Genomic DNA, 110,614 nt, shown 5'->3' with positions numbered 1-110,614 from the left:
CGCCGCCACGCAAGCGCGGCTGTGCCGCATGCTGGCCCAGGCGGCCGGTTTCCAGGGCATGGCCGGCGGCCAGGCGATAGACCTGGCCAGCGTGGGCATGCCGCTGGACTCGCAGCAACTGCATGAAATGCACCGCCTGAAAACCGGCGCGCTGCTGGAGGCCAGCGTCATGATGGGCGCGGCTTGCGGCACTGTGGCGCCCGCGGCCTGGCAGGCCTTGCGCGACTACGGCGCGGCCGTTGGCCTGGCCTTCCAGGTGGTCGACGACATCCTCGACGTCACCGCCGACTCCGCCACGCTGGGCAAGACCGCCGGCAAGGATGCCGCCCAGGACAAGCCCACCTTTGTTTCGCTGATGGGGCTGGAGGCCTCCAAAGCCTATGCGCAGCAGTTGCTGGCCAGGGCCCTGGCCGGCCTGGACGCCAGCGGGCTGGCCCGCACCGAGGCCTTGCGCGCGCTGGCCGACATGCTGGTCAACCGCCACCATTAAGCAGGACAGACAACCAGGGAAGAGGAACCGGCCTCGCCATAACAACGACACCACGATGTATCCATTGCTCGAAACCATTCAAAGCCCCGCCGACCTGCGCAAACTGCCGCGCACCGGCCTGAAGCCCCTGGCCGATGAGCTGCGCGCCTTTGTGCTCGACAGCGTCTCCCAGACCGGCGGGCACCTGAGTTCCAATCTCGGCACCGTGGAACTCACGGTGGCCTTGCACTATGTTTTCAACACGCCCGAGGACCGGCTGGTGTGGGACGTGGGCCACCAGACCTATCCGCACAAAATCCTCACGGGCCGGCGCGAGCGCATGGGCAGCCTGCGCCAGTTCGGCGGTCTGTCGGGCTTTCCGCGCCGCGACGAAAGCGAGTACGACACCTTCGGCACCGCGCATTCGTCGACCTCGATCTCCGCCGCGCTGGGCATGGCGCTGGCCGCCCAGCAAAAAGGTGAAGACCGCCACGCGGTGGCCATCATCGGCGACGGCGCCATGAGCGCAGGCATGGCCTTTGAGGCCCTGAACAACGCGGGCGTGCACGACCACTGCAAGCTGCTGGTGGTGCTCAACGACAACGACATGAGCATCAGCCCGCCGGTGGGCGCGCTCAACCGCTACCTGGCCCAGCTCATGAGCGGGCGCTTTTACGCCTCGGCCAAGCATGTGGGCAAACAGGTGCTGCGCGTGGCGCCGCCGCTGCTCGAGCTGGCCAAGCGCCTGGAGTCGCATGCCAAGGGCATGGTGGTGCCGGCCACGCTGTTCGAAAACTTCGGCTTCAACTACATAGGCCCGATAGACGGCCACGATCTCGAGTCGCTGGTGCCCACGCTGGAAAACATCAAGCACCTGATGGACGGCAACGGCGGCCCGCAGTTCCTGCATGTGGTCACCAAAAAAGGCCAGGGCTACAAGCTGGCCGAAGCCGACCCTATCGCCTACCACGGCCCCGGCAAGTTCGACCCGGCCATGGGCCTGCAAAAATCCAGCGCGCCGGCCAAGCAGACCTTCACCCAGGTCTTCGGCCAGTGGCTGTGCGACATGGCCGAACACGACGCCCGCCTGGTCGGCATCACGCCGGCCATGCGCGAAGGTTCGGGCATGGTCGAGTTTCACAAGCGCTTTCCGGGGCGCTACCACGACGTCGGCATCGCCGAGCAGCATGCGGTGACCTTTGCCGCCGGCATGGCCTGCGAAGGCCTCAAGCCCGTGGTCGCGATCTATTCGACCTTTCTGCAGCGCGGCTACGACCAGCTGATCCACGACGTGGCCCTGCAGAACCTGCCCGTGGTGTTCGCGCTGGACCGCGCCGGCCTGGTCGGCGCCGACGGCGCCACGCATGCGGGCGCCTACGACATTCCCTACCTGCGCTGCATTCCCAACATGAGCGTGGCCTGCCCCGCCGATGAGCGCGAATGCCGCAAGCTGCTGTCCTCCGCCTTCGAGCAGGACCATCCAGTGGCCGTGCGCTATCCGCGCGGCGCCGGCGCCGGCGTGGAGCCCGAGGCGGGGCTGGAGTCGCTGCCCTTCGGCAAGGGTGAAATCCGCCGCGAAGGCGCGGGCATCGCCATCCTGGCCTTCGGCACCTTGCTGTACCCGGCCCTGCAGGCCGCCGAAAAGCTGGGCGCCACCGTCGTCAACATGCGCTGGGCCAAACCGCTGGACACCGAACTGCTGCTCAAGGTCGCGGCCTCTCATGAAGCCCTGGTCACGGTGGAAGAGGGCGCCATCATGGGCGGCGCCGGCAGCGCCGTCAGCGAAGCCCTGCAAGCCGCAGGCATCAACAAGCCGGTGCTGCAGCTGGGCCTCAAGGACGAATTCATCGAACACGGCGACCATGCCAAACTGCTGGCCATGCAGGGCCTCGATGCCGCAGGCATCGAAGCGTCCGTCACCGCACGTTTCAGCACGTTACTGACCAACAAGCCCGCCAAGCCGGCGCTCAAGTCCGTCGCTTGAGCGACTGAGTTCGCCACGGCCTGAGGCTGTTCAACCCAGCATGAGCCGTGGAACCGGCTTTGCCGGGCCACAGGCGGGCGGCCCCCTCGGGGGGCAGCGACCCACACGAAGTGGGGGAGCGTGGGGGCACACCTTCAGCTTGCTGTCAGCTCTTCAAGGGTTTACCCGCCCGGGTGGCACGCCCCTGATTTTTAGAATTCCCCAGGACCTGCGCAGGCAGTCTGGCCGGCGCATGCGCGGGCCCCAAGGAATTCTATTTTTCACACTTCGGAGTCAAGTTGATGGATCGTCGTTCACTCATCAAGCACGCGGGCGTTGCCGGCGTGCTGGCCGCGGGCGTCGCGCCCGCCGTTCATGCGCAGGCTGCCGTTCGCTGGCGCCTGGCCTCCAGCTTCCCCAAGTCGCTGGACACGATTTACGGCGGCGCGGAGACCTTCGCCAAACACGTCAAGGCGATCTCGGGCGGCAAGTTCGAAATCTCGGTCCATGCGGCCGGTGAACTGATGCCCGCCTTCGGCGTGGTCGACGGCGTGCAGCAGGGCTCCATTGAAGCGGCCCATACGGCACCCTACTACTTCTTCGGCAAGGACGAGACCTTCGCCATAGGCGGGGCGATCCCCTTCGGCCTGAACAGTCGCCAGATGAGTGCCTGGACCTTCGAGGGCAACGGCCTGAAACTGATGCGCGAGTTCTACGCCAAATACAACATCATCAGCTTTCCCTGCGGCAATACCGGCGCCCAGATGGGCGGCTGGTTCCGCAAGGAGATCAAGTCGCTGGCCGACATGAAGGGCCTCAAATTCCGTGTCGGCGGTTTTGCCGGCAAGGTCATAGAGCGCCTGGGCGGCGTGCCGCAAAACATTCCCGGCGGCGAGATCTACCAGGCGCTGGAAAAAGGCACCATAGACGCGGCCGAATGGATAGGCCCCTACGACGACCAGAAGCTGGGCTTCAACAAGGTGGCGCCCAACTACTACTACCCCGGCTGGTGGGAAGGCGGCCTGCAGCTGGACCTCTACATCAACCAGAAGGCCTACGACGCGCTCACGCCCGAGTACAAGGCCATCGTCGAAGTCGCCAGCGCGGCGGCCCACGTCGACATGCAGGCCAAATACGACGCCAAGAACCCCACGGCCCTCAAACAGCTGGTGGGCGCCGGCGCCAAGCTGCGTCCCTTCCCCGCGGACGTCATGAGCGCGGCTTTCAAGGAGTCCATGAAGCTCTACGAAGAGCTGTCGGCCAGGAACGAAAGCTGGCGCAAGGTCTACGCCGATTATTCGAAATTCCGAGGCGACCAGAACCTGTGGTTCCGTTTCACCGAAGCCACTTTCGACCGCTTCATGCAAAGCCAGAAACTGTAAGCAGGCCTCGCCGGGCTGTTTGCCCGGACGCCAAGCCCCGAGCACGCCTGCCGCGCAGGCCCGTGCTGGAAAAAGCCGCCCATGGGGCGGCTTTTTTTTGGAGAAATCTGTGCTGATCTACGGGTAAGAACGGGGTAACTTTCTGAAAAAGAGTGACAAAGTGTCCATGCTCCGCCGGCGCTTCCGGGACGCTGCAACTATTGCAGTACCCGGTCGTGTGGCGGACCCCCTACGGACAACTTCAATAACTTCAGGAGAGAGTTTTATGGATCGTCGCTCACTAATCAAAAATGCCGGCATCGCCGGTGTGCTGGCTGCCGGCGTGGCGCCTGCCGTTCATGCCCAGGCCACCGTTCGATGGCGCCTGGCATCGAGCTTTCCGAAATCGCTGGACACCATCTTCGGCGCGGCCGAGGTGTTCGCCAAAGCCGTCAAGAACATGTCCGGCGGCAAGTTCGAAATCTCGGTCCATGCGGCCGGCGAGCTGATGCCCGCTTTCGGCGTGGTCGACGGCGTGCAGCAGGGCTCCATCGAGGCGGCCCACACCGCGCCTTATTATTTCTTCGGCAAGGACGAATGCTTCGCCCTGGGCTGCGCCATTCCCTTCGGCCTGAACAGCCGGCAGATGAGCGCCTGGATGTACGAAGGCAACGGCCTGAAGCTGATGCGCGAGTTCTATGCCAAGTACAACATCGTCAATTTCCCCGGCGGCAACACCGGCGCCCAGATGGGCGGCTGGTACCGCAAGGAAATCAAGTCCGTCAAGGACATCAAGGGCCTGAAGATGCGCATCGGCGGCTTCGCCGGCAAGGTGCTGGAGCGCATAGGCGGCGTGCCGCAGAACATCCCCGGCGGCGAGATCTACCAGGCGCTGGAAAAAGGCACCATCGATGCCGCCGAATGGGTGGGCCCGTATGACGACCAGAAGCTGGGCTTCAACAAGGTCGCGCCGTTTTACTACTACCCCGGCTGGTGGGAAGGCGGCCCCGAGCTGGACTTCTTCATCAACAACAAGGCCTTCGAGGCGCTCTCGCCCGAATACAAGGCCATCGTGGAGGCCGCCGCGGCCCAGGCCCACGGCGAGATGCAGGCCAAATACGATGCCAAGAACCCGGCGGCCCTCAAGCAGCTGGTGGGCGCGGGCACCAAGTTGCGGCCTTTCCCCACCGACGTGATGAACGCCGCCTTCAAGGAAGCCATGGCCCTGTATGAGGAGCTCAGCGCCAAGAACGAGAACTGGAAAAAAATCTACGCAGACTATTCCAAGTTCCGCGCCGAGCAGAACCTGTGGTTCCGTTTCACCGAGGCCACCTTCGACCGCTTCATGCAAGCCCAGAAGCTCTGATTCCCGCGGGGCCTTCGCGCCCCGTCAGGAATTTGCAAGCCGCCTCCCAGAGGCGGCTTTTTTATTCTTGAAACAGGTGGGTACAAACGGTGTGATCTCGAAGTAAAAGCTGACAAAATCCCAGCTGGCCTTCGCTTGAGGACGCTGCCTTTACCGGCCGTACCGGCTCGAGAGGTCCGGCGGGCGCCATTCAGGCCCCGCACGTTTGACAAACTTTCAGGAGATAGCATTTTGGATCGTCGCTCCCTTATCAAAAACGCCGGCATTGCCGGCGTTCTCGCTGCTGGCATCGCCCCCGCGGTTCACGCGCAGGCCACCATACGCTGGCGCCTGGCTTCCAGCTTCCCCAAGCCGCTGGACACGATTTACGGCGGCGCCGAAGTGTTCGCCAAGAAGGTCAGCGAGATGACCGGCGGCAAGTTCCAGATCAGCGTGCATGCGGCCGGTGAACTGATGCCCGCTTTCGGCGTGGTCGACGGCGTGGGCCAGGGTTCCGTGGAAATGTGCCACACCGTGCCTTACTACTACTTCGGCAAGAACGAGGCCTTCGCCATAGGCGCGGCCATTCCCTTCGGCATGAACTCGCGCCAGATGTCGGCCTGGATGTACGAGGGCAACGGCCGCAAGCTCATGAACGAGTTTTACGCCAAGTACAACCTCGTGAGCTTTCCCGGTGGCAACACCGGCACCCAGATGGGCGGCTGGTTCCGCAAGGAAATCAAGACCGTGGCCGACCTGAAGGGCCTGAAGTTCCGCATCGGCGGCTTTGCCGGCAAGGTGGTGGAGCGCCTCGGCGTGGTGCCGCAAAACCTGCCCGGCGGCGAAATCTACCAGGCGCTCGAAAAGGGCACGCTGGACGCCGCCGAGTGGGTGGGCCCTTACGACGACCAGAAGCTGGGCTTTAACAAGGTTGCGCCGTTTTATTACTACCCCGGCTGGTGGGAAGGCGGTCCTGAAGTGGACTTCTTCATCAACAACAAGGCCCTCGAAGCCCTGCCCGCGGAGTACAAGGCGATTGTCGAAAGCGCCGCCTCGCACGCGCACATCGACATGCAGGCCAAATACGACGCCCGCAACCCGACCGCACTGAAGCAGCTGGTGGGCGCCAAGACCAAGATCCTGCCTTTCCCCAAGCCCGTGCTCGACGCTTCGTTCAAGGCCGCGATGGACCTCTACGGCGAACTGGCCGAGAAGAACCCCGACTGGAAGAAGATCTACAGCGACTACCGCGCTTTCCAGAAAGACCAGATCCTCTGGTTCCGTTTTGCCGAGTCGCGTTTTGACACGTACATGCAAGGCGTCACTTTGTAAGCCTTTGCGTTGCGCAAGAAAAAACCGCGACACGTCGCGGTTTTTTTTCGCCCCTGCTTCAACTCGTTCAGACTGGGACGGGGTCAAGAGCGGGGGCCGCGGGACTGGCTTTGCCAGACCGCAGGCGCCGCCCCCTGCAAGGGGGGAGGAGGCTACACGCAGTGAGCCTCAACGGGGGTGTGCCAACTATCTTTGGCTGCGGAATGTCTTGAGTTCGCTAACCAGGCGCTCAAATTCCGCCACCATTTCAGGCGACGACGCATAAAACACCGCGAACTTGCCCATCAGCGTGCGCACATAGAGGCGCGGCGCGATCAGCCATTCGAGCCCGCGCACGCGGATCAACTTGCCGTAGGCCAGCTCGCGCAGCTCCATGTGTTTGTCCCAGACCCAGCTCTGGTGCAGGCCCTGCTCATCGATGCGCGTGACGCTGCGCAGGATGTGCCAGCCCGTGTAGCTCACCAGCAGCAGGCCCGCGATAAACCAGCCGCCGGCGGCCGATGCGCCCGAGGCCCTGCCGGCCAGCCAGGCCTGCGCAAAGGCCGCGGCCAGTGCCGCCACGATGAGGGTGGACAGGATCTTGAAGGTCACGGAAAACGCCGGCCCCGAAATGCTCCCGCCCGTGGGCGTGAACTTGAAGGGCGGCGGGCCGAAATAGGGGCTGGGCGTGGGGCTAGGGTCCATGGCGGGTGATGATGTGCGGGCAGGGCGTGGGGGGCTGGTGGCCCAGGGTAGCAAAAAAAACGCCCCTCGCGAAAGGGGCGCTGGCAGCCTGTGGTGCGGGCGGCTTATTTGGTCTTGAACAGCTCGTCGACCTTTTTCTGTTCGTCTTCGGAGCTGGGCTCGGCCGGCGGCGCCAGCGGATCGCTGCCTGCCGCGCCGCTGGCCGCGCCCGCGGGCGGGGTGGCGCTGTCGTCGACCGGCACTTCGATCTTGACCTTGTCCAGGTCTATCACCTCGGGCTTGTCGAGGAAGACGGTCACCGTCTGCGGCACGAAGATCACGATCGCCACCAGGAGCAGTTGCATCGCCACCCAGGGAATCGCGCCCAGGTAGATGTCGTTGGACTTGATGGGTTTGGGGATGCGCCCTTCCTTGAACAGCGTGTCGGCGATGCCGCGCAGGTAGAACAGCGCGAAACCGAAAGGCGGGTGCATGAAGCTGGTCTGCATGTTCACGCACAGCAGCACGCCGAACCAGATCAGGTCAATGCCCAGCTTGTCGGCGACCGGGCCCAGCATGGGCAGGATGATGAAGGCGATCTCAAAGAAGTCGAGGAAGAAGGCCAGGAAGAAGATGAACAGGTTGACGGCGATCAGGAAGCCGATCTGGCCGCCGGGCAGGCCGCTGAGCATGTGCTCGACCCACTTGGCGCCGTCCACGCCCTGGAACACCATCGAGAAGACGCGCGCGCCTATCAGGATGAACACCACCATGGCCGTCAGGCGCATGGTGCCTATCATGGCTTCCCAGATCAGCGCGGGGGTCAGGCGTTTGTGCATGGCGGCCAGTACCAGCGCGCCCACCACGCCCATGGCGCCGGCTTCGGTCGGTGTGGCGATGGCCTTGTCAATACCGGGCAGTCCGCCCATGGAGCCCAGCACCGCGAAGATCAGGATGGCCGAGGGGATGATGCCGCGCAGGCATTTGGCCCACAGCGCCCAGCCGTTGAGCGTGCGTGCGGTTTTGGGAACGCCCGGCACGTGGTGCGGCTTGAACACGCCGAGCGCGAAGGTGTAGCCCGCGAAGATCAGCACCTGCAGGATGGAGGGGCCCCAGGCGCCCTTGTACATGTCGCCCACCGAGCGGCCCAGCTGGTCGGCCATGACGATCAGCACCAGCGAGGGCGGCACCAGCTGCGTGATGGTGCCTGAGGCCGCCAGAACGCCGGTGGCGTAGCGCATGTTGTAGCCGTAGCGGATCATCACGGGCAGCGAGATCAGCGCCATGGCGATCACCTGGCCGGCCACCGTGCCGGTGATGGCGCCCAGGATGAAGCCGACGATGATGACCGAGTAGCCCAGGCCGCCCTTGGCGGGACCGAAGAGCTGGCCCATGGAGTCCAGCATGTCCTCGGCCAGGCCGCATTTCTCAAGGATGGCGCCCATGAAGGTGAAGAAGGGAATCGCCAGCAGCAGCTCGTTCGACAGGATGCCGAACATATTGAGCGGCAGGTTGGACATGAAGCTGGCCGGGAACCAGCCCATCTCGATGGCCAGAAAGCCCGAACCCAGCCCGAGGGCGGCCAGCGAGAAGGCGACGGGGAAGCCGATCAGCATGATCAGCACGAGGCCCGCGAACATGATCGGGGCAAAGTTTTCCATTTGCATGGGGTAGTCCTGAAAGTATTTTTATGGGAGCGGGTGATGCAAACGGATCACTGGACCGGCTTCTCGTAGTGCGTGTCCATCTCGAACTTGCCCTGGAGGTAGCAGATGCGCTTGATGATTTCCGACAGGCCCTGCACGAACATCAGGCCGAAGCCCAGCGGCAGCAGCAGCATCGCGGGCCAGCGGATCAGGCCGCCCGCGTTGCCCGAGACTTCCCCGGAGCGGTACATGCTCATGAACAGCGGCCAGCTCAGGTAGGCCATCAGGCCCATCACCGGCAGCAGGAAGAAGATCAGGCCGAAGATGTCCACATAGACCGGCCCATTGCCTTTGAGCTTGCCGTAGATGATGTCGACCCGCACGTGCTCGTTGAGCTTGAGCACCACGGGCGCGCCCAGCATCACGGTGGCGGCGAACAGATACCACTGGATTTCCAGCCAGCCGTTGGAGCTGATGTCCAGGCCGTAGCGTACGAAGGCATTGCCGGCCGAGATCAGCGCGGCCAGCAGCACCGTCCAGGCGGCGATCTTGCCCAGCCGCGTGGTCAGCCAGTCATAGGCCAGTGCGAGTTTGAGGAGTGCGGACACGGGGGATGTCTCCGATCAGTTTTTTTGAATGAGAAAGTACCCACCGGGTACGCCGAGGCATGAATGGTACGACGGATGCCCGCCGCCGCACTGAATAAAGACTGACAAAAAATTTCCGGGTTTACCCTAGGGGTATTGCGCCTGTGGCAGGCCCCCTGCCTCTTTTTTCAGCGAACGGTCATTCCTGAACCGTTATTCCTTTCCCTGCGGCGACTTCCCCAATGACGGCCGCATCCCCAAACCCCTGCTCCCGGAAAATCCCCAGCACTTCGTCCGCGCTGTCCGCGCTACAGGACACCAGCAGGCCGCCCGAGGTCTGTGGGTCGCTCAGCAAGGCCTTGTCGACCTCGGTGAAGCCGGCCGGCAAGTTCACCTCGCTCCCATAGCTGGCCCAATTGCGGCCTGAGGCGCCCGTCACGCAGCCTTGTGCCGCGAGTTCGCGCGCGCCAGGGATCAAGGGGACGCGCTGCCAGTTGATGCGGGCCTGCAGGCCGGCGCCGCGCGCCAGTTCCAGGCCGTGGCCGGCCAGGCCGAAGCCGGTGATGTCGGTCAGCGCGTGCACGCCTTCCATGCGCGCCAGGGCGATGCCGGGCTTGTTGAGCTGCGTGGTGAGCGCGACCATGCGGGCGTAACCCTGGGCATCGAGTTTTTCCTTTTTCAGCGCCGCCGAGAGTATGCCCACGCCCAGCGGCTTGCCCAGCACCAGCACATCGCCGGCGCGCGCGCCGGAATTTTTCTTGACGCGCGAAGGGTGCACCAGGCCCATCACCACCAGGCCGTAGATGGGCTCCACCGAATCGATGGTGTGGCCGCCCGCGATCGGGATGCCGGCCTCGCGGCAGGCGTCCTGGCCGCCGCGCAGGATGGCGCCTATGGTTTCCAGCGGCAGCACGTTGACGGGCATGCCCACCAGCCCCAGCGCCATGATGGGCGTGCCGCCCATGGCGTAGACGTCGCTGATCGCGTTGGTCGCGGCGATGCGCCCGAAGTCGTAGGGATCGTCCACGATGGGCATGAAGAAGTCGGTGGTGGCGATCAGCGCCTGCTCGTCGTTGAGCTGGTACACGGCCGCATCGTCCGCGGTCTCTATGCCCACCAGCAGTTGCGGCGGAATGTTCAGGCCCGGCAGGTTGCCCGAATTTTTCAGGATCTCGCTGAGCACGCCGGGCGCGATCTTGCAGCCGCAACCGCCGCCGTGCGAGAGGCTGGTGAGCCGGGGTGCGGCGGACGAGGGCTTTTGGGGGGCGTTCATGGCAAGGCTTTCCGGGATGTCCAGCGGCGCCCATGCGGTGTGACGGGCGTCCGTGTGTTGCCGGGCCAGTTTAAAACAACAGCCCGGCGCGCTTTCTCCGCAAGCCGCCACGCGGCGAGGCTGGCCCAACCGGCTTACTGTTCCTTGTCGGCCTTGAGTTCGCCTTTGGCGGCATCGTAGACAAACAGCCGCTTGGCCAGCGCGGGCTGGTAGTTGAGCATGTCGATCAGAAAGCTCAGCGCGCCCAGGTTGTTGCCCAGCCTGTCGAAGATGCCGTCCGCGTGGGCTTTTTGTTCGTCGGCGCCGGGCTTGAGCATGCGCTCGACCAGTTCGCGCATGTGCGTCACCGCGAGCGCGGCCTGGTCCAGGTCCAGCACGGACAGCACGCCCTGCATCTGCGCCAGTTGCCCCGGCACCACGGCCAGCAGCTGGGTGTCTTTGGGCGTGCGGAAGAACAGGTCCAGCGATTTCTCCAGCGCGGCCAGGGAGGTTTGCAGCTCGCCGACCACGCTTCCCATGGTCTGCTTGTCGTTGACGCGCTGGTAGAGCTGCTCCATCCACGACTCCAGGGGTTGCGCGGGGCCGCCGTCGCGCGCGCTCTGCAGCCGCTCGGCCAGGCGCGCCGTGCGCGCCCACAGCTGGGGGTCGTTGGGATCGAAGTCGTCGAACACGGCCTCCAGGAAAAGCACGGCGGTGGCGAATTCCAGCGCCAGTTCGGGCCTGGGCGCCTGGCCGGATGCGACTGTGCTTTCAATCACGCGACTCATGGCGCGCGCCAGCACTTCGCTGGGCGGGTGCAGCTTGACCAGCGAATCCGTGACCAGGCTGAACTGGTCGGTCAGCATCTTGAATTTGCCGAGGTCGCCCGCGGTCGCCGCCGACCAGGTTTCCTTGGCCGAGGCGATGCGCTTGCGGGCCTGGGCGATCAGTGCCGGCGCGAAGCGGCCGAACTGGACCGACTCATAGTCCACCGGCTTGAAGCGTTTGAGGCCGTAGGCCGAGCGCACCGCCGACAGCACCGGCGAGTCGCTGGAGCGCTGGACTTTCGCCTGGGAACACAGGAAGAGCAGGTCTTCGGCGAGCCTGGCCGAGGCCTCCGTGCCCTTGGCCAGCCACACGTATTGCAGCAGCACGCGCAGGGTCGCCCGCTTCACATAGAGGTCGACGTTCAGCAGGCCCTGTGCCAGCGCCTCGAAAAAACCGGCGGCTATCTTCCAGAAGGTTCGGGATTCAATGCCGGTCTGCGTTTTTGCAAAGCCCAGGCAGGTGTCGCGAAGGCTGCGCGCGGCCTCTGCGTCGCCGGTGCGTATCAGGGTCAGCATCAGCCGGTCCAGCAGTTGCCGGGTTTCATCGCCGTATTCGCAGTCAGGGACAGTGATGTCCAGCACCGGCTCTATCCAGCGCCACTCGAAGACCCAGAGGTCCGCGGGGTGGACGCGGTCGGCGCCGACCAGGCCCTGGATGTCGCGGTACTGGGGGAAGAGTGAGACCGCCGAAGCCGGCTTGCCCGCCAGCACGTCTTCGAGGTAGTGGACGATGGAAAAGCCCGCCAGTTCGATCTTGCCTATGGCATCCTGGTTGCACTGCACCGGCGACTGTATGAATTTCTGCACCGCGGTTTCCATGGCCCGCAGCACCAGCGCCGGGGCGCTCATGCCCACCATCTCCAGCGCGCCCACGGCCTGGTGCAATTGCTGGCGCGCGATGCGCAACTGGCCCGCGTCCAGCGCGCCGATCTCGGAGTCGCGCCCGGCCTCGGTCTCGCGCATGAAACGTTTGAGCGCCTTGGTCGAGCCCTCCAGCGATTTACGCAATTCCTCCAGCACCCAGGCCAGGGGCCCGAGATCCAGCAGGGTCAGGTCGAGTTCGGCGGGCTGTGAATTGAGGTCGTGTAATTGCATGTGGGGTCGGGCCGGTAAGGGATCGCTTTTTTGAGGTCGCGGTGAGCCCGGAGGCAAACGCTGTGCCCCAGGGTAGCTCCTCCAATTGAAGGAGAACTGGCCGCAGTCTATCCGCGTCTTTGCCGAATCAAAAGTGGAAAATACGCATGCGCCGCGCGGGCCGACCGGCGGTCGCGCGGGCGCGATGGACAGCCGCCGGCCGAGGGAAAACACCTGATGCACGCTATTGACTTAAAGCCTGCCGGCTGGCCCTGTCTCTGCTATTCTGGCCTCAACGCGTGCACGGATGTGATGGCGCCTTGGTGGTGTCCATCGCGGCCGGGCATGCGAGGACGGCAGCCTTGGCTTCAGACGCTACACCAAATTCATTACCCTCCTCATTGCCTGCCGCGGCAGGCGGCCTGGCGGATTCGCCCGCGATGCGCGGCGCCGGCCGTGGCCCGCTGTCGCTGGCACTGATGGATGCGCGCAACAACACCCTGCATTTGTTCGCGCAATACCAGCAGGCGCTGGAGGCCGGGAATTTCGCCGTGCCTTGCCTGCCCAACGTCAACCCGCCGCTGTGGGAGCTCGGCCATGTGGGCTGGTTCCAGGAGTGGTGGATAGCCCGCAATACACAGCGCGCCCTGGGCACGCGCTGCGATCCCGCGCGCACCCGGCTCGCGTCCGTAGAACCGAACGCCGACCGCTGGTGGAATGCGCAGGCCGTGCCGCACAGCGCGCGCTGGACGCTGGACTTGCCGGGCATGGCGCACTGCCGCGCCTACCTGCTGGACACACTGGAAAGCACGCTGGACCTGCTGGAGAAAACCGGGCCCGCCGGCAGCGACGATGCGCTGTACTTCTACCGGCTCAGCCTGTTCTTCGAAGACATGCGCGGCGAGGCCCTGGTGCGCAGCGCGCAAACCCTGGGCCTGGCGCTGGACAAAACCTTGGCGGACGCTTTCACGCCGGTGCCCATGGCGCTGCGCGAGCCCCTGCTGGTTCCGGCCACGGTGTGGCAGATGGGCTGCGCACCGGGCACGGGGTTCGTCTTTGACAATGAACAGGCGGCGCATGCCGTCAGCGTGCCGGAATTTGAAATCGACGCGCAGCCCGTGAGCTGGGCCCAGTATGTGGAATTCGTCGGCGACGGCGGTTACGACCGCGAGGAGCTCTGGCAGCCGGACGGCTGGCGCTGGCTGCAGGGCCAGGCCGCGGGCGAAGGCCGGCGCGGCCCGCGTTATGTGGACCAGATCGGCATCTCCAGCGGCGCGGTGATACAGAACCGCTTCGGCGTGCCGCGCCGCATGCAAGGCAACCAGCCGGCCATGCACATGAGCTGGTGGGAGGCCGACGCCTGGTGCCGCTGGGCCGGGCGCAGGCTGCCTGCCGAAGTGGAGTGGGAACTGGCCGCCCACACGGCGGCGCGGCGCGGTTTTAAATGGGGCGATGTCTGGGAGTGGGTGGGCAGCAGCTTCAGGCCCTATCCGGGTTTTGTGCCCGGCCCCTGGCAGGCTTATTCGCAGCCGCGCTTCGGCACGCACAAGGTGCTGCGCGGCGCTTCCTTCGCGACGCGCGCGCGTATGAAAAATCCCAGGCACCGCGGCTTTGCCTTGCCGGGCCGCGACGACGTGTTCTGCGGCTTTCGTTCCTGCGCGCTCTGAAAAGAGTCAGGCCTTGGCTTTGCCGGGCTTTTCCTTGCGGTAAGTCCACCAGGGCAGGGTGGCGCGCAGCGACAGCACCTTGCCACTCTGGGCCAGCTTGCCGCTGTAGCCGGGCAGGTGCTCCAGGGTGGCCTGCCAGTCGCGGCTTTGCAGTTCCTTGAGCAGCGCCTGCACCTGCGGCGTGGGCAGTTCCGACTTCAGACAGACCAGGTGGTAGCGCTCCTGCGCCAGCGGCACAAAGCCCAGGCCTTTTTCACGCGCCGCCGCTTCAATGCCCAGGCCCGCGTCGGCCGCGTCGCTGGCGATAGCCTGGGCCACGGCGGTGTGCGAAGGCTCCTGGCTCTGGTAGCCCTGGATTGCGGACGAGGCCACGCCGGCCCTGGCCAGCAATTCATCGAGCAGCACGCGCGTGCCCGTGCCTTCAGCGCGATTGACATAGCGCAGGCCGGGCCGCGCCAGGTCGGCGGCGGATGTAATGCGCAGCGGGTTGTTTTTGGCCACCATCAGGCCCTGCGTGCGGTGGGCAAAGCCGATCAGCTTGTGCAGCCCGGGCTTGAGCAGGTTGCGGTAGCTGCGAGCGGTGAGGGACTGGCTGCCCGGCTGCTCCAGCGTGTGGAAACCCGCCATCATGCAGCGCCCCGCGTTCAGCGCCGCGATCGCGTCCACGCTGCCCATGAAACGGATATCCAGGTGCAGGCCGCGCGGGCCGGCCTGTTCGCGCAGCGCCGACAGCGCCGCGTCGTGGCTGGCGTACAGCGTGAGCACATGGGCCTCGTCGTCGAAGGCCGTGGAGAACGCGCGCTCGATGTCGCTGGTCAGGGCTTCGATCTGCGGCGCCAGCCGGGCCTGCGCCTGGCGCTCGGCCCACAGCAGCTTTTCGCCGAATTCGGTGAGCCGCGCGCGCTGGCCCTTGTCCCAGACGATGAGCTCGCGCCCCAGCGTCTGCTCCCAGTCCTTGAGCGCACCCCACACGTGGCGGTAGGACAGGTCCAGCGCCTTGGAAGCCTTCGAGATGGAACCCTGCTCGCGCACCGCGTGGAGCAGGTCCATCAGCGGGTTGCGTATCAGCGCGCTTTTGCCGCGCTGCGGCGTGAGCAGGTAGGAGAGTTCGACTTTGTGCATGGCGGGCAAGGGTGGCTTCGATTATGAGTGCATGGGCCGGCGGGGCAGGGTGAGCGGGCAGGCCCCGCAACCTATGCAAACCGCTTCATAGCGATGATTCCTGATGTGATTCAAGGACTTAGGCCCTAGGCTAGAGTCCTGCACAAAGCTTCAATGAACACCTTCTCCGACAGCGCCGCCACGGCCTTTTCCCTCATCACCTCGCTTGATCCCGTGCTGGCCGGCATCGTCGCCCGCTCGCTGGCCGTGAGTGCGTCCGCCTGTGTGATCGCCTGCAGCGGCGGCCTGCTGCTGGGCGCCTGGCTGGGCGTGTCGCGCTTTCGCGGCCGCGGCGCGGTGCTGGCCCTGCTCAACACCGCGCTGGCCCTGCCCTCGGTGGTGGTCGGGCTGGTGGTCTATTTGCTGCTCTCGCGCACCGGGCCGCTGGGTTTCCTGGGCTGGCTGTTTTCCTTCAAGGCCATGGTGCTGGCGCAGGCCGTACTGGTGCTGCCCGTGGTTACCGCGTTGGTGCGCCAGGCGATAGAGGACGCCGACCGCAGCCACGGCGAGCAGTTCCAGTCGCTGGGCGCGGGCCGCTTCGTGCGCGGCCTGATCCTGCTGTGGGACGAACGTTATGCCTTGCTCACGGTGCTGATCGCCGCCTTCGGCCGGGCCGTCTCGGAAGTCGGCGCGGTCATGGTGGTGGGCGGCAACATCGACGGCTTCACGCGCGTGATGACCACCGCGATCGCGCTGGAAACCAGCAAGGGTGATCTGCCGCTGGCCCTGGCCCTGGGCATGGTGCTGCTGGGTGTGGTGCTGCTGCTCAACATCCTGATCGCGGGCCTGCGGCGCTGGCGCGAACAGCTCGACGACCGCCTGCCCGACCCGGCCGCCGGCATGGCCGCCCAGGGAGGAGCGCCATGACCGAGCTCTTCCAACTGCAGGCCGTGGACGTGTACTACGGCCGCGTCCAGGCGCTCAGCGGCTGCACGCTGCGCATCCAGGCTGGCGAAAGGCTGGCGCTGGTGGGCTCCAACGGCAGCGGCAAAAGCACCTTGCTGCGAACCTTGAACGGCCTCGTCAAACCTGCGGCCGGCAGCCTGCAGCATGACACGCGGGCCTGCCAGGCCATGCTGTTCCAGCGGCCTTACATGCTGCGCGCCAGTGTGCTGCGAAACGTGGCGCTGGGCCTGTGGCTGGCCGGTGTTCCCTGGCGCGAAGCCAAGGCGCAGGCGCTGGTGGCGCTGGAACGCGTGGGCCTGGCGCATCTGGCCACGCGCAACGCCAAGGCCCTGTCGGGCGGCCAGCAGCAGCGCGTGGCGCTGGCGCGGGCCTGGGCGCTCAAGCCGCAGGTCCTGCTGCTCGACGAACCCACGGCCAGCCTTGACCCCTCTGCCAAGCGCGAGGTCGAGCGCCTGATGGCCGAGTTCGCCGACGCCGGCATGACGCTGATCTTCAGCAGCCACAACCTGGGCCAGGTCAAGCGACTGGCGCAGCGTGTGATTTACCTGGAGCTGGGCCGGCTGGTGGCCGACCTGCCCACGGAGGCCTTTTTTGGCGGGCCGGTTCCCGCCGCAGCGGAAGCATTTTTAAAAGGAGAACTTGCATGATCACCTTGAAGGCTCTCAGAGCACTCGTGATGGCCCCACTGGCCTTGTCGGCCACGCTGGCCATGGCGCAAACCGGCACCATCGTGATGGCGTCTACCACCTCGACCGAGCAGTCGGGCCTGTTTTCGCACCTGCTGCCTGAATTCAAGAAAGCCACGGGCATGGACGTCAAGGTGGTGGCCGTCGGCACGGGCCAGGCCATAGACATGGGCCGGCGCGGCGATGCTGACGTGCTGTTTGTGCACGACCAGGTCGCCGAAGAGAAGGTGGTTGCCGAAGGCTTTGCCGTGAAACGCTTCCCGGTCATGTACAACGACTTCGTGCTGATAGGCCCCGCGGCCGACCCGGCCAAAACCAAAGGCAAGGACATCGTCGAGGCGCTCAAAAAACTCAGCGCCGCGAACGCCAACTTCGTCTCGCGCGGCGACAAGAGCGGCACCCACGCCGCCGAACTGCGCTACTGGAAAAGCGCCGGCATAGACACGCCGGCCGACAAGCCGGCCTTTGCCAACTACAAGGCCTGCGGCTGCGGCATGGGCCCGGCGCTCAACATCGCGGCCAGCAGCGGCGGCTATGTGCTGGCCGACCGCGGCACCTGGCTGTCCTTCAAGAATCGCGGCGACCTGGCCGTGCTAGTCGAAGGCGACACGCGGCTGTTCAACCAGTATGGCGTGATGGTGGTCAACCCCGCCAAACACCCGCAGGTCAAGGCGGCCGAAGCGCAGAAGTTTGTCGACTGGGTGATCTCGCCCGCGGGCCAGGCGGTGATTACCAGCTACAAGATAGGCGGCGAACAACTATTCTTCCCCAACGCGAGCAAGTAAACCATGGCCGCCACACCCGTGCGCAGGGTATTGCACATGTTGCGGGCCGTGTTCCTGGCCGGTGTTTTTTCAGGGAGCTTGCCCATGGCGCATGCCCAGCCGTCCCCGGCTATGCCCACCAATGCCGAGCCGCTGCGCGTTTACGCCGCGGGCAGCCTGCGTGAAGCGCTTACCGAAGTTGCCCGCGTTTATGAGTCCCGCACGGGCCTTAAAACCCAGCTGACCTTTGGCGCATCCGGCCTGCTGCGCGAACGCATTGAAAAGGGTGAAGCGGCGCAAGTGTTTGCCTCGGCCGATACGCAGCATCCCCAGCGCCTGCATGCCATGGCGGCAAGCGCATGGGCGCCACCCACGCTGTTTGTGCGCAACCAGCTGTGCGCCTTGGCTGTGCCGCAGCTCAATGCCGAGCCCGCAAAGCTGCTGGACCTGATGATGGATCCGGCCGTCAAGCTGGGCACTTCCACGCCCAAGGCGGATCCCTCGGGCGACTACGCCTGGGAGGTGTTCCGCAAGGCCGAGGCGCTGAAACCCGGCGCCTATGCGGCACTGGACACCAAGGCACTCAAGCTCACCGGCTCACCCGAGGCACCCCAGCCGCCGGCCGGCCGCAGCACCTACGAATGGCTGATCACCGAAGGCCGCGCCGACCTCTTCCTGACCTATTGCACCAATGCGGTGGCGGTTCGCAAGGAAGTGCCGCGCATGAATGTGGTGCAGATGCCGCGGGAGCTGCAGGTGAGTGCCGCTTACGGGCTGACCGCGCGAAGCGCAGATGCGGCCGCTGCGCAATTTGCCTCCTACCTGCTGACACCCGAAGCGCAGGAGGTGTTCCGCCGATTTGGCTTCGGTGCTCCTTGACCCACCCCTGTCCAGGCTCACTTCGTGTAGCCTGTTCCCCCCTCAAGGGGGCGGCGCCTGGGGCCGGCGAAGCCGGACCCTCGGCCCCCACTGGTGAAATACCATCCCACTGGTTACGCCCTGAATTCTTCAAGCCAGCATGAGCCCCGGAACCGGCTTTGCCGGGCCGGAGGGCGGGCGGCCCCCTCGGGGGGCAGCGACCCACACGAAGTGGGGAGTGTGGGGGCTGCATATAATTACCCCGTGCCTCACCATCCCGCCCCCCGTCTGACACTCCCTGTGTGGGAACGCCTTGCCGCCTGGCTGGCTTTCCTGGCCGTGCTGTCGGCGCTGTGGGCGCCGGTGTCCATGCTGGCCCAGGACGTGCAAACCGGCAAGCTGGGCGGCATTTGCAGTGTTAACACGGTTTCTTCCAACGCCGGCGGTGATGCCGTCGACGGCGATGCGGGGGCCACCGGCCTGCGCTGCGACCTGTGCGCTTCACCAGGCCTGGTGTTGCCGCCTTTGCCAGTCGCCGCTTCCCCTTGTTTTACCGGCACCGCTGTTGCCGTGGCGGATGTCCCGGCAAACGCCGGCGCCGCCGTCCCCGGGCTGCCTTTTAGCCGCGGGCCTCCCTCCGCTTGATTTGAACCGCCTCGCCTGAGGCATTCCCGCGTGCGGGCCTGGCGGCCTGCGCGTCCGTTCATTTCAGAGTGTGAGTTTTCATGAAGCTTTCCCGCACACCGTGCGTGCTTGCCTGGCGCGGCACCACGGCGCTGGCTTTTCCCTTGGCAGCCATTCCCCTGGCGGCGTTCGCGCAGGCGCCGCAAGCCGACGCGCCGGCCAGATCCCTGGGCGTGGTCACGGTCACCAGCGGCCAGCCGACCTCGCTGCCCACGCAGATTCCGACGACGATTGAAGGCATCACGCGCGAGCAGATCGCGCAGACCATCAACGCCGCCGACAGCGAAGACGCGCTCAAGTACTTTCCCAGCCTGCTGGTGCGCAAGCGCTATATCGGCGACTACAACCACGCCATCCTGTCGAGCCGCGCCTCGGGCACGGGCAACAGCGCGCGTTCGGCGGTGTATGCGGACGGCATTTTGCTGTCCAACTACCTGGGCAACGGGATCGCCAACGGCACCAATTACGCGCCGCGCTGGGGCCTGGTGACGCCGGAGGAAATTGAGCGGGTCGACGTGCTCTACGGCCCCTTCTCCGCCGCTTACCCGGGCAACTCGGTGGGCGCGGTGGTGGATTACGTCACGCGCATGCCCACGCAGTTCGAGGCGCATGCCAAGCTCAGCGGCTTCACGCAAAACTTCAAGCTCTACGGCAGCGACAGCAGTTTCAGCGGTAGCCAGGCCAGCACCTCGCTGGGCAACCGCAACGGCGACTGGTCCTGGTTCATCAATGCCAACCGCACCGAAAGCGCGGGCCAGCCCCTCACCTTCGCCACGCGCACGCTGAGCGCCACGGCCCCCGCGGCCGGCGCCACCGTGGTGAGCGGCGCAGTGCCCGGCCTGAACACGCGCAATGTCCCCTGGCTGCTGCTGGGCGGCGCCACGCAGTACGAGACGCGGCAGGACCACCTCAAGTTCAAGCTCGCCTACGATTTTTCGTCCACGGTGCGCGCCAGTTACACGCTGGGCTACTGGAAGAACACGGCCGAAAACCGCTCGCAGAGCTATTTGCGTGATGCGGCGGGCACGCCGGTCTACAGCGGCAACGTCAGCATCAACGGGCGCGGCTACACGCTGGCGGCCAGCGATTTCGGGATGAGCAATGAAGCCTTGACGCATGTGATGCACGGCTTGTCGGTCAAGTCGAACACGCAGGGCAGCTGGGACTGGGAGGTCGCGGCCAGCCTGTACGACTACCAGAAGGACCAGGTTCGTGCGGCCACCACCGCGCAGCCGGGCGCCCTGAACGGCGGCGCCGGCACGCTGCAGGACCAGGACGGCACCGGCTGGAACACGCTGGCCTTCAAGGGCATCTGGCGGCCCGAAGGCATTCGGGGCACGCACATCGTGGATTTCGGCTTCCAGCAGGACAGCTACCAGCTGCGCATCCTCAAGTCCGCGGAGGCCAACTGGCTCACCAGCGGGCCGGGCGCCGTGGTCAGCGACGTGGGCGGCAAGACCCGCTTGCGCAGCCTGTATGCGCAAGACGCCTGGGCCTTTGCGCCCAGGTGGAAAACCGTGCTGGGCGCGCGCCTGGAAAACTGGACAGCCTCCGGCGGCTTCACCAGCTTCGGGGCCGGCAACCCGGCTAACACCAACTATGCCTCGCGCAGCGACAGCGCGGTATCGCCCAAGGGCGCGCTGTCCTACCAATGGTCGACGGATACGGTGCTCAAGGCGTCGGTGGGCCGCGCGGTCCGTTTTCCGACGGTCGGGGAGCTGTATGGCGCGACGGCGACGGTCAATTCCCAGTACATCAACGACGCCAACCTCAAACCCGAGAAATCCTGGACCACCGAGCTGACGGCCGAAAAAGACCTGGGCAATGCCTTGCTGCGCCTGACCTTTTTTACCGAGAACACCCGCGATGCGCTGTATTCGCAAACCACGTTTGACCCCGTCGCCAATGCCAACATCAGCCGGGTGCAGAACGTCGGGCGCATCAAGACCCAGGGCGTGGAGCTGGCCTTCAACGGCAACGACGTGCTCAAAAAAGGGCTGGACCTGAGCGGCAGCATCACCTACGCTGATTCCCACATCAAGGAGAACAGCGGTTTTGTCGCGGTGGCAGGCGACACGCTAGGCAAATACCAGCCTCGCGTGCCGGTGTGGCGTGCCACGGCCGTTGCCAGCTACCGCTTTACGCCGCAACTGTCGGGCAGCTTTGCCGCCCGCTACAGCGGCAGGCAGTATTCCAGCCTGGACAACGCCGATGTGAACGGCTTTGCCTACCAGGGCACCAGCAAGTACTTCACCACCGATGTGCGCCTGCGCTACCAGGTGAACAAACAGTGGAGCGCGGCGGTCGGCATCGACAACCTCAACAACTACCAATACTGGAATTTCCATCCCTATCCGCAGCGTACTTTTATGGCCGAACTGAACTTCAGCCTGTGATCCGCGCTTTCTTTTTTACCGAGCCACCCTATTACCAAGACCGAGGATGAACCATGAAACATATCGCCCTTAAAACCGTCGCCGCCAGCATGCTGCTTTTGGCCGCCTCCCTGCCCGCCGCCGCGCATGTCACGCTGGAATACCAGGTGGCCAATGCGGGCAGCTATTACAAGGGGAGCTTCAAGGTCGGCCACGGCTGCGGCAACTCGCCCGTCAAGCAGATCGTGGTCACGATTCCAGCGGGCGTACAAGGCGCCAAACCCATGCCCAAGGCCGGCTGGGCCTTGGAAGTCACGCGCGAGAAACTGGCCCAGCCGCGCCAGGACCACGGTAAAGCCATCACCGAAGACGTGTCCCGCATCAGCTGGACGGCTAAAACCCCGGCCGATTATTTGCAGAACGACTGGTATGACGAGTTCGTGCTGCAGGCCAAGCTGCCGGCCAAGGCCGGCATGCTGTACTGGCCCGTGATGCAGGTGTGTGAGGAAGGCAAGGTGGACTGGAGTGAAGTACCCAAGCCGGGCCAGGCACTCTCCGACCTGAAAAACCCCGCTGCCGCGCTGGAGCTGATGCCCGCAGGCGGCGGTGAGCACAACCATTGAATGCCCGGCTGTTTTCCGTCTTTAAATCCCATTCACCGTTCAAGGAGAACCTTCACATGAACATGACATCCGCAATACTCCCCAAAGCCGCACTGCTTTTTTCGCTGGCGCTGGGCAGCGCGGCCGCCCTGGCGCAGACCGCCGCCGTGAAAGTCGATGGCGCCTGGGCGCGCGCGACCGTGCAGGGCCAAAAGGGCACGGGTGCTTTTATGAGCCTCACGGCCAGTGAGGCGACCCGGCTGGTGGGCGTGTCTTCACCGGTGGCCGGCGTGGCCGAAGTGCATGAAATGAAGATGGAAGGCGACGTCATGAAAATGCGCGCGCTGCCGTCACTGGAACTGCCCGCCGGCAAAAAAGTGGAGCTCAAGCCCGGCGGTTACCACCTGATGCTGATGGACCTCAAGGCGCCGCTGGCCAAGGACAGCACGGTTCCCCTGACCCTGCTGTTCAAGGACGCCAAGGGCGTGGAAAGCAAGCTGGAGCTGAAACTGCCGGTGGGCACGGCGGCGCCCGGTGCGGCCGGCGCCGCAGCGGAGCATAAGCACTAAGACTAGGGCCCGCGCTTGCCCGGGCCCAGCCGCCGGTACACGGTGGCGCGGCTCACGCCCAGCGCCCTGGCGGCCTGCAGCACATTGCCGCGCGCGTCGCTGACGGCCTTGCGGATCAGCGCGGTCTCAAGTTCCTTGAGCGGCCGGCCCGCGTCGGCCGAAGGCGGCAGCTGCAGCGCGGCGGGCGGGGCATCGCGGCCGGCCGGCAGCGGCATCGCGTGCAGGCGCAGGCCCGACCACAGCGGAGCTTCCAGCACGCCGCCCTGCGCGTTGCCGCGGCGCTGCGCCGAGTCAAACAGCATTTCAAAAGGCATGGCGAACAGCTCGCTGCAGTGCGGCATGCCGCCGGCCGCGGCGCCCAGGCGCGAGAGCATTTGCCGGGCCGCCGGGTTGGCGCCGGTGACGCAGCCATCGGCGTCCACGCAGAGCAGGCCGTCGCTGTCGTCGCCCAGCACCCGGCCCGGCCAGTTGAGCCGGACCAGCAAGGCATGGGGCCGGCCCAGCGTGAGCGCGTTTTCAATGCTGCGCGCGCACTGGGTGACCAGGTGCTTGAGCTCGGGCCGCTCGGCCGCTTCTATGCCCGTCAGGTCCAGCATGCCGGCGCAGTGCCCGTCGGGGCCGAACAGCGGCGCGCCGGCGCAGCTGTAGACCGAGGTCGCGTCGAAAAAATGCTCGCCCCGGTGCAGCCAGACCGGCTGCAACTCGCCCAGCGCCGCGCCTATGGCGGTGGTGCCGACCCGGGCTTCCGACAGGTCGGTGCCTATGCGCGTGATCACATCGGCGCGGCTGTCGCCGCGGTCTATGCGGCCGTTGACGTCGACCACCACGCCGGCCTGGTTGGTCAGGATGGCGAAGTAGCGGGTGTCGGCGATCGCGCGGCCCAGCCGCTCAAGCGTGGGTTTGGCGGCCTGTACCAACTGCTGGTTGGCTTCCTGGTGGCGCCGCATTTCGGCGGCCGGCACGGTGTCGAAGGAGGGGGCTTGTTCGGGGCGCTGGCCGCTGGCCAAGCAGCGCCGCCAGGAGCGCTCTATCCAGCCTTCCAGGGCCGGCGCCGCGTCGACGGGCCGGGCTTCGCCGTACAGGACGGCCTGGCGCGCGCGGCCTATGCGCGCCAGCCTGTCCTGGCCGCCCGCGGCCTGGGCGGGATGAAAAGGGGTCATGGATGCCATGGCCCATTGTGGCGAATTTCGCCGGTTTGCGCAGAGGGGGTTTTTGCCTGGGCGCGCCGCCGCGGCAAGCGCCCCGGGGCGGCATCAGCGCGCGTTGGCGGCGATCAGCAGCATGGCGGACTTCAGCCCCGCCACCGTCATCAGCAGCGAACCCAGCACATGCACCGTGGCCGTGAGCGCCGCCAGGCCGTAGCGCGCGTCCATCAGGAAGATCACCACCTCGGCCGAAAACGAGGAAAAGGTGGTCAGCCCGCCCAGGAAGCCGGTCACCAGCGCCAGGCGCCAGACCGGGTCCAGCTGCGGCATGGCCTGGAACACCGCGATGCAGATGCCTATCAGGTAGCCGCCTATCAGGTTGGCCGCCAGCGTTCCCCAGGGGATGATGCCGCCGGGTGTAAGCCACAGGCTCAGGCCCCAGCGGGCCAGCGCGCCCAGCGAGGCGCCTATGGAAATGGCAAGGACAGTGAGCATGGCGTGTGTCGGAGGTAAAGGGGACGCTTTGGCGGGACAATGCAGCCATGACTTTAACCGCTGCATCTCCATCCGGCGAGACAGGCTTTCTGGGAGTCGTGATGCTCGACACCCGTTTCCCCAGGCCGCCCGGCGACGTGGGCCATCCCGATGCGTTTGGTGTGCCGGTGCGCCGGCATGTGGTGCGCGGCGCCTGGCCCGGCACGATCGTGCAGACGGCGGCCGGCTTGCGCGCCGCGGGCGTGGCACCGGCCTTTGTGCGGGCCGTGCAGGCGCTGGAAGCCGAGGGTGCGCGCGCCGTCACCACGAGCTGCGGCTTCCTGGTGCTGCTGCAGGACGAGCTGCAGGCCGCCGCGCGGGTGCCTGTGGTGACTTCCAGCCTGCTGCAATTGCCGGGGCTGCTGGCGCACCAGGCGAGGGTTGGCGTGCTGACCATCAGCGCGGCCGCGCTGGGACCCGAGCATTTGCTGGCGGCGGGCGTGCCGGCCGGACGGCTGGCCGACGTGGTGGTGCAGGGCGTGGACCCGGCGGGGGAATTCGCAACGGCCATACTGGGCAACCGCGACACCCTGGACATGGACAAGGCCAGCCGCGAGGTGGTGGATGCGGCGCTGGCGCTCAGGCGGCGCGAACCTTCGCTGCAAGCGGTGGTGCTGGAATGCACCAACCTGCCACCTTACCGGCAGGCTGTCGAAGCGGCCACAGGCCTGAAGACCTGGGCGCTGACCGATGATGAAAGATTGCTGCGCCCCTGGTGCTGAGCGCTACGCAGCGGCTCTGAGGCGGCCTACTTTTCTTTGCCCATCACCAGGTCGGGCAGGCTGGTCACGATCTGCGGGAACACCGTGATCAGCACAATGCACACCACCAGGCAGGCGAAGAAGGGGATCGCGGCGCGGGCAATCGTGTTGCTGTCCTTGCCGGTCATGTTCTGCAGCACAAAGAGGTTAAAGCCCACAGGCGGCGTGACCTCGGCGATCTCGACCAGCAGGATGATAAAAATGCCGAACCAGATCAGGTCGAAGCCGGCCTTCTGGATCATGGGCAGTACCACGGCGCTGGTCAGCACGATCATGGATATGCCGTCCAGCGCCGTGCCCAGGATCAGGTAGACGATGGTCAGCACAAAAATCAGCGCATAGGGCGAGAGGTGCATGTGGTCCACCCACTCGGCCAGCTCGCGCGGGATGCCGGTGAAGGCCATGGTCTTGGTCAGGAAGGACGCGCCGGCCAGGATGAACATGATCATGCAGCTGGTGCGCGTTGTGCCCATCAGCCCGTCCTTGAAGTTCTGCCAGGTCAGCGAGCGGCTCCACACCGCCAGGCCCAGTGAACCGGCCACGCCGTAGGCCGCGCACTCCGTCGCAGTGGCATAACCGGCGATCAGCACCCAGCAGATGAAGACGATCAGCACGCCGCAGGGAATCAGGTTGCGCGATTTGTGCAGCTTCTGCATGAAGGTCGTGGGCTGGTCGGGCGCGGGCTGCAGCTTGGGGTTGCGCAGGGCCCACCAGATGATGTAGCCCGAGAAAAGCGCCATCAGCAGGAAACCGGGTAAAAAACCGGCCAGGAAGATGCGGATGATGGAGGCGTCCGCAGCGACGGCATAGACCACCATGGTGATGGACGGCGGAATCAGGATGCCCAGCGTGCCGGCGGTGGCGAGAGAGCCCAGCGCGATTTTTTCGCTGTAGCCGCGTTTGACCAGCTCAGGCAAGGCCACCTGGGAGATGGTGGCGCAGGTCGCCGCTGACGAACCCGACACCGAACCGAAAATTCCGCAACCCAGGATGGTGGTGTGCATCAGCCGGCCCGGAATGCGGTTCAGCCAGGGGCTCAGGCCCTCGAACATCTCTTCGCTGAGCTTGGTGCGAAAAAGGATCTCGCCCATCCAGATAAAGAGGGGCAGGGCCGCGAGCTCCCAGCTCGCATTGCTTTCCCAGAAAGCGCTGAAGAGGTTTTTGCCCGGTTGTGTCGTCGCAAAAAAGGCCTGCCCGACCCAGCCGCAAATCGCCAGGGTCATCGCAATCCACACGCCGCCCGAGAGCAGCAGCATCATGAGCAGCAGCAAAATGCCGCCCACCATCAAGATATCCATGTTGTTGTCTTTGTAGTCTGGAAAATAAACGGGAGTGATTCGCGTGGGCTGAAGGTCAAACTTCGGACGAGAAATCGCCGCGTGCGTGGCGCTCCTCGACTTCGCGCACAAAGGTCGGAACACCGCCGCGCACCACGATGATGAACTCATCGACCACGGCGACCAGCAGCAGGATGGAGCCCAGCGCAAAACTCAGCTGCGGAATCCACATGGGCATGGGCAGCAGGCCTTGCGAGATGTCGTTGAACTCCCAGCTTTCGTAGGTGAACAGGCAGGCCGACCAGGCCAGGTAGGCCACCGCAACGCTGCCGATGAACAGCGAGGCCAGCTCCAGCACGCGGCGGGTGGGGGCATTGACTTTTTCCAGCAGCAGCGTCACCCGCACAAAGTCGCCGTGCTTGAAGGCATGGGCCATGGCAAAAAAGGCGGCGGCCGCGCAAAACCAGGCCACCACGTCGTTGACGGCGCCGGTGTTGACGCGGAACTCGCGCAGAATGCTCTGCCCGATCATCAGCACAGCGATCAGGGCAACAAAAACGGCGCCAAGGGCGCCGCCCGCCAGGTAGAGTTTGTCCAGGAATTTGCGCACGGCTGCCTTACTTCTTCGCGGCCTTGAGCTTGTTGAAGTTGGCGATGATGGCTTCGCCGTCAGGGCCGGCTTTTTTCACCCAGTCGGCCTGCATGATGGTGCCGACCTGTTTCATGTCGGACACCAGCTTGGCCGGCGGCGTGACGATCTTCATGCCTTTTTCGGTCAGCGCCTTTTTGTACCACTCGTTCTTTTCTTCGCTGAGCTTCCAGCCGCGGGCTTCGGCGTCGGCGGCGGCCTTGGTCAAGGCGGCTTGCGTGGCCGGGTCCAGCGCGTCAAAGGCCTTTTTGTTCACGATGATGGCGTTCTTGGGCAGCCAGGCCTGGGTGTCATACCAGTACTTGAGGCTTTCATAGGTCTTGGAGTCGTAGCCGGTGGAGCCCGAACTCATATAACTTTCCACCACGCCCGTGGCCAGGGCCTGCGAGAGTTCGGCCGCCTGGATGGTGACGGGCTGCGCGCCAATCAGCTCGGCGATCTTGGCGGTGGCGGGGCTGTAGGCGCGCCATTTGATGCCGCGCAGGTCGGCCACCGAGGCCAGTTCCTTCTTGCTGTAAATGCCTTGCGGCGGCCAGGCCACGGTGTAGAGAAGCTTCATGCCCTGCGTGCCCAGCAGCCTGTCGAGCACGGGTTTTTGCGCTTCGTAGAGTTTTTTGGAGTCGGCGTAGGAGGTCGCCAGGAAGGGAATGCCGTCGGCGCCGTAAATCGGGTTTTCGTTCTCGAAGTTGACCAGCAGCACTTCGCCGATCTGGGCCTGGCCGCCTTGCACCGCGCGCTTGATCTCGTTGGCCTTGAACAGCGAGGCATTGGCATGCACCGTGATCTTGAGCTTGCCGCCGCTGGCCTTGTCGACGTCGGCCGCGAATTGCGTCAGGTTCTCCGTGTGGAAGTTGCTGGCCGGGTAGGCTGCGGGAAGGTCCCACTTGGTCTGGGCAAAGGCATTGGCGCCCAACGCGAGGGCGGCGGCCGCCACGGTGATCTTGAAATTCATGAGAGGCTCCAGGACAAGGAATTGATAAGTAGTAATAGGATAGACGCAAATCCCGCGCCAGTTCATCGGGCATACCCCGAAATACTGCGTCCACCTGTTTAAGCGACCCTGGGGCCCCGCCATGAACCTGCGTTTTGTTGAAGCCTTTTATTGGGTGGCCTCGCTCAAAAGCGTCTCGCGCGCCGCCGACAAGCTCTACCTCACGCAGTCGGCCATGTCCAGCCGCATTGCCACCCTGGAAGAGGAGCTCGGCATCCTGCTGCTGGATAGGCGCGACAAGCAATTCAAGCTCACGGTGGCCGGCGCGCGCTTTTTTGTCTACGCGCAAAAGCTGCTGGAGCTGCAGCGCGAGGTCAAGCAGGAGATGGGCTCGGGCGCGCCCATGGCGGTTTCCATGCGCATAGGCGCGATCGAGTCGGTGCTGCATTCCTGGCTGATTCCCTGGCTCGAAAAACTGCGGGTGGACCATCCGGGGCTCGAGCTGGAACTCACGGTGGAAACCACGCCCATCCTGATGGACCAGGTGCAGCGCGGCACGCTGGACCTGGTGTTCGCGGCGCTGCCGGCCTCGGCCGACGGCGTGCGCAACCAGGCCTTTCCGCCCATGGACATGGCCTTTGTGGGCAATCCGGCACTGCATAAAAAAAGAAATTACCGGCTCGACGAGCTGGCCGAGATGGAATTGCTGACCTTCCAGAAGGGCTCGCAGCCGCATGTCACCTTGCTGGACCTCTTCAAGCAGAACCGGATGGAACCCAAAAAGGTGCACGCGATTTCATCGATCTCGGCCATGGTCCAGCTGGTGCAGGGCGGCTTCGGTGTGGCCTTGCTGCCGCGCGCGGCGGTGCAGCGGCTGACGGGCTTTGCCAGCCTTAAATTGCTGACCTGCGACAAGAAACTCAAGGCCTTGCCCATTCATGCCAGCTACCGCACGGACCCGACCTCTTCCATTGTGGAAACGGTGGTCCGGTCGGCAGTGGAGTTCGCCGGGGAAGGCGGGGGCGGCACCAAAACGGCCCGCAATCCGGCCGCCAAAGCGCTGAAAACCGCCAAAAAAGGTGCATCAGGGTAAATCCTAGTCATCGAAAAAATCGATGACGAAAGCAAAATATTTCTTGTTTGATTTCGTCATTTGCTAATCGCACACTTCGCCCCATGTCATCCAACTGTCATGTTTTTACGAGGAGTGCGAAATGAAGAAGTCATGGTGGGCCCGAGTGGCCGCGGTACTGGCCGGTGCCGGTTTCAGCCTGTGCGCGCATGCGCAGCAAGAGGTCCGGATAGGCGTGCTGTATCCGCTGACCGGTCCCGCCGCCTCGGTGGGCGCCGAACTGCGCAGCGCGCTGGAGCTCGCCGCCGACATCATCAACAACGGCGCACCGGGCGTCTCCGAGCTGCCGCTGTCCGCCGGCAAGGGCCTGCCCAACCTCAAGGGCGCGAAGATCAAGCTGGTCTTCGCCGACCACCAGGCCAACCCGCAAACCGGCGCGACCGAGGCCGAACGACTGATCACGCAGGAAAAAGTGGTGGCACTGGTCGGCGCTTACAACAGCGCCGTCACCGCCACGGCCAGCCAGATCGCCGAACGCGCCGGCATCCCTTTCCTGAACCCGGAATCCTCGTCGGCCTCGCTCACGCAGCGCAATTTCAAGTGGTTCTTCCGCACCACGCCGCACGACGACCTGTTTGTGCACAACGCCTTTGATTTCCTCAAGGAGCTCGAAGCCAAAAAAGGCATCAAGGCGGGTGTGGTGGCCAGCCTCAATGAGAACGGCCTGTGGGGCACGGAAACCACCAAGCTGCAGACCAAACTCGCGCCCGAGTTCAAGCAGAACCTGGTCAAGCAGGTGATGTACCCGGCCAAGACCACGCAGCTGACCTCCGAAGTGCAGACGCTCAAGGCGGCCAATCCCAACCTGGTGCTGCAGTCGTCCTATACGGCCGACGCCATCCTGTCGATCAAGACCTACAAGGAACTGGGTTTCTCGCCGGACATGATCCTGGCGAACAACGCGGGTTTTACCGACACCGACTTCATCAAGACCCTGGGCAAGGACGCCGACTACATCATCACGCGTGAAGTCTGGGCGCTGGACCTGGCCAACCGCAACCCGCTGATCAAGCAGGTCAACGACCTCTTCAACAGCCGCTACAAGATCAACTTCACCGGCAATTCTTCGCGCACCTTCACCGGCCTGATGGTGATGGCCGACGCCATCAACCGTGCGGGCTCCACCGAGCCCGAGGCCATTCGCAAGGCGTTGGCCGCGACCGATATGCCCGGCAACAAGCTCATCATGCCGTGGAAAGGCGTGAAATTCGACGCCACCGGCCAGAACACGCTGGGCCAGGGCATCCTGGTGCAGATCGTGGGCGGCAAGTACAACACGGTCTGGCCTTTCGACATGGCCTCGCGTGAGGTGACCTGGCCCATGCCCAAGTGGGACCAGCGCAAATAAGCCGCTGACATTGACTCACCTGCCTAAGAGACAACCATGACCACGGAAATATTGCTTCAGACGCTGGCCTCCGGCGTGCTGATTGGGCTGATTTACGCGCTGGTGGCTATCGGCCTGACCATGATTTTCGGCGTCATGGACATCGTGAATTTCGCGCACGGCGAGTTCCTCATGCTCGGCATGTACTCGGCCTTCTGGCTGTTCGCCCTGTATGCGCTGGACCCCATGATCACCTTGCCGCTGACGGTCCTCATGCTGTTCGGCTTCGGTGTGCTGCTGTACAAGCTGGTGATCGTGCGCATCATCAATGCGCCCATGCTGTCGCAGATCTTCACGACCTTCGGCATCATGATCCTGCTGCGCGGCGTGGCCCAGTTCCTCTGGAAGCCGGACTTCCGCTCCATCGAGAACTCCGCGGTCAGCGGCACCGTCAAGCTGCTGGGCATACAGCTGGGTAAGCCGCAACTGGTGGCCGGTGTGGGAGCCATTGTGGTGACCGGCCTGATTTATTTCTTCCTGAACAAGACCCGGCTGGGCGCAGCCCTGGAAGCCACCGCCTCCGACAAGGAAGCCGCGCGCCTCATGGGCATTGATTCGCACAAGATGTTCTCGCTGGCCTGGGGCATAGGCGCGGCCTGCGCCGGGGCGGCCGGGGTGCTGCTGTCGACCTTTTTCCCGATCTTTCCGGACGTAGGCGCGAGCTTCATTCTGCTGGCCTTTGTGGTGGTCAACCTGGGCGGCTTCGGCAGCGTCTCGGGCGCCTTCTGGGCCGGCATCCTGGTCGGGGTGATCGAGGTCATGGGCGGCCTGCTGCTCGGGCCGCAGTACAAGACCGCCATCGTGCTGGTGCTGTTCCTGGGCGTGTTGATGTTCCGGCCCCAGGGCCTGATGGGCAAGGCGTGAACACCATGAGCACCATGAAACAGATTATTTTTGCTGTCGCCGCCTTGGCGTTTGCCCTGGCCGTCCCCGCCTTCACGGACGCCTCGCACCTCAACATGGCCATCCTGATCCTCATGGCGGCCCAGGTCGGCGTGGCCTGGAACATCGTGGGCGGTTATGCCGGCCAGGTGTCGCTAGGCCACGCGGCTTTCTACGGCCTGGGCGCCTATGCCTCGACGCTGCTGCTGGTCAAGTTCGGCGTCAATCCCTGGATAGGCGTGCTGGCCGGCGGCCTGCTCGCGGCCTTGCTGAGCCTGGGCTTTGGCTGGTCGTGCTTCCGGCTCAAGGGCCACTACTTCGCCATGGCCACCATCGCGGTGGCCGAGCTGGTGCAGATCTTCTTCACCGAGTGGGACTACGGCGGCGCTGCGGTGGGCCTTTATGTGCCCATGGACCGCCAGGGCTGGCTGTGGCTGAACTTTGCCACCAAGCTGCCTTACTACTGGCTGGCGCTGGGCCTGCTGCTCATCACGCTGGGCGTGAACTGGTGGATAGAGCGCAGCTACCTGGGCTATTACTTCAGGGCCATCAAGGACGAGCCCGATGCGGCCCGCAGCATAGGCGTGAACATCGCGCGCTACAAGCAGGTCGCGCTGTCGGTCAGCGCCTTCCTGACCGCGGTAGGCGGCAGCCTGTATGCGCAAAAAGAGCTTTATATCGACCCGAACTCGGTGCTGTCGACGGCGCTGTCCATCAAGATGGCGCTGGTGTCCATCCTCGGCGGCGTGGGGACCTTGTTCGGGCCGGTCGTGGGCGCCGTGGTGCTGACCAGCATCGAGGAGCTGACCCGCATCGCCTTCGGCGGCACGGGCCGCGGCACCGACGTCATTATTTATGCGAGCCTCATCATCGTGATCGCGGTTTTTTACCCCACGGGCCTGCTCGGCTGGCTGCGCAGCTTCCGGGAGCGCCGGCTAGCACGCGGCCACGCATCGCGGCAAATGGCGCTGCCCGCCGCCGCCGTGCAGAACGCCGGCAAGGAGGCCGTATGAAGTTGCTGGAAGTCAAACAGGTCAGCAAACGCTTCGGCGGGCTGGTCGCCAACCAGGATGTTTCCTTCGGTGTGGACACCGGGCAGGTGGTGGGCCTGATAGGCCCCAACGGCGCCGGCAAGACCACCATGTTCAATTGCGTCGCGGGCTATTTCGCCCCCACCTCGGGCAGCATCCTGCTGGGCGGCCGCGACATCGCCGGCCTGCCGCCCGAAGCATGCGCCCGTGCCGGTGTGGCGCGGACTTTCCAGATCGCGCGCACTTTTACCAGCATGACGGCCTGCGAGAACGTGATGACGGCGGCCATGCTGCTGCAGCACAACGTCGCCAAGGCGCGCAAGACGGCCATGGACTGGCTGGTGTTTGCCGGGCTTGAACGCTTTGCCGACAGGCCCGCCGCCAGCATGACCATCAGCGAGCAGCGGCGCCTGGCCGTGGCGCGCGCGCTGGCCACGCAGCCGCGCATCCTGCTGATGGACGAAGTGATGGCGGGCCTCAACCCGTCGGAAGTCCGTGAAGCCGTCGACGTGGTCCTGAAGATACGGGACAAGGGCATCGCCTGCCTGATCGTCGAGCATGTGCTCGAAGGCATCATGCCCATCGCCGACAAGATCGTCGTGCTGGACCGCGGCGTGAAGATCGCCGAAGGCACGCCGCAGCAGGTGTCCAACGATGCCGCCGTGATCACCGCCTACCTGGGGGACTGAAGATGCTCGAAATCAAAAACCTCAAGGTTTGCTACGACGAGGTGCTGGCCGTCTCCGACGTCAGCCTGCAGGTCGAACCCGGAAAGATCGTGGCGCTGGTGGGCGGCAACGGCAACGGCAAGTCCACCACCTTGCGTGCCGTGGCCGGCCTCAATCCCGCCGCGGCCGGCAGCATCACGTTCAACGGCGAGCCGGTTCACCGCATGCCGGCGCACAAGCGTGTCCCGCTGGGCCTGTCGCTGGTGCCGGAAGGCCGGCGCCTGTTCCCCCGGCTCACGGTGCTTCGCAACCTGGAGCTTGGCGCCTTCACGCGCATGGACAGGCATGAGGTGGCCCGGGGCATTGAAGAAATGCTGCAGCTGTTTCCCATCCTCAAGGAACGCGCCACGCAGCTGGCCGGCACCATGAGCGGCGGTGAGCAGCAGATGCTGGCCATTGCCCGCGGGCTGATGGCCCGGCCCAAGCTGCTGATGCTGGACGAGCCCTCCTGGGGCATTGCCCCCAAGTTCGTGACCAAGGTGCTGGAGGTGATCCAGCAGGTCAATGCCACCGGTGTGTCGATCTTGCTGGTCGAGCAGAACCTGCAAAAAGCCCTGAACATCGCGCACTATGGTTATGTGATCCAGACCGGCCGCATCGTGATGCAGGGCAAGGGGCATGAGCTGCTCAATGACGACCGGATCAAAAAAGCCTACCTGGGCCTTTGAGCGCACACCCAAGCCATCATTTTTACCCATCCGTTTTCCCACCACCATGAACAAGATTTTTGATCGCCCCGCAGACCTTCGCATGGCCAGCCGCTGTGGCGAGTTTTCCCTGCCCACCGCGGGGCACGCCAACGGCCATATCCAGGCCAACCTGATGATCGTGCCGCAAGCGCAGGCCTTTGATTTCCTGCTGTTTTGCCAGCGCAACCCCAAGCCCTGCCCGCTGGTGGAGGTGCTCCAGCCGGGCGCCACCGAGCCTTTGTGCGCGCCGGGGGCAGACATCACGACCGACATTCCGGGCTACCGTGTTTACCGCGACGGCGAGTTTGTCGAGGAGCGCGGCGAGATCCGTTCGATCTGGAAGGACGACTATGTGGCCTTCCTGATCGGCTGCAGCTTTTCCTTCGAGGCTGCGGTCACGCAGGCCGGCATTCCCCTGAGGCATGTTGAGCAGGGCCGCAATGTCTCAATGTTCCGTACCAGTCTCCAGTGCCAGCCTGCCGGCGTGTTCAGCGGCGAAATGGTGGTTACCATGCGGCCCATCAAGAGCCGCGACGTTGCGAAAGTGGTGGAGATTTCTGGCCGGTTTGACGTGGCGCACGGTGCGCCCGTTCACATCGGCAATCCGGAGGCGATAGGCATTACCGACCTGTCGCGCCCGGACTACGGCGATGCGGTCGACATCAAGGACGATGAAGTCCCGGTCTTCTGGGGTTGCGGCGTCACGCCGCAATGGGTAGCCCAGAAAAGCCGTTTGTCGATGTGCATCACCCATGCGCCAGGCAAGATGTTTGTGACCGACCTGAAAGGGTGAGTTCCATGCACCCTGTGCCGGGCTGATCCTCAACTCCCAAGGAGTTCCTCATGAAAGCAATTCTGATAGCCGCGCTGGTCGCGGCGGGGGCAGCGCACGCCCAGACAAGCTGGAAGCTGGCCACCGGCTACCGGGTGGAGTCCTTCCACACGCAAAACATCCTGCAGTTCGGCCGCGATGTGGACACGGCCACGCGCGGGGGGCTGCTGATACAGGTGTATCCCAACAACACGCTGGCCAAGCTGGCCGACATCAGCACGGCCGTGCAGCAGGGAAAGGCTGAAGCCGGCGAGACCATCATGACCAGCATGGTCAAGGAAATGCCGCTGGCCGGCGCGGACTCCATTCCTTTTGTCGTCACCTCGTACAAGGACGCGCAACGCTTGTGGAAGCTGCAGCGGCCGGGCCTTGAAAAACATTTTTCCGAGCGCGGCCTGAAGCTTCTTTATGCCGTGCCCTGGCCGCCGCAAGGCCTGCATTCGAACAAGCCGGTGCGGGGGCCTACGGATTTTCGCGGCACCCAGATGCGCACCTACAACCAGACCACCCTGCGCATCGCCGAAATGCTGGGCGCGAAGCCGGTGGATGTGGCCATGGTCGATGTGGGCAAGGCATTGGCCGAAGGCCGCATGGACAACATGATCACGTCGGCGCTGACTGGCGTGGAGAACAAGGTGTGGGGCCCGATCAAGTACTACTACGAGATCAATGCCTGGTTCCCGAAAAACGCGGTGTTTGTGAGCAACAAGGCCTTTGATGCACTGAAACCCGAGGCGCGCGCCGCCGTGCTCAAGGCGGCCGCCGAGGCGGAAGTGCGCGGCTGGCAGGCCAGCCAGGCACTGGCCGCCAGCGCCACCGAGGAACTGCGTGCCAACGGCGTGAAGATAGAGCGGATTTCGCCCGAGCTGGACCAGGAGATCAAACGCATGGGCGAGAAGTTCTCGCGCGAGTGGATACGCTCGGTTGGCAATGAGGCGAACGACATTTTTGTGCCTTACTACATGCCGCAATGAGGCGGGCGAAAACAGGACGCCACATCGTATGAAAACACCTTCCGCAGCCGTCACAGCCTACCTTCACGCCAAGGACGGCAACCGCCCCCATCTGTTGGCGCAGGCATTCACGGACGATGCCCTGCTGGAGATGGTTGTTCATACCGCGGCGATTTCATTTCCGCCGGTATGCCAGGGGCGAGATGCCATCGCCGAGGTGCTGGTGCGCCGGTTCGGCCAGTCTTACGAGAATGTCTACACTTTTTGCCTGTCCTCGCCGCCTGAGGGCGATGCCGAGGTGTTTGTCTGCGATTGGCTGGTCGTCATGACCGAAAAAGACAGCCGTGCCGTGCGTGTCGGATGCGGCCGCTACGATTGGTGCTTTTCACCGCCTTCATACCTGGCGGAAAGCCTTTCGATCACCATAGAGACCATGCAGACATTGCCGGCTTCGCAGATGGACAAGGTCATGGATTGGGCGGCCGGCCTACCCTATCCCTGGTGCCCGGCGGCGGTTGCCCTGCCAGGTGCGCCGGACATTCAGCAGCTGGCGCCGGTACTTGGGTACATTGGCAGGGAGCGGATGGCCGGTTCCGGCCGGACGGCAGCGGCCCGCGGTTCCAGGCCGGGCCTGGCGGCAAACAGATCCTGAAGATCAGCAAAACACGTTAACTCTGAAATCAAAAACCATGCAAGACACCACATCCAAACCGGGCGGCGACCGTTGGCAATTCTGGATAGACCGCGGCGGCACCTTCACCGACATCGTGGCTAAAAAGCCCGACGGCTCGCTGGTCACGCACAAGCTGCTGTCGGAAAACCCGGAGCAGTACCGCGATGCGGCCGTGGCCGGCATACGCCACCTGCTGGGCCTGAAGGCCGGCGAACCGATTCGCGCCGACGTGGTCGACTGCGTGAAGATGGGCACGACAGTGGCCACCAATGCGCTGCTGGAGCGCAAGGGCGAGCCCACGCTGCTGGTCACCACGCGCGGCTTTCGCGACGCGCTGCGCATTGCCTACCAGAATCGCCCGCGCCTGTTCGACCGCCACATCGTGCTGCCCGAGTTGCTGTACAGCGCTGTGGTCGAGGCCCAGGAGCGCGTGGGCGCGCAGGGCGAGGTGCTGCAGGCGCTGGACGAGGCGCTGCTGAAAAAAGAACTGCTGGCCCACTACCAGAAGGGCTTGCGCAGCCTGGCCATCGTGTTCATGCACGGCTACCGCTTCACCGAGCACGAAAAAGCCGCCAAGCGCATCGCGGCCGAGGTGGGTTTCACGCAGATCAGCACCTCGCATGAAACCAGTCCCATGATGAAGTTCGTGAGCCGCGGCGACACCACCGTGGTCGATGCCTACCTCTCGCCCATATTGCGCCGCTATGTGGAGCAGGTCGCCAGCGAGATGCCAGGCGTACGCCTGTTTTTCATGCAGTCCTCGGGCGGCCTGACCGATGCCCATGTGTTCCAGGGCAAGGACGCCATCCTGAGCGGACCGGCCGGCGGTATTGTGGGCATGGCGCGCACGGCGGCGATTGCCGGCCATGCCAAGGTCATAGGCTTTGACATGGGTGGCACCTCGACCGACGTCTCGCATTACGCGGGGGAGTTCGAGCGCGAGTTCGAGACCCAGGTGGCTGGCGTGCGCATGCGCGCGCCCATGATGAGCATACACACGGTGGCGGCCGGCGGCGGCTCCATCCTCAAGTTCGACGGCGAGCGCTTTCGCGTGGGCCCGCAGAGCGCGGGGGCCAACCCCGGCCCGGCCAGCTACCGGCGCGGCGGGCGCCTGGCGGTGACGGATGCCAATGTGATGGTCGGCAAGGTCCAGCCGCGCTACTTCCCCAAGGTGTTCGGCCCGAATGCCGACGAGCCGCTGAGCTATGAGGCGGTCCAGGCGCAATTCAACGAGCTGGCAGGCCAGACCGGCCGCAGCGCCGAGGTGGTGGCCGAAGGCTTTATCAACATCGCGGTGCAGCAGATGGCCAACGCCATCAAGAAGATCTCGGTGGCGCGCGGCTACGACGTGACGCGCTACACCCTGCAGTGCTTTGGCGGCGCGGGCGGCCAGCATGCCTGCCTGGTGGCCGATGCGCTGGGCATGACCAAGGTGTTTGTGCACCCGCTAGCCGGCGTGCTGAGCGCTTACGGCATGGGCCTGGCCGACCAGAACGTGATCCGCGAGCAGGCGGTGGAGCTCAAGCTTTCCGAGGCCGCGCTGCCTGAGATCGCCGGCAAGCTTGAGGAACTCGCCGCCCAGGCCGAAGCCGAGCTGCAGCGCCAGCAGGTCAGCATGGGGGGCATCACCACGCACAGGCGTGTGCATGTGCGTTATGAGGGCAGCGATTCCGCGCTGGTTGTTCCTTTCGGCACGCTGGACCAGGTCGAGGCAGGTTTTGAGGCCGCCTACCGCCAGCGTTTCGCCTTTTTGATGCAGGGCAAGGGCCTGGTGGTGGAGGCGGTGTCGGTGGAAGCCGTGGTGGCTGGGGACGCGCCGGCCGAGCCGCGCCACGCCACGCACGAACCGCGCGAAGTGCCGCGCCGCGAAACCGTGCGCATGTATTCGGGCGGCCAGTGGCACGACGCGGCCCTGGTGGTGCGCGAGGATTTGCGGCCGGGCGACATCATTTCGGGCCCGGCCATCATTGCCGAGAAGAACGCGACCACGGTGGTCGAACCCGGCTGGGAAGCGGCGCTCACGGCGCTGGACCACCTGGTGCTGGACCGCCGTGCCGAGCGCGCCGTGACCTTCGCGGCCGGCACCACGGTGGATCCGGTGCTGCTGGAGGTGTTCAACAACCTCTTCATGAACATCGCCGAGCAGATGGGCCTGCAGCTGCAGAACACCGCCTACTCGGTCAATATCAAGGAGCGCCTGGACTTCAGCTGCGCGCTGTTCGACACCGAAGGCAATTTGATCGCCAACGCGCCGCACATGCCGGTGCACCTGGGCTCCATGGGCGAAAGCATCAAGACGGTGATTCGTGAGAACGCCGGCAGCATGCAGCCGGGCGACGTCTATGTGCTGAACGACCCCTACCACGGCGGCACACATTTGCCCGACATCACGGTGATCACGCCGGTCTATCTGGGCAGTGCCGCGCAGCCGACGTTTTACGTGGGTTCGCGCGGCCACCATGCCGACATAGGTGGGACCACGCCCGGCTCCATGCCGCCGTTCTCGACGCTGATCGAGGAGGAGGGCGTGCAGATCAACAACGTCAAGCTGGTGGAGCGCGGCGTGCTGCGCGAGGCCGAGATGATCGCGCTGCTCAAAAGCGGCAAATACCCGAGCCGCAACCCGCAGCAAAACATGGCCGACCTCAAGGCGCAGATTGCCGCCAATGAAAAAGGCGTGCAGGAGCTGCGCAAGATGGTCGACAGCTTCAGCCTGGAGGTGGTGCTGGCCTATATGCGCCATGTGCAGGACAACGCCGAGGAGTCGGTGCGCCGCGTGATCACGCGCCTGAAGGACGGTGAATTCACGCTGCCGCTGGACAACGGCGCGCAGATCAAGGTGGCGATCCGCGTCGACGCCAAGGGCCGCAGTGCCGAGATTGACTTCACCGGTACCTCGCCGCAGCAGACCAATAATTTCAACGCGCCGACGGCGGTGTGCATGGCGGCGGTGCTGTATGTGTTCCGCACCCTGGTGGACGACGACATCCCGCTGAACGCGGGCTGCCTCAAGCCGCTCAAGGTCATCATCCCGGCGGGCTCCATGCTCAACCCGAACCCGCCGGCCTCGGTGGTGGCGGGCAATGTGGAAACCTCCACCTGCATTACCAATGCGCTTTACGGCGCGCTGGGTGTGATGGCGGCCGGCCAGTGCACCATGAACAACTTTACTTTCGGCAACGCGCGCCACCAGTACTACGAAACCATTTCGGGCGGCTCGGGCGCGGGCGGCAAGCTCGACGAGGCGGGCAAGCTGGTGTCGGGTTTCGACGGCACCAGCGTGGTCCAGACGCATATGACCAACTCGCGGTTGACCGACCCCGAGGTGCTGGAGTTCCGCTTTCCGGTGCGGCTGGAGAGTTATGAGATCCGCGAGAACTCCGGCGGCGCGGGCCGCTGGCGGGGCGGCAACGGCGGCGTGCGCCGCGTGCGCTTCCTGGAGGCCATGACGGCCAGCATTCTGTCCAACGGCCGCAAGCACGGTGCGTTTGGCATGGCCGGCGGTGAGCCGGGCCAGGTCGGGCGCAACCTCGTGGTGCGCGCCCAGGGCCAGGTCGAGGCGCTGGACCACATAGGCCAGGCCGACATGCAGCCGGGTGATGTGTTTGAAATTCACACGCCGGGCGGTGGCGGATTCGGCAAGCTGTGACCACCCCCGTCCAGGTGGAATTGGCTCACCCCCGTTGAGGCTCACTTCGTGTGGCCTCCTCCCCCCCTTGCAGGGGGCGGCGCCTGCGGCCCGGCAAAGCCGGTTCCGCGGTCCCTGCTGATGGGGTGAATTACCCCCGCCGAAGCGCAAAATACCATGAGCCTGGTGATGACGCACCGGCAACCCCTTTTCTGGAGCGCTTTCCATGACCCGCGAGTTCTGCGACAACTATCGCTTCCTGTCCCGCTACAACCGCTGGATCAATGAGCGGCTCTATGAGGCCTGTGAGGCCTTGACGGACGAGGCGCGCAAGCAGGAGCGCGGCGCTTTTTTCGGGTCGATACACCGCACGCTGGGCCACCTGGTGCTGGCCGACCAGGTCTGGCTCAGGCGCTTTGCGCAATGCGGGGCGGACAACGGGATTGCCTTCGCATCGCTGGGCCCGGACGTGCTGGACATGCCCGAGGCCTATACCCTGGACATGGTGCTGTTTGAAGGCTGGGTGGAACTGAAGGCTAAACGCGCGCAACTGGACGCGGCCATCGAGCAATGGGCCGCCGACATGCCGGACCATTACCCGCAGCTCACCATGCGCTACAGCAATTCAAAAGGCGTTCAGCGCGAACATGCGGCCTGGATGGCGATCACGCACTTCTTCAACCACCAGACACACCACCGGGGCCAGGCCAGCACGCTGGTCACGCAGGCGGGCGGCACGGTGGGCGTGACGGACCTGATCGCCCTGGTGTGAACATGCCGTGGGCATAAAAAAACCCGCCATCGGCGGGTTTTTCGGCTGAAGGGGCTGGCCCTTATTTCTTGGCGGCGCTGGCAGCGCTGGCAGCGCTGGCGGCTGGCTTGGCGGTGTCGGCCTTGGCGTCTTTCTTTTCATCCTTGGCTGCAGGCTTGGCGTCCTTGGCCTTCTTGGCATCGGCCTTGGCGGCTTTTTCAGCGTCGGCCTTGGCTTTGGCTTCGTCAGCCTTCTTTTTCTTCTCGTCAGCCTTGGCCTTCTTGTCGGCTTCTTTTTTGGCCTTGGCTTCATCAGCCTTGGCTTTGGCCTCGGCCTTGGGGTCCTTCTTCTCTGCGGCTGCTGCGGGGGCCGGTGCGGCGGCTACCGGTGCGGCCGGTTTGGCTTCGGCTTTTTTCTCTTCGGCCTTGGCGGCGGGCTTGTCATCCTTCTTCGCGGCGGCTGCAGGTTTTTCGTCCTTCTTGGCGGCAGGGGCCGCGGCCACGCCCTTGAAGCTGGCGCCGCCCACCGTCAGGCCTTCGGCGGAAAACTTGGCGGCATTGCCTTCGCCCACGCCCTTGACGCGTTCAATGAAGTCGTTCCAGTCCTTGAAGCTGCCTTTCTTGCGCTCGTCGATGATCTTGCCCGAGATGCCGGGGCCTATGCCCTTGATGCCGTCGAGCTCGGCCGCGGTGGCCTTGTTGACGTCAACGGCGGCGAACGATACGGCCATGTACATGGCGGCGACGAAGGCCAGGATTTTTTTGAACATAAGGGATCTCCTCAAAGATTGGATTGAAGTGAAGGCACGTGATCCATCCTTGTGAAGAAGGATGTCTTCTTCATAACGGCCCGTCCAGGGCCGCGTTGACTACCGGCCCTGGCTTTGGGGCCAGGAAAACCCTAGTGAGAGGCCGGCGCGGACTCAGCCCGCGGTGGCGCTCAGGGCCTGCATGTAAGCGGCCACACCCGTCTGCACATCGGCGAAAACATGGTCGCAGCCGGCCGCGCGCAGCGCGCGTGGGTCGGCCTGGGTGTAGCTCTGGTATTTGCCGACCAGCGCGGGCGGAAAGGCGATGTATTCGATCAGGCCGCCGCGCACGGCTTCTTCCAGGCTCAGGGCCGCGGCGTTCTGGCCTTTGCGCAGGGTGTTCACGACGGCCAGGGCCACGTCGTTGAAAGGCTGTGCCCGGCCGGTGCCGAGGTTGAAGATGCCGGACTTGCCGGGGTTGTCGAAGAACCAGAGGTTCACGGCCACCACGTCGTCGATGAAGATGAAGTCGCGCATCTGGCCGCCAGCGCCGTAGCCGCCGTACTCGCCAAAGAGCTTGACCTTGCCCTCGGCCTGGAACTGGTTGAACTGGTGGAAGGCGACGCTGGCCATGCGGCCCTTGTGCTGCTCGCGCGGGCCGTAGACGTTGAAGTAGCGAAAGCCCGCGACCTGGGTGGCGGCGTTTTCAAAGCGGACGCCGAGCTCGCGCCGCATGCGCTGGTCGAACAGCAGCTTGGAGTAACCGTAGACATTGAGCGGACGCTCGAACTCGGGCGACTCGGTGAAGGTGTCGGAGCCGCCGTAGGTGGCGGCCGAAGAGGCGTAGAGCAGGCGCGTGCCCTGGTCCTGGCAGGCGTGGAACAGTTCACAGGACAGCGTGTAGTTGTTGTCCATCATGTACTTGCCGTCGGCCTCCATGGTGTCGCTGCAGGCCCCTTCGTGGAACACGGCCTCGACCCGGCCGTAGGCGCCCTCGGCGAACAGCTCATAGAAGTCGTCGGCGTCGACGTAATCGGCGATCTTCAGGTCGGCGAGGTTGCGGAATTTGTCGCCATGGGTCAGGTCGTCGACGGCGATGATGTCGTCTATGCCGCGGGCGTTGAGGCCCTTGATGATGTTGCTGCCAATGAAGCCGGCGGCGCCGGTGACTACGATTTTCATGATGGGTCCTTGAGGTGAGCGCAAGCTCACTGCGCGGCGAACAGCTCGCCGTAGTTGACGGTGGCGGTGCCGAACTTGCCGACCACGATGCCGCCCGCGCGGTTGGCAATCGGCACGGCGTCGCGCAAGCGCATGCCGGTGGCGGTCATGGCGGCCAGCGTGGCAATCACGGTGTCGCCGGCGCCGGTGACGTCGAACACCTCGCGCGCCACGGCCGGGACGTTGAGTTCGCCCTCGGCATCGAACAGCGTCATGCCTTCTTCGCTGCGCGTGAGCAGCAGGGCTTCCAGGTTAAGCGCCGTCCGCAGGTTGTGGGCCTTGGTGCGCAGGTCGGCTTCGCTGCTCCAGGCGCCTATGACGTGCTCGAGCTCGGCGCGGTTGGGGGTGATGACGCTAGCGTTTTTGTAGCGCGCGTAGTCCGAGCCCTTGGGGTCGACCAGCACCACTTTGCCGGCGGCACGGGCCTGGGCGATCATCAAGACAATGTGCGCGAGGCCGCCCTTGCCGTAATCGGAGAACAGCACCGCGTCGTGCTCGGTGTGCAGCTTTTCAAAGGTGGCGGACTGCGAGGCCAGTACCTCGTTTTCGGGGGTGTTCTCGAAGTCCAGGCGTATGAGTTGTTGCTGGCGGCCGATGACCCGCAGCTTGACGGTGGTCTTGAGCTGGGCGTCGCGGCCGAAATAGGGTGTGATGCCGGTTTTGGCGACCAGCGCCTCGAGGTGGTGGCTGGCTTCGTCGTCGCCCACCACGCTCAGCAGCGAAGCCTGCGCGCCCAGCGTGACGATGTTGTAGGCCACGTTGGCCGCGGCGCCTATGCGCTCTTCGGTGCGCGTGACGCGCACCACGGGCACCGGCGCCTCAGGCGAGATGCGGTCCACCGCGCCATACCAGTAGCGGTCCAGCATGGCGTCGCCCACCACGAGGACGCGGGCTTTGGAAATCTTTTCAGGCGTCAATTGCATGCTCATCTATCGTGTCTTTTTCTACAGCTCTTCAATACGGCGCGTCGGGTAGCTGTCCCAGGCCTGGCAGCCGGGGCAGTGCCAGAAGTGCTGGGTGGCCTCAAAGCCGCAGGCCGCGCAGCGGTAGCGCATCAAGGGTTTGGTGGCCTGGTCGAGAGCGCGCTGGACCAGCGTGTGGTGCTGCTCGTCCTGCAGCTTTTCACCGGCGATCCATTTGCCGGCGGCGACCAGCGAGGCCTGGCGCTCCAAGTGTTTCACATACCACTGCCGCGCCGAGGCCGGGTCTTTTTCGAGCTTGACGATGGCCTCGATCACGTCGATGGACGGCATGTTGGCGTAGCTGGCCTTGAGCAGCTCCAGCGCCATGGCCTCCTGGCCGCCGGCCTGCGCGATATTGGCCAGCAGGCCGGCGGCCAGCGGCAGGCCTTGCGGGGCGGTTTTTTCGAGCTTGAGCAGGGTTTGCAAGGCGTCCTGCGGGCGGCCCAGCTGGCTTTGCAGCTTCGCCAGGTCTATCAGGGGACGAGCCAGGGCCGGCGCCATGGCGATGGCTTCCTGCAGGGCGCCCAAGGCCCGGTTGGTGTCGCCGGCGGCTACGCAAGCACCGGCCTGCTCGCACAGGTAGTGCGCCTGGCGGGCGCTGAAGCTTCCGTGGCTGGAACTGCCGAGCCGGGCGGCGATTTCGGTGGCATTGGCCCAGTCGCGGGAGCGCTCGTAAATCGACAGCAGGGCCAGCCGCGCCTCTTCTTCAAAGGGCGTGCCTTCGAGTTTACGCAGGGCGGCCTCGGCGCGGTCCAGCAGGCCGGCCTTGAGAAAGTCGAGCGCCAGGGCATGCTGGGCGCGGTCGCGTTCGGGCTGCGTGAGGTCGCCGCGCGACATCAGGTGCTCGTGCACGCGCACGGCGCGCTCGTACTCGCCGCGGCGGCGAAACAGGTTGCCCAGCGCGAAGTGGAGCTCGGAGGTGTCCGGGTCGCTTTGCACCGCCTCGATGAAGGCGTCTATGGCCTGGTCCTGCTGCTCATTGAGCAGGAAGTTCAGGCCCTTGAAATAGGCCTTGGGCGCCTGGCGGTTTTCGATGCGCAACTGCCGCAAGTCCAGCCGTGAGGCCAGCCAGCCGAGCGTGAAGGCGATCGGAAACCCGAGCAGGACCCAGGTGAAGTCAAATTCCATGGTGCATCGTGGACGGGTCTTCGCTGACGGTGTGGGGACCCATGGTGGAGGCGTATTTGGCCGAGCGGCGTTTTTTCCACCAGCGCGGCATCATGACAAAAATGCCGAGCGCCAGCCCGCAGGCGAAGGTCGCCAGCACGACCAGCACCAGGGGCGCTTGCCACATGGTGCCAAAAAAGAAATACACCGCAACCGTTTGCTGGTTATTCAGTGCAAAAGCGAAGAGCGTAAAAAAAATGGCTGCTTTAAGCAGCCACATGAGGTATTTCACTTGGTAATCCCCCGGGTGGTCTGGCGATTGTAGCCAGCCCACCGAGGGACACCAGCAAGACCTTACTTGGGTTCCGTGACCGCCAGCAATTCCTGGGTGCGGGCATCGACGGCTTCGCGCAATGCTTTCCCGGGCTTGAAATGCGGCACCCGCTTTTCAGGGATGGCCACGCTTTCGCCGGAACGCGGGTTGCGCCCCATGCGGGGTGGGCGCCGGTTGATGGAGAAACTGCCGAAACCCCTGATTTCAATGCGATGGCCGCGCACCAGCGCGTCGCTCATGGCGTCAAGAATCGTCTTGACGGCATATTCGGCGTCGCGGTGCGTCAGCTGGCTGAATCGGGCCGCCAGTTCTTCGACGAGATCGCTTCGGGTCATGGATCAAGTAGCTGCACAGCGATGCGACCCGCCCCTGGGGGCGTACCGCACCGCCGCGCGGTTGCCTTACTTTTCGTTGTTGTCCAGCTTGGCGCGCAGCAGGGCGCCCAGGCTGGTCGTGCCGGCGTTTTCGCGGGAAGACTGCTGGCTCAGGTTGGCCATGGCTTCCTGCTGGTCGGCGTTGTCCTTGGCCTTGACCGACAGCTGGATGTTGCGGGTCTTGCGATCCACGTTCACCACGACTGCGGAGACTTCGTCGCCTTCTTTCAGCACGTTGCGGGCGTCTTCGACGCGGTCGCGGCTGATTTCGCTGGCGCGCAGGTAGCCGATGATGTCTTCGCCGAGATCGATTTCAGCGCCCTTGGCGTCAACGGTCTTGACCTTGCCGGTCACGATCGCGCCCTTGTCGTTGATCGACACGAAGGTGGTGAAAGGATCGGAATCGAGCTGCTTGATACCCAGGGAGATGCGCTCGCGGTCGACGTCGACAGCCAGCACGATGGCTTCCACTTCCTGGCCCTTTTTGTAGTTGCGAACAGCGGCTTCGCCGGGTTCGTTCCACGAGAGGTCGGACAGGTGCACCAGGCCGTCGATGCCGGCAGCCAGGCCCACGAACACGCCGAAGTCGGTGATCGACTTGATCGGGCCCTTGACGCGGTCGCCGCGCTTGGTTTCCTGCGCGAATTCCTGCCATGGGTTGGCCTTGCACTGCTTCATGCCCAGGCTGATGCGGCGCTTGTCTTCGTCGATCTCGAGGACCATGACTTCGACTTCGTCGCCCAGGGCCACGAGCTTGCTCGGGGCCACGTTCTTGTTGGTCCAGTCCATTTCGGACACGTGGACCAGGCCTTCGATGCCGGGTTCGAGTTCCACAAACGCGCCGTAGTCGGCGATGTTGGTGATCTTGCCGAACAGGCGCGTGCCTTGCGGGTAGCGGCGGTTCACGCCCATCCACGGGTCGTCGCCCATCTGCTTGAGGCCCAGCGAGACACGGTTCTTTTCGGTGTCGAACTTCAGGATCTTGGCAACGATCTCTTGACCGGCCGTCACCACTTCGCTTGGGTGACGCACGCGGCGCCATGCCATGTCGGTGATGTGCAGCAGGCCGTCGATACCGCCCAGGTCAACGAAGGCACCGTATTCGGTGATGTTCTTGACGACGCCCTTGACGGCAGTGCCTTCTTTCAGGGTTTCCATCAGCTTGGCGCGTTCTTCGCCCATGCTGGCTTCGACCACGGCGCGGCGGCTCAGCACCACGTTGTTGCGCTTGCGGTCCAGCTTGATGACCTTGAATTCCATGGTCTTGTTCTCGTAGGGAGACAAGTCCTTGATGGGGCGGGTGTCGATGAGCGAGCCGGGCAGGAAGGCGCGGATGCCGTTGACGAGGACGGTGAGGCCGCCCTTGACCTTGCCGCTGGTCTGGCCGGTGACGAATTCGCCGGATTCCAGGGCTTTTTCCAGGCTCATCCACGAAGCCAGGCGCTTGGCCTTGTCGCGGGACAGCAGGGTGTCGCCATAGCCGTTTTCGACGGAGTCGATGGCCACAGAGACGAAATCGCCGACCTGGACTTCGAGCTCGCCCTGGTCGTTCTTGAATTCTTCGAGGGGGACATAAGCCTCGGATTTGAGTCCGGCATTCACAACGACGTGGTTGTGGTCGATACGAACGACTTCGGCGGTGATGACTTCACCGGTACGCATTTCAGAGCGTTGCAGCGATTCGTTAAATAGGTCGGCAAAAGATTCAGACATGATTTTCCTAGTCCACACAACAGGGTTCCAATAGCGGGATTGCTATTGTTTTTATAGCTGCTTGCGGCGGTGTTTTTGCGGCCAGACGTCTGGTGAGGCCGCGGGTTACGTTGATGAACCTGCTGACCCAAGCGCAGGTTGCGCGTCGGGGGTCAGAAGGGCCGGGTGCCTTGCCACCATTCAAGCACCTGTTCCACCGACTTTTCAATCGACAGATAGGAGTTATCCAGGGGGCGGGCGTCATCAGCAGGCTTCAAAGGGGCTGCTTTTCGCGACGAATCGCGCGCATCACGTGCCTCTAAATCTTGCTGAATCTCGGCGATTGTAGCCGAATTTCCCTTTGAAATCAACTGCTTATGCCGGCGTTCGGCGCGGTGCAGGGCGCTGGCCGTGAGGAAAACCTTGAGCGGGGCATCCGGGAAGATGACGGTCCCCATGTCCCGGCCGTCGGCGACCAGTCCCGGCAGCTTGCGAAAGCTGTGCTGGAGCTCCAGCAGGGCGGCGCGAACCTCGGGGTGGGCCGACACGCGGGAGGCGGCCATGCCGGCGGCCTCGGTGCGTATGGCCTCGGACACGTCCTGCGACCCAAGCAAGATGCGGTCGCCCTGAAAGTGCACCGGCATGGTGCGCGCCACGCGGGCCACGCCGGGCCCGTCGTCCAGCGAAACGCCGGCCAGCGCCGCGGCATGGGCGCTCAGGCGGTAAAGCGCACCGGAATCCAGGTAGTGGTAGCCCAGCTGGTGGGCCGCCAGGGCCGCCAGTGTGCCCTTGCCGGAGGCCGTCGGGCCGTCGATGCAGATGACCGGAATGCGGGACGTATCGGCCTGGGCCACCTCAAACAGGGCTTCGAAGTAGTCGGGGAAGGTCTTGGCGACGCATTTGGGATCCAGGATGCGCACCGGCAGTTGAGCCGGGTTGAAGGCCGCCAGCGAAAAGCACATGGCCACGCGGTGGTCGTCGTAGGTATGGATCGCGCCCGTCGTCCAGCGGGTGGGCGGGGTGATCTTGAGGTAGTCCGCGCCTTCCTCGACCACGGCGCCGAATTTTTGCAGCTCGCAGGCCATGGCGGCGATGCGGTCGGTTTCCTTGACGCGCCAGCTCGCGATATTGCGCAGCGTGGTGGTGCCGTCGGCGTACAGGGCCATCACGGCCAGCGTCATGGCGGCGTCGGGAATGTGGTTGCAGTCCAGGTCTATGGCCTTGAGCGGCCAGGCGCCGCGCGAAATGCGCAGCGAGTTCGGTGCGCTGTCGACCCGCGCGCCCATCATTTCGGCGGCCTCGACGAAGCGGATGTCGCCCTGGATGGAGGCGGCGCCCACACCCTGGATTTCGATGCCGGAGTGCCCTGGGGATGCCGCCGCGATGGCGCCCAGCGCGATGAAATAGCTGGCCGACGAGGCGTCGCCCTCGACATGGATGGCGCCCGGCGACTGGTAGCGGCTGCCGGCCGGAATGGTGAAGCGTTCCCAGCCCTCGCGCCTGACGTCTATGCCGAAGCGCTGCAGCAGCTTGAGCGTGATTTCAATGTAGGGCCGGGAGATCAGCTCGCCGACCACTTCGATGCGGATATCCCGCTCGGCGACCAGCGGCAGGGCCATCAGCAGGGCGGTCAGGAACTGGCTGGAGACATCGCCGCGCACCCGTATGGGCTGCTCCAGCTTGAGCTGCCCGGGCCGCAGGCCCAGCGGCGGAAAACCTTCATTGCCGAGGTAGTCGATGGCGCAGCCCAGTTGCCGGAGCGCATCGACCAGGTCGCCTATGGGCCTTTCGTGCATGCGCGGCACGCCGGACAGTTCAAATTCCCCGCCCAGCAGGGCCAGCGCGGCCGTCAGCGGCCGCATGGCCGTGCCGGCGTTGCCCATGAAGAGCTTGGCCGGGGTCTGGACGGGCCGCCCGCCCAGCCCGCTGATGACGGCGGTGTTGCCGTCCTGCCTGACCGTGCAGCCGAGCTGCCTGAGTGCGGCCAGCATCACGGCGGTGTCGTCGGAAGCGAGCAGGTCGTGGACCGTGGTCTCGCCGTGGCTCAGGGCGGCCAGCAGCAGCACGCGGTTGGAAATGCTTTTGGAGCCGGGCAGGCGTACGGTGCCTCCCGCGCTGCGCAGGGGCGGAACGTCCAGGAACTCGGTGTCGAACATGGACTGCGGGTTATTTGTGCGATTTTTGTGAGGAGATGCGCCAGTTGGCCCGGGTCTCGCTGGCCCGCTCGATCAGCACTTCAAGGACGTCGCCGCTGCTGCTGGCAATCAGCTCCTCGAGCGACTTCAGGGTCTCCTGGAAAATCTTGGACTGGGCCAGCAGTTCTTCGCGATTCGCGATCAGGATGTCGCGCCACATTTTCGGGTCGCTGGCGGCGATGCGCGTGAAGTCCCGAAAGCCCGGGCCGGCCAGCGACATGTATTCCTTGCCATGGTCTTGCCCGGTGATACCGTTGATCAGGGCGAAAGCGATCAGGTGCGGCAGGTGGCTGACGGCGGCGTAGGCGGCGTCATGGGCCTGGGGCGACATCTTGAGGACATGGCAGCCCAGGGCCGTCCAGACGTCGTTGGCTTTTTGCAGTTGTACCGTGAAGGTGCGCTCTATGGGCGTCAGGATGACCTGCTTGCCGGCGTAGAGGTCCACGTCCGCATGCTCGACCCCGGAGACTTCCTTGCCGGTGATCGGGTGGCAGGGCACGAAAGAGCCCACGTTGTCGCGCAGCACGCGCCGGGCGGCGTCCACCACGTCGCGCTTGGTCGAGCCGACGTCCATGATCAGCGTGTTCGGGCCGACCAGGTGGCGTATGGCCTTGAAGGTGGCCTCCGTCGCGGAAACCGGCACGGCCAGCAAAACGATGTCGGCGCCCGAGACCGCCAGCAGCGCCGAGGGCGCCTCCACGTCGATCACCCCCATCTGGCGCGCCCGCTCCGTGGTGGAGGGGGATTTGCTGTAGCCGACGACGCGCTTGACCAGGCCGGCACGTTTGAGCGCCAGCGCGAATGAGCCACCCATCAGGCCGCATCCAATGAGACCTAATTGTTCAAACATGTTGTGGCACCAGGGAAGTTGTGAGTCGTTGCATTAATCGCCGATGGGATAGGTTCCAAGGACCTTGTAAAAGGCGCACAGCCGCTGTAAATCGGCCAGCGCGGCCTTGACGTGGTCTTCGGAGGGGTGACCTTGCAGGTCAATATAAAAATAGTATTCCCACTGGCCGGAGCGTGCCGGGCGCGATTCGAAGCGGGTCATGGAGACGCCGTGGGCCTTGAGCGGCATCAGGATGTCGTGGACGGCGCCCGGGCGGTTGGGCACGGACACCACCAGGCTGACGCAGTCCTTGCCGGAAGCGGGCGGGGAGGGCAGTGTCTGCGGAAGGCAGACCACGGCAAAACGCGTGCGGTTGAAGGCGTCGTCCTGGATGGCATGGGCCGCCGTGTAGAGGCCGAACTGGGTGGCCGCCCGGTCGCTGGCGATGCCGGCCCAGGCCGGGTTGGTGGTGGCCAGGCGCGCGCCTTCGGCATTGCTGGAGGCGGTGCGGCGGTCGGCGTGGGGCAGGTGCGTGGTCAGCCAGCCCTGGCATTGGGCCAGCGCCTGGGGGTGGGCGTAGACCGCCTCTATGCCTTCGAGCGACTCCGAAAGCCGCAGCAGGTTGTGGCGCACCATCAGGCTGATCTCGCCGACGATGTGCAGGGGGGAGTTGAGGAACAGGTCGAGCGAGCGCGAGACCACGCCTTCGGTGGAGTTTTCCACCGGCACGACGCCGTAGCTGGCGCTGCCGGCCGCCGTCGCGCGAAAGACTTCGTCGATGCTGACGCAGGGAACGTGTTCGATGCTGGCGCCGAAAAACTGCAGCGCCGCCTGCTCGCTGAAGGTGCCGGCGGGGCCCAGGTAGGCGACGCGCACCGGGGATTCCAGGGCCAGGCAGGCCGACATGATTTCGCGCCAGACGGCCGCCACGTGCTCGTTCTTGAGCGGTCCCTGGTTGGCCTGCTGGATCTGCTCTATCACCTGGGCCACCCGGTCGGGACGGAAAAACGGCGTGCCCTCGCGTTTTTTGAGCTCCCCGACCTGCTCGGCAACCTGGGCGCGGCGGTTCAGCAGGGAAAGCAGTTCCCTGTCCAGGGCGTCGATCTGGACGCGTAAATCAGCAAGGTTGGCAGTCATATCAGGGGCCGTCCGCCTTCGCCATCTGCACTGGTTGCCCCTTGGGGACAGTGAATGTGGCGGGCATGGGGTATTTCGTCCTAGGCGTGTTTTTGTTCGAATTCTCGCATGTACGCCACCAGCGCCTGCACACCGGCCAGCGGCATGGCGTTGTAAATGCTGGCGCGCATGCCGCCTACCGACTTGTGGCCCTTGAGCTGAAGCAGGCCCGCCGCCTTGGCGCCGGCCAGGAAAGCCTCGTTGCGCGATTCGTCGCGCAGGAAAAAAGGCACGTTCATGCGCGAGCGGCAGTCCTTGCCGACCTTGTTCAGGTAGAAATGCGAGCTGTCAATCGCATCGTAAAGCAGCTGCGCCTTGGCTAGGTTGCGCTTTTCCATGGCCGCGACACCGGCGGCCGCGCCTTCCCGCTGGCGCTTGAGCCACTGAAAGGTCAGGCCCGCGATGTAAATGGCGTAGGTGGGCGGCGTGTTGTACATCGACTGGTTGTCCGCCACCGTCTTGTAATCGAAAGCGCTGGGGCATATCGGCATGGCGTGGCCGAGCAGGTCCTCGCGGATGACCACCAGCGTCACGCCGGCGGGACCGAGGTTTTTCTGCGCCCCGCCGAAGGCCAGGCCGACGCGCGACCAGTCGACGGACCGGGAGGCCACATGGGACGAAAAATCAATCACCAGGGATGCGTCGCTTCCCAGCGCCTTGAGGTCGGGAAGGCTCTGGAATTCCACGCCGTTGATGGTTTCGTTGGTGCACAGGTGCACATAGGCCGCGTCCGGCCGCAGCTTCCAGCCCGAAGGCGCGGGCAGCTGCGTGTGCCCGTTGTCGGCGTTGCTCGCGGCGACCTGCACGTCGCAGTACTTGCGCGCTTCTTTTTGCGACTTGTCGCTCCAGCTGCCGGTCACCACAAAATCGGCGGAACGCCCCCGCGACAGGTTCAGCGGAACGATGGCGTTCTCGGCCAGCCCGCCGCCCTGCATGAACAGGATCTTGAAGTGGGCCGGAACGGCCATGAGTTCGCGAAAATCGGCCTCGGCGGCTTCATAGATGGAGATGAATTCCTTGCCGCGATGGCTCATCTCCATCACGCTCATGCCGCTGCCGTGCCAGTCCAGCATTTCACCCGCCGCCTGCTGCAAAACCTCCTCGGGCAGGTTCGCGGGGCCGGCGGAAAAATTGAAAGGACGGGTCATTTCTTCGCGGGCGGCTTGGCTGCTCCCGGGGCAGGGCTGGTGCCGACGATCTTCACCGCCGCCTCGTCGAACTGCTTGATGCGCGCCACCACGTCGGTGCGCGAAGCCTCGACGAGTTTTTGCACAAAGACGTTGCCGAGCTCAGGCGCGGCGGCCTGGTATTTTTTGATGGCGGGGGACTCGAAGAAGGCGGCGAGCTGCTGGAGTTCCTCGAGCGTGAAACGCTCCGCGTAGGCGGGAACCAGCGATTCGGCGCTGACCTTGCTGACCTGCTTGGCGATCAGTTGGCTGGTGTCATCGGCGTACTTCTTGAGTTCGGCGTTGAGGTCATCCGAGGCCTTTTGCCGCTTGGCCTTGGGTACGTTGGCTTCCAGCTGGGGGCCCCATTTATTGATCAGGTCCTGGGCCGTGCTGCCGGCCAGCTGGCCCACCAGGCGGTCCAGCTCGGGACCCTGCTGCAGGGCGACCACTTTTTTGGCCAGCTCGGTTTTGGGGTCGGTCTGGGCGTGGACGGCCGCGCTGCAGGCCAGGCTGGTGATCGCGAGGGCGGTGATCAGTTTTTTCATCAATTGCTTTCGGTGTTGGAGGCGTCTGCGCCGGTGTCGTTTTCGGTATCGAGGTCGTCCAGCGTGGCATCGTTTTCGACGATGCGTTGCAGGCCGCTCAATTGTGAGCCTTCATCGAGGCCGATCAGCGTAACACCCTGTGTAGCCCTGCCCATCTCGCGGATTTCACTGACGCGCGTGCGTACCAGCACGCCCTTGTCGGTGATGAGCATGATCTCGTCGTCGACGTGGACCAGCGTCGCCGCCACGACCTTGCCGTTGCGCTCGCTTTGCTGGATGGCGATCATGCCTTTGGTGCCGCGGCCGTGGCGCGTGTATTCGGTGATGGAGGTGCGCTTGCCGAAGCCGTTCTGGGTGGCCGTCAGCACGCTTTGCTGCTCGTCCTCGGCCACCAGCATGGCGATCACGCCCTGGCCGTCTTCCAGCGTCATGCCGCGCACGCCGCGCGCGTTGCGGCCCATGGGGCGCACGTCGTTTTCATCAAAGCGCACGGCCTTGCCGCCGTCGCTGAACAGCATCACGTCGTGTTTGCCGTCGGTCAGGGACGCGCCTATCAGGTAGTCGCCCGGGTCCAGGTCCACGGCGATGATGCCGGCCTTGCGCGGGTTGCTGAATTCGTCGAGGGCCGTCTTCTTCACGGTGCCCATGGAGGTGGCCATGAAGACGTACTGGTCGGCCGGGAAGCTGCGCTTGTCGCCCGTCAGCGGTAGGACCACCGTGATTTTTTCGCCTTCCTGCAGCGGGAACATGTTGACGATAGGCCGGCCGCGCGACCCGCGCGACCCCGCGGGAACCTCCCAGACCTTGAGCCAGTAGAGCCGGCCCCGGTTGGAGAAGCACAGGATGTAGTCGTGCGTATTGGCGATGAAGAGCTGGTCGACCCAGTCGTCGTCCTTGGTGGCGGTGGCTTGCTTGCCGCGGCCGCCGCGTTTTTGCGCCCGGTATTCCGACAGCGGCTGGCTCTTGATGTAGCCGGTGTGCGAAAGCGTCACCACCATGTCGGTCGGTGTGATCAGGTCTTCGGTACTGAGGTCGAAGGAGCTGTGCTCGATGTGGCTGCGCCGCGCGCCCAGCTTGGTCTGGCCGAACTCCAGCTTGATGGCGGAGAGTTCCTCGCCGATGATGATGGAGACGCGCTCGGGCTTGGCCAGGATGTCGAGCAAGTCGTCGATCTCGGCCATGACTTCCTTGTACTCGGCCACGATCTTGTCCTGCTCCAGGCCGGTCAGGCGCTGCAGGCGCATCTGCAGGATTTCCTGTGCCTGGGTTTCCGACAGGCGGTACAGGCCGTCGTTGCCCATGCCGAACATTTTTTCAAGGCCGTCGGGGCGGTAGTCGTCGGCGTTGACGATGCCGCCGTCGGCGCGCGTGCGGGTGAGCATTTCGCGCACCAGGCTGCTGTCCCAGGGGCGCAGCATCAGCTCGGCCTTGGCCACCGGCGGCGTGGGCGCGTTGCGGATGATGGCGATGAAGTCATCGATGTTGGCCAGTGCCACGGCCAGGCCTTCCAGCACATGGCCGCGTTCGCGCGCCTTGCGCAGCGTGTACACGGTGCGGCGTGTCACCACTTCGCGGCGGTGCGACAGGAAAACCTGGATCAGGTCCTTCAGGTTGCACAGCTTGGGTTGGCCGTTGACCAGCGCCACCATGTTGATGCCGAAGGTGTCCTGCAGCTGGGTCTGCTTGTACAGGTTGTTGAGCACCACTTCGGGCACTTCGCCGCGCTTGAGCTCGATGACCAGGCGCATGCCGGACTTGTCGCTCTCGTCCTGGATGTGGCTGATGCCTTCGATTTTTTTCTCGTGCACCAGTTCGGCCATGCGCTCCTGCAGCGTCTTCTTGTTGACCTGGTAGGGCAGCTCGTCGACGATGATGGACTGGCGCTGGCCCTTGTCGATGTCCTCGAAGTGGCATTTGGCGCGCATCACCACCTTGCCGCGGCCGGTGCGGTAGCCGTCCTTGACGCCGTTGATACCGTAAATAATGCCGCCCGTGGGAAAGTCGGGCGCCGGCACGATTTCCATCAATTCGTCGATGGAGGCCTCCGGGTTCTTCAGCATGTGCAGGCAGGCGTCGACCACTTCGTTGAGGTTGTGGGGCGGGATATTGGTCGCCATGCCCACAGCGATGCCGCCTGATCCGTTGACCAGCAGGTTGGGCAGCCGGGTCGGCAGGACCAGGGGTTCCTGTTCGCTGCCGTCGTAGTTGGGGCCGAAATCGACGGTTTCCTTGTCCAGGTCGGCCAGCAATTCATGGGCAATTTTCGACAGGCGGATTTCCGTATACCGCATGGCGGCCGCGTTGTCACCATCCACGGAGCCGAAATTTCCCTGGCCGTCGACCAGCAGGTGGCGCAGGGAGAAGTCCTGCGCCATGCGAACAATGGTGTCGTAGACCGACTGGTCGCCGTGCGGGTGGTATTTACCGATCACGTCGCCGACGATACGGGCCGACTTCTTGTAGGGGCGGTTCCAGTCGTTGTTCAGCTCGTGCATCGCGTACAGAACGCGCCTGTGCACCGGCTTGAGGCCGTCCCTGGCATCGGGGAGGGCCCGGCCGACGATCACGCTCATGGCGTAGTCGAGATAGCTGCGCCGCATTTCCTCTTCAAGACTGATGGGCAGGGTTTCTTTAGCGAACTGGGTCATGAGCGGCCTGGTTGGGATTTCGAGATTCTTGAGGAAAGCCAGCGATTTTAAGGCTTGAGTTTATAGCGGCCACTTGTGGCGGGGCAGCAACAAATGCTCAAGAATCTTAAGTCTGTGTCAGACGAAGCCGATAGCGTGCTTGAAGGTTGGGGCAGGTGTGGCACAATCGTTGTAACGCTTTGAGTGATGGTCACTCACGGCGTGTAAATTACTAATCGCAGCAAGTCTGCGGCTTTTCTCTAGAGGAGAACCATGAAGAAACTCAACAAAGTGGCAATGTTGTTTGCTTCCGCAGCGCTTGTTACCGCCGCTGGTGCACAAACTATCGACAACTGGATGAACGGCAATCGTGAGCTGGTCTGGAAAAACGGCACCAACGAACTGTGCTGGCGCGATGCCAACTGGACGCCTGCTACCGCAGCTCCCGGTTGCGACGGCGCAATTGCCCCTGCGATGGCTCCTGCTGCTCCGGCCGCTGGCCAAGCTCCTCGCGCAGCAACTCCTGCTGCTCCGGTGGTTACTCCTCCCGCCGCAACGAAGGTCACCTACGCCGCTGATGCTTTCTTTGACTTCAACAAGTCCGTGATCAAGCCAGAAGGCAAGGCCAAGCTGGACGACCTGGTCGGCAAGATCAAGGACATCAACCTGGAAGTCATCATCGCCGTGGGTCACACCGACTCCGTCGGTAGCGACGCTTACAACCAGAAGCTGTCGGTTCGCCGCTCGGAAGCCGTCAAGGCATATCTCGTGTCCAAGGGCATCGAGAAAAACCGTGTCTACACTGAAGGCAAGGGCGAGAAACAGCCAGTTGCTGACAACAAGACCGCCGAAGGCCGCGCCAAGAACCGCCGCGTCGAAATCGAAGTGGTTGGTACCCGCGCCAACAAGTAATCCTCCGGGATCGCTTCAAGAACCGCGCCTAGGCGCGGTTTTTTTATGCCTCAACGATAATGCCTCATGCCTACTAGCGATAACTTCGATCCCGCCGAATTGGCCAAATTCTCCGACCTGGCCCACCGCTGGTGGGACACCGAAAGCGAGTTCCGCCCCCTGCACCAGATCAACCCCTTGCGCCTGGGCTGGATTGACGGCCAGGTTCCGCTCAAAGGTTTGCGCGTGCTGGACGTGGGTTGCGGCGGCGGCATCCTGGCCGACTCCATGGCCCGTAAAGGTGCCGAGGTCCTGGGCATAGACCTGGCCACCAAGGCGCTCAAAGTCGCCCAGCTCCATGCACTGGAAGCCCAGACGGAAGGTGTGCAATACCGCGAAATCAGCGCCGAAGCGCTGGCGGCCGAGCAGCCCGGCAGCTTCGATGTCGTCACCTGCATGGAAATGCTGGAGCATGTGCCCGACCCCTCGTCCATCGTCAAAGCCTGCGCGGCGCTGGTCAAACCCGGCGGGTATGTGTTTTTCTCCACCATCAATCGCAACGCCAAGGCCTTTCTGTTCGCCATCGTGGGCGCGGAATATGTGCTGAACATGCTGCCCCGCGGCACCCATGAGTACGCCAAACTGGTCAAGCCCAGCGAATTGGCCGGCTATTGCCGGGCCTCAGGGCTCTCCCTGCAGCAGACCCGCGGCATGGAGTACAACCCGCTGACGCGCCATTACTGGCTCAGCGCTGACACCAGCGTCAATTACCTGTTCGCCACCCAAAAGAGCTGAAACTCCCGCGCTTCACCTCAATTCACCCCCGACATGTTCAAAGACATTGCTGCCGTGCTGTTCGACCTGGACGGCACCCTGATAGACAGCGCGCCCGATCTGGGCGCCGCGGCCGACAAAATGCGCACCGACCGGGGGCTGGCATCGCTTCCGCTGGCGCTGTACCGCCCCATGGCGGGCGCGGGTGCGCGCGGCATGATTGCCGTGGCCTTTGGTCTTACACCGGACGATGCCCGCTTTCCCGAGCTCAAGGAAGAGTTTTTTCGCAACTATGAGTCGCGCATGACGGAGCACACCACGGTGTTTGACGGTGTGGCCGAACTGATTGCCCGGATCGGCCAGGCCGGCTTCAAATGGGGCGTGGTGACCAACAAATCAGCCCGTTTTACCATCCCGCTGACCAAGGCCATGTCGCTCTTCGACACCGCCCAGACCATTGTGAGCGGCGACACCACACCGCATTCCAAACCGCACCCGGCACCCTTGCTCGAGGCGGCGCGGCAGCTCGACGTGGTGCCCGGCCGCTGTATTTATGTCGGTGACGACGAGCGCGACATCGTCGCGGGCCGGGCCGCGGGCATGCCCACGGTGGCCGCCGCCTACGGCTACCTCGGCAAAACCGCCGACACCGGGGGCTGGAATGCCGACGCGACCATCGCCGCGCCCTGTGCCCTCTTGAATTTGCTGCGAATGGCGTAAACTAGGCCTCCTGGGGCTGCATTGGTTTCGACGTGGGTTCGGACGCGGTGTGGTGCATGTCGAGCTGAGTGTGCTCGTAAAACAGATTCAAACAAACTAACTGCAAACGACGAACGTTTCGCACTCGCTGCTTAATTGCCAGTGAGCTTTACAACAGCAGGCCGATGGGCTGGGCAAGGGGTGTTTAGCGCAAGTTAAACGCTCCCGGCTGTAAAGATAATTTCATCGGCTGGCTCCGGGCTGGGTACCTTAACCCGGGGCGAGAAAATAGGGTGCTGGCGTCCTGTGTAGCGTGCGACTGCGCGACACAGGTGGCGAGACCCAAATCAGACCGCTAAACATGTAGATCTGCCCGAACAAGGCTTGCGGACGGGGGTTCAAATCCCCCCAGCTCCACCACTTCACGGAAGCCCGGCCTTTATCCGCCGGGCTTTTTCATGGGCGTTCGGCGGCTGGCCGGCCGTTTTGCGCCCGCGGCGACAATACCCCCATGGCAAGCATGCAACTTCAGGAAATCCTCTTCTCCCAGGGCTTTGGCACACGGCGCGTGTGCGCGGGGCTGGTCCAGCAGGGCTATGTGGCGGTGGCGGGCGCGCCTTGCGACGACCCGACCGCCGAATTCGAGCCCACCGAAGGCCTGCGCTTCACGGTGCAGGGCACGGACTGGGAATACCATGAAAAAGCCTATCTGATGCTGCATAAGCCCGCGGGCTATGAGTGTTCACAAAAACCCAGCGCCTATCCGAGCATCTATACGCTGCTGCCGGCGCCGATACGCCAGCGCGGCGGCGGTGCGGCGGCCGGTGTGCAGGCGGTCGGCCGGCTGGACCAGGACACGACCGGCCTGCTGCTGCTGTCGGACGACGGCAAGTTCATCCACCGCATGAGTTCGCCCAAGCACCATGTGCCCAAGGTCTACGAGGTGCGCGCCAAGCACCCGGTGGACGACAAGCAGGTGGCCAAACTGCTGGCCGGCGTGGTGCTGGACGACGACCCCAGGCCGGTGCGGGCCGCGGCCTGCGAAAAAACCGGCGAGCACCAGCTGAGCCTGACGCTGACCGAAGGCAAATACCACCAAGTCAAGCGCATGATCGCCGCCGTGGGCAACCGGGTGGAAGAGGTGGGTGGCCTGCACCGTTCGCGCATAGGCTCGCTGGATTTGCCGGCCGACCTCAAGGCCGGTGGATGGCGCTGGCTGACGGCGCAGGACCTGGCGCGCATCGCGGGCTGAGCGCCGACCAGGCCTAGCGCAATTCGGCCGGGCGGGTGTTGGACTGTATGAGGAAGGAGTCGTGCCAGTGGCCGGGCATGCTGCTGGTGTGTTCCTGGTCCATGAGCGTGCGTATCTGGCGCTGTTGTGCCAGCGTGTGTTTCAGGCTGAGTCGCGCGGTTTCAAGGGCTGCTTCCTCACGCTTGAGGTGCCGGTTTTTGGTGGCTTCTTCACCGAGGAATTCGTTGCGGAGTGCATCCTGGTCCGGCAGCATGGAAGGGTTGAGCACCACGTAACAAATGCCGCATTGGGCCAGCAAATTGCTTTTCAGGTTTCTGGCTTTGCGGGACAGGCCGAATGACTTGGGCACGTCGACGCAGCCGACCACATGGCCGTCGCTGGCGCAGACCGAAAACGTGCAGGTGGTGTTCTGGAGCATTTCATACCAGTAGAGGCTGTTTTCATTGGCATTGGGCCGGGTGAAGCGGGTCACCGGCATCTTGACCAGCACATGGTGGTCGTCAAAGGTGTTGATCATCCAGTGCCAGACCCGCAGTTCCTCGCTGTTCATCAGAACCCGGGCATGCAGGGGCCAGTGTTGAGGAATGCGGCGTTTCCCCCGGTTTACCCATCGTGACCACAGGCTGTACCATTCGGCGATGTGCTCCATGTGGGGCTGCTCCGCCGGTGACCATTCCGAGTTTCTGTACATGACAAACTCCTGGTTGTTACGGGTACTTACAATATGCGACTATTTGCCTACTTTGTCTTGAGATTTATCACGGCATTTCGCTTGATTAGTGACTAAGTGTGATTTTTTAGACGGAAACTCCGTCGCCGGTGCGTGTAAAGCTTGCAAACAAAGGGAGAGAAATCCATGGACAAACGCAAATTTATGGGTGTGGCGGCCTTGGGTGCTGCCGCGTTGCCAGGACTGGCGCAGGCCCAGCTGGCGCCCAAGGCGCAAAAAGGCCCGACGGTGCTGACCGTCAGCGGGCTGATAGGCGCTGGCAACCGCGGCGCCCTCGATCCGGCGCTGGACCAGATGATGGCCAAGCAGAAGATCAAGTTCGACAAGGCGCAGGCCTTTGATTTCGCCACCCTGGCTGCGCTGCCGGCCGTCACCATCAAGCCGACGCTGGAATACGACAACAAGCCGCACACGCTCAAAGGCCCGCTGCTGGCCGATGTGCTCAAGGCCAGCGGCGTGAAGCTCACCGACAAGACCACGGTGTTTGTGCGCGCGGTGGACGGTTACGCGGCCCAGGTGACGGCCGCCGAGCTCGGCAAATACCGCTTTATCGTCGCCACCCACATGGACGGCCAGCCTTTGTCGCTGGGCGGGCTAGGGCCGCTGTGGGCCGTGTATGACGCGGACCGTTTTCCCGAGATGGCGGCCAAGCCGGTGTCGGCGCGCTTCGCCTGGTGCCCCTGGGCGACCTATCACATCGAGATCAAAGAGGCCTGAGCTTCAGCTCACGGTCTTCAGGAAATCGGTAATCGCTTCCACGGTCTGGCCGGGCTGGTCGCGCTGGGGTGAATGCCCGCAGGCCGCCAGCCGCAGTTGCCGGGCATGGGGCGCCACCCGTGCGATTTCGTCGAGCTGGCGCATCGTGCCGTACTCGTCGTCCAGGCCCTGGATGAGCAACAGCGGCGTCGTGATGCGGCTGCATTCTTCGCGGATGTCGAAGCGGCGAAAGGCATCGGACAGCCAGATGTCGTTCCATTGCCAGAAGGCCGCGTCGACGTCGGCGTGGTAGCGCGCCAGGCGATCGCGCAATCCCCCTGACTCAAACGCCGTACGGGCTTCGGTGATGGCCTGCACGGCAATGTCTTCCACCAGCACATGCGGCGCCATGGCGATGCAGGCCGACACCGGATGGCGGCTGGCGTGGAGCAGGGCGATGGTGGCGCCGTCGGAATGGCCCAGCAGCACAGGCCGGCTGATGTCCAGGGCCTGCAGCAGGGCGGGCAGCACCTCCCAGGCTTCACCGTGCATGTAGTCGGGCTGCAAGCGGCCGCTACCGCGCACGCCGGGCACGGGCGCGGAATTACCGTAGCCGCGCCGTGAATAGACGATGCCGGCCCGGCCTGTCGCCGCGCAGACGGCCTGCGGCCAGTCCAGCCCGCGCTGCGTCCACAAGGCGACCGAACCCAGGCCTTCGTGCAGGAAAACAATCGGGGCCAAGTCGGGCTGCCCGGCGATGCGCCTGAGTTCCAGGCGCATGCCGTTGATCTCCAGCATCTCGGTCACGTTCATCGCCGCATCGTAAGGGATGCCGGCGATTCAGGGATTCCGGGCCTTTTGGGATGGGAACCCCGCCGGCGCCCGGTACACTAACCGGTTGCACCTAGAAAGACCGTTTTTGTGAATGTTCCCGCCCGTTTTGCAGCCGCCTGGCTGTGCGCCCTTGCCGCCCTGACGAGTTTCCCTGCCGCCGCCCAGACGGCGGCGCCGCCGGCGGCTTCCGGAATCACTACACCCGTCTTTGTGCTCAACTCGCTGGACGACACCGTCAGCGTGATCAACCCGGCCACCTGGACCGAGACCCGGCGCATCGCCACCGGCAAGCAGCCGCACCACCTTTACCTCACGCCCGACGAAAAATCGGTGATCGTGGCCAATGCGCTCTCGGATTCGCTGACCTTTATCGACCCGAAAACCGCCGAAGTGCAGCGCACGGTGCGCGGCATCCTGGATCCTTACCAGCTGCGTTTTTCGCCCGACATGAAATGGTTCGTCACGGCCGCCAACCGCCTGAACCACATCGACATTTACAAATGGGACGGCAAGGACATCACGCTGGCCAAGCGCGTGCCCACCGGCAAGACGCCCAGCCATTTGTGGATAGACAGCAAAAGCACCACGATCTACTCCACCATGCAGGACAGCGATGAGCTGATCGCCATCGACCTGGCGACGCAGGCCGTCAAGTGGCGCACCAAGACCGGCTCCATCCCGGCCGACGTCTACGGCACAGCCGACGACAAATTCATGCTGGTCGGTTTGACCGGCGGCGATGCCGTTGAGGTCTATGACGTGAGCGGCGCCCAGCCGCAGCGCACCAAGTCCATCAAGACCGGCGCCGGCGCCCATGCCTTTCGCGCCTTCGGCGACAAGCGCCATATCCTGGTCAGCAACCGTGTGGCCAACACCATCAGCCGTATAGACCTGCAAACCCTGGAAGTGGTCGACAACTATCCCGCGCCGGGAGGCCCCGATTGCATAGACGTGAGTCGCGACGGCAAGCAGATCCTGGTGACCTCGCGCTGGGCGCGCAAGCTTACCGTGATCGACGTGGCGACCCGCAAGGTGGTGCGCCAGGTCAATGTTGGAAAGAGCCCGCATGGCGTCTGGACGCTCGACCATTCGCCGAGGTAGGCCGGCCCTGGCGGCTGCGCTGCTTGCCGCCGCCCTGGCGGCGGTCGGTATGCACCCCGCCCAGGCGGCCGCGCCCTGCAAACCCGTCTACCTGACGCTGGACACCGGCCACATGGCCGTCGCGCCGATGATGGCCGAGGTGCTCAACAAGCATCAGGTCAAGGTCACGTTTTTTGCTGCCAACGAGCGCACGCAGACCGGCGACGGCAGCCTGGGCGCGCAGTGGGCTCCGTGGTGGAAGGCGCGGGCCGCCGAAGGCCATGAGTTCGCCTCCCACACCTGGGACCATGTGTACTGGCGCGGCGACCTGCCGGTGGCGGGTGGTGAGCCTCCCCGCTTCAAGATGCGACCCTCCGCGGGCCCGTCGGAAGGCAAGGACCTGACCTGGACGGCCGCGCAGTACTGCGAAGAAATCGGCAAGTCGGCCAAACGCTTGGAAGCCATCACCGGCAAAAAAACGCTGCCGCTTTTCAGGGCGCCGGGCGGCAAGACTTCGCCTGCGCTGCTGGCCGCCGCCAAGTCCTGTGGGTATGAGCATGTGGGCTGGTCGCCCGCGGGTTTCCTGGGCGACGAACTGGCCAGCGAAAAATATCCCAACGATTTTTTACTCAAGAAGGCGCTGCGCGACTTGCGCTCCGGCGACATCCTGCTGGCGCACCTGGGCATCTGGTCGCGCAAGGACCCCTGGGCGCCCAAGGTGCTGGAGCCCTTGATCACCGGCCTGCAGTCGCGCGGCTTTTGCTTCAAGACCCTGCGCGAGCATCCCCAGTACAAGGACTGGATTGAGGCGCAGTCCGGCCCGGCCCCGGCCAAGCCTGCAAAATAAACGGCATGGACGGGTTCAGCGATCTTTTTTCGGCGGCGCAGCAATGGCTGTTCGAGGCCGCCGTGCAGCCGGCCATGTTCGCGCTGGGCATGGGCAACCTGCTCGAAGACGGCTACGACGCCACCGCCTGGTTCATGGTGGGCGTGATCCAGGTGCTGATCCTGCTGGCCCTCGTCGGCCCGCTGCAGCGCTGGCGGCCGGTGGAGCCGGTCACCGACCGCGCCACCATACGCACCGACGTGCTGTACACACTGATCCACCGGCTGGGCCTGTTCCGTATCGCGCTGTTCTTCACGCTGGACCCGTGGTTCGACGAAGCCTTCGGCGCGCTGCGCACCGCCGGCTACGGTACCTTCCACCTCGACCAGCTCTGGCCCGGCGTCACCGACCATGCGGTGGTCAGCCTGCTGATTTACCTGGTGGTGTTCGACTTCGTGGCTTACTGGACGCACCGCGGCCAGCACCAGATCGAGTGGTGGTGGCGCCTGCATTCGCTGCACCATGCGCAGCGGCAAATGACCATGTGGAGCGACAACCGCAACCACCTGCTCGACGACATCCTCGTTGACTCCATCGTGGTAGTGGTGGCCCAACTCATAGGCGTGCCGCCCGGCCAGTTCATCGCCATCGTGGCCTTCACCCAGCTCAGCGAAAGCTTCCAGCATGCCAATGTGCGCATCTGGTTCGGCCGCATCGGCGAGCGCTTGTGGGTGAGCCCGCGCTTTCACCGGCTGCACCACAGCATAGGCATAGGGCACGAGACCGTGAAGGCCCAGCGCACCGTCCTGGGCGGGCATAACTTCGGCGTGCTGCTGCCGTGGTGGGATGTGCTGTTCGGCACCGCCAATTTTGAGCAGCGTTACGACCCCACAGGCGTTCGCGACCAGGTGGAGGCCAACCGCGACTACGGCAAAGGTTTCTGGTCGCAACAATGGATTGGCCTGAAGCGCCTCTTCGGTAAAGCCTGAGCCTGCCATCTGCCTGTCGCCGAGTCGGGGTATCCTCGGTTTATGAGCAAACTTCTTGATGCTTTTTGGCGTGCCGCGATGTACTGCCTGCACCCGCGGGTCATTGCCCTGTCGGTGCTGCCCCTGGTCATCATGGTCGCGATTTCGCTCGGGCTGGGCTATTTTTTCTGGAACGACGCGGTCGAGGCCATCCGCTCCCAGATCAGCAACTACGAGCTCGTCAACAGCCTGGTGCGCTGGCTCGAAACGCTGGGGCTGAGCAGCCTGCGCATGGTGCTGGCACCCGCGCTGCTGCTGTTCCTGGCCATTCCCGTGATCGTGATTGTTTCGCTGCTGTTTGTGGCCATACTCATGACGCCGGCCATGGTGTCGCTGGTGGCCGAGCGGCGCTTTCCCCAGCTCGAGCGCAAGCTGGGCGGCTCCATGCTGGCCAGCCTGTTCTGGTCGCTGGGCTCGACACTGCTCGCGGTCCTGGCGCTGGTCGTGTCGATTCCCCTGTGGCTGATCCCACCCTTGATCCTGGTGCTGCCGCCGCTGATCTGGGGCTGGTTGACCTACCGCGTGATGTCCTACGACGCCATGGTCGACCACGCGAGCAGCGAGGAGCGGCGGCAGATTTTCAAGGAACACCGCATGCCGCTGCTGGCCATAGGCGTGCTCAGCGGCTACCTGGGCGCCGCGCCCAGCCTGATCTGGGCCTCAGGCGCCATGTTCGTCGCCATGGCGCCGCTGCTGGTGCCGGTGGCCATCTGGATCTACACCCTGGTGTTCGCTTTTTCTTCGCTCTGGTTTGCCCACTACACCTTGGCCGCGCTGGAGCAGCTTCGCAAACGAAACAATGCGCTGGCTCCCGACCCGCTGGTCCAGGCCGAGGTCGCGACAACGGCGGCCGAATTGGCGCCCGAGGCCCTGCCCGGGCCGGCGCCCAGCTTCGGCTCTCTGGGCGGCAAGCCCGACTTACCCCTGCCTTGAACCCTCCACAACATGACCCCTCACTTCGGCCTCATCATCGTCGGCGATGAAATCCTCTCGGGCAAACGCGCCGACAAACACCTGCCCAAAACCATAGAACTGCTGGGCGCGCGAGGCCTGCAACTGGCCTATGCCGACTACGTGGGCGACGACCCGGCGCGTATCACCGCCACGCTGGCGCGCGCTTTCGCGGCGGCCCGCGAAAACGGCGACGTGGTGTTTTCCTGCGGCGGCATAGGCGCCACGCCCGACGACCACACCCGGCAGTGCGCGGCCAAGGCGCTGGGGGCCGAACTGGCCTTGCATCCCACGGCCAAAACCCTGATCCTCGAACGCATGGCCGACGTGGCCAAGGAGCAGGGCACGCCCTATGAGCCCGACCGCGACGACAACATCCACCGCCTGAACATGGGGGTGTTTCCGGTGGGTGCGGAGATCATTCCCAACCCCTACAACAAGATCCCCGGCTTTACCTGCCGCGCGGGGCAGGGCGCGGTCCACTTCGTGCCCGGGTTTCCGGTCATGGCCTGGCCGATGATCGAATGGGCGCTCGACACGCTGTATGCCGACCTGCACCAAAAGTCGCCTTACACCGAAAAATCGGTGATCATTTTTGGGTCCATGGAAGCCATGCTCACGCCGCTGATGCTCGCGATTGAGGCGGCGCACGCCGGCGTCAAGGTCTTCAGCCTGCCCAGCGTGGACCACCCCGAATACGGCCGCCATATCGAGCTGGGCGTCAAAGGCGCGCCCGAGGCGGTCAACCTGGCCTACCCGGCCATGCTGGCCGGGCTGCACAAATTCGACCTCAAATTCGGCCCTGAATTGGTGCGTTGATTTTTCGCACTAAATCAGTGCATTTATGGTGATGCACTCTAATTGTGCATGCGTTACCAGGCAGTGTTTTTTCTCTTTTCAGCCTCCGCGGGGCTGGAACCGAGGCCAGATGACGGCACAATCCGAGGCTTGGCAGGAAAGCGAACGGCCAATGGCTTTGGCACAAAAAGTGCATTCAAGAGCCCGAAGACAATTTTTCAACCACCCATCCAGCACAGGAGATTTTGATGGCAAAGACCGTCGCAGACGTCATGAAAATGGTCAAGGAAAACGAAGTCAAGTTCGTTGACTTCCGTTTCACCGACACCCGGGGCAAAGAGCAGCACGTGACCGTGCCCGTGTCCCATTTTGACGAAGACAAATTCACGTCGGGCCACGCTTTCGACGGATCGTCCATCGCCGGTTGGAAGGGCATCGAGGCTTCGGACATGCAACTCATGCCCGACCCGAACACGGCCAACATCGACCCCTTCTTCGAAGAAACCACGCTGTTCCTGCAGTGCGTCGTGGTCGAGCCCAGCGACGGCAAGGCCTATGACCGTGACCCGCGCTCCATCGCGCAGCGCGCCGAAGCCTACCTCAAGGCTTCCGGCCTGGGCGACACCGCCTACTTCGGTCCCGAACCCGAATTCTTCATCTTCGACGGCGTGCGCTGGAGCAACGAGCCCGGCAACGTCATGTTCGCCATCGACGAATACGAAGCCCCCTGGAACAGCGGCAAGCAGCTCGAAGGCGGCAACCGCGGCCACCGTCCCACCGTCAAGGGCGGCTACTTCCCCGTGCCCCCGGTCGACAGCACGCAGGACATGCGCGCCGAAATGGCCCTGATCCTTGAATCGCTGGGCATCCCGGTCGAAGTGTTCCACCACGAAGTGGCGGGCGCCGGCCAGAACGAAATCGGTACCAAGTTCAGCACGCTGGTCCAGCGCGCCGACTGGACCCAGGTCCTGAAGTACGTGGTCTGGAACGTGGCCAACGCCTACGGCAAGACCGCCACCTTCATGCCCAAGCCTTACGCTGGCGACAACGGCTCGGGCATGCACGTGCACCAGTCGATCTGGAAGGACGGCAAGAACCTGTTCGCCGGCGACGGCTACGCAGGCCTGTCCGACTTCGCGCTGCACTACATCGGCGGCATCATCAAGCACGCCCGTGCCCTGAACGCGATCACCAACCCCGGCACCAACAGCTACAAGCGCCTGGTGCCCGGCTTCGAAGCCCCGGTGAAGCTGGCTTACAGCTCGCGCAACCGCTCGGCCTCGATCCGCATTCCGTTCGTGGCGAACCCCAAGGGCCGCCGCATCGAGGCGCGCTTCCCTGATCCATCGGCCAACCCTTACCTGGCCTTCTCGGCCCTGATGATGGCCGGTCTGGACGGCGTGGAAAACAAGATCCATCCGGGCGAAGCCGCCACCAAGGACCTGTACCACCTGCCGCCGGAAGAGGACGCAAAAGTCCCGACCGTGTGCCACAGCCTGGACCAGGCGCTGGACTACCTGGACAAGGACCGCGGCTTCCTGACCAAGGGCGGCGTGTTCACCGACTCCATGCTCGACGCCTACATCGAGCTCAAGATGGGCGAAGTCACGCGTTTCCGCATGGCACCGCACCCGGTCGAGTACGACATGTACTACTCGCTGTAAGCAGCGTAGCCGCCCACTGTTTTTATTTACAGTCTGTGGCCAAAAAAGGACGGCATATGCCGTCCTTTTTTATTGCCCCCGGCACTTGTAGGTGTGCTGGCTTTGTATTTTCCCCCCTTTGCCGCATACTGATAGACCGTCCTTGCCCTACCGGCATTGGGAGTTCTCCATGAAAAACACCTTTTTGCTTTCTGCCTTGTCCCTGCTGCTGGCCAGCGCGGGAAATGTCGCATGGGCGCAGCAGGTTTACCGCTGTGCCGGCCTCGGGGGCTCCACGCCTGAATACATCAACAACGCCAAAGAGGCGCAGACGCGCAGCTGCAAGCTGGTCTCGGGCGGCAATGTCACGGTTGTGGCGAGCACGCCGGTGAGCACCACGCCCAAGCCCGCGGTCCGCGTGGCGGCCGCGGGTGGACCGCGCACCGACGGCAGTCCCGAGCAGCGTGCCCGCGACAGCGATTCACGCGCCATCCTGGAAGCCGAACTGAAAAAAGCCGAAGCCAAACTGGCCGAGCAGCAAAAAGAGTACAACAACGGTGAACCCGAGAAGCAGGGCATTGAGGGCCGCAACTACCAGCGCTACCTGGACCGTGTGGCCGAACTCAAGGAAAACATCGCCCGCAACCAGAGCGACATCGCCGGCCTCAAGCGCGAGATATCCCGGCTTCCTTCGGTCGCCGCTCCCGCCCTTAATTAAGCGCGCAAGGCCCGCTTCTGGGTGAAAATGGATGGCTTGAACAAGCCCTCCATCCGCACCCCATCCTCCTCAGCCCCGGTTTCGGGGCTTCCCCGTTTCCAGGCCTTCGACCTGCTGGCCACGCTGGTGGCTGTCGTGCGCACCGATGGCACCGTGGTGTTTGCCAACGCCGCGCTCGAAGACGCGCTGGGCACCTCCCGGCGAACCATCGAAGGCTCGCAGCTCCCCGACTGTTTCACCGAGCCGCTGATCCTGCAAAACGCGCTCGAAGGCGCCGGCAGCAATGAATTCGCCGCCCTGCGCTACGACGCCTGGCTCCGGCGTCTGAACCATGAGCCGCTGCCGGTCCACGTGGTGGTGGCGCAAACCGACACCCCGGGCGAAGCCATCGTGGAGCTGCTACCGCTGGAGCAGCAGGCCAAACAGGAGCGGGAAGAGCGCCTCATCGACCAGGCGCAGGCCAACAAGGAACTGATACGCAACCTCGCCCATGAAATCAAGAACCCGCTGGGCGGGATTCGCGGCGCGGCCCAGCTGCTGCAGATGGAAATCGGCAAGGACCTGACCGAATACACCCAGGTCATCATCCATGAGGCGGACCGGCTGCAGACCCTGGTCGACCGCCTGCTGGCGCCGCACCGCCGCCCGCACCTGGTGGGTGACGTGAATATCCACGAGGTGTGTGAGCGCGTGCGCTCGCTGATCCTGGCGGAGTTTCCCAAAGGCCTGAAGGTCACGCGGGATTACGACATCTCCATCCCCGACTTCCGCGGCGACCGCGAGCAGCTGATCCAGGCGGTGCTGAACATCGCCCACAACGCCGCGCAGGCGCTCGCCGAACTCATCGCGGCGGGCAAGGCGCAGATCACTTTCAGGACCAGAATCGCCAGGCAGGTAACTTTTGGCAAGCAGCGCTATCGCTTGGCACTGGAATTGCATGTTATCGACAATGGACCGGGTGTGCCGGACTCCATCAAAGACCGCATCTTCTATCCCCTGGTCTCGGGGCGCGAGGGCGGTTCGGGGCTGGGGCTGACATTGGCGCAAACCTTTGTGCAGCAACACCACGGTTTGATCGAGTGCGACAGTGTGCCGGGCCGTACGGATTTCAAGCTGCTCATACCGCTACCTTGAAAGCTGTCCACCGCATGATTGATACATAACGCGATCCGCGCGGAGGCTCCCCAGAAGGGCCACGCGCTGAAAGCATGACAAAAGGGACTGCATACATGAAACCGATCTGGATCGTTGATGATGACCAGTCCATCCGGTTTGTTCTGGAAAAGGCCCTGCTTCGCGAGGACCTTCCCACGCGCAGTTTCACCAGCCCCCGCGAAGTGCTTGCCGCGCTGGAGAACGCAACCGAAGAGGACGGCCCGCAAATCCTGGTGAGCGACATCCGCATGCCGGGCGGCTCCGGCCTGGACTTGCTGGAAAAGGTCAAGGAAAAGCTGCCCGGCCTGCCGGTCATCATCATGACGGCCTTCTCCGACCTGGACAGCGCGGTCTCTGCCTTCCAGGGTGGAGCTTTTGAATACCTGCCCAAGCCGTTTGACCTGCCCAAGGCGGTCGAGCTGATTCGCCGCGCGGTGGAAGAAAGCCAGCGCGAAGAGGTGGCCGAGGAGCGCATGGCTTCCGCGCCCGAAATGCTGGGCCAGGCGCCGGCCATGCAGGACGTGTTCCGCGCCATCGGGCGCCTGAGCCAGAGCATGGTGACGGTGATGATCACCGGCGAATCGGGCTCCGGCAAGGAGCTGGTGGCGCGCGCGCTGCACAAACACTCGCCGCGCGCCAGCGGGCCTTTTGTCGCGATCAATACCGCGGCGATCCCGAAGGATCTGCTCGAGAGCGAACTTTTCGGCCATGAACGCGGCGCCTTCACCGGCGCGCAGACCATGCGGCGCGGCCGCTTCGAGCAGGCCGAAGGCGGCACGCTGTTCCTTGACGAAATCGGCGACATGCCCTTTGACCTGCAGACGCGCCTGCTGCGTGTGCTCAGCGACGGCCATTTCTACCGCGTCGGCGGGCACAACGCCGTCAAGGCCAATGTGCGCGTGATCGCCGCCACCCACCAGGACCTGGAGCAGCGCGTCAAGGAAGGCGGCTTTCGCGAGGACTTGTTCCACCGCCTCAACGTGATCCGTTTGCGCCTGCCTGCGCTGCGCGAGCGGCGCGAAGACGTCTTCATGCTGACGCGCCATTTCCTGCAGCAAAGCGCCAAGCAACTGGGCGTCGAGCCCAAGCGGATTTCCGACACGGCCCTGCAGCTGCTGAGCAATTTCGGTTTTCCCGGCAACGTGCGCCAGCTCGAGAACATTTGCCACTGGCTGACCGTCATGGCACCGGCCCAGGTGATAGAGCCCAAGGACCTGCCTCCGGAAGTGCTGGGCATGATTCCCGAGCCTGGAAAACCTCTTGCCGCGGCTGAAAAATCGGACGCTGTCCGTACCGAATGGGCGGCAAGCAGCGACAAGGTTTTGCCGGGGCCCGCGCCCGAGGCGGCCCTGCCGGTCGTGGCCGGCGTGGGGCAGAACTGGGAAAGCGGCCTTGAAGCCGAAGCCCTGGCCCTGCTGGCCACCGGTCGCAGCGATGTGTGGGACGTGCTCACGCGCCGCTTTGAATCCAAGCTCATCCAGACCGCGCTGGCCAATACGCGCGGGCGCCGCATCGAGGCCGCCCAGAAGCTGGGCATAGGCCGGAACACCATCACGCGGAAGATTCAGGAGCTCCATCTGGAGTAGATGGCCCCCACGGTCGCTCACTGCGTGTAGCTCCCTGCCCCCCGAGGGGGCCGCTGCGCCTGCGGCCCGGCAAAGCCGGTTCCGCGGCCCCGGCTGGGTTTAAGAGTTCATTGGCGTAACCAGTGCTGGGGTCTTCACCAGTGGGGGCCGAGGGTCCGGCTTTGCCGGCCCCAGGCGCCGCCCCCTTGAGGGGGGAACGGACTACACGAAGTGAGTCCGGACGGGGGTGTTTAGCTGTTCAGTTCCACTGTCACAGGCGCATGGTCGCTGGGCTTTTCCCATTTGCGCGGCACGCGGTCTATGCTGCAGCCCTTCACTTGCGGCTTCAGTGCCTCGCTGACCAGGATATGGTCTATGCGCAGGCCCCGGTTCTTCTGGTAGCCCAACATGCGGTAGTCCCACCATGAATAGCTTTTGGGCGCTTGCTCGAACATGCGAAAGCTGTCGGTCAGGCCCAGCGCCAGCAGCTGGCGGAAATGTTCGCGCTCTTCCTTGGTGTGGTGGATGGTGTCCCTGAGTCCTTCCGGGTCGAAGGAGTCCTGGTCTTCCGGCGCGATGTTGAAGTCGCCCAGCAGCACCAATTGCGGGTGGGCCGCCATCTCGGCGCGCACATAGGCCTGCAGGCCGTCCAGCCAGCGCATCTTGTAGGCGAACTTTTCGCTGCCGGGCTCCTGGCCGTTGACGAAGTAACCGTTCATCACGCGCACAGGCCCCGCGGGGCCGTCCACCGTGGCGGCGATGACGCGCGAATGTTCGTCTTCAAAGCCGACAATGTTTTTCACCACCTCGCGCATCGGCGTGCGCGACAGGATGGCCACACCGTTGTAGGTCTTCTGGCCGAAGGCGGCGGCTTCATAACCCGCGGCCTTGAGCGCCTCCAGCGGGAACTTGTCGTCCGTCATCTTGAGTTCCTGCAGGCACAGCACGTCGACGGGATTGGCGGCCAGCCAGTCCAGCACATGCGCCAGCCGCGCGGTCAGCGAATTGACGTTCCAGGTTGAGATCTTCATGGTTTCATGCTCCAGCCCCGGAAAAGGGTATTGGCGGTGATCAGATGTGTAGTACGGCCAGCACACCCACCACCAGGCCCACGCCGGCCACGGCGAACATGCCGTATTCCAGCCATTTTTTGCGCGTCAGCAGCGCGATGGCCGCCAGGGCGATCGCCACCTGCAGCACCGTGGTGGCCTGCGCCCAGCGGTGGTGCTGGTGGATCTGCTCATCCGAGGATTTGTCCCAGACGGCGGATTCGGCTTCGAGCTTCTCGGCGATCACCTTGATCTCGTTTTTTTCTTTTTCGTAGCGGTCCACCTTGGCCTGGTAGCCGGCTTTTTTGTCTTCGGGCGCCAGGTCGCGGGCCAGCTCGGCCAGTGACTGCTTGGTGCTTTTGGCCTGGAAGTAATTCCACTGGTTGGAGGCCTCGGTCTTCTTGATGGCCGCGTTGTTTTTGTACAGGCCCGCATTGGCCTGCGTGGCGCCGCCCATGTAGGCAAAGATGGCACCCACGGTCGCGATGATGGCCGTGATCACCGCGATCTGCGCGATCATGCCGCCGCCGCTTTCATGACCGCCGTGGCCGCCCTGGGCCGCGTGCTCAAGCTCATGGTCGTGGGGCCCGTGCACGTGAAATCCGCCTCCTGACATATCAATTCCCTCTCATGTTGTTGTGGGTTGTGGATGGTTTATTTTTCGTAGGTGATGAAGCTGAACTTCATCCCCGTGGCCGACACATGGTCCTCACGCGCCGTTTGCCGCCATTCGGGGCCCAACGTCGGCGCGAAGGCGTCGCCTTCGATATTTTCCGCAATCTCCGTGACTTCGATGCGGTGTGCCAGCGGCATCGCCTGCGCGTAAATTTGCGCGCCGCCCAGGATCCACACCTCTTCGGAAGCCGCGCACAGCGCCAGCGCGTCGGGCAGGCTTGCCGCGGTCTCGGCGCCGGCTTCCTTCCAGCCGGCCTGGCGCGTGATGACGATGTTGGCGCGGCCCGGCAGGGGGCGGAATTTGGGTGGGAGCGAATCCCAGGTCTTGCGGCCCATGATGACCGGCCAGCCGGTGGTCAGGCGTTTGAGGCGCGCCATGTCTTCCGGCAGGCGCCAGGGGATGGTGTTGTCGCGGCCTATCACGCCGTTGGCGGCGCGGGCGAAGATCATGTGGATGCGTGTCATGCGCGGCTTTCGTGTTCTAGACCGCCACCGGCGCTTTGATCGCCTCGTGATGCTGGTAATCCAGGAACTCGAAATCCTCAAACTGGTAGTCGAAAATCGATTCAGGCGTGCGCTTGATCCGCAGCGTCGGGTAGGGGAAGGGCTGGCGGCTCAGTTGCAGCGCGACCTGCTCATGGTGGTTGCTGTAGATGTGGCAGTCGCCGCCGGTCCAGATGAAGTCGCCCACGCCCAGGTCGCACTGCTGCGCCACCATATGTGTCAACAAGGCGTAGCTCGCGATGTTGAAGGGCACGCCCAGGAAGATGTCGGCGCTGCGCTGGTAGAGCTGGCAGCTCAGCTTGCCGGGCTGGCCCTGCACCTCGGAGGGTGCCACATAGAACTGGAAAAACGCGTGGCAGGGCATCAGCGCCATCTTGGAGAGGTCGGCCACGTTCCAGGCGCTCACGATGATGCGCCGCGAATCGGGGTTGGTCTTGAGCGTCTTGATGACTTCGCTGATCTGGTCGATGTGGCCGCCGTCGGGCGTGGGCCAGCTGCGCCACTGCACGCCGTAAACCGGGCCCAGGTCGCCGTCCGGCCGCGCCCATTCGTCCCAGATGGTGACGCCGCGTTCCTTGAGCCAGTTGTTGTCGCTGGAGCCCTGCAAAAACCACAGCAGCTCATGGACGATGGATTTGAGGTGCACCTTCTTGGTGGTCACCAGCGGAAAGCCCTCGTTCAGGTCAAAGCGCATCTGGTGGCCGAACACGCTTTTGGTGCCGGTGCCGGTGCGGTCGGCCTTGAAGACGCCGTGGGTGTCCACATGGCGCATGAAATCTTCGTATTGGGAGCGTATGGGGCGGGTCATTGGAAACCAGTCGGCTTGAGTCGGGGGGGTATGCTGCGGCCGGCGCAAAGGCGGCCGGGAAAGGCCTTTAATTATGCCTTCAGCACCCGGCCCGGGTTCATCAGGTTCAGCGGATCCAGGCCTTGCTTGATGGCGCGCATCATGTCCAGCGCCACGGGCGATTTGTGCTTGGGCAGCGTGTCGACCTTGAGGCTGCCGACACCGTGCTCGGCCGAGATGGAGCCCCGGTAGCGGTCTACCGCCTCGTAGACCAGGGCATTCATGGGATGCTCTTTTTCGTTCAGGAAACGCGCCTGGTCTTCGTTCTCCGGCGCCTGCACGTTGTAATGCAGGTTGCCGTCGCCCAAGTGGCCGTAGACGACCATGCGCGCGCCCGGAAAGCGCTGCAGCAGCAGTGCATTGGTTTCAGCCACGAACTCGGGAATGCGCGACACATTGATCGAGATGTCGTGTTTGATGTTCAGGCCCTCCTCGGCCTGCGCCATCGGGATGCTTTCACGGATGTGCCACAGCGCGTGGGCCTGCGCCATGCTCTCGGCGACCACGGCATCGGCCACGCAGCCGGCCTCCATGGCGGCCTCGAGCAGGCGCTCGAAGCATTCACGCGCGTGGGCTTCCGATTCGTTGTCCGAGTTCTCCAGCACCACGCACCAGGCATGTTCCTGCCAGAAGGGCACGCGCTGCTGCGGGAAATGTTTGGCCACCAGGCCCAGCGCGAACTGGCCCATGACCTCAAAACCGGTCAGGCCCGAGCCCAGGTGTTCATGCGCCAGGCCCAGCAACTGCACGGCGGCCTCCAGCGAGGGCACGGCGGCAAAGGCGGTGAGCTGGGACTTGGGCATGGGGTAGAGCTTCATGGTCGCGCCGGTGATCACGCCCAGCGTGCCTTCGCTGCCTATGAACAGGTGGCGCAGGTCGTAGCCGGTGTTGTCCTTGCGCAGGCCCGTGAGGCCGTCCCAGATTTCACCTTGCGCGTTGACGACTTCCAGCCCCAGGCAGAGGTCACGCGTGTTGCCGTAGCGCACGACCTGGGTGCCGCCGGCGTTGGTGCCCAGATTGCCGCCTATGGTGCAGCTCCCCTCCGAGGCCAGGCTCAGGGGAAACAGGAAACCGGCTTTTTCGCAGGCTTCCTGCAGGTTTTGTAGCACGCAGCCGGCATCCACCGTGATGGTCAGGTTGCCGGCGTCCAGCGTGCGCACCTTGTTCATGCGCGTGAGGCTCAGCACGACCTGCGTGCCGCTGGCGTCCGGTGTGGACCCCACCACCATGCCGGTATTGCCGCCTTGCGGCACGATGCTCACGCGCGCCGCTACGCAGGCTTTCACCACGGCCGCGACTTCCTGGGTGGAGCCGGGACGCACCACGGCCAGGGCTTTGCCGGTTTCGCGCTTGCGCCAGTCCTGCACCCAGGGCGTCAGGTCGCCGTCGGTCAGGACGTTGGTGGCGCCGACGATCTGGCGCAGGGATTCGATCAGGGGGTTGTGCGTGCTCACGGTGTTCGGTTTCAGGTTAGGGGGTTGAGGGGGCCGGGGTATTTTTCAGGCGCACGCGCACATGCAGCGCGCAGGCCGCGAACAGCGCCAGGCACAGCACGACTTCAATGAGGGCCAGGTAGTTGCCCGGCGCGCGGTCGCTCCAGGCCCGCACCACGCCCTCGGTGAAATACAGCCACACCAGCAGGCTGAGCCAGCGGTAGGTGTACATGCGGTTTTTCAGGACACCGGCCAGCGGTATGCACAGCGGCAGCACCTTGAGCGCCAGCAGCGAGCCGCCCGGCCGTATGGGCGCCAGCCACATTTCCCAGGCCAGGCCCAGCACGATGAGGCCCAGCAGGCTGGCCAGCGCCAGGCGGCGGGTAAGGTCTATTTGCTCTGTTTTGTTCATGGAAATCCAAATGTCAATGGCATGATACCGGGGATGAAATTCCAGCAATACCTGCAGGACCTCCTGGCCGACCTGTCGCGCTTCCCGTGGCGCGGCACCGCGCTGACCCTGCGCGACCGTTTCCGCGAAGACCACATGGGCCTGACGGCCAGCAGCCTGACCTTCACCACCTCGATCGCGCTCGTGCCCTTTTTCACCGTGGCGCTGGCGATTTTCACGGCCTTCCCGATGTTTTCGAAGCTGCAGGGCGCGCTGCAGGCCTGGCTGGTGCAGAGCCTGATTCCCGACAACATCGCGCGCCAGGTGCTGGGCTACCTCACGCAGTTCAGCCGCCAGGCCAACAAGCTGGGCATTGCCGGCCTGGCCGTGCTGCTGGTCACGGCCATCGCGCTCATCCTCACCATAGACCGCACCCTGAACGGCATCTGGCGCGTCAAGAAGGCGCGATCGCTGGCCCAGCGGGTGCTGATCTATTGGGCCGCCATCACGCTGGGGCCGCTCCTGCTGGCGGCCAGCCTGGCGGTCACCTCCTATGTGCTGTCGGCCTCGGGCGGCCTGGTGGGCGCCTTGCCGGTCAGCCTGCGTTTCCTGCTCAGCGTCCTGCAGTTTTTCCTGGTGGCCGGCGGCATGGCGGCGATGTACCGCTATGTGCCCAACACCTTTGTGAAATGGTCGCATGCCTGGGCGGGGGGGCTGTTTGTCGCAGCCGGCATCGAGGTCGCCAAGCGCGCGCTCAGCCTTTACCTGGGCGCGGTGCCCACTTATTCGCTGGTCTATGGCGCCTTCGCGACCCTGCCTATCCTGCTGGTGTGGATTTATGTCTCCTGGGTCATCGTGCTGATGGGCGCGGTGATCGCCGCCTACCTGCCCAGCCTGCTGGCCGGCGTGGCGCGCCGCGGCAGCGCGCACGGCTGGTACTTCCAGCTTGCCGTCGAAGTGCTTCAGCAGCTGCACAAGGCGCTGTCGACGCCGCGAAAAGGCCTGAGCGCCTCGCAGCTGGCCGAGCGGCTCCAGGTGGATGGCCTGCAACTCGAGCCGGTGCTGGAAACCCTGGTGGCGCTGGATTGGGTGGGCCAGCTCAACGAATCGGAGGGCGAGGACGAGGCCCGCTTCCTGCTGCTGGCCGACCCCGATGCCACGCCCCTGGAGCCGCTGATGCAGGAGCTGCTGCTCGACAAGGCCGAGGCGGTGCAGGGCCTGTGGCGAAAAGCCCGCTGGCCCGAGTTGCGGCTGCGTGACGCGCTGTAAAGCACTTACCCCAAAAAACCGATAAACCGCCAGGGGAATTCTTGTTCGCGACAAGGCGCCGTAACAAAATCAAACCCCCTTGTTTTTCAATGCACAGAAAGATGCCAGCAAAAACCAACGCCCGGGAAAAGCTTGACGGCGCCATTGCCCAGGAGCGGCAGGCGCAGCGCGATGCCAAGCAGATTTATGACAAGCTGACCGCCAAGATGTGGGCCTACCAGACCGGCAGCGGCCCCGCGCCTACCAACGAAGACTTCGAGCAGTGGAGCCACGCCGTGGAGCAGCGCGTCAAGATCAAGCAGCTCGGCATACGTGTGGACGGCGAGCCCGGCGCCTGAGCCTTGCACGGAGGCCGGCGGCGCGTAATGTGGTGCAAAACAGGCTCAGGCCTGCGCGCCCTGGTTCGGGCAGAAGCTAATAAGCAGAGGTTTTAAAAGCGTCAACCTTTTGTCAAGGTTGTTAAGCCTTCGTCACCTCAGCCACGTTTCGTTGCTTTTGTTCGGCCGTGACTTCAAGCGGGCGGGTCGGATTCTTACAAGGCGCAGGTGCGGCACGGGCCAAGATTCCCCGCATCCCTCAACCCTAGCCGGAGAAAACCGTGACACCACCTGCTTATCCGATCGCCGATGCGTCCCTGAAAAACGAGCCCATCGACATCAACCAGGAAGCCTCCTTGAACTACTGGGTCGCCGCGCTGGCCTGCAGCGAACTGGAATTGCGCGTGGCCGTGGCCGAAGTCGGCCCCGCCGCCAAGGACGTGAGCAATGAGCTGGGGAGGACTTTATGAGCGCCATGCCCCCAACGCTTCCCCTACAGCCCGGGCCGCTCGCGGTCCGTGTCAAGGAACCCTCGGCCGGCCTGTTCTACTGGGTGGTCACCCAACTGTCCACCGACGAGCGCGGCGCCGATGTCCGTATCGAAGGCTCGGACCACCCCTATCCCACCCATGAAGCCGCGCTGCACGCCGGCGCGGCCTGCCTGAAGGCGCTCAAGGCCAGCATCTTCCAGCCCCAGGGCCCGCACTAGCCACCGCCTCGACCCACGCTGCCTTTAAGTGCCCTTGAGGCGCTTGAAGGCTTGCACCCACATATCGCGGTACATCATCCAGTCGCCCATAAAGCTGTAAAGCGGCCGCTTGAAGGACGCGGGCTTGTTCTTTTCAAAGCCGAAGTGACCTATCCAGGCGAAGCCGTAACCGCACAGCAGCCCGGCCAATAGCCACCACGGGTTGCGCGTGGTGACCAGGGCCGCCAAGCACAGCAGCGTGAGGCTTGAGCCCACAAAATGCAGGCGGCGGCAAACAGGGTTGCGGTGCTCGCCCAGGTAGAACGGATAAAAGCTCGCGAAGGAATCGAAGCTGCGCGGATCTATGGGGGTGGTGGGCGTGCCGCCTTGCACGGCGTCGCTGGGCGTGGCATTCATGGTGGTGTGTCTCCTGTGCCGGGCTACTATCGTGATAGCCCCGTGTCGCCCACCATTTTGCGGCGCTGGCCATAATAGTCAACCCGCCTCCCAAGCCCCGCATGCATCTCACCACAACGCCGGCCACGGCATCCTCCAGCCCGCCGGATGCTTCGGTGCAATGGGTGGTTTGCCTGTGCGCCGACTGGTGCGGCCTGTGCCGCGACTACGCCGAAGTTTTTGCGCAGATGGCGGCGCGTTATCCGGGCAGCCGCTTTGCCTGGCTGGACATTGAGGACGAGGCCGAGCTTGTCGGCGACATCGACGTGGAGACCTTTCCCACGCTGCTGGTCGCTGACGCGGGCGGCACACGTTTTCTGGGTCCGCTGATGCCGCAGGCGCAAACCCTCGCGCGCCTGCTCGATTCGCTGGCGCAGCCGGACCAGCCCACCCGGCCCCATTCGCCTGCAACCCAGGCCGTGTTGCGGGGCCTGGCGGCGGCACCCCAGCACTGGATCAAGGCCGGCTAGGCGACGGAGAATGGCGCCTTCAGAAAGCCCCTGAAGCGCGCACGGCCGCCGCGCGTGGGGCTGGCGCTTAACCGGTAATCCGGAAAACGCTGAAGAAAACGGCCGATCGCGATGCGGCCTTCGAGCCGCGCCAGGCTCAGCCCGGCGCACTGGTGGATGCCGAAGCCAAAAGCCAGGTGGCGGTTGTCCTGGCGTGCCAGGTCCAGCTCGTCGGGCCGTTCAAACTGCGCCGGGTCGCGATTCGCCGCGCCTATGCACAGCGTCAGCAGGCTGCCCGCCGGCAAGTCCACACCGCCGATGTTGGTGTCGGCCAGCGCGCGCCGGTTGCTGAACTGGTTGGACGACTCAAAACGCAGGAACTCATCGACGGCCGGCACCAGCAAGGCCTCAAGCCCTGGCGCATCATGCGCCAGGGCTTGCATGCGGGGCAGCAGGCCGGCCAGCGCCGCCGGCCGCTCCTGCAGCGCCACCAGCGCATTGCCTATCAGGTTGGTGGTGGTCTCGTGGCCGGCGTTGAGGATAAACACGCAGTTTTGCAGCAGCTCGGTTTCGCTGAGCTTGTCGGTACCCGTTTCCCCGCCTATCAACCGCGTCAGCACGTCGTGCTCGGGGTCGCCCGGGCGGCGGCGCCTGTCGGCCACCAGGTCCCGCAGGTAGGCCGTGAACTCGCGCACGCTGTGGTTGCCCAGAGCCTCCTGCTCCGGCGTGAGCTTGGGCTCCAGCGCGCCCAGTATCGCCAGCGACCAGCCGCGCAGCGGCGCGCGGTCCGCGTGCGGCACGCCCAGCAAGTTGCCGATGATCTCCACCGGGATGGCCGAGGCGAAGTCCTCCACCAGGTCGCCACCGCCCTTGGCCGCGATGCCGTCGAGCAGGCCGTCGACCAGCGTCACAAGGCCGGGCTCCATGTCGGCAATCGCGCGACGCGTCAGCGCGCCCATGATGAGCTTGCGCACGCGGGTGTGCAGCGGCGGGTCGTTGAACACCAGGCTGGTGGTGTGGTGCTCAAACAGCGCAGAGGCCGCGCCGTATTTGGGTTCGAACTCCACTTTTTTGTCGGAGCTGAAGGTTTGCGCGTCGCGGTAGACGGCCACCAGGTCGGCGTGGCGGGTCAGGAAGAAGGAGCCGTCGGGCATGCGGCGTAGGGGCTCGTGTTCTCTCAGCGCGGCGTATACCGGGTAGGGGTTGGCATAGAAGTCCGCGGGCAGGGCACGCAGGTCGAAGCCGGCCGCGATCTCCAGCGCGCGGTCGGCGGGCATGGCCGGGGTGATGGCAAAGGGCGAGGCGTTGCTCATGGTGCGGTCCGGTGAATCCCCATGAATCCTCGCAGAGCCTGCTTAAAGATTCCCGGCAAACAGTTTGCGCATCAGCATCTTGCGCAAACTCGTGGCGTCGTCCAGGCCCAGCCTCTGCAGGTAGGCGGGCGGCGCCTCGGCGTCCGTCCACAGGCATTTGGCCAGCATGGCCAGCAGCTCGGCCGGGTGCTGGCTGGCGTGCTGCATTTGCCTGAGCGCGCCGATGATGCGCAACTCGTCGGCCGTCAGGTCGGTGCCGAAAGGAAAGTCGGGTAGCAGCGCCGACCCGCTCCAGGGCTGCAGCCGGGTGCGCAGCACCTCGGGCAGGTTCTGGCGATGCTGCGCCGGCACCTCGTAGCCGGCGTCCAGCTTGCCGGCGGCCTTGGCCTGTGCGACAAGATCCTGCTGAAAGCGCGAGTCGGCAATCTCGATCAGCCGTTTGACGACTTCGCCGTCGGGCTGGGCGCGCAGGTCGGCCACGCCGTATTCGGTGATGACCACGTCGCGCAGGTGGCGCGGGATGGTTTCATACGCATAGTTCCACACCAGGGTGCTGCGCACGCCGTCCTTGTGCTCATAGGTGGCGCGCAGCATCAGGATGGAACGCGCATCGGGCAGCGCGTGCGCCATGGCCACAAAGTTGTATTGCCCGCCCACGCCCGAAACGACCTGGCCCGACTCCAGCCCATCGGACACCGCCGCGCCCAGCAGCGTGACCATCATGGTGGTGTTCATGAAGCGGCCCTGGGTGCGCTGCGCCTGTTTGAGGCGGCTCTGGCCCTGGAGCTGGTTGATGAAAGCTATGCGCGTCATGTCGATTTTGGCCAGCGCCTCGGGCGGCATGGCGCGCAGCCGCTCGTAAAAATCGGTGGGGCCCAGGAAGAAACCACCATGCAGGACCACGCCGCCCGCCAGGCGCGTGCCCAAGCCGCCAGCGTCTTGCAAGGCCATGCGCGCGGCGGGGTCGCCCGGCCGGTTGGCGATGCGCGTGCCGCCCACCTCGAGCGCACCGTCTGGCGCAAGGCGAACCTGGTTGTTGAGCACGCCAAAGCGCTGCAGGAAGGCCAGGTCGCCGGCACTCAGTGCGGAGCCGATTCGCCCGGCATCGACCAGGGCAGCCAGCAGGTCGGTGCTGACCGCCAGGCCCGGCGCCCGGCCTTGGTTGACCAGGCTCTGCAAGGCCACATCGTCAAACACCTCGCGACGCACAATGCCGGCTTCAACCAGCTTGAGCAGCCCGTTGACGAACATCTCCGAGCAGCCATACAGGCCTTGCTCAAAGCAGCCCAACTCGCGGCCTTGCAGGCTGTCCGGGCACAGGGCCGCCATGATGCGGCGGTAGCCGTCGTTGTTGCTGTCCCGCACGATCAGCGCCTGCGCGATGGCGTCGCCCAGCGCGCCTATGCCGATCTGCAGCGTGCCGCCGTCGGCCACCAGGCTGGCGGCATGCAGGCCGATCGCGTAGTCGGCCGTGCCGACCTTGTTGTTGGGCGGCGCAAACAGGGTGTGCGTGGCCTCCGCGTCTGTCACCACCACGTCAAAGAAGCCGGCCGGCGCCACCGCGTGGTTGGGCATAAAGGGCATCTGGCGATTGAGCACAGCCACCTTGAGCAGCGGCTTGCCTTGCGCGGCCTGGCGTTCGGCGAGTTCAAAAGTCACGTCGGGGTTGCTGCCCAGGGACAGCGCAAGTTCCCCATCCACGTTATGCGCGGCGACCGCCTGCGCGATCACGTTCACGCCCAGCACCCCCATGTCGCGGGCGACAAAGGTGTAGTTGGTGGCGATGTAGGCCTGCTGCGCGCGGCCGTTGCCGAGGTAGTCGCCGGTCTTGAAGAAGAACTCGGAGACTTCGATATGCGGCGGCAGCAGGCCCGTGCGCAGGTCTTTCACGTAATCGAGATCGGGGTAGTCCCTGAACACGCGCTCGACCAGCGGCGCGAGGAAGTTCTGCTCCAGCTCGCTTTTGCCTTCGGGTTTTTCCAGCGACAGCGCGGTGATGATTTTCAGGCGCCGGGGATTCGCCTCGCCGCCCATGGCCTTGATGCGGCGGTAGAGCAGGTTCACAAAGGGGTTGGGCTTGCCTATGCCCAGCGGCAGCCCGAGCACGATGTCACCCTCCACCGCGGTGAGCACATGCTCCACCGCCTGCGCGAGTGTGGGGACGAGGAGAGAGCTTGCCATCGGATGTGTCAGGCCGAAGGGGCCTGGAGGAAATCGCGGATCGCGAACAGCACCTCTTCGGGTGCCTCGGTCATCATCTGGTGGCCGGCTTGCAGCAGCACGGTTTTGCCATTTTTCGCCTTGGCCTGCAGCGGTGCCGCCATTTTGGGCAAGGTCATGGAATCGCCTTTGCCGAGGATGAACAGCACCGGGCACTGCACCTTGTCCATGGCGGCTTCACCGGCCGTGTAGTCGTCGCAGGCTTTGAAGCCGCGGTGAAACAGGTTGACCTGGGTGTTGCTGGCCAGCACCCGCCGCATCAGGGCTTTGGAGCCTCCGTACAGCCAGGTGCCCGGGCCCAGCGCCGAGGGCGGCGGCGCCAGCATGGAATGCGAGAAGGTGTTCACCATATCGATGGCCTTCATCGGCTGGTTCAGCGCGCTGTCCAGCAACGCGGGCGAAACCTTCATCGGGGCGGCGGTGCCCAGCAAGGCCAGGCGCGCCACCCGCTGAGGCGCGATGGATGCCGCATGCAGGGCCGTGAGGGAGCCAAAGCTGTGGCCTGCCAGCGTGGCGGTTTTCACGCCGGCCGCGTCGAGCAGCGCGATGATGAAGTCCGCCGCTTCCTCCACCGATTTCGGCGGCTCGCCTTCGCTTTTGCAGTGGCCGGGCAAGTCCGGTGCCAGCACGTTGAACCCATGGTGCGCGAAATAGCGCGTTTGCAGAATCCAGATGCTGTGGTCGTTGAGCACGCCGTGGATAAACACCACGGTGGGCTTGGCGGCCTCAAAAGGTTTGCCGCCGGTGTAGCAATAGGTTTTATGGCCCTTGACGTCGAGGTACATGTTCAGGCCTCCGCTTTCGCTGCCGCTTTTTCGGCGGCTTTGAGGGCGCGCTTGAGGTCGTCGATCAGGTCGTCCGGGTCTTCCAGGCCTATGGACAGGCGTATCGTGCCCTGCGTGATGCCGCCTGCGGCCAGCGCCTCGTCGGTCATGCGGAAGTGGGTGGTGCTGGCTGGGTGGATGACCAGGCTGCGGCAGTCGCCGACATTGGCCAGGTGGCTGAAGACCTTGAGCGCCTCGATAAAGGCCTTGCCCTGCACGCGATTGCCCTTGATGTCGAAGCTGAAGACCGAGCCGGCACCGCGCGGCAGCAGTTTTTTGGCCAGCGCATGGCTGGGATGGGATTCGAGCAGGGGATGGCCCACGCGCGAGACCAGCGGGTGGCTGGCCAGGAATTGCACGACTTTTTCGGTATTGCCCATGTGCCGCGCCATGCGCAGCGGCAGGGTTTCTATGCCCTGCAGGATCAGCCAGGCCGTGTGCGGGCTCATGCAGGCGCCGAAATCGCGCAGGCCTTCGCGCCGCGCGCGCAGCAAAAAGGCGCCCACCGTGCTTTCCTCGCTGAACACCATGTTGTGAAAGCCGTCATAGGCCTCGGTCAGCTCGGCGAATTTGCCGGATTTTTCCCAGTCGAAGCTGCCGCCGTCCACCACGATGCCGCCTACGACGGTGCCGTGGCCGCTCAGGAACTTGGTCGCCGAGTGGTAGACCAGGTCGGCGCCGTGGTCGAAAGGCTTGACCAGCCAGGGCGAGGTCAGGGTGGAATCCACCAGCAGCGGCACGCCCGCCTCATGGGCCAGCGCCGACACCGCCGGGATGTCCAGCACGTCCAGGCCCGGGTTGCCCACGGTTTCGCCGAAAAACAGCTTGGTGGTGGGTCGCACCGCCGCGCGCCAGCCGTCGATGTCGCCGGGCTTGACGAAGGTGGTGTCTATCCCGAAGCGGCGCAGGGTGTAGTGCAGCAGGTTCTGGCTGCCGCCGTAGAGCGCCGTCGAGGCCACGATGTGCGAGCCGGCGCCCATCAGCGTGGCGATGGACAGGTGCAGCGCGGCCTGGCCGCTGGCGGTGGCGATCGCGCCTATGCCGCCTTCCAGCGCCGACACGCGCTGCTCCAGCACCGCGTTGGTCGGGTTGCTGATGCGCGAATAGACGTGGCCCGCGCGCTCCAGGTTAAAGAGGCTGGCCGCGTGGTCGCTGGATTCGAAGACGAAGGAGGTGGTCAGGTGAATCGGCACGGCGCGCGCGCCGGTGCTCGGGTCGGGCGCGGCACCCGCGTGCAGCGCGAGGGTGTCGAAGCCGGGATCGGAATAACCGGGCATGGTTTGTCTCCAGTCAGAAAAAAAGTGGCGGTGCGCGGGGAAATTGTTGCAACCCGCCGTTTGATTGTGGGCTATATTTAAACTGAATTCCCCTTCCCGCCGCGCTGCGGTGGGACAATGAGGGCATGTTGGCTGCACAACCGAGGAGATCGCCATGAAGGTTCTAGACATACTGCGCGTTAAGGGCAACACGCTTTACACCGTCCAGCCTGACGAACCCCTGGCCAAGGCGGCGCAGGTCATGGCCGACAAAGACATAGGCTCGCTGGTCGTCATGGAACACGGCGACCTGGTCGGCATGCTGACCTTCCGCGAGGTCATCGTCTACATCGTCAAGAACGGCGGCGAGATCGGCAGCACGCTGGTGCGCACCGCCATGGACGACCACCCGCTTACCTGCACCTCCGAAACCGAGCTCGACGAAGTCCGACGCATGATGCTGGAGCGCCACGCGCGCTACATGCCCGTGATGAACCAGAAAGTCCTGATGGGCGTGATCAGCCTCTACGACGTGGCCAAGGCCGTGGTCGACAGCCAGAACTTCGAAAACAAGATGCTCAAGGCCTATATCCGCGACTGGCCGGCCGAGGACGCCGCCGACCACAATTAAAAAGCCGGCGCCCGGCAGCGCGCCGGCCGCCTATTTTTGAAACAACAACAACGGCCCGGTGCGCAAGGCACGCAGGGCGCAAGCGAGGGCAGGGGTGAGCGACAAGCGTGACGCCGGCGGGCTGCTGTTTTATGCCTCGCTGTTTTTCTCCCGGCTGGCCGACCAGATCCTGCTGTTTCTTGTGCCCCTGGTGGTGTTCGAAGCCACCGGTAGCGTCGCCTGGTCCGGCATTGCTTTCACTCTCGAGACCCTTCCGCGCTTCCTGGCCTTTCCGGTCTGCGGCGCGCTGTGCGACCGCGTCTCTCCGCTCAAGCTGCTGCGCATCAGCCAGCTGTATCGCGCGCTGGTGTGTTTTGCCGGCGTCATCGCCTTCCAGTGGGTCGGCGGCGTTGGCTGGCTGATCGCGCTGTCGGCCGTCTGCGGCGTGCTGACCACCCAGGGCCTGATGGCCCGCGAGGTCATGCTGCCGCAAATCTTCCGCCAGCACCGTTTTGAAAAAGTGCTGGCCCATGCGCAACTCGCCGACCAGCTTGGCATGGTGTTGGGCCCCTTGCTGGCCTCGCTGCTGCTGCGCTGGATGCCCTGGCCCGCGGTGGTCGGGGCGACGGCGGTGTTTTTCCTCATTGCCGACGGCGCCGTGACCTGGTGGCAGCGCCGAAGCGCCGTCACCCTGGCCGCACCTGAGCGGGCCCCCGGCCACTGGACCGCGCCCATACGCACTGCCTTGTCGCAGGTGTTGCACCTGCCGGGCTTGAAGCAGGTAATTGCCCTGGCGGCGGGTGTCAACCTGGTGATAGGCGTCACCCTGGCCACCTCGGCCGCCATGGTAACCGGCCTGCTGCAGCGCTCGGCCGGCGACTATGCCGTGCTGCAAACGGCGGGCGCCGTGGCCACCGTGATCATCCTGCTGGTGATTGCCCGCACCGTGCTGCCTCTGCGCACCCTGGGCCTGGTGTCCTACACCGTGATGCTGGCCGGCGGGCTGCTCACCGGGCTGGCCGGCAACTTCTGGGTCTACACCGCCGGGTTTTTGCTGGTGATCGGTTTTGACAAGATGTTCAACGTCTACATCCGCAGCCTGCGCCAAAAGCTCATCCCGCCCAAGGACCTGGGCAAGACCACCGGCGTGATCGTGATGTTCAACAACCTGTCGCAACCGCTGGCCGGCATGCTGGTGGGGGTGTTTGCCGGGGTGATGGAGGGGCGGGGGGTGATTTTGGGTTTGGTGTTGGTGATGGGGGTGATTGGAGGATTGGTGGCGTGGGGTAGGCGGGGGCGGTGAGCCGACCTTAACCCAGACTCGAATGAATCATCTCCCTGACCCGCGGATAAATCTGCTGGTTCCATTTGCGCCCGCTGAACACGCCATAGTGCCCCACCCCCGTCTGCACATGGTGTGTCTTCATGTAAGGCCGTATGCCGGTGCAAAGGTCTTGCGCCGCCACCGTCTGCCCGACTGAGCAGATGTCGTCGCGCTCGCCCTCTACTGTCATCAGCGCGGTGCGCCGGATCGCCGCGGGTTTGACGAGGCGGCCGCGGTAGCTGAGCTTGCCCAGCGGCAGCTCGTAGGTCTGGAACACTTTCTCGACGGTCTCCAGGTAGAACTCGGCGGGCAGGTCGTTGACGGCCAGGTACTCGTCGTAGAACACGCGGATGACGTTGGCCTTTTCCAGGTCGCCGTCCAGCAGGTGCTGGTACATGTCCTGGAAGGATTTTTTGTGCCGGTCCAGGTTCATGCTCAGGAAGGCGCTGAGCTGCACAAAGCCCGGGTAGACGCGCCGCATATAGCCCGCGTGCGGCAGCGGCACGTGGCTGATCAGATTTTTCTCGAACCACTCAATCGGCTTGCTGGTGGCGAGTGTGTTGACGCCGGTCGGGTTCACGCGGCAGTCCACCGGCCCGGCCATCAGGGTCAGGCTGCGCGGCTGGGCCGGGTCATCGTCTTCGGCCATGATGGCCGCGGCCGCCAGCGCCGCCACGCAGGGCTGGCACACCGCCACCACGTGGGTGCCGGGGCCTATGGCCCGGGTGAAACGGATCATGTGGTCTATGTAGTCGTCCAGCGCGAAGGGCCCATGGCGCAGGGCGACGTCGCGCGCGTTGTGCCAGTCGGTGATGTAGACGTCATGGTCCTGCAGCAGCGTGCGCACGGTCTCGCGCAGCAGCGTCGCGAAGTGGCCCGACAGCGGGGCCACCAGCAGCACCGGCGGCTGGTAAGGCAGATCGGCCGGCAGCTCTTTTTTAAAGCGCAGCAAAGTGCCGAAAGGCATGCTGAGGACTGCCTCCTCGGTCACGGCAAGTTCGCGCTCACCCACCTTCACCGAGCTGATGCCGTAAGCCGGCCGTGAATGCGTCAGGCGCAGCCGCGAAAACACCTCCATGGACGCCGACAGCTTACGCAGCAGGCTGCCTTCGGTTTTGCCCAGCCAGAGGGTCGCGCTGCCGCCCTGCGCCAGCAAGCGAAGCGGGGACAGCAGGTCGGACTGGAGCTGGTAGGCCTGGTAAAGCATGGTTTTCCTGGCTGGGTTCGGGCTTGTGGCCCAGGTAGCCGGCATGCAGGCAAGTTACGGGCCAGTAGCCGCCGCCCCGCGCGCTGGCACAGGGCTTGCGGAGTGTTGCCGGCCCCGGGCAGTGGGGGCCAACTTTGCGGTTCAAGGAGCAATCTCATGGCCAAGGCCGTCCTGACGATCAGCAGCAAAAACTACGGCGCCTGGGCGCTGCGCGGCTGGCTGCTGGCGAAGTTTGCCGGGCTGGAGTTCACCGAAAAAGTGATCCCGCCCGACGACCCGGCCATGAAGGCCGAAATGCTGCTGCTCTCGTCCAGCATGCTGGTGCCTTCGCTGCAGCACAACGGCGTCAAGGTCTGGGACACGCTGGCGATTGCCGAATACCTCAATGAAATCAAGCCCAAGGCGCAGCTGCTACCGGCGGACGTCAAGCTGCGGGCGCACTGCCGCGCGGTCTGCGGCGAAATGCATTCGGGCTTTGCCTCGCTGCGCGCCGCGCTGCCCATGAACATCAAGGCCCACTTCCCCGGCTTCAAGGTCTGGTCCCGCGCGCAGGCCGACATAGACCGGGTGCTGGAGATCTGGAAGGAATGCCTGGGCGCCTACGGCGGCCCCTACCTGTTCGGCAAGCAGCTGTCGGTGGCCGATGCCATGTATGCGCCCGTGGTGACCCGCTTTCTGACTTACGACGTCCCACTGGACAAGGCCTGCACGGCGTATTGCAAGCGCATCATGGAGTTGCCGGCGATGAAGGAGTGGGTGGCCGAAGCCAAGAAAGAGCCCGACGACATCGATGAACTTGATGCTGAATTTTGAACACCCCCGTCCAGGCTCACTGCGTGTAGCCTGTTCCCCCCTTGCAGGGGGCGACACCTGCGGCCCGGCAAAGCCGGTTCCGCGATGTCACTGGAATAAGGCGGGTCTACCAGAGGACGGTTATTTCCATGGAGTGGGAGGTGGGATATTGCAGACCGGGTCGACGTCTATGGATTTGAAATCCGCCGGCCCGACAATTTCCAGGTATTCCATGTCGGGCGAATAGTCGAACAGGAAGTGTTTGATGCCCGGCCGCTGGTGCACCACGTCGCCGGCCTCGACCAGGGTTTCCTTGTCTTCGTACATAAAGCGGGCCCAGCCTTTGACCATGATGACGATCTGGAAATCCGCCTCATGACGGTGCCATCCGGTGCCCGTTTCCGGTGCCATGTTCGCCTTGACAAGGTGCGCGATCACCTGGCCGTTGGTGGCGTCGGCAATGCCGAGGTCGCGGTACAAAAAGAAATCGCGCAAGCCGCCGGAGACAAACTGCGTGTCGCCGGGTTTGACGTGGGAAAACTTGGTCGCGCTGCGGTCCAGCATGGGGTGCTCCTGTTCCACCAAGACATCCAATCGGGATTGGTGCGGTGCAGCAAGCATGAAGTGTTCCAGATCGGGTGCGGTATGTGCCGCGACGCTGGCCGAAAAGGCAAGGCCGTACCGATGATGGCCCGATGTAAAGCTATAGTCCGGCAAAGGCCAAACCCGCCGCCCATTCGACTCAATGTCTCCCAACCCTAGGCCGAGAATGCCGACACCACTGTCCTATGAGTACGTCTACGACTGGCGCATTCGCAGCGCATTGTTTCGATTCCATATTGGATCTGCCGAGTTCATCAAGCTCAGCTGGAAGGCTCGCCTGAACGAAATGGTCTGGCTTCTTGTTTCAGCGGCCTTGGCGCTTCTGGCGGCTCTTACGCATCAATGGGCGCTCGCCGTACTGGCAACTGGATTGGCCCTCTGGAAGGCCGTCATGCTTGTCTCGCACTTCCTGTCGCTGCGCAAGGCCATGTTCGTGCTTCGAGAGTCCCTGCGCCAGAAGCCCAGCAAGTCCATCAAACTGCTTGTGACCGACCAAGGTCTTCATGAAACAGATGGAGGGGTTGAATCATTTGTACCTTGGCCGTCCGTCGAGTCTTTCTTTCTGCACCGCAATGTTCTCGGCATCCGGCTCAAGAATGGACTGTGGGCGTTGGTACCAAAATCCACCCTCTCAGCGTCGTCGTCATCGATTGACGCTTTGGTCGAGAGCCTGGAAGAACGCGCGGTTCCACGCGCCAGCTACAAAAATGCTCCTGCGCATACCATGCCGTGAAGATCGGGCAGTCAAGAAAGAAATCCAGCCTTCAGCCCCCTCTGGGATAATCCCCCCATGAGCGGAAATACCTTAGGAACCCTATTCGCGGTCACCAATTTCGGTGAATCCCACGGCCCGGCCATTGGTTGCGTGATTGACGGCTGCCCGCCGGGCATGGAATTGAGCGAGGCCGACATCCAGGCCGACCTGGACCGCCGCCGTCCCGGCACCAGCCGCCATGTGACGCAGCGCAACGAGCCCGATGCCGTCGAGATCCTCTCCGGCGTCTACCAGGGCAAGACCACCGGCACGCCTATCTGCCTGCTGATACGCAACACCGACCAGCGCAGCAAGGACTACAGCAACATCCTGGAAACCTTCCGCCCCGGCCATGCCGACTACAGCTACCTGCACAAATACGGCTTGCGCGACCCACGCGGCGGCGGTCGCTCGTCGGCGCGGCTGACGGCGCCCACGGTGGCGGCCGGCGCCGTCGCCAAAAAATGGCTGGCCGAAAAATACGGCACGGTGTTTCGCGGCTGCATGACGCAGGTCGGCGATGAAGTCATCCCCTTCGAGTCCTGGGAGCATGTGCCCAACAATCCTTTCTTCGCGCCGGTGGCCGATGTGGCCAAGCTGGAAAACTATATGGACGCGCTGCGCAAGGCCGGCGATTCCTGCGGTGCGCGCATACGCGTGACGGCCTCGGGTGTGCCGGTGGGCCTGGGCGAGCCGCTGTATGACAAGCTGGACGCCGACATCGCCTTTGCCATGATGGGCATCAATGCGGTCAAGGGCGTGGAAATCGGCGCGGGTTTCGCGAGCGTCACGCAGCGCGGCACCACGCACGGCGATTCGCTGGCGCCCGAGGGATTTCTGTCGAACAACGCCGGTGGCGTACTGGGCGGCATCAGCACCGGCCAGGATCTGGAAGTTTCGATCGCGATCAAGCCGACCAGCTCCATCATCACGCCGCGCCAGTCGATAGACACGGCCGGCAACCCGGCCGAGGTGGTGACAAAGGGCCGCCACGACCCCTGCGTGGGCATACGCGCCACACCGATTGCCGAAGCGCTGCTGGCGCTGGTGGTGATGGAGCATGCGCTGCGCCAGCGGGCGCAAAACGCCGATGTTGTTGTCACCACTCCCAACATCAGCCGGGCAAAACCGAGCTAGCCTTTTTAAGGCTCGGGCGGCGCCGAGCGAAACGGGTTAAAGCCCGTGATCAGCGCGGTGGCCGACAGCACGAGGATGCAGCCGGGCAGCATGCTGGCCGTGACCGGCTCGCCCAGGAACAGCCCGCCCCAGGTCACGCCGAACAGCGGGATCATGAAGGCCGCCGAGGTGGTGGCGCTGGCCGGAATCTCGCGCATCAGCCGCATGCTGATCCAGTACATAAAACCCGAGGTGAAGGTGCCCAGCACGGTTACCGCGGCCACCGCGCCGGGCGTCAGCTCGGCCGAGGGCGCGGCGATCCCGCCCGGCAGCAGCAGGATCAGGGCAGCGGCAATGTGCACCACGGCCGACGAGGGCAGCGGCGAATAGGCCATGGTGGCGCGCTTCATGAGGACGGCGCCAAAGCCGTAACTGGCCGACGCGGCCACGCAGGCCAGCGCCGCCAGAATCACCCTGGGTGTGACGGCCACGGGCCCCAGTTGCACCAGCAGCGCGACGCCGGCAAAACCCACCGCGCAGCCGAGCAGGCGGATACGGGTGAGTTTTTCCTCGCCGGCCAGCGCGGCGGCCATCACGCCGAAAAGCGGCACCGTGGCATTGAGCACCGCCGAGTAACCCGAGGGGATGACCAGCGCCGCCCAGTTGTACAGCACAAAAGGCATCACCACCGACAGCATGCTCAGCAAGGCCAGCCGCGGCCAGGCCTGGCGCGGCGGCCAGCGGCCGCGCAGCGAGACCATCAGCAGGCCCAGCACCATGGACGCCAGGATGCAGCGCGCGGCCGCCACCACCCACGGCCCCAAGGCCGGGCTGGCAATGCGCAGAAGGGGAAATGATGCGCCCCAGAGGGCAGACATCGCGATGAGCTGGAGGAAGTGTCGGGTTTGCATGAAACGCCGCAAGGACGGCAATGAATGTGGCGCTATGAAAGGTGGTTTGATTGTGCAAGATTCGGCCCGATGCTGCAGATGGAGGGCCGGGTCTTGCTCCGGCCTTCGCGCTCTTCCTCTTCATCCTCCTCTTTCCTCTTTTTAGTTCTGCTGGCCGGGTCTCGCCCCGGCGGGCGAGGCACTTTTCTTTGCTTCGCCAAAGAAAAGTACCCAAAAGAAAGGCGACCCGCAGTCTGGGTCCCCTACGCTGCGCTACGGGGCAACCTGCGGTGCTCGAGCCAAGCGGGGTCTGGCTAAACTCGCCTTCGGCTCAGACAACGCCAGCCCTGATCCGCTTGTCTCTGCGCTCCTCGGCCCAGCCAGGACGGGGCAATCGGGAACCGAATACCGAAAGACAAAGAAGACAAATACAAACAAGGACACGCCAAGGCGTGTCCTTGTTTCTTCAGGTATTCGGTATTGGTATTCTTTTCCCCACCCCTTGTGTATGCGCCGAGGAGCGGAGGTCCAGACGGATAAGGGCTGGCGTTGTCTGAGCGAAGCGCAGCGTAGCGAGTTTAGCCAGACCCCGGCTGGACCGAGCACCGCAGGTTGCCCGTAGCGAAGCGAAGGGACGCAGACACCAGGGTCGCCTTTTCTTTTGCTTACTTTTGGTGTTTGCGTAACTTCGCTGCGCGAAGTGAGCAAACCCCGCGCGTGTAACGCGCCTTTTGGCGAACAAAAGAAAACCCGCTTTGCGGGTTTCGATAAAAGTGAGTAGCCGCCGGGCTACCCCCGGCCAGCAGGACCAAGCAGAGGAAGGAGGTGATGGAGGAAGCTCGCGCCCGCCGGAGTAAGACCCGGCCCCTAACCCGACCAGCGACCGGAACGCTAAATCAAATTCCTCATAGCCTGCGCCGTCTCACGGAGCACAGACAAAACCCTCCCAACCGCCTCCTCACTCGACTCATGCCCCATGGGCATGGTCACGCTGAGCGCGCCCGCCACGTCGCCGTGCCGGTCGCGCAGGGGAACCGCGATGCCCCGGTAATTCAGCTCTAGCTGCTGCTCGGAAATCGCCCAGCCTTGTGTCCGCACGCGGGCCAGCTCTATGCGCAGGCGGTCCTTGCTGGCGATGGTGTAAGAGGTGTAGGCCTTGAGTTCGTGGCTGTCCAGCCATTTTTCCAGCCAGGCGGGCTCGCGCATGGACAGCATCAGCAAACCTGCCGCCGTGACCTGGGCCTGCACGCGCGAGCCCAGCACATAGCCAGTGTTCATCGCTCGGCTGGAGCCGTTGCGCGCGATGTAAACGATGTCGTCGCCGTCCATCACGCTGACATACGCGCTTTCCTGGGTGCCGGCGGTCACGCGCTGCAAAAAGGGCTGGACGATGCGCGGCAGCCGGGCCGATTCAAGATAGGACTGGCCCAGCCTGAGCACGCGCGGCGTGAGCCAGAACAGCTTGCCGTCGCTGGCCACATAACCCAGGTGCTCCAGCGTCAGCAGGTAGCGGCGCGCGGCGGTGCGTGTCATGCCGCAGCGCGCGCCGGCCTGGCTGGCCGTCAGGCGCGGGTTGGCGTCGTCAAAACATTCAATGATGCCCAGGCCTTTTTCCAGGCCGGCGATCCAGTCGCGCTTGTCGAGTGCGGGCGGGTTGGGCGCCTGCAGGGCTTCGGACGGCGCGGAAGCATGAGGGGTGGTCATAGGTCAAACCCTTGTTTCGGTCGATTGTCGATCATTATTGATCGATAATCGCTCAAGCATCAAGAATATTCCTTTGAAGTAGTCTTATCGATCTATAAAGTTCAGGCCATCAAGCGCTGATTAATCGATCATCGAACGGATCAGCAAAATACAAGGCGAACTTCGACATGCTTCCAACCGTCCAGGGCAATACCGATGTCTACCTGATTCCCGGCGATCCGGTGGAGCAGGTCCGGGCGCCGGATGTCTTCAACCTGATCTTCAGAACCCTGGGCATCAATGCCGTGCTGGTGCCCGTGCATGTGGCTGCCGGCGACATCGAGACCTTTGTGCGCTCGGCCTTTCTGGCAAAGAATATCAAGGGCATGTTCCTGGCCATCCCCCACAAGTCGCTGGTGATGGGCCTGCTGTCGCGCTGCAACGACTACGGCCGCGTGGCGGGCGCCGTCAACGGCATACGCCGCAATCCCGATGGAAAACTTGAAGGCGGGCTGTTCGACGGCAAGGGCTTTGTGTCCTCGCTCGACTATTTCGGCGTGGCCTACACAGGCAAGCGGGTGCTGGTGCTGGGCGCCGGCGGCGGCGCTTCGGCCATTGCCGCCTCGCTGGCGATTGCCGGCAGCCGCGCCCCGGCCGAAATCGCGCTCTACGACCCGGTGCCGGGCAAGGCCCTGGCGATCGCGTCGCGCATCGCCTCGGCGCCCCAGGCCGCGGGCACGCTGGTGCTGGCCGCCGCCGGCAGCGACCCCTCGGGCTACGACCTGGTCGTCAATGCCTCGCCCCTGGGCCTGCAGGCCGCCGACCCGCTGCCCTGCGATGTGTCGCGCCTGGCGCCGCATGCGGCGGTGGTCGACATCCTCATGAAAAACCAGCCCACACCGCTGGTGCGCGCGGTGCGCGGCCGCGGGCTGGTGGCCCAGCCCGGCTTTGAAATGCTGATCCAGCAGGCGCCGGACTACCTGGAGTTTTTCGGCTACACCGAGGCCGCCGAGGCGGTGCGGCGCGACGCGACTTTTATCCGAGAGCATTTGTACCCGGCCGCGATGGCGGGTGAAATCCGGCGTATCCCGGCGGGCGGCCGGGCGACGGTTTCCGCAGCGCACGCCAGTGCGCCGCAGGCCGCCCTGTGATGGCTTTTTTTGGACTGCATTGATTTTTAACCAGAGGAGACAAGCATGCAAAAACGATTCGCCCTTCAATTGATTGCGGCTTGCGCGCTGGCCATGGGCAGCACGGCCGGCTTCGCGCAAGATGTGATCAAGATCGCCAACATCGTGGAACTGTCCGGCGGCGGCGCCACGGCGGGCACCAACTTCAAGAACGGCGTGGAACTCGCCGTCAAGGAAATCAATGCCGGCGGTGGCATCCTGGGCAAAAAAATCCAGACCAGCACCGCCGACACGCAAAGCAATCCCGGTGTGGCCAAAGGCCTGACGCAAAAAGCCATTGACGACAATGTGTTCGCCATCTTCGGCCCGGTGTTCTCCGGCTCCATCATGGTCAGCATGGCCGAGTCGCGGCGCGCCGAAGTGCCCAACTTCACCGGCGGCGAAGCGGCCAGCATCACCGAGCAGGGCAACCCTTATGTGTTCCGCACCAGCTTCACCCAGTCCACCGCCATGCCCAAAGTGGCGCGCTACATCAGTGAGCAGGCCAAGCTCAAGAGCATTGCCGTCATCTACGTGAACAACGACTTCGGCAAGGGCGGCATGGACGCCATCCGCAAGGCCCTGGCCAACTCGCCGACCAAAATCCTAGCGGAAATCTCCACCGAACCCGGTCAGGTCGACTTCTCGGCCGCGGTGCTGCGCGCCAAACAAAGCAATGCGGACGGCGTGTTCGCCTACTCGAACGAGGAAGAGTCGGCACGCCTGCTGCGCGAGCTGCGCAAGCAGGGCTGGACCAAGCCCATCATCGGCGAAACCACGCTGACCGGCCAAAAAGTCATCGAGCTGGCCGGCGAGGCCGCCAACGGCGCGATCGCCCACGTGGGCCTGACGGTGGATGCCCCAGTGCCTGCCATCCGCGCCTTCAAGGCCAAGTTCGAGAAAGAGTACAAATACATCTCCGACCACAACGGCATGAAGGGCTACTCCGGTGTCTACGTGCTCAAGGCGGCGATTGAAAGGGCTGGCAAGCTGGACCGCAAGGCCGTGGCCGAGGCCATGAAGGGCCTGAAGGTCAACACCGACAAATACCCCGGCGCGCTGATGTACACCGAGTTTGACAACAAGGGCGACCTCGACCGCATGAGCTTCATGGTGGAAGTCAAAAACGGCAAGCAGGATGTCATCGATATGGTGCCGCCTCTGGGCCTGGCTACCCGCGACGTGAGCAAGGCCCTTCCCCTGGCGTCGGCCGCACCCGCACCCAAGCCCGCCGCCTCCAAGCCGGCCGCCAAGAAGTGACGTAAACCCCGGCCGGCCCCGTGGGGCCGACCGCCGGCGGGGCAGGGCGCAAGCCCCGTCCCACCGGAACCTCCGCTGACTACAACCGGCCTTCTCCACCATCGGACTTCTCCATGACGGACTTTCTCCAACTCTTTTTTTCGGGCCTGGCCACCGGCAGCATTTATGCGCTGGCGGCACTGGGCTTTACCCTGCTGTGGCAGGCCTCGGGAACGATCAACTTCGCCCAGGGCGAATTTGTCATGTTGCCGGCCTTCATGATGCTGGCCTTCATTTCGCTGGGCGCACCCATGCTGGTGAGCTTTGTGATGGCGACGCTGCTGGCCGTGCTACTGCTGGGCTGGGTCTTCAAGCGCGGCGTGGTGGACCCGCTCTTTAAATACGGCATGATGCCCATCGTCGTGGCGACCATAGGCCTTTCGATCGCGCTGCGCAACGGCGTGCGCGCCGGCTACAGCGCCGAAGCCCATCCTTTCCCCAGCCTGTTCGCCGACAAGCTGTTCAACATCGCCGGGGTCACGATCACCCTGCAGGACGTGGGTACCTTCGCGCTGGCGCTGGTGGTGGTGATGGCGACGCAGGCTTTCCTGGCCAAAACCGTGACGGGCCGTGCCATGCAGGCCGTCGCGCAAAACACCGAGAGCGCCTCGGTGCTGGGCATCAATGTGCCGCGCATGATTTTCTACACCTTCGCCATCAACGCCGTGCTGGCGGTGGTGGCCGCCTTGCTGGTCACGCCCACCTACCTCGCCAAGTTCGACATGGGCGAGGGCCTGGGCACCAAGGCTTTTTTCGCCGCCATCATCGGCGGGTTCAACAACTCGCGCGGCGCGCTGCTGGGCGGCCTGATCGTGGGGGTGGCTGAAAACCTCGCCTCGGCCTACATCTCGCCCGCCTACAAGGACGCGGTGGCACTGGTGATTTTTATGGTGGTGATTCTCTTCAAGCCGCAGGGCCTGCTGGGTAAAAAAGAGGAGCGCAAGGTATGAAGCTCGCCAACAACAAATTCGCCCTGGTGCTGACGGTCCTGGCTGCCTTGCTGGTGCTGGTGGTGCCGCAGTTCCTCAAGAACTACGGTATTTACCTGCTGACCTACTGGCTGGTCTTCATTGTCGCCACCATGGGCCTGAACCTCACGGTCGGCTATGCGGGCCAGAAGTCGTTGGGCCATGCGGCCTTCTTCGGCATAGGCGCTTACACCGTGGCCATCCTCATGAAGGCCGGGGTCAGTTTCTGGCTGGGCCTGCCGGCCGCGGCGCTGATCTGCTTTGCCGTCGGCCTGGTCCTGGGTTTTCCGGCGCTGCGCGTGCAGGCGATTTACCTGGCCTTCGCCACGCTGGGCTTTAACACCGCGATCTGGCTGGTGATGCGCAACGAGGAGTGGCTCACGGGCGGCACCTTCGGCATCAACAACATCGCGCGGCCCTCGCTGTTCGGCTACTCGCTCGAAGGCAACCTGGCCTACTACTACTTCGTGCTGGCGGTCACCCTGCTGCTGGCGGGCCTGCTGTGGGGCCTGCTGCGCTCGCCCTGGGGCAAGGCTTTCACGGCGCTGCGCGACAACCCGATACGCGCCGAAAGCCTGGGCATCAACATCCGCAACTACACGCTGCTGAGCTTTGCCATAGGCGCGGTCTATGCGGGCATTGCGGGCGCGCTGTTCGCCTCGCTGGTGCAGTTCATCGAGCCCGGGCCTTTCGCCGTGGCCGCCTCCATCATGCTGTACCTGATGGTGGTGGTCGGCGGTGCCGGTTATTTCCTCGGGCCTGTCGTCGGCGCCGCCGTGGGTGTGGTGCTGCCGGAATGGCTGCGCGACGTGCCCCTGGTGTCCAACTGGTATTTGCCGATGTTTGGCGCCGCGGTGGTGATTTTGATGGTCTGGCTGCCCGACGGGTTGCTCAGCATTCCCGACCGCATACGCAGCAAGCGCGCGGCGCGCGAGGCATCCCAGGCGCGTGCGGCGGCCGCCGGCCGGATCGGAGCGACGTCATGAGCAATGCATTGTTAAAAGTCACCGGACTCAAAAAGGCTTACGGCGCCATCCAGGCCGTGGGCGGTGTGTCCTTCGAAGTCATGCCGGGCGAGATCTTCGGCGTCATAGGCCCCAATGGTTCGGGCAAGACCACCATGTTCAACAGCGTGCTGGGCCAGATCACACCCAACGAGGGATCGATCGAACTCAACGGCCAGAACATCACCGGCCTGTCGCCGCTGGAGCTGAGCCGCCGTGGCGTGGGCCGCACCTTCCAGACCCTGCAGGTCTTCGGCAAGATGACGGTGCGCGACAACCTTATCGTGGCCGCGCAGGAGCACAAGGGCAGCATGTTCAGCCGGATGTTCGCGCCCGGCGATTCGGGCCTGGGCGACAAGGCCGACGCGCTGATCGACCAGTTCCGCATACGCCACGTGGCCGACAAGCTGGCCGGCACCCTGAGCTACGGCCAGCAGAAGCTGGTGGACATCGCCATGGCCTTTATGGCCGAGCCCGACCTGGTGCTGCTCGACGAGCCTTGCGCCGGCGTGAACCCCAGCCTGGTGGGCGGCATCTCCTCGCTGCTCAAGGAACTCAACCAGAACCCCAAGTTCGGCCGCAAGAGCTCTTTTGTCGTGATCGAGCACAACATGGATTTTGTGATGGACCTGTGCCACCGCATCATGGTGATGGTGGAGGGCAAAGTCATGGCTATCGGCACACCGGCCGAAATCCGGGCGAACAAAGAAGTGCTCGACGCGTATCTTGGAAATTAACCCCCTGTCTCGGCTCACTTCGTGTAGCCGGAATCCCCCTCAGGGGGACAACCGCTGCGGCCCGGCAAAGCCGGTTCCGCGCCGTTACTGGGAAAAGCGATAGACAGGTGCTTCGTAGAGATTGGATTGATATGACAAGAGATATTTGCATTGAATTCGACGACGTGGTGGCGGGGTACAAGGATTTCATGATCCTGAACAACCTGTCCTTCAAGGTCAGGCGCGGCTCCATCACCCTGCTGCTGGGCCCCAACGGCGCGGGCAAGTCCACCGTGCTCAAAACCCTGTTCGGCCTGCTCAAGCCGCGCCAGGGCCGCATCCTGCTGGACGGCGAGGAGATCTCCGGCGCCAGCCAGAAGGAGCTGCTGGCCAAGGGCATTGCCTTTGTGCCGCAGGGCCGCAACCTGTTCGGGCAGCTGACCGTGTTCCAGAACCTGGAACTGGGCGGCATCACCCTGGGCACCAAGACCACGCACGAGCGCATTCCCGAGGTGCTGGAGTTTTTCCCGCGCGTCAAGGAACGTTTGCATTCGCAGGCCTCGGCGCTGTCGGGCGGCGAGCAAAAGCAGCTCGAGATCGGCCGAGCGCTGCTGCTGCGCCCCAAGGTGCTGCTGATCGACGAGCCCTCCATAGGCCTGTCGCCCATGGTGGTGCAGGACGTGTTCAAGCTGCTGCAAAAGCTGGCGGCCCAGGGCACGACCGTGCTGATGGTCGAGCAGAACGTCAAAAGCGCGCTCAAAATATCGGACGACGCCATCGCGCTGGAATCGGGCCAGCTGGTGCTGCACAAAAAAGCCTCCGAACTGCTGGCCGACCCCAACATCGAGCGCCTGTTTCTGGGCGGCGGCCATGTGCCGGGCGCGACCGTGAAGGCCGCCTGATCTGTCTGGAACACCTGACCGGGAGAACACCATGAGCACCGCCACACAAGCCCCCGCCGACCGCGAAGCCATCCCCGAAGTCGCCAACCCGCTGGGCATGGACGGCATCGAGTTCATCGAATACACCACCTCCAAGCCGCAGGCCCTGGGCCAGGTGCTGGAGATGATGGGTTTCAGGCCGGTGGCGCGGCACCGCTCGCGCGAGGTCATGCTGTACCGGCAGGGCGGCATGAACGTCATCGTCAACGCCCACATCCCTGCCATGCCCGACGGCGCCGCGCCCACCGACAAGCCGGTGATCGCCGCCGTCGCGCTGCGCGTGCGCGACGCGGCCGAGGCCTACCGCCGCGCCCTGGCGCGCGGCGCCTGGGCCGTGCCTTCGCGTGTCGAGGTGATGGAGCTCAACATCCCGGCCATCCACGGCGTGGGCAAGAGCCGCATTTATTTTGTCGACCGCTACGAGACCTTCTCGATCTACGACGTCGACTTCGTGCCCATCCCGACCGTGGACCCGCACCCGCCGGCCGTGGCCGGCCTGCATTTTTTCGGTGTCGTGCAGTACATCGGCAACGACCGCACCGAGGACTGGGCCGAGTTCTACCGAGAGCTCTTTGGTTTCACCGACCTGCCCGACGACCAGCGCTTCGGCATATTGCCCAAGGGCCGCATCCTGCGCAGCCCCTGCCCGGCGGCCTCGCGTTTTTACCTGCAGCTGATAGAGCCCGAAGCCAGCGTGCTGGACGTGGAGGGCGACGAGGCCCTGCAGCGCGTGGGCCTGGGCAGCCCCGACGTGCTGGCCTCGGTGGCCGAACTCACCAAGCGCGGCGTGGAGTTTGTCGAGTCGCGCGGCGTGCACACCGAGGACCGCGGCGCGCTGACCCGTACCTGGATGGGCAGCGTGAGCTTCGAGCTGGTCCACAACGAGCGCTGAACGGACGGCACACACCATGAGCCACTACAGCGGAAACATTGACGACTTCGGGATGGACACCATCTCGCTCGCGGGGCCGCTGGAGGCCAAGCTCAAGGCCGTGCGCGGAGCCGGCTTCACGCAGATCATGCTGGCGGCCAGGGATATCGTCGGCCATCCCGAGGGTATGCAGGCCGCCGTGGCGGCGGTGCGCGCCAGCGGCCTGCGCGTCACGGGTTTTCAGGTGCTGCGCGACTTCGAGGGCCTGTCGGGCCACCTGCACGACTACAAGATGGACATCGCCAAGTCCATGCTGGAGATGTGCCATGCGCTGGACTGCCGGCTGCTGCTGGTCTGCTCCTCGACCTCGGTGCATGCCACGGGCGAGACCGCCGCGCTGGTCAAGGATTTGCGCAAGCTGGCCATGCTGGCGATCCCCATGAACATCAAGATCGCCTACGAGGCCCTGTCCTGGGGCCGCGTGGTCAACGAGTTTCCGCAGGCCTGGGAGATCATCTGCCAGGCCGACATGCCCAACCTGGGCCTGGGTTTTGATTCCTACCATATGTTCGCCACGAACACCTCGCTGGAGGAACTCGACATCCTGGACCCGGACAAGATCTTCCTGGTGCAACTGGCCGACTTCATGTGGACCGAAATCAAGTCGGTCGAGGAGCGCATCGCCACGGCCCGGCATTTCCGCGTGTTCCCGGGCGAGGGCGTGCACAGCGAGGCGCTGGCCACGCTGGTGACCCGGCTGCACGGCCTGGGTTACCGCGGCGACTACAGCTTTGAGGTGTTCAACGACGACTACCAGCAAATGCCCTTGCCCTCGGTGGCGGAGCGCGCCTGGCGTTCGGCCCTGTGGCTGGGTGAGGACGTGCTGCGCCGTTCAGTGCCGCTGCCCAACCAGATGCGCCTGAAAAAATGACGCCTCCCCGCTCGCGGCCCGGTGCAAAAACATCTGTGATTGTTTTTTGAGAATCCACGAAATGAGCAGTATTTTTGAAGGTTTTCTCTCCACGCCCGAAGTCCTGGATGCGTTCAGCGAGCGCAACTTCATTGACGCGATGCTGCGCTTTGAGGCTTCGCTGGCGCGCGCCCAGGCCGGCGCCGGCCTGATTCCCGAGGCGGCCGCCCAGTCCATCGTCGGCACCTGCAAGGTCGAGCTTTTCGACGTTGCCAAGATCGTGCGCGAAAGCGGGCGCGCCGGCAGCATCGCGATCCCGCTGGTCAAAAGCCTCAAGGAGACCGTGGCGCTGTTCAACAAGGAGGCCGCTGCTTATGTGCATTTCGGCTCCACCTCGCAGGATGTCATAGACACCGCGCTGGCGCTGGTGACACGCAATGCGCTGAACCTGGTCGAGGCCGACATCCGCAAGGCGGTGGCGGCCTTGCTGGTGCTGGCGCGTCGCCACGCGGCCGACCCGGTGATGGCCCGCACCCTGATGCAGCCGGCCTCGGTCACGAGTTTTGGTTTTAAATGCGCGGGTTGGGCCGCGCCGCTGGCGCGCAGCCTGCTGCGCCTGCGTGTTGCCGCCGACAACGCGCTGGCCGTGCAACTGGGCGGCGCGGTGGGCACGCTGGCGCAAATGCAGGGCAAGGGCCCGCAAATCATCGCCCATATGGCCGCCGACTTGAAGCTCAAGGCCAGCGCCTTCCCGTGGCACACCCAGCGCGACGAATGGGTGGCGCTGGGCTGCGAGCTGGGCCTGCTGGTGGGCAGCCTGGGCAAGGTCGCCAAGGATATTTCGCTGATGGGCCAGTATGAGATCGGCGAGCTGGCCGAGCCCACCGAGCCCGGGCGCGGCGGTTCCTCGGCCATGCCGCACAAGCGCAACCCGGTTGCCTGCATGGTGGCGCTGGCTGCCAGCGCGCGCGCGCCGCAGCGCGTGGCCGCCTTGCTGGCCGCCATGCCGCAAGAGCACGAGCGCGCGCTGGGCAACTGGCAGGCCGAGCTGGCCGAATGGCCGGGCCTGCTGATGTCGGCGCACGGCTCGGTGCGCGCCATGGCCCATGCGCTGCCCGGCCTGCAGGTGGACACTCAGCGCATGCGCGCCAACCTGGACGCGCTGCGCGCCGAGCTGCCGCCCGATGCGGCCGAGGAATGGTTTAACCCCGAACTGGCCACGCAGGCCGCGGCCCAGGCCCACGCCCAGGCCGATGCGCTGCAGGCCCTGGTTTCGCAACCCGACGACAACAAACGCAGCAAGGTGAATCCATGAGCAACGCGAAAAGTGACAACGAAAAGGGCATGGTCAACCGCCGCCGCGTCCTCGGCGACGCCTGGGTGGACAAGTCCATCGCCAAAAGCAATGCCTTCAACAGCGAGTTCCAGGACCTGATCACGCGTTATGCCTGGAACGAGATCTGGGGCCGGCCGGCGCTGGGCGACAAGACGCGCCGCCTCATGGTGCTGTCGACCATGATCGCGCTCAAGGCCTATGAGGAGTTCGTGATGCATGTGCGCGCCGCGCTGGACGGTCCGCCCGAATCGCGGCTCACGCCCGACGAGATCAAGGAAGTCATCTTGCAGGCCGCGATTTATTGCGGCGTTCCCGCCGCCAACCATGCCTTTGCGCTGGCCGGCGAGATCCTGCGTGAAAAAGGCCTGCTCCCGCAGGGGCAAGCATGAAAAAACCTTATCTGCACTGGACCCAGGAGGGCAGCGGCCCGGTGGTGGTGCTCAGCCATGCGCTGGGCTGCGAACTCGGCATGTGGGACGGCGTGGCCGCCGCGCTCAAGTCGCGCTACACCGTGCTGCGCTACGACCACCGCGGCCACGGCCGCTCGGAAGCCGTGCCAGGCGCTTACAGCATGGCGATGCTGGCCGATGACGCGGCGGGTTTTATCGCAGCGCAGGGCGGCGGCCCCGTGCATTTTGTGGGCCTGAGCATGGGCGGCATGACCGCGCAGGCGTTGGCTGCGGAATATCCCCAGCTGGTCAAAAGCATCACGGTCGCCAATGCGGCAATGTATTACGACGAAGCGGCGCGCGCCATGTGGGCGGCGCGTGTGCAGACGGTGCTGGCCCAAGGCATGGAAGCGATTGCCGACGGCGCGCTGCAGCGCTGGTTCACGCCGGAGTTCCGCGCCGATGAAGCGGGCGGCGGCAAGCAGCGTGTGGCCGTGTTGAGGGAGCGGCTGGTGGGTACCGACGCGGCGGCCTATGCCGCGAGCTGCAAGGCGGTGGCCGGCATAGACTTTCGCGCCGGCAACGGCGGCATCCAGTGCCCCGCGCTGGTGATTGCCGGCACGCGCGATGAGGCCACGCCCGTGGCCATGTCCGAGGCGATCTGCAAAAGCATTCCGGGCGCCCAGCTTCAAACCTTGCCGGCCGCGCACCTGAGCGCTGTCGAGCAGCCGGCTGCCTTTGCCGCATTGCTGGAGCGCTTTTTCGAAAGCCAGGGCTGAGATGGCGCAGCCAGCCGCGGCGGTGCGGGGCATTGCGGTCGCGGGTGCCGGCGTCATAGGCCGGCGGCATATCGAGCTCATACAGGCCAGCCCGCGCACCCGCCTGTGCGCCGTGGTGGATCCGCAGCCGGCCGCGCGCGACTTTGCCGCCGGCCTGGGTGTGCCGCATTTTGAAAGCCTGGAGGCCTTGTTCGCAGGGCCGGCCTCAGCCCGGCCCGACGGTGTGATCCTGGCCACGCCCAACCATTTACATGTACCCGGTGCGCTGGCCTGCGCGCGCCAGGGCGTGCCGGCGCTGATTGAAAAACCCGTGGCCGATTCGCTGGAGGCCGGCCTGCAACTGGCCGATGCGCTGGCCAAGCAAAGCACACCCATGCTGGTGGGCCACCACAGGCGGCACAGCGGCACGCTGCAGGCGGCGCGTCGCGCCATCCAGTCTGGCCTGCTGGGCCGCGTGGTCACGGTGGCGGGCAGCGCGCAGTTTTACAAGCCGGACAGTTATTTTGCGCTGGGCACCTGGCGCGCGCAGGCCGGCGGCGGCCCCATCCTGATCAACCTGATCCACGAGATGGACAACCTGCGCTACCTGTGCGGCGAGCTGGAGTCGGTCCACGCCCTCGCATCCAACGCGGTGCGGCAGTTCGCGGTGGAAGACACGGCGGTGATGACACTGAAATTCGCCAGCGGCGTGCTGGGCACCTTCACGCTCTCGGACACCGTGGCCTCGCCGCGCAGCTGGGAGCAGACCTCGGGCGAGAACACGGCCTATGCGCGTTATGCCTCGCAAGACTGCTATTTCATCGCCGGCACGCAGGGCTCGCTGGCCGTGCCCACCCTGCAAGCCTGGACCCATGGCCCCGACAGCCGCGGCGAGCCCGGCTGGATGACGCCTTTCACCGAACACACCCTGGCCCTGGAGGCGGTGGATCCGCTGCAGGCGCAGCTGGACCATTTCTGCGATTTGATAGACGGCAGGGCAGAGCCGATAATCACGGTCGCGGATGCCTTGCAAAGCCTGCTGGCCGTGGAAGCCGTGCGGCGCTCGATCGCCACCGGCGAAACTGTCGCGCTGCGGGACCTCGCAGCCAACCCTCGTCAACCCTGAACCCCTGGAAAGACTTGCTTCATGAAAACAGCCCTGGTCCTCAACGGCCCCAACCTCAACCTGCTGGGCACGCGCGAACCGGCCGTGTACGGCTCGCAGACTTTGGCCGACGTCGAGGCGCTGTGCGTGCAGGCCTGCAAGGCCCATGGTTTCAAGCTGGACTTCCGGCAAAGCAACCATGAAGGCGCGCTGATAGACGCCATCCATGAGGCGGGCCGCGCGCAGGCCGCCGGCACCCTGGCCGGCGTGGTGCTCAATGCGGGCGCTTACACCCATACCAGCGTGGCCCTGCATGACGCCATTAAGGGCGCGGGCGTGACCCTGATCGAGCTGCACATCAGCAATGTGCATGCGCGCGAGGCCTTTCGCCACCACTCCTACATCTCGCCGGCCGCCAAGGCCGTCATGGCCGGCTTCGGCGTCAAGGGCTACGCCCTGGCCATCGCAGGCCTGGCCCAACTGGCCGGCTGAAGCGGCCCGGGCGACGACTGGCATGGCCGCGCCGCCGAAATTCCCGGTTGACGAACGCGAGGTCGAGTTCAGCGCCATACGCGCCCAGGGCGCGGGCGGGCAGAACGTCAACAAGGTGTCCAGCGCCATTCATTTGCGCTTTGACATCGCCGCGTCCTCTTTGCCCGATGCCGTCAAGGAGCGCTTGCTGGCCAGCAGCGACAGCCGCATCACGCAGGAGGGTGTGCTGGTGCTCAAGGCGCAGCAGCACCGAACGCAGGAGATGAACCGCGCCGATGCGCTGGCGCGGCTGCAGGAAGTTGTGGATGGCGTCTCTATACCGCCCAAGGCGCGGCGGGCGACCAAACCGACTTATGGGTCCAAGCAGCGGCGGCTCGCGGGCAAAAGCCGGCGCTCGGACATCAAGTCTTCACGGGGCAAGGTGGGCGGAGGCGATTGAGCCGCTCAAGTCACCGTATAGCGGCCGGGCTTGTGATTGACCCACAGGAACAAGCTCATCAGCACGGCGGCCATCACGGAATAGCTGACGCGTTCGGGCGGCACTACCAGCAAGGCCAGCAGCACCACGATAGAGTCAATGGCCATCTGCACCTTGCCTGCGCGCCAGCCGTGCTTTTCCTGCAGGTAGAGCGTCACGATGGTGGCGCCGCCCAGGCTGGCCCGGTGCCGGGCCAGAAAGAGGCAACCGCTTCCCAGCAGCAGGCCGCCCACCAGCGCGGCATACAGCGGATGAATGTCCGCGATATCCAGCACCCTGGGCGACCAGTCCGCCAGCAGCGACAGCAATGCAATGGACAGGAATGTCTTGATGGTGAACTCGCGCCCCATGCGGGTCCATGAGAACCAGTAAAAGGGCAGGTTGACCAGAAAGAACAGCTTGCCGAAACTGATGCCGGTGGCGTAGTGCAGCACAAAGGCCATGCCGGCCGTGCCGCCCGTCAGCAGCCCGGCCTGGTTGAAGATCACCATCGCCAGCGACACAAACAAGGTACCCGTGAAGATGCCCTGCGCATCGTCAAAAAGGGTGTGGCGTTCGGGGACTGAGGATTGAGCCATATCGAAAACTGGGATAGCGCCGGCGAACGGCACTTCAGGCTCAGCATGATCCATGCCAAATGGCGCCCATCCGCCAGGCCGGTCCGGCCGCTGGATCGCGGCCAAGGGCGTTACAGGGGCCCAGCCTAATGAAAGCGGATGCAGCTAGCTATAAAAACAATAGCGATTTGCTCTGCTTGGCACTGCGGCAGGCATGACGGCCTATAGGCTGTCACGCACCTGTGCGGTGATCTCCAGCGACCTCCGGGCAATCGCCGGATCAAAAATATGCGTGGTCACCATCAACTCATCCGCCCGGGTCTCGGCGATAAAAGAACGCAAACCCTCCCGGACGGAGGCGGGAGACCCCGCCACCGCATATTTCAGCATCCGCTGTGCGCCCACCCGCTCGGCCGGCGACCAGTAAGCGTCGATATCGTCTATTGGTGGCGGCATGGGGCCGGGCGTTCCGCGCAGCAGGTTGGTCATGGCCTGCTGGACCGAGGTGAGCTGGTAGCGGGCCGCCTCGTCGGTATCGGCGGCCACCACGTTGGCGGCGACCATGGCGTAGGGTTTGCCCAGCTGCACCGAGGGTTCGAAGCGGCTGCGGTAAACCTCCAGCGCCTGCATCAGCATGTCGGGCGCGAAGTGCGAGGCAAAGGCAAAGGGCAAGCCCAGCGCGGCGGCCAGCTGGGCGCCGAAGAGGCTGGAGCCGAGTATCCACAGCGGCACCTTGAGGCCGGCGCCCGGCACGGCGCGGATTCTCTGGCCGGGCTCTATGTCTTCAAAGTAGTAGCGCAGCTCCTGCACGTCCTGCGGAAAGGTGTCCGCATTGTTCTGGTGGTCGCGGCGCAGCGCGCGGGCAGTCAGCTGGTCGGTGCCGGGCGCGCGGCCCAGGCCCAGATCAATGCGTCCGGGATAGAGCGAAGCCAGCGTGCCGAACTGCTCGGCGATCACCAGCGGCGAATGGTTGGGCAGCATCACGCCGCCCGAGCCCACACGGATGGTGTTGGTGCCGCCGGCCACGTGGCCTATCACCACCGCGGTGGCCGCGCTTGCGATGCCGGGGTTGTTGTGGTGCTCGGCCAGCCAAAAGCGCTTGAAGTCCAGCTGCTCGGCATGCCGGGCCAGGGCCAGGGTGTTGCGCAATGCGTCGGCGGCGGTGGCGCCTTTGACGATGGGGGACAGGTCAAGGACTGAAAAAGGGATCATGGAAATCTGGGGCTGGCGCCTCGTGAGTGAAGCGCGACGGGCCAGTTTAGGAGCTTCCCTATGGCCGCACGGGTGGCAGGGTATAAACCCTGCATGAGCGATCTCCCGGACATTCAATTACCTCCCGAGGCGCACGCGTTGCTGCGCACAGCCAGCCGTTTTGAAACCCCTTGCGGCGATGGCGCCATGGTCTGGCATACCTGGGGCCAGGCCACGCGCAGGCCCGGGCTTGCGCCGCTGGTGCTCTTGCACGGCGGCAGCGGCAGCTGGATGCACTGGCTGCGCAACATCAGCACGCTGGCCGCGTCGGGCCGCTGGCTGCTGGTGCCCGACTTGCCCGGCTTTGGCGATTCAGCGGCGCCGCCGCGCGGCACCGATGCCGACGTATTGCCTGAGCCGGTGGAGCAGGGGCTGGCCGTGCTGGTGGGCGATGCGGCCTGCGACCTGGTGGGATTTTCGTTTGGCGGCATGGTGGCCGGCTTCCTGGCCGAGCGTTTTGCGGCCCGGGCCGCGCGTGTGGTGCTGGTGGGCGCGCCCGGCCTCGGTGTGGCGCCCGAAAAAGCCATACGCCTGCGCGCCTGGCGGCACCTGGCCGATGCGGCCGAGCGCGACGCGATACACAGGCACAACCTCGCGGCGCTGATGCTGCACCACGAGGAGGCCATCGATGAACTGGCCCTGCGCCTGCACATTGCCAATGTGCTGCGCGACCGCATGAAGGGCCGCAGCCTGGCGCGCACCGATGCGCTGGCGCAGACGCTGGCGCGGCTGCACTGCCCGGTGTGGGCAATTTATGGACGCGAGGATGCGCTGTACCGCGGCAAGCTCGATGCGCTGCGGGAGGCCCTGGCGCGGGCCGCGGATTTCAGGGGCCTGGCGCTGGTGGAGGACGCCGGCCACTGGCTGCAGTTTGAGCGGGCCGCTGCTTTTGACAAAGCACTGCTGGCCGCGCTGGAGGCCTAGCGCTTATTTTTCAATCGCAAGCAGTTCGACCTCAAAGGTCAGCGTGGCATTGGGCGGCACCACGCCGCCGGCGCCGCGCTCGCCATAGGCCGTGGCGGGCGGGCAGGTCAGCGTGGCCTTGCCGCCCACCTTGATTTTTTGCACGCCTTCGGTCCAGCAGGGCACGACACGGTTCAGCGGAAAGCTGGCGGGCGCGCCGCGTTTGTAGGAGCTGTCGAACTCCTTGCCGTCGGCCAGCGTGCCGCGGTAGTGCACTTTGACGGTGTCAGTCGCCTTGGGCTGCGGGCCGGTGCCGTCGGCCGTGTGCACGACCTTGACGCCGCTGGGCAGGGTTTCGGCCGGGGCGGCGGCAAGCGCAGCGGTGGAAATCACGAGGCAGGCCAGTGCGGTGGTCAATGTTTTCATGGGAATCATGGCTTTCATGGATAAGGGGACTGCGGGGAGAGCTGCGCGGATTATCGCCGCGGCGCCGGCTGGCCTATCATGGACGCATCGGCAGCCGCCCCGCGGCAAACCTTCATCCCCACCAGGAGGACGCCCATGAACCATCGCGATGAGCACGATGCCCGCAGGAGAGTTTTTTTGCAGTGCGCCGGCCTGGGGGCCGCGGCCATCGGTACGTTGCCGCTCCAGGCTTTCGCGGCCGGGCATGAAACGCTGCCCTTCGGCAATGGCGAACGCGAACTGGTGACCTACCCGGGCAAGCGCCCGCTGTTGCGTGTGACCACGCGGCCGCCGCACCTGGAAACACCGTTCAGCGCCTTCGGTGAAGGGGTGATCACGCCCAACAATGCCTTCTTCGTGCGCTACCACCTGGCCAACATTCCCAAACGCATAGATGCCGCGGCTTACCGGCTGCGCGTCGGTGGCCATGTCAAACAGTCGCTGTCACTCTCGCTGGCCGAACTCAAGGCCTTGGCCGCGCCGGTTGAGGTGGTGGCCGTCAACCAGTGCTCGGGCAACAGCCGCGGGTTTTTTGAGCCGCGCGTTTTCGGCGCGCAGCTGGGCAACGGTTCCATGGGCAATGCGCGCTGGGTGGGGGTGCCGCTGCGCGCGGTGCTCGAAAAAGCCGGCGTGCTGCCCGGTGCCAGGCAGGTGGCGTTCAACGGCCTGGACACGCCGGTGCTGCCCAAGACGCCGGACTTCATCAAGGCCCTGAACATAGACCTGGCGCTCAGTGCCGAGCCCATCGTGGCCTGGTCCATGAACGGCGCCGACATTCCTTTCCTCAATGGCTACCCGATCAAGCTCATCGTGCCGGGCTACTTCGGCACCTACTGGGTCAAGCACCTGAGCGAGATCGTCGTGATGGACCACGGCTTTGACGGTTTTTTCATGTCCACGGCTTACCGTGTACCCGACAACGCCTGCCAGTGCGTGCCG

At 64.5% G+C, this 110,614-nt stretch carries 110 protein-coding genes and 1 other RNA gene (2 of these 111 running past the window's edge); 67 read left to right on the top strand and 44 right to left on the bottom strand.

The window, feature by feature from the left end; genetic code table 11:
• From BLQ85_RS07055 to BLQ85_RS07035, 5 genes are all read left to right on the top strand, one after another.
• Positions 1-490 carry the 3' portion of a polyprenyl synthetase family protein gene (locus tag BLQ85_RS07055; protein ID WP_074575602.1) on the top strand. Its footprint begins 431 nt before the window's first position, so 490 of the gene's 921 nt are visible here — the last part of the coding sequence; its start codon lies off the left edge, out of view; its stop codon occupies positions 488-490.
• Between the two features lie 55 nt (positions 491-545).
• Positions 546-2,453 carry a 1-deoxy-D-xylulose-5-phosphate synthase gene (dxs, locus tag BLQ85_RS07050; RefSeq protein ID WP_074575601.1) on the top strand — a complete coding sequence of 636 codons (1,908 nt, stop codon included), beginning with the start codon at positions 546-548 and terminating at the stop codon, positions 2,451-2,453.
• Positions 2,454-2,734: 281 nt separating this feature from the next.
• A complete protein-coding gene (locus BLQ85_RS07045) occupies positions 2,735-3,814 on the top strand; it encodes a TRAP transporter substrate-binding protein (RefSeq protein ID WP_074575600.1) in 1,080 nt (359 codons plus the stop codon).
• 265 nt (positions 3,815-4,079) lie between these two features.
• Positions 4,080-5,159 (top strand): TRAP transporter substrate-binding protein, encoded by a 1,080-nt coding sequence (locus BLQ85_RS07040; protein ID WP_074575599.1) that lies wholly within the window; start codon positions 4,080-4,082, stop codon positions 5,157-5,159.
• 231 nt (positions 5,160-5,390) lie between these two features.
• Positions 5,391-6,470, top strand: a complete 1,080-nt coding sequence (locus tag BLQ85_RS07035) for a TRAP transporter substrate-binding protein (protein ID WP_074575598.1) — start codon at positions 5,391-5,393, stop codon at positions 6,468-6,470.
• Between the two features lie 186 nt (positions 6,471-6,656).
• On the opposite strand, the gene BLQ85_RS07030 is transcribed toward BLQ85_RS07035, so the two are convergent.
• The 5 genes from BLQ85_RS07030 to BLQ85_RS07010 all read right to left on the bottom strand — a co-directional run bounded on the left by BLQ85_RS07030 (position 6,657) and on the right by BLQ85_RS07010 (position 12,540).
• The gene (locus tag BLQ85_RS07030) at positions 6,657-7,154 is read right to left on the bottom strand and encodes a hypothetical protein (RefSeq protein ID WP_074575597.1); all 498 of its coding nucleotides are present in this window, start codon (positions 7,152-7,154) and stop codon (positions 6,657-6,659) included.
• Between the two features lie 104 nt (positions 7,155-7,258).
• Entirely contained in the window at positions 7,259-8,800 is a 1,542-nt protein-coding gene (locus BLQ85_RS07025; RefSeq protein WP_074575596.1) for a TRAP transporter large permease, read from the bottom strand.
• Positions 8,801-8,847: 47 nt separating this feature from the next.
• Positions 8,848-9,387, bottom strand: coding sequence for a TRAP transporter small permease subunit (locus BLQ85_RS07020; RefSeq protein ID WP_074575595.1), 540 nt, complete (start codon positions 9,385-9,387; stop codon positions 8,848-8,850).
• Positions 9,388-9,565: 178 nt separating this feature from the next.
• Complete coding sequence (gene selD / locus BLQ85_RS07015; protein WP_074575594.1) at positions 9,566-10,639, bottom strand: selenide, water dikinase SelD; 1,074 nt, start codon at positions 10,637-10,639, stop codon at positions 9,566-9,568.
• A 134-nt stretch (positions 10,640-10,773) separates the two neighbouring features.
• Positions 10,774-12,540 carry a hypothetical protein gene (locus BLQ85_RS07010; RefSeq protein ID WP_074575593.1) on the bottom strand — a complete coding sequence of 589 codons (1,767 nt, stop codon included), beginning with the start codon at positions 12,538-12,540 and terminating at the stop codon, positions 10,774-10,776.
• Positions 12,541-12,959: 419 nt separating this feature from the next.
• Here BLQ85_RS07010 and senA point away from each other — a divergent pair, with 419 nt between their 5' ends.
• A complete protein-coding gene (gene senA, locus BLQ85_RS07005) occupies positions 12,960-14,186 on the top strand; it encodes a selenoneine synthase SenA (RefSeq protein WP_074575861.1) in 1,227 nt (408 codons plus the stop codon).
• A 6-nt stretch (positions 14,187-14,192) separates the two neighbouring features.
• Here senA and BLQ85_RS07000 read toward each other — a convergent pair whose 3' ends face one another.
• Positions 14,193-15,308: a substrate-binding domain-containing protein gene (locus tag BLQ85_RS07000; RefSeq protein ID WP_074575592.1), complete on the bottom strand. Its 1,116-nt coding sequence runs from the start codon at positions 15,306-15,308 to the stop codon at positions 14,193-14,195.
• Positions 15,309-15,461: 153 nt separating this feature from the next.
• Here BLQ85_RS07000 and BLQ85_RS06995 point away from each other — a divergent pair, with 153 nt between their 5' ends.
• From BLQ85_RS06995 to BLQ85_RS06960, 8 genes are all read left to right on the top strand, one after another.
• Positions 15,462-16,214 carry an ABC transporter permease gene (locus BLQ85_RS06995; protein WP_074575591.1) on the top strand — a complete coding sequence of 251 codons (753 nt, stop codon included), beginning with the start codon at positions 15,462-15,464 and terminating at the stop codon, positions 16,212-16,214.
• Complete coding sequence (locus BLQ85_RS06990) at positions 16,211-16,900, top strand: ABC transporter ATP-binding protein (protein ID WP_074575590.1); 690 nt, start codon at positions 16,211-16,213, stop codon at positions 16,898-16,900. Before BLQ85_RS06995 ends, BLQ85_RS06990 begins: the two co-directional genes overlap by 4 nt.
• Positions 16,897-17,724: an ABC transporter substrate-binding protein gene (locus tag BLQ85_RS06985; RefSeq protein ID WP_074575589.1), complete on the top strand. Its 828-nt coding sequence runs from the start codon at positions 16,897-16,899 to the stop codon at positions 17,722-17,724. The genes BLQ85_RS06990 and BLQ85_RS06985 overlap by 4 nt, the downstream gene beginning before the upstream one ends.
• Positions 17,725-17,727: 3 nt before the next feature.
• A complete protein-coding gene (locus tag BLQ85_RS06980; protein WP_254779734.1) occupies positions 17,728-18,582 on the top strand; it encodes a molybdate ABC transporter substrate-binding protein in 855 nt (284 codons plus the stop codon).
• A 279-nt stretch (positions 18,583-18,861) separates the two neighbouring features.
• Positions 18,862-19,206 (top strand): DUF2946 family protein, encoded by a 345-nt coding sequence (locus tag BLQ85_RS06975; RefSeq protein ID WP_074575588.1) that lies wholly within the window; start codon positions 18,862-18,864, stop codon positions 19,204-19,206.
• An 80-nt stretch (positions 19,207-19,286) separates the two neighbouring features.
• On the top strand, positions 19,287-21,641 hold the full coding sequence (locus tag BLQ85_RS06970) for a TonB-dependent receptor (protein WP_074575587.1): 2,355 nt from the start codon (positions 19,287-19,289) through the stop codon (positions 21,639-21,641).
• A 53-nt stretch (positions 21,642-21,694) separates the two neighbouring features.
• Positions 21,695-22,243 carry a YcnI family copper-binding membrane protein gene (locus BLQ85_RS06965; protein WP_083336765.1) on the top strand — a complete coding sequence of 183 codons (549 nt, stop codon included), beginning with the start codon at positions 21,695-21,697 and terminating at the stop codon, positions 22,241-22,243.
• A gap of 56 nt (positions 22,244-22,299) precedes the next feature.
• Positions 22,300-22,791, top strand: a complete 492-nt coding sequence (locus tag BLQ85_RS06960; protein WP_074575586.1) for a copper chaperone PCu(A)C — start codon at positions 22,300-22,302, stop codon at positions 22,789-22,791.
• 2 nt (positions 22,792-22,793) lie between these two features.
• Here BLQ85_RS06960 and BLQ85_RS06955 read toward each other — a convergent pair whose 3' ends face one another.
• Both BLQ85_RS06955 and crcB read right to left on the bottom strand, forming a co-directional pair.
• Positions 22,794-23,960 carry a helix-turn-helix domain-containing protein gene (locus BLQ85_RS06955; RefSeq protein ID WP_074575585.1) on the bottom strand — a complete coding sequence of 389 codons (1,167 nt, stop codon included), beginning with the start codon at positions 23,958-23,960 and terminating at the stop codon, positions 22,794-22,796.
• An 84-nt stretch (positions 23,961-24,044) separates the two neighbouring features.
• Entirely contained in the window at positions 24,045-24,431 is a 387-nt protein-coding gene (crcB, locus tag BLQ85_RS06950; RefSeq protein WP_074575584.1) for a fluoride efflux transporter CrcB, read from the bottom strand.
• A gap of 47 nt (positions 24,432-24,478) precedes the next feature.
• Between crcB and BLQ85_RS06945 the strand changes: the two genes are divergently transcribed.
• Positions 24,479-25,192, top strand: a complete 714-nt coding sequence (locus BLQ85_RS06945) for an aspartate/glutamate racemase family protein (protein WP_074575583.1) — start codon at positions 24,479-24,481, stop codon at positions 25,190-25,192.
• 26 nt (positions 25,193-25,218) lie between these two features.
• Here the strand turns inward: BLQ85_RS06945 and BLQ85_RS06940 are convergent, their stop codons facing one another.
• The 3 genes from BLQ85_RS06940 to BLQ85_RS06930 are packed head-to-tail and all read right to left on the bottom strand — an operon-like array spanning position 25,219 to position 28,109.
• Complete coding sequence (locus tag BLQ85_RS06940; RefSeq protein WP_175456050.1) at positions 25,219-26,529, bottom strand: TRAP transporter large permease; 1,311 nt, start codon at positions 26,527-26,529, stop codon at positions 25,219-25,221.
• Positions 26,530-26,584: 55 nt separating this feature from the next.
• Entirely contained in the window at positions 26,585-27,118 is a 534-nt protein-coding gene (locus tag BLQ85_RS06935) for a TRAP transporter small permease (protein WP_074575582.1), read from the bottom strand.
• Between the two features lie 7 nt (positions 27,119-27,125).
• Positions 27,126-28,109: a TRAP transporter substrate-binding protein gene (locus BLQ85_RS06930; RefSeq protein WP_074575581.1), complete on the bottom strand. Its 984-nt coding sequence runs from the start codon at positions 28,107-28,109 to the stop codon at positions 27,126-27,128.
• 121 nt (positions 28,110-28,230) lie between these two features.
• Between BLQ85_RS06930 and BLQ85_RS06925 the strand changes: the two genes are divergently transcribed.
• The 11 genes from BLQ85_RS06925 to BLQ85_RS06875 all read left to right on the top strand — a co-directional run bounded on the left by BLQ85_RS06925 (position 28,231) and on the right by BLQ85_RS06875 (position 40,795).
• Positions 28,231-29,181 (top strand): LysR family transcriptional regulator, encoded by a 951-nt coding sequence (locus BLQ85_RS06925; RefSeq protein ID WP_074575580.1) that lies wholly within the window; start codon positions 28,231-28,233, stop codon positions 29,179-29,181.
• Positions 29,182-29,302: 121 nt separating this feature from the next.
• On the top strand, positions 29,303-30,568 hold the full coding sequence (locus tag BLQ85_RS06920) for an ABC transporter substrate-binding protein (protein WP_074575579.1): 1,266 nt from the start codon (positions 29,303-29,305) through the stop codon (positions 30,566-30,568).
• 36 nt (positions 30,569-30,604) lie between these two features.
• Positions 30,605-31,471 (top strand): branched-chain amino acid ABC transporter permease, encoded by an 867-nt coding sequence (locus tag BLQ85_RS06915; protein WP_074575578.1) that lies wholly within the window; start codon positions 30,605-30,607, stop codon positions 31,469-31,471.
• 5 nt (positions 31,472-31,476) lie between these two features.
• Positions 31,477-32,502: a branched-chain amino acid ABC transporter permease gene (locus tag BLQ85_RS06910; RefSeq protein WP_254779731.1), complete on the top strand. Its 1,026-nt coding sequence runs from the start codon at positions 31,477-31,479 to the stop codon at positions 32,500-32,502.
• On the top strand, positions 32,499-33,209 hold the full coding sequence (locus BLQ85_RS06905; protein WP_074575577.1) for an ABC transporter ATP-binding protein: 711 nt from the start codon (positions 32,499-32,501) through the stop codon (positions 33,207-33,209). Before BLQ85_RS06910 ends, BLQ85_RS06905 begins: the two co-directional genes overlap by 4 nt.
• Before the next feature lie 2 nt (positions 33,210-33,211).
• Positions 33,212-33,916 (top strand): ABC transporter ATP-binding protein, encoded by a 705-nt coding sequence (locus BLQ85_RS06900; RefSeq protein WP_074575576.1) that lies wholly within the window; start codon positions 33,212-33,214, stop codon positions 33,914-33,916.
• Between the two features lie 46 nt (positions 33,917-33,962).
• Positions 33,963-34,730: a putative hydro-lyase gene (locus tag BLQ85_RS06895; RefSeq protein WP_074575575.1), complete on the top strand. Its 768-nt coding sequence runs from the start codon at positions 33,963-33,965 to the stop codon at positions 34,728-34,730.
• 50 nt (positions 34,731-34,780) lie between these two features.
• Positions 34,781-35,743: a TRAP transporter substrate-binding protein gene (locus BLQ85_RS06890; RefSeq protein WP_074575574.1), complete on the top strand. Its 963-nt coding sequence runs from the start codon at positions 34,781-34,783 to the stop codon at positions 35,741-35,743.
• A 28-nt stretch (positions 35,744-35,771) separates the two neighbouring features.
• A complete protein-coding gene (locus BLQ85_RS06885; protein ID WP_074575573.1) occupies positions 35,772-36,374 on the top strand; it encodes a nuclear transport factor 2 family protein in 603 nt (200 codons plus the stop codon).
• 37 nt (positions 36,375-36,411) lie between these two features.
• Positions 36,412-40,044, top strand: a complete 3,633-nt coding sequence (locus BLQ85_RS06880; protein WP_074575572.1) for a hydantoinase B/oxoprolinase family protein — start codon at positions 36,412-36,414, stop codon at positions 40,042-40,044.
• Between the two features lie 205 nt (positions 40,045-40,249).
• A complete protein-coding gene (locus BLQ85_RS06875) occupies positions 40,250-40,795 on the top strand; it encodes a DinB family protein (protein ID WP_074575571.1) in 546 nt (181 codons plus the stop codon).
• A gap of 61 nt (positions 40,796-40,856) precedes the next feature.
• Here the strand turns inward: BLQ85_RS06875 and BLQ85_RS06870 are convergent, their stop codons facing one another.
• From BLQ85_RS06870 to gyrA, 13 genes are all read right to left on the bottom strand, one after another.
• Positions 40,857-41,543: a ComEA family DNA-binding protein gene (locus BLQ85_RS06870; RefSeq protein ID WP_074575570.1), complete on the bottom strand. Its 687-nt coding sequence runs from the start codon at positions 41,541-41,543 to the stop codon at positions 40,857-40,859.
• 153 nt (positions 41,544-41,696) lie between these two features.
• Positions 41,697-42,704 carry an ADP-glyceromanno-heptose 6-epimerase gene (gene rfaD / locus BLQ85_RS06865; RefSeq protein ID WP_074575569.1) on the bottom strand — a complete coding sequence of 336 codons (1,008 nt, stop codon included), beginning with the start codon at positions 42,702-42,704 and terminating at the stop codon, positions 41,697-41,699.
• A 26-nt stretch (positions 42,705-42,730) separates the two neighbouring features.
• On the bottom strand, positions 42,731-43,666 hold the full coding sequence (gene rfaE1 / locus BLQ85_RS06860) for a D-glycero-beta-D-manno-heptose-7-phosphate kinase (RefSeq protein ID WP_074575856.1): 936 nt from the start codon (positions 43,664-43,666) through the stop codon (positions 42,731-42,733).
• Between the two features lie 21 nt (positions 43,667-43,687).
• Positions 43,688-44,833: a lipopolysaccharide assembly protein LapB gene (gene lapB, locus BLQ85_RS06855; RefSeq protein WP_074575568.1), complete on the bottom strand. Its 1,146-nt coding sequence runs from the start codon at positions 44,831-44,833 to the stop codon at positions 43,688-43,690.
• The gene (locus BLQ85_RS06850) at positions 44,823-45,104 is read right to left on the bottom strand and encodes a LapA family protein (RefSeq protein ID WP_036838921.1); all 282 of its coding nucleotides are present in this window, start codon (positions 45,102-45,104) and stop codon (positions 44,823-44,825) included. The genes lapB and BLQ85_RS06850 overlap by 11 nt, the downstream gene beginning before the upstream one ends.
• A 62-nt stretch (positions 45,105-45,166) precedes the next feature.
• Complete coding sequence (locus BLQ85_RS06845) at positions 45,167-45,481, bottom strand: integration host factor subunit beta (RefSeq protein ID WP_007869491.1); 315 nt, start codon at positions 45,479-45,481, stop codon at positions 45,167-45,169.
• 66 nt (positions 45,482-45,547) lie between these two features.
• Entirely contained in the window at positions 45,548-47,233 is a 1,686-nt protein-coding gene (rpsA, locus tag BLQ85_RS06840) for a 30S ribosomal protein S1 (protein ID WP_007869489.1), read from the bottom strand.
• 152 nt (positions 47,234-47,385) lie between these two features.
• A complete protein-coding gene (locus BLQ85_RS06835) occupies positions 47,386-49,368 on the bottom strand; it encodes a bifunctional 3-phosphoshikimate 1-carboxyvinyltransferase/cytidylate kinase (protein ID WP_074575567.1) in 1,983 nt (660 codons plus the stop codon).
• Between the two features lie 10 nt (positions 49,369-49,378).
• A complete protein-coding gene (locus tag BLQ85_RS06830) occupies positions 49,379-50,257 on the bottom strand; it encodes a prephenate dehydrogenase (protein ID WP_007869485.1) in 879 nt (292 codons plus the stop codon).
• A 33-nt stretch (positions 50,258-50,290) separates the two neighbouring features.
• On the bottom strand, positions 50,291-51,373 hold the full coding sequence (gene pheA, locus BLQ85_RS06825) for a prephenate dehydratase (protein ID WP_074575566.1): 1,083 nt from the start codon (positions 51,371-51,373) through the stop codon (positions 50,291-50,293).
• Between the two features lie 80 nt (positions 51,374-51,453).
• Positions 51,454-52,560 carry a 3-phosphoserine/phosphohydroxythreonine transaminase gene (gene serC, locus BLQ85_RS06820; protein WP_074575565.1) on the bottom strand — a complete coding sequence of 369 codons (1,107 nt, stop codon included), beginning with the start codon at positions 52,558-52,560 and terminating at the stop codon, positions 51,454-51,456.
• A complete protein-coding gene (locus tag BLQ85_RS06815) occupies positions 52,557-53,126 on the bottom strand; it encodes a DUF2059 domain-containing protein (protein ID WP_074575564.1) in 570 nt (189 codons plus the stop codon). Before BLQ85_RS06815 ends, serC begins: the two co-directional genes overlap by 4 nt.
• On the bottom strand, positions 53,126-55,774 hold the full coding sequence (gene gyrA / locus BLQ85_RS06810) for a DNA gyrase subunit A (protein WP_074575563.1): 2,649 nt from the start codon (positions 55,772-55,774) through the stop codon (positions 53,126-53,128). The genes BLQ85_RS06815 and gyrA overlap by 1 nt, the downstream gene beginning before the upstream one ends.
• Positions 55,775-56,026: 252 nt before the next feature.
• On the opposite strand from gyrA, the gene ompA reads away from it, so the two are divergent.
• The 5 genes from ompA (at position 56,027) to BLQ85_RS06785 (ending at position 59,369) form a co-directional block, all read left to right on the top strand.
• The gene (ompA, locus tag BLQ85_RS06805) at positions 56,027-56,665 is read left to right on the top strand and encodes an outer membrane protein OmpA (protein ID WP_074575562.1); all 639 of its coding nucleotides are present in this window, start codon (positions 56,027-56,029) and stop codon (positions 56,663-56,665) included.
• Between the two features lie 66 nt (positions 56,666-56,731).
• Positions 56,732-57,439 carry a bifunctional 2-polyprenyl-6-hydroxyphenol methylase/3-demethylubiquinol 3-O-methyltransferase UbiG gene (gene ubiG / locus BLQ85_RS06800; protein ID WP_074575561.1) on the top strand — a complete coding sequence of 236 codons (708 nt, stop codon included), beginning with the start codon at positions 56,732-56,734 and terminating at the stop codon, positions 57,437-57,439.
• Positions 57,440-57,472: 33 nt separating this feature from the next.
• Positions 57,473-58,138: a phosphoglycolate phosphatase gene (gene gph, locus BLQ85_RS06795; RefSeq protein WP_074575560.1), complete on the top strand. Its 666-nt coding sequence runs from the start codon at positions 57,473-57,475 to the stop codon at positions 58,136-58,138.
• A gap of 12 nt (positions 58,139-58,150) precedes the next feature.
• Positions 58,151-58,537: a transfer-messenger RNA gene (ssrA, locus tag BLQ85_RS06790) on the top strand.
• A 100-nt stretch (positions 58,538-58,637) separates the two neighbouring features.
• Positions 58,638-59,369, top strand: a complete 732-nt coding sequence (locus BLQ85_RS06785; RefSeq protein ID WP_074575559.1) for a pseudouridine synthase — start codon at positions 58,638-58,640, stop codon at positions 59,367-59,369.
• A gap of 13 nt (positions 59,370-59,382) precedes the next feature.
• Here the strand turns inward: BLQ85_RS06785 and BLQ85_RS06780 are convergent, their stop codons facing one another.
• Positions 59,383-59,919, bottom strand: coding sequence for a hypothetical protein (locus BLQ85_RS06780; RefSeq protein WP_254779729.1), 537 nt, complete (start codon positions 59,917-59,919; stop codon positions 59,383-59,385).
• Positions 59,920-60,225: 306 nt separating this feature from the next.
• On the opposite strand from BLQ85_RS06780, the gene BLQ85_RS06775 reads away from it, so the two are divergent.
• Positions 60,226-60,816, top strand: a complete 591-nt coding sequence (locus BLQ85_RS06775; RefSeq protein ID WP_074575557.1) for a putative pterin-binding protein — start codon at positions 60,226-60,228, stop codon at positions 60,814-60,816.
• Positions 60,817-60,819: 3 nt separating this feature from the next.
• Here BLQ85_RS06775 and BLQ85_RS06770 read toward each other — a convergent pair whose 3' ends face one another.
• Positions 60,820-61,608 carry an alpha/beta fold hydrolase gene (locus tag BLQ85_RS06770; RefSeq protein WP_074575556.1) on the bottom strand — a complete coding sequence of 263 codons (789 nt, stop codon included), beginning with the start codon at positions 61,606-61,608 and terminating at the stop codon, positions 60,820-60,822.
• 108 nt (positions 61,609-61,716) lie between these two features.
• Between BLQ85_RS06770 and BLQ85_RS06765 the strand changes: the two genes are divergently transcribed.
• The 9 genes from BLQ85_RS06765 to ntrC all read left to right on the top strand — a co-directional run bounded on the left by BLQ85_RS06765 (position 61,717) and on the right by ntrC (position 71,414).
• The gene (locus tag BLQ85_RS06765; protein ID WP_074575555.1) at positions 61,717-62,730 is read left to right on the top strand and encodes a YVTN family beta-propeller repeat protein; all 1,014 of its coding nucleotides are present in this window, start codon (positions 61,717-61,719) and stop codon (positions 62,728-62,730) included.
• Positions 62,696-63,556 (top strand): polysaccharide deacetylase family protein, encoded by an 861-nt coding sequence (locus BLQ85_RS06760; protein ID WP_074575554.1) that lies wholly within the window; start codon positions 62,696-62,698, stop codon positions 63,554-63,556. Before BLQ85_RS06765 ends, BLQ85_RS06760 begins: the two co-directional genes overlap by 35 nt.
• Before the next feature lie 5 nt (positions 63,557-63,561).
• Positions 63,562-64,524 (top strand): sterol desaturase family protein, encoded by a 963-nt coding sequence (locus BLQ85_RS06755; RefSeq protein WP_074575553.1) that lies wholly within the window; start codon positions 63,562-63,564, stop codon positions 64,522-64,524.
• A gap of 42 nt (positions 64,525-64,566) precedes the next feature.
• The gene (locus BLQ85_RS06750; RefSeq protein WP_074575552.1) at positions 64,567-65,496 is read left to right on the top strand and encodes an EI24 domain-containing protein; all 930 of its coding nucleotides are present in this window, start codon (positions 64,567-64,569) and stop codon (positions 65,494-65,496) included.
• A gap of 12 nt (positions 65,497-65,508) precedes the next feature.
• A complete protein-coding gene (locus BLQ85_RS06745) occupies positions 65,509-66,333 on the top strand; it encodes a competence/damage-inducible protein A (protein WP_074575551.1) in 825 nt (274 codons plus the stop codon).
• Positions 66,334-66,560: 227 nt separating this feature from the next.
• On the top strand, positions 66,561-67,976 hold the full coding sequence (gene glnA / locus BLQ85_RS06740; protein WP_007869429.1) for a type I glutamate--ammonia ligase: 1,416 nt from the start codon (positions 66,561-66,563) through the stop codon (positions 67,974-67,976).
• A gap of 169 nt (positions 67,977-68,145) precedes the next feature.
• Positions 68,146-68,673, top strand: a complete 528-nt coding sequence (locus tag BLQ85_RS06735) for a hypothetical protein (protein WP_074575550.1) — start codon at positions 68,146-68,148, stop codon at positions 68,671-68,673.
• A gap of 27 nt (positions 68,674-68,700) precedes the next feature.
• Complete coding sequence (glnL, locus tag BLQ85_RS06730) at positions 68,701-69,807, top strand: nitrogen regulation protein NR(II) (RefSeq protein ID WP_074575549.1); 1,107 nt, start codon at positions 68,701-68,703, stop codon at positions 69,805-69,807.
• Between the two features lie 95 nt (positions 69,808-69,902).
• Complete coding sequence (ntrC, locus tag BLQ85_RS06725; RefSeq protein WP_074575548.1) at positions 69,903-71,414, top strand: nitrogen regulation protein NR(I); 1,512 nt, start codon at positions 69,903-69,905, stop codon at positions 71,412-71,414.
• A gap of 230 nt (positions 71,415-71,644) precedes the next feature.
• Here the strand turns inward: ntrC and xth are convergent, their stop codons facing one another.
• The 6 genes from xth to BLQ85_RS06695 form a co-directional block, all read right to left on the bottom strand.
• Positions 71,645-72,424, bottom strand: a complete 780-nt coding sequence (gene xth / locus BLQ85_RS06720) for an exodeoxyribonuclease III (RefSeq protein WP_074575547.1) — start codon at positions 72,422-72,424, stop codon at positions 71,645-71,647.
• A gap of 40 nt (positions 72,425-72,464) precedes the next feature.
• Positions 72,465-73,058 carry a DUF4337 domain-containing protein gene (locus BLQ85_RS06715; RefSeq protein ID WP_074575546.1) on the bottom strand — a complete coding sequence of 198 codons (594 nt, stop codon included), beginning with the start codon at positions 73,056-73,058 and terminating at the stop codon, positions 72,465-72,467.
• A 38-nt stretch (positions 73,059-73,096) separates the two neighbouring features.
• Positions 73,097-73,582: a dihydrofolate reductase gene (locus BLQ85_RS06710; RefSeq protein ID WP_074575545.1), complete on the bottom strand. Its 486-nt coding sequence runs from the start codon at positions 73,580-73,582 to the stop codon at positions 73,097-73,099.
• A 16-nt stretch (positions 73,583-73,598) separates the two neighbouring features.
• On the bottom strand, positions 73,599-74,429 hold the full coding sequence (locus BLQ85_RS06705) for a thymidylate synthase (RefSeq protein ID WP_074575544.1): 831 nt from the start codon (positions 74,427-74,429) through the stop codon (positions 73,599-73,601).
• A 71-nt stretch (positions 74,430-74,500) separates the two neighbouring features.
• A complete protein-coding gene (locus tag BLQ85_RS06700) occupies positions 74,501-75,922 on the bottom strand; it encodes an FAD-binding oxidoreductase (protein ID WP_083336764.1) in 1,422 nt (473 codons plus the stop codon).
• Between the two features lie 16 nt (positions 75,923-75,938).
• Positions 75,939-76,313 carry a DUF2069 domain-containing protein gene (locus BLQ85_RS06695; protein WP_074575542.1) on the bottom strand — a complete coding sequence of 125 codons (375 nt, stop codon included), beginning with the start codon at positions 76,311-76,313 and terminating at the stop codon, positions 75,939-75,941.
• A gap of 33 nt (positions 76,314-76,346) precedes the next feature.
• Here BLQ85_RS06695 and BLQ85_RS06690 point away from each other — a divergent pair, with 33 nt between their 5' ends.
• The 4 genes from BLQ85_RS06690 to BLQ85_RS06675 all read left to right on the top strand — a co-directional run bounded on the left by BLQ85_RS06690 (position 76,347) and on the right by BLQ85_RS06675 (position 78,587).
• Positions 76,347-77,561, top strand: a complete 1,215-nt coding sequence (locus BLQ85_RS06690; RefSeq protein ID WP_074575541.1) for a YihY family inner membrane protein — start codon at positions 76,347-76,349, stop codon at positions 77,559-77,561.
• Between the two features lie 101 nt (positions 77,562-77,662).
• On the top strand, positions 77,663-77,899 hold the full coding sequence (locus tag BLQ85_RS06685; RefSeq protein WP_254779727.1) for a hypothetical protein: 237 nt from the start codon (positions 77,663-77,665) through the stop codon (positions 77,897-77,899).
• Positions 77,900-78,159: 260 nt separating this feature from the next.
• Positions 78,160-78,348, top strand: coding sequence for a DUF3606 domain-containing protein (locus BLQ85_RS06680; protein ID WP_074575539.1), 189 nt, complete (start codon positions 78,160-78,162; stop codon positions 78,346-78,348).
• Positions 78,345-78,587, top strand: coding sequence for a hypothetical protein (locus BLQ85_RS06675; RefSeq protein ID WP_074575538.1), 243 nt, complete (start codon positions 78,345-78,347; stop codon positions 78,585-78,587). Before BLQ85_RS06680 ends, BLQ85_RS06675 begins: the two co-directional genes overlap by 4 nt.
• Before the next feature lie 24 nt (positions 78,588-78,611).
• Here the strand turns inward: BLQ85_RS06675 and BLQ85_RS06670 are convergent, their stop codons facing one another.
• Positions 78,612-78,983 (bottom strand): Mpo1-like protein, encoded by a 372-nt coding sequence (locus tag BLQ85_RS06670; RefSeq protein ID WP_074575537.1) that lies wholly within the window; start codon positions 78,981-78,983, stop codon positions 78,612-78,614.
• Between the two features lie 101 nt (positions 78,984-79,084).
• Here BLQ85_RS06670 and BLQ85_RS06665 point away from each other — a divergent pair, with 101 nt between their 5' ends.
• The gene (locus BLQ85_RS06665) at positions 79,085-79,492 is read left to right on the top strand and encodes a thioredoxin family protein (protein ID WP_074575536.1); all 408 of its coding nucleotides are present in this window, start codon (positions 79,085-79,087) and stop codon (positions 79,490-79,492) included.
• Here BLQ85_RS06665 and BLQ85_RS06660 read toward each other — a convergent pair.
• From BLQ85_RS06660 to BLQ85_RS06645, 4 genes are read right to left on the bottom strand one after another with little or no spacing between them, the layout of a single operon-like run.
• The gene (locus BLQ85_RS06660) at positions 79,489-80,784 is read right to left on the bottom strand and encodes a cytochrome P450 (protein WP_074575535.1); all 1,296 of its coding nucleotides are present in this window, start codon (positions 80,782-80,784) and stop codon (positions 79,489-79,491) included. The two genes, BLQ85_RS06665 and BLQ85_RS06660, sit on opposite strands and share 4 nt — an antisense overlap.
• Positions 80,785-80,826: 42 nt before the next feature.
• Complete coding sequence (locus BLQ85_RS06655) at positions 80,827-82,965, bottom strand: acetyl-CoA hydrolase/transferase C-terminal domain-containing protein (RefSeq protein ID WP_074575534.1); 2,139 nt, start codon at positions 82,963-82,965, stop codon at positions 80,827-80,829.
• A gap of 8 nt (positions 82,966-82,973) precedes the next feature.
• Positions 82,974-83,789 (bottom strand): alpha/beta fold hydrolase, encoded by an 816-nt coding sequence (locus tag BLQ85_RS06650; RefSeq protein ID WP_074575533.1) that lies wholly within the window; start codon positions 83,787-83,789, stop codon positions 82,974-82,976.
• A 2-nt stretch (positions 83,790-83,791) separates the two neighbouring features.
• Complete coding sequence (locus BLQ85_RS06645; protein ID WP_074575532.1) at positions 83,792-85,105, bottom strand: O-acetylhomoserine aminocarboxypropyltransferase; 1,314 nt, start codon at positions 85,103-85,105, stop codon at positions 83,792-83,794.
• 154 nt (positions 85,106-85,259) lie between these two features.
• Between BLQ85_RS06645 and BLQ85_RS06640 the strand changes: the two genes are divergently transcribed.
• Positions 85,260-85,715, top strand: coding sequence for a CBS domain-containing protein (locus BLQ85_RS06640; RefSeq protein ID WP_007865225.1), 456 nt, complete (start codon positions 85,260-85,262; stop codon positions 85,713-85,715).
• Between the two features lie 94 nt (positions 85,716-85,809).
• Complete coding sequence (locus tag BLQ85_RS06635; RefSeq protein WP_083336762.1) at positions 85,810-86,997, top strand: MFS transporter; 1,188 nt, start codon at positions 85,810-85,812, stop codon at positions 86,995-86,997.
• A 7-nt stretch (positions 86,998-87,004) separates the two neighbouring features.
• On the opposite strand, the gene BLQ85_RS06630 is transcribed toward BLQ85_RS06635, so the two are convergent.
• A complete protein-coding gene (locus BLQ85_RS06630) occupies positions 87,005-88,225 on the bottom strand; it encodes a polyhydroxyalkanoate depolymerase (RefSeq protein ID WP_074575531.1) in 1,221 nt (406 codons plus the stop codon).
• Between the two features lie 156 nt (positions 88,226-88,381).
• On the opposite strand from BLQ85_RS06630, the gene BLQ85_RS06625 reads away from it, so the two are divergent.
• A complete protein-coding gene (locus BLQ85_RS06625; RefSeq protein ID WP_074575530.1) occupies positions 88,382-89,038 on the top strand; it encodes a glutathione S-transferase in 657 nt (218 codons plus the stop codon).
• Positions 89,039-89,158: 120 nt separating this feature from the next.
• Here the strand turns inward: BLQ85_RS06625 and BLQ85_RS06620 are convergent, their stop codons facing one another.
• The gene (locus tag BLQ85_RS06620; protein WP_074575854.1) at positions 89,159-89,581 is read right to left on the bottom strand and encodes a cupin domain-containing protein; all 423 of its coding nucleotides are present in this window, start codon (positions 89,579-89,581) and stop codon (positions 89,159-89,161) included.
• 205 nt (positions 89,582-89,786) lie between these two features.
• Between BLQ85_RS06620 and BLQ85_RS06615 the strand changes: the two genes are divergently transcribed.
• Both BLQ85_RS06615 and aroC read left to right on the top strand, forming a co-directional pair.
• Positions 89,787-90,353, top strand: coding sequence for a hypothetical protein (locus tag BLQ85_RS06615; protein WP_074575529.1), 567 nt, complete (start codon positions 89,787-89,789; stop codon positions 90,351-90,353).
• Between the two features lie 57 nt (positions 90,354-90,410).
• Positions 90,411-91,511 carry a chorismate synthase gene (gene aroC / locus BLQ85_RS06610; RefSeq protein ID WP_074575528.1) on the top strand — a complete coding sequence of 367 codons (1,101 nt, stop codon included), beginning with the start codon at positions 90,411-90,413 and terminating at the stop codon, positions 91,509-91,511.
• Positions 91,512-91,516: 5 nt separating this feature from the next.
• Here aroC and BLQ85_RS06605 read toward each other — a convergent pair whose 3' ends face one another.
• Together BLQ85_RS06605 and BLQ85_RS06600 are read right to left on the bottom strand one after the other, a co-directional pair.
• A complete protein-coding gene (locus BLQ85_RS06605; protein WP_074575853.1) occupies positions 91,517-92,401 on the bottom strand; it encodes a DMT family transporter in 885 nt (294 codons plus the stop codon).
• 870 nt (positions 92,402-93,271) lie between these two features.
• A complete protein-coding gene (locus BLQ85_RS06600; protein ID WP_074575527.1) occupies positions 93,272-94,084 on the bottom strand; it encodes an IclR family transcriptional regulator domain-containing protein in 813 nt (270 codons plus the stop codon).
• A 167-nt stretch (positions 94,085-94,251) separates the two neighbouring features.
• Between BLQ85_RS06600 and BLQ85_RS06595 the strand changes: the two genes are divergently transcribed.
• The 14 genes from BLQ85_RS06595 (at position 94,252) to arfB (ending at position 106,460) form a co-directional block, all read left to right on the top strand.
• Positions 94,252-95,214, top strand: a complete 963-nt coding sequence (locus tag BLQ85_RS06595; protein WP_074575526.1) for a shikimate dehydrogenase family protein — start codon at positions 94,252-94,254, stop codon at positions 95,212-95,214.
• Positions 95,215-95,259: 45 nt separating this feature from the next.
• Complete coding sequence (locus tag BLQ85_RS06590; RefSeq protein WP_074575525.1) at positions 95,260-96,492, top strand: ABC transporter substrate-binding protein; 1,233 nt, start codon at positions 95,260-95,262, stop codon at positions 96,490-96,492.
• A 113-nt stretch (positions 96,493-96,605) separates the two neighbouring features.
• Positions 96,606-97,481 carry a branched-chain amino acid ABC transporter permease gene (locus BLQ85_RS06585; RefSeq protein WP_074575524.1) on the top strand — a complete coding sequence of 292 codons (876 nt, stop codon included), beginning with the start codon at positions 96,606-96,608 and terminating at the stop codon, positions 97,479-97,481.
• On the top strand, positions 97,478-98,485 hold the full coding sequence (locus BLQ85_RS06580; protein ID WP_074575523.1) for a branched-chain amino acid ABC transporter permease: 1,008 nt from the start codon (positions 97,478-97,480) through the stop codon (positions 98,483-98,485). Before BLQ85_RS06585 ends, BLQ85_RS06580 begins: the two co-directional genes overlap by 4 nt.
• A complete protein-coding gene (locus BLQ85_RS06575) occupies positions 98,482-99,240 on the top strand; it encodes an ABC transporter ATP-binding protein (protein WP_074575522.1) in 759 nt (252 codons plus the stop codon). The genes BLQ85_RS06580 and BLQ85_RS06575 overlap by 4 nt, the downstream gene beginning before the upstream one ends.
• Before the next feature lie 131 nt (positions 99,241-99,371).
• Positions 99,372-100,121, top strand: coding sequence for an ABC transporter ATP-binding protein (locus BLQ85_RS06570; RefSeq protein WP_074575521.1), 750 nt, complete (start codon positions 99,372-99,374; stop codon positions 100,119-100,121).
• 31 nt (positions 100,122-100,152) lie between these two features.
• On the top strand, positions 100,153-101,052 hold the full coding sequence (locus tag BLQ85_RS06565) for a 4-hydroxyphenylpyruvate dioxygenase (RefSeq protein ID WP_074575520.1): 900 nt from the start codon (positions 100,153-100,155) through the stop codon (positions 101,050-101,052).
• A gap of 16 nt (positions 101,053-101,068) precedes the next feature.
• Positions 101,069-101,962, top strand: coding sequence for a sugar phosphate isomerase/epimerase family protein (locus BLQ85_RS06560; RefSeq protein ID WP_074575519.1), 894 nt, complete (start codon positions 101,069-101,071; stop codon positions 101,960-101,962).
• A 61-nt stretch (positions 101,963-102,023) separates the two neighbouring features.
• Entirely contained in the window at positions 102,024-103,256 is a 1,233-nt protein-coding gene (pcaB, locus tag BLQ85_RS06555; RefSeq protein WP_074575518.1) for a 3-carboxy-cis,cis-muconate cycloisomerase, read from the top strand.
• Entirely contained in the window at positions 103,253-103,666 is a 414-nt protein-coding gene (locus tag BLQ85_RS06550; RefSeq protein WP_074575517.1) for a carboxymuconolactone decarboxylase family protein, read from the top strand. Before pcaB ends, BLQ85_RS06550 begins: the two co-directional genes overlap by 4 nt.
• Complete coding sequence (locus tag BLQ85_RS06545) at positions 103,663-104,445, top strand: alpha/beta fold hydrolase (RefSeq protein WP_074575516.1); 783 nt, start codon at positions 103,663-103,665, stop codon at positions 104,443-104,445. Before BLQ85_RS06550 ends, BLQ85_RS06545 begins: the two co-directional genes overlap by 4 nt.
• A gap of 1 nt (position 104,446) precedes the next feature.
• Positions 104,447-105,550, top strand: coding sequence for a Gfo/Idh/MocA family protein (locus BLQ85_RS06540; protein WP_074575515.1), 1,104 nt, complete (start codon positions 104,447-104,449; stop codon positions 105,548-105,550).
• A 21-nt stretch (positions 105,551-105,571) separates the two neighbouring features.
• A complete protein-coding gene (gene aroQ / locus BLQ85_RS06535) occupies positions 105,572-106,021 on the top strand; it encodes a type II 3-dehydroquinate dehydratase (protein ID WP_074575514.1) in 450 nt (149 codons plus the stop codon).
• 22 nt (positions 106,022-106,043) lie between these two features.
• A complete protein-coding gene (gene arfB / locus BLQ85_RS06530; protein WP_074575513.1) occupies positions 106,044-106,460 on the top strand; it encodes an alternative ribosome rescue aminoacyl-tRNA hydrolase ArfB in 417 nt (138 codons plus the stop codon).
• Between the two features lie 5 nt (positions 106,461-106,465).
• Here the strand turns inward: arfB and BLQ85_RS06525 are convergent, their stop codons facing one another.
• Positions 106,466-107,077, bottom strand: a complete 612-nt coding sequence (locus BLQ85_RS06525; protein ID WP_074575512.1) for a DUF6198 family protein — start codon at positions 107,075-107,077, stop codon at positions 106,466-106,468.
• A gap of 201 nt (positions 107,078-107,278) precedes the next feature.
• Positions 107,279-108,268 carry an LLM class flavin-dependent oxidoreductase gene (locus tag BLQ85_RS06520; RefSeq protein WP_074575511.1) on the bottom strand — a complete coding sequence of 330 codons (990 nt, stop codon included), beginning with the start codon at positions 108,266-108,268 and terminating at the stop codon, positions 107,279-107,281.
• 93 nt (positions 108,269-108,361) lie between these two features.
• On the opposite strand from BLQ85_RS06520, the gene BLQ85_RS06515 reads away from it, so the two are divergent.
• The gene (locus BLQ85_RS06515; protein WP_254779725.1) at positions 108,362-109,231 is read left to right on the top strand and encodes an alpha/beta fold hydrolase; all 870 of its coding nucleotides are present in this window, start codon (positions 108,362-108,364) and stop codon (positions 109,229-109,231) included.
• A gap of 3 nt (positions 109,232-109,234) precedes the next feature.
• Here BLQ85_RS06515 and BLQ85_RS06510 read toward each other — a convergent pair whose 3' ends face one another.
• The gene (locus BLQ85_RS06510; RefSeq protein ID WP_074575852.1) at positions 109,235-109,636 is read right to left on the bottom strand and encodes an FKBP-type peptidyl-prolyl cis-trans isomerase; all 402 of its coding nucleotides are present in this window, start codon (positions 109,634-109,636) and stop codon (positions 109,235-109,237) included.
• 135 nt (positions 109,637-109,771) lie between these two features.
• Between BLQ85_RS06510 and BLQ85_RS06505 the strand changes: the two genes are divergently transcribed.
• Positions 109,772-110,614, top strand: partial view of a SorA family sulfite dehydrogenase catalytic subunit gene (locus BLQ85_RS06505; protein WP_074575509.1) — the 5' portion only. Its footprint extends 384 nt past the window's final position; only the first 843 of its 1,227 coding nucleotides appear in the window; the start codon lies at positions 109,772-109,774; its stop codon lies off the right edge, out of view.

This window comes from Polaromonas sp. JS666 (assembly GCF_900103405.1).
In the GTDB taxonomy this organism is placed as follows: Bacteria; Pseudomonadota; Gammaproteobacteria; order Burkholderiales; family Burkholderiaceae_C; genus Polaromonas.
This window is presented reverse-complemented; position numbering and strand designations above follow the sequence as displayed.

Excerpts from the sequence above, each read along its gene's own strand:
- BLQ85_RS06835 (WP_074575567.1), bottom strand. The coding sequence starts at position 49,368 with ATGTTCGACACCGAGTTCCTGGACGTTCCGCCCCTGCGCAGCGCGGGA.
- BLQ85_RS06930 (WP_074575581.1), bottom strand. The coding sequence starts at position 28,109 with ATGAATTTCAAGATCACCGTGGCGGCCGCCGCCCTCGCGTTGGGCGCC.
- dxs (WP_074575601.1), top strand. The coding sequence starts at position 546 with ATGTATCCATTGCTCGAAACCATTCAAAGCCCCGCCGACCTGCGCAAA.
- BLQ85_RS07010 (WP_074575593.1), bottom strand. The coding sequence starts at position 12,540 with ATGCAATTACACGACCTCAATTCACAGCCCGCCGAACTCGACCTGACC.
- ubiG (WP_074575561.1), top strand. The coding sequence starts at position 56,732 with ATGCCTACTAGCGATAACTTCGATCCCGCCGAATTGGCCAAATTCTCC.
- BLQ85_RS06705 (WP_074575544.1), bottom strand. The coding sequence starts at position 74,429 with ATGACCCGCCCCATACGCTCCCAATACGAAGATTTCATGCGCCATGTG.
- rpsA (WP_007869489.1), bottom strand. The coding sequence starts at position 47,233 with ATGTCTGAATCTTTTGCCGACCTATTTAACGAATCGCTGCAACGCTCT.
- BLQ85_RS06925 (WP_074575580.1), top strand. The coding sequence starts at position 28,231 with ATGAACCTGCGTTTTGTTGAAGCCTTTTATTGGGTGGCCTCGCTCAAA.
- BLQ85_RS06845 (WP_007869491.1), bottom strand. The coding sequence starts at position 45,481 with ATGACCCGAAGCGATCTCGTCGAAGAACTGGCGGCCCGATTCAGCCAG.
- BLQ85_RS06640 (WP_007865225.1), top strand. The coding sequence starts at position 85,260 with ATGAAGGTTCTAGACATACTGCGCGTTAAGGGCAACACGCTTTACACC.
- BLQ85_RS06905 (WP_074575577.1), top strand. The coding sequence starts at position 32,499 with ATGAAGTTGCTGGAAGTCAAACAGGTCAGCAAACGCTTCGGCGGGCTG.
- BLQ85_RS06675 (WP_074575538.1), top strand. The coding sequence starts at position 78,345 with ATGAGCGCCATGCCCCCAACGCTTCCCCTACAGCCCGGGCCGCTCGCG.
- BLQ85_RS06750 (WP_074575552.1), top strand. The coding sequence starts at position 64,567 with ATGAGCAAACTTCTTGATGCTTTTTGGCGTGCCGCGATGTACTGCCTG.
- BLQ85_RS06970 (WP_074575587.1), top strand. The coding sequence starts at position 19,287 with ATGAAGCTTTCCCGCACACCGTGCGTGCTTGCCTGGCGCGGCACCACG.
- BLQ85_RS06900 (WP_074575576.1), top strand. The coding sequence starts at position 33,212 with ATGCTCGAAATCAAAAACCTCAAGGTTTGCTACGACGAGGTGCTGGCC.
- BLQ85_RS06565 (WP_074575520.1), top strand. The coding sequence starts at position 100,153 with ATGAGCACCGCCACACAAGCCCCCGCCGACCGCGAAGCCATCCCCGAA.
- BLQ85_RS06585 (WP_074575524.1), top strand. The coding sequence starts at position 96,606 with ATGACGGACTTTCTCCAACTCTTTTTTTCGGGCCTGGCCACCGGCAGC.
- BLQ85_RS06760 (WP_074575554.1), top strand. The coding sequence starts at position 62,696 with ATGGCGTCTGGACGCTCGACCATTCGCCGAGGTAGGCCGGCCCTGGCG.
- BLQ85_RS06540 (WP_074575515.1), top strand. The coding sequence starts at position 104,447 with ATGGCGCAGCCAGCCGCGGCGGTGCGGGGCATTGCGGTCGCGGGTGCC.
- BLQ85_RS06955 (WP_074575585.1), bottom strand. The coding sequence starts at position 23,960 with ATGGCATCCATGACCCCTTTTCATCCCGCCCAGGCCGCGGGCGGCCAG.
- BLQ85_RS06780 (WP_254779729.1), bottom strand. The coding sequence starts at position 59,919 with ATGAACAGCGAGGAACTGCGGGTCTGGCACTGGATGATCAACACCTTT.
- BLQ85_RS07040 (WP_074575599.1), top strand. The coding sequence starts at position 4,080 with ATGGATCGTCGCTCACTAATCAAAAATGCCGGCATCGCCGGTGTGCTG.
- BLQ85_RS06870 (WP_074575570.1), bottom strand. The coding sequence starts at position 41,543 with ATGTTCAAAAAAATCCTGGCCTTCGTCGCCGCCATGTACATGGCCGTA.
- BLQ85_RS06920 (WP_074575579.1), top strand. The coding sequence starts at position 29,303 with ATGAAGAAGTCATGGTGGGCCCGAGTGGCCGCGGTACTGGCCGGTGCC.
- BLQ85_RS06775 (WP_074575557.1), top strand. The coding sequence starts at position 60,226 with ATGGACAAACGCAAATTTATGGGTGTGGCGGCCTTGGGTGCTGCCGCG.
- BLQ85_RS06560 (WP_074575519.1), top strand. The coding sequence starts at position 101,069 with ATGAGCCACTACAGCGGAAACATTGACGACTTCGGGATGGACACCATC.
- lapB (WP_074575568.1), bottom strand. The coding sequence starts at position 44,833 with ATGGAATTTGACTTCACCTGGGTCCTGCTCGGGTTTCCGATCGCCTTC.
- BLQ85_RS06940 (WP_175456050.1), bottom strand. The coding sequence starts at position 26,529 with ATGGATATCTTGATGGTGGGCGGCATTTTGCTGCTGCTCATGATGCTG.
- BLQ85_RS06590 (WP_074575525.1), top strand. The coding sequence starts at position 95,260 with ATGCAAAAACGATTCGCCCTTCAATTGATTGCGGCTTGCGCGCTGGCC.
- ompA (WP_074575562.1), top strand. The coding sequence starts at position 56,027 with ATGAAGAAACTCAACAAAGTGGCAATGTTGTTTGCTTCCGCAGCGCTT.
- BLQ85_RS06985 (WP_074575589.1), top strand. The coding sequence starts at position 16,897 with ATGATCACCTTGAAGGCTCTCAGAGCACTCGTGATGGCCCCACTGGCC.
- BLQ85_RS06615 (WP_074575529.1), top strand. The coding sequence starts at position 89,787 with ATGCCGACACCACTGTCCTATGAGTACGTCTACGACTGGCGCATTCGC.
- BLQ85_RS07045 (WP_074575600.1), top strand. The coding sequence starts at position 2,735 with ATGGATCGTCGTTCACTCATCAAGCACGCGGGCGTTGCCGGCGTGCTG.
- glnA (WP_007869429.1), top strand. The coding sequence starts at position 66,561 with ATGGCAAAGACCGTCGCAGACGTCATGAAAATGGTCAAGGAAAACGAA.
- ntrC (WP_074575548.1), top strand. The coding sequence starts at position 69,903 with ATGAAACCGATCTGGATCGTTGATGATGACCAGTCCATCCGGTTTGTT.
- BLQ85_RS06995 (WP_074575591.1), top strand. The coding sequence starts at position 15,462 with ATGAACACCTTCTCCGACAGCGCCGCCACGGCCTTTTCCCTCATCACC.
- BLQ85_RS06525 (WP_074575512.1), bottom strand. The coding sequence starts at position 107,077 with ATGGCTCAATCCTCAGTCCCCGAACGCCACACCCTTTTTGACGATGCG.
- BLQ85_RS06980 (WP_254779734.1), top strand. The coding sequence starts at position 17,728 with ATGGCCGCCACACCCGTGCGCAGGGTATTGCACATGTTGCGGGCCGTG.
- BLQ85_RS06660 (WP_074575535.1), bottom strand. The coding sequence starts at position 80,784 with ATGAGCAACGCCTCGCCCTTTGCCATCACCCCGGCCATGCCCGCCGAC.
- BLQ85_RS06755 (WP_074575553.1), top strand. The coding sequence starts at position 63,562 with ATGGACGGGTTCAGCGATCTTTTTTCGGCGGCGCAGCAATGGCTGTTC.
- BLQ85_RS07030 (WP_074575597.1), bottom strand. The coding sequence starts at position 7,154 with ATGGACCCTAGCCCCACGCCCAGCCCCTATTTCGGCCCGCCGCCCTTC.
- selD (WP_074575594.1), bottom strand. The coding sequence starts at position 10,639 with ATGAACGCCCCCCAAAAGCCCTCGTCCGCCGCACCCCGGCTCACCAGC.
- BLQ85_RS06620 (WP_074575854.1), bottom strand. The coding sequence starts at position 89,581 with ATGCTGGACCGCAGCGCGACCAAGTTTTCCCACGTCAAACCCGGCGAC.
- BLQ85_RS06690 (WP_074575541.1), top strand. The coding sequence starts at position 76,347 with ATGAAATTCCAGCAATACCTGCAGGACCTCCTGGCCGACCTGTCGCGC.
- BLQ85_RS06625 (WP_074575530.1), top strand. The coding sequence starts at position 88,382 with ATGGCCAAGGCCGTCCTGACGATCAGCAGCAAAAACTACGGCGCCTGG.
- BLQ85_RS06990 (WP_074575590.1), top strand. The coding sequence starts at position 16,211 with ATGACCGAGCTCTTCCAACTGCAGGCCGTGGACGTGTACTACGGCCGC.
- BLQ85_RS06895 (WP_074575575.1), top strand. The coding sequence starts at position 33,963 with ATGAACAAGATTTTTGATCGCCCCGCAGACCTTCGCATGGCCAGCCGC.
- BLQ85_RS06580 (WP_074575523.1), top strand. The coding sequence starts at position 97,478 with ATGAAGCTCGCCAACAACAAATTCGCCCTGGTGCTGACGGTCCTGGCT.
- BLQ85_RS07025 (WP_074575596.1), bottom strand. The coding sequence starts at position 8,800 with ATGCAAATGGAAAACTTTGCCCCGATCATGTTCGCGGGCCTCGTGCTG.
- BLQ85_RS06875 (WP_074575571.1), top strand. The coding sequence starts at position 40,250 with ATGACCCGCGAGTTCTGCGACAACTATCGCTTCCTGTCCCGCTACAAC.
- BLQ85_RS06695 (WP_074575542.1), bottom strand. The coding sequence starts at position 76,313 with ATGAACAAAACAGAGCAAATAGACCTTACCCGCCGCCTGGCGCTGGCC.
- arfB (WP_074575513.1), top strand. The coding sequence starts at position 106,044 with ATGGCCGCGCCGCCGAAATTCCCGGTTGACGAACGCGAGGTCGAGTTC.
- BLQ85_RS06960 (WP_074575586.1), top strand. The coding sequence starts at position 22,300 with ATGAACATGACATCCGCAATACTCCCCAAAGCCGCACTGCTTTTTTCG.
- gyrA (WP_074575563.1), bottom strand. The coding sequence starts at position 55,774 with ATGACCCAGTTCGCTAAAGAAACCCTGCCCATCAGTCTTGAAGAGGAA.
- BLQ85_RS06510 (WP_074575852.1), bottom strand. The coding sequence starts at position 109,636 with ATGAAAACATTGACCACCGCACTGGCCTGCCTCGTGATTTCCACCGCT.
- BLQ85_RS06910 (WP_254779731.1), top strand. The coding sequence starts at position 31,477 with ATGAGCACCATGAAACAGATTATTTTTGCTGTCGCCGCCTTGGCGTTT.
- BLQ85_RS06815 (WP_074575564.1), bottom strand. The coding sequence starts at position 53,126 with ATGAAAAAACTGATCACCGCCCTCGCGATCACCAGCCTGGCCTGCAGC.
- pcaB (WP_074575518.1), top strand. The coding sequence starts at position 102,024 with ATGAGCAGTATTTTTGAAGGTTTTCTCTCCACGCCCGAAGTCCTGGAT.
- gph (WP_074575560.1), top strand. The coding sequence starts at position 57,473 with ATGTTCAAAGACATTGCTGCCGTGCTGTTCGACCTGGACGGCACCCTG.
- crcB (WP_074575584.1), bottom strand. The coding sequence starts at position 24,431 with ATGCTCACTGTCCTTGCCATTTCCATAGGCGCCTCGCTGGGCGCGCTG.
- BLQ85_RS06665 (WP_074575536.1), top strand. The coding sequence starts at position 79,085 with ATGCATCTCACCACAACGCCGGCCACGGCATCCTCCAGCCCGCCGGAT.
- senA (WP_074575861.1), top strand. The coding sequence starts at position 12,960 with ATGCGCGGCGCCGGCCGTGGCCCGCTGTCGCTGGCACTGATGGATGCG.
- glnL (WP_074575549.1), top strand. The coding sequence starts at position 68,701 with ATGGATGGCTTGAACAAGCCCTCCATCCGCACCCCATCCTCCTCAGCC.
- BLQ85_RS06965 (WP_083336765.1), top strand. The coding sequence starts at position 21,695 with ATGAAACATATCGCCCTTAAAACCGTCGCCGCCAGCATGCTGCTTTTG.
- BLQ85_RS06685 (WP_254779727.1), top strand. The coding sequence starts at position 77,663 with ATGCCAGCAAAAACCAACGCCCGGGAAAAGCTTGACGGCGCCATTGCC.
- aroC (WP_074575528.1), top strand. The coding sequence starts at position 90,411 with ATGAGCGGAAATACCTTAGGAACCCTATTCGCGGTCACCAATTTCGGT.
- BLQ85_RS06550 (WP_074575517.1), top strand. The coding sequence starts at position 103,253 with ATGAGCAACGCGAAAAGTGACAACGAAAAGGGCATGGTCAACCGCCGC.
- pheA (WP_074575566.1), bottom strand. The coding sequence starts at position 51,373 with ATGACTGCCAACCTTGCTGATTTACGCGTCCAGATCGACGCCCTGGAC.
- rfaD (WP_074575569.1), bottom strand. The coding sequence starts at position 42,704 with ATGAAAATCGTAGTCACCGGCGCCGCCGGCTTCATTGGCAGCAACATC.
- BLQ85_RS06570 (WP_074575521.1), top strand. The coding sequence starts at position 99,372 with ATGACAAGAGATATTTGCATTGAATTCGACGACGTGGTGGCGGGGTAC.
- BLQ85_RS06655 (WP_074575534.1), bottom strand. The coding sequence starts at position 82,965 with ATGGCAAGCTCTCTCCTCGTCCCCACACTCGCGCAGGCGGTGGAGCAT.
- BLQ85_RS06515 (WP_254779725.1), top strand. The coding sequence starts at position 108,362 with ATGAGCGATCTCCCGGACATTCAATTACCTCCCGAGGCGCACGCGTTG.
- BLQ85_RS06670 (WP_074575537.1), bottom strand. The coding sequence starts at position 78,983 with ATGAATGCCACGCCCAGCGACGCCGTGCAAGGCGGCACGCCCACCACC.
- BLQ85_RS06605 (WP_074575853.1), bottom strand. The coding sequence starts at position 92,401 with ATGCAAACCCGACACTTCCTCCAGCTCATCGCGATGTCTGCCCTCTGG.
- BLQ85_RS06600 (WP_074575527.1), bottom strand. The coding sequence starts at position 94,084 with ATGACCACCCCTCATGCTTCCGCGCCGTCCGAAGCCCTGCAGGCGCCC.
- BLQ85_RS06650 (WP_074575533.1), bottom strand. The coding sequence starts at position 83,789 with ATGTACCTCGACGTCAAGGGCCATAAAACCTATTGCTACACCGGCGGC.
- BLQ85_RS06575 (WP_074575522.1), top strand. The coding sequence starts at position 98,482 with ATGAGCAATGCATTGTTAAAAGTCACCGGACTCAAAAAGGCTTACGGC.
- BLQ85_RS06735 (WP_074575550.1), top strand. The coding sequence starts at position 68,146 with ATGAAAAACACCTTTTTGCTTTCTGCCTTGTCCCTGCTGCTGGCCAGC.
- BLQ85_RS06785 (WP_074575559.1), top strand. The coding sequence starts at position 58,638 with ATGCAACTTCAGGAAATCCTCTTCTCCCAGGGCTTTGGCACACGGCGC.
- aroQ (WP_074575514.1), top strand. The coding sequence starts at position 105,572 with ATGAAAACAGCCCTGGTCCTCAACGGCCCCAACCTCAACCTGCTGGGC.
- BLQ85_RS06630 (WP_074575531.1), bottom strand. The coding sequence starts at position 88,225 with ATGCTTTACCAGGCCTACCAGCTCCAGTCCGACCTGCTGTCCCCGCTT.
- serC (WP_074575565.1), bottom strand. The coding sequence starts at position 52,560 with ATGACCCGTCCTTTCAATTTTTCCGCCGGCCCCGCGAACCTGCCCGAG.
- BLQ85_RS06595 (WP_074575526.1), top strand. The coding sequence starts at position 94,252 with ATGCTTCCAACCGTCCAGGGCAATACCGATGTCTACCTGATTCCCGGC.
- rfaE1 (WP_074575856.1), bottom strand. The coding sequence starts at position 43,666 with ATGCAATTGACGCCTGAAAAGATTTCCAAAGCCCGCGTCCTCGTGGTG.
- BLQ85_RS06645 (WP_074575532.1), bottom strand. The coding sequence starts at position 85,105 with ATGCCCGGTTATTCCGATCCCGGCTTCGACACCCTCGCGCTGCACGCG.
- BLQ85_RS07000 (WP_074575592.1), bottom strand. The coding sequence starts at position 15,308 with ATGCACAAAGTCGAACTCTCCTACCTGCTCACGCCGCAGCGCGGCAAA.
- BLQ85_RS06915 (WP_074575578.1), top strand. The coding sequence starts at position 30,605 with ATGACCACGGAAATATTGCTTCAGACGCTGGCCTCCGGCGTGCTGATT.
- BLQ85_RS06520 (WP_074575511.1), bottom strand. The coding sequence starts at position 108,268 with ATGATCCCTTTTTCAGTCCTTGACCTGTCCCCCATCGTCAAAGGCGCC.
- BLQ85_RS06890 (WP_074575574.1), top strand. The coding sequence starts at position 34,781 with ATGAAAGCAATTCTGATAGCCGCGCTGGTCGCGGCGGGGGCAGCGCAC.
- xth (WP_074575547.1), bottom strand. The coding sequence starts at position 72,424 with ATGAAGATCTCAACCTGGAACGTCAATTCGCTGACCGCGCGGCTGGCG.
- BLQ85_RS06745 (WP_074575551.1), top strand. The coding sequence starts at position 65,509 with ATGACCCCTCACTTCGGCCTCATCATCGTCGGCGATGAAATCCTCTCG.
- BLQ85_RS06885 (WP_074575573.1), top strand. The coding sequence starts at position 35,772 with ATGAAAACACCTTCCGCAGCCGTCACAGCCTACCTTCACGCCAAGGAC.
- BLQ85_RS06770 (WP_074575556.1), bottom strand. The coding sequence starts at position 61,608 with ATGAACGTGACCGAGATGCTGGAGATCAACGGCATGCGCCTGGAACTC.
- BLQ85_RS06830 (WP_007869485.1), bottom strand. The coding sequence starts at position 50,257 with ATGTTTGAACAATTAGGTCTCATTGGATGCGGCCTGATGGGTGGCTCA.
- BLQ85_RS06880 (WP_074575572.1), top strand. The coding sequence starts at position 36,412 with ATGCAAGACACCACATCCAAACCGGGCGGCGACCGTTGGCAATTCTGG.
- BLQ85_RS06945 (WP_074575583.1), top strand. The coding sequence starts at position 24,479 with ATGACTTTAACCGCTGCATCTCCATCCGGCGAGACAGGCTTTCTGGGA.
- BLQ85_RS06545 (WP_074575516.1), top strand. The coding sequence starts at position 103,663 with ATGAAAAAACCTTATCTGCACTGGACCCAGGAGGGCAGCGGCCCGGTG.
- BLQ85_RS06710 (WP_074575545.1), bottom strand. The coding sequence starts at position 73,582 with ATGACACGCATCCACATGATCTTCGCCCGCGCCGCCAACGGCGTGATA.
- BLQ85_RS06715 (WP_074575546.1), bottom strand. The coding sequence starts at position 73,058 with ATGTCAGGAGGCGGATTTCACGTGCACGGGCCCCACGACCATGAGCTT.